Raw genomic sequence first — 115085 nt, 5'->3', positions numbered from 1 at the left:
AGAACAGTCAGACGGGGACGCGCAAGTCCTGGAGCGCCACTGTCGGCACGTGCGACAGCGGCAACCGGCGTAGCTACTACGCCCGCAGCTACTGGACCGGCGGCAAGTACCACGACACCACGCCGAGGCACATCACCGCTTGCTGACCCAGCGGTGAACACCGGGAGCTGAGCCGCGCTCCCTGGACGGCGGCGGTCCGGGTGCCGCCACTGGTGCATGGAGCCGGATGCCTCCCCGCGAGCGCCTGCGGGGAGGCATCCGGTCTGTCGGTGGCCTGTGCAAGCCTGGCGCGACGTGCCAGTCGGCGTCAGGCCGGGGGGGAAAGGGAAACGAGCATGACCACAGCGCGAGTCGAAGGACTGGTGCAGCGGCGAGGTCGTCGCGCCGTTCTCCACGACGTGAGCTTCACTCTGGGTGCCGGGGTCACCGGGCTACTGGGGCCCAACGGGGCGGGGAAGACCACCCTGCTTGAGACGCTGGTCACCCTGATCCCGCCGGTTGACGGCGATGTCACCGTTCTGGGGCACACGCTGGGTACCAGGACGGGCCGCAGGGAGGTCCGCAGACGGGTCGGATTCCTGCCGCAGCGTTTCGGCTATCACCCGGGTTTCACGGTCTCGGAGTTCCTCACGTATGTGGCCTGGACCAAGGGTCTGGACCGGCAGCGGACACTCCGGGCCGTCGATGACGCCATGAGCCTCGTCGACCTGGAGGAGCAGGCCGGCACCCGGATGCGCAAACTCTCCGGCGGAATGCTGCAACGGGCCGGCATCGCCGCCACGCTCGTCCACGGCCCCGAACTGCTGGTCCTCGACGAGCCGACGGTCGGCCTGGACCCGCGGCAACGGGCCGAGTTCCGCCGTCTCATCAGACAACTGGCCGACACGACACCGGTTCTGCTGAGTACGCATCTGACCGATGACGTCAACGCGATGTGTACATCGGTCCTTGTCCTCGCGGAAGGGAACATCGCCTTCCAGGGGACGCCCCAAACGCTGGCCGACGCAGGCGGAGCCGAGGACCTGGGCGACAACGACCTGGAGCGCGGCTACAACGCACTCCTGTACCGCGACCCGGCACCCCGTCAGTCACCGACCGGTACCCCGCGGAAGAACCAGGGGGCCGAGTCGTGATCGACGTTCGGGCCTTCCTGCGCGGTGTCCGGCTCGAGTTCCTCGGCTGGGGGCAGATCTGGGCCGTTCCCCTGCTGATCTTCATCGAGGTCTGGAACGCCCTCGGCAACATGATCCCGGGGGTGGGTTTCTGGCCCACTACCGTGCACGCGCTGATCCTCGCGGGCATCTTGGGCAGCTGCGGCATGGCGGGCCTGGCCGCGTGGGCCGGCTCACGGGAACGACGCCTGTCCCTGACCTCGTTGCGCGGAATGGCGCACATCCCGCAGTGGTGGATTCCGGCGGCACAACTCTTCGCCCTCTGGCTGTGGGGCATCATCCTGTTCGGCGTTGTGGCGGTAGCCGCAGGAGTACGAACCCTCTTCACGAACCCCAGCGGCCATGTCAGCACCAGCGGTCTGGCGGTGGGGTGCCTGGGCATCCTCGTCTGGACGACTGTCGGATTCGCCGTCGGCCGAGCCTGGCCCAGCCGCTTCGCTCCCCCCATAACCGCCGTTCTTCCCTACGGTGTCTACGTACTGGGGTACGACTGGTCAGGTACCGCGTACCTCATGTCGCCGTTCCTCGATGAGCTCGTCGACCCGTACGGCGTACCCGCGTCCGGCGTCTACGCCGCGCAGGCCACGTGGCTTGCGGGGCTGCTCGTGGTCGCGGCCTGCGTCGCGCTGCTCGGGACCGCGGGGCGTAAAGCCCTCGCGGCAGTGCTTGTTCCGGCCGTCGCCGTCGCGGGGACCGGCATCGTCCTGCTCGGCGGACACGGTGGACAGTTCCAGACCCCCGTCGGCGCGAACAGCGACACGGCGCCCCTCGCCACGTCCTGCACCCGAGGGGGAACACCCGAGATCTGTGTCCACCCGGCGTACCGATCCGCCCTTCCCGAGCTGCAACGGTACTTCGGCGGACCGATACGGCATCGCCTGAAGGACACCCCGGCGCGCGTCGACCGGCTCGTGCAGCGCAGCTACGGGCAGGCCGGACAACCGCAGTCCGTGTACATCACCTCGCTGCGGCCCGGATGGCAGGGCGAAACCGTCGGAGACTTCATCGCCTATCTGCTCGACCCCGACAGCTGTCTGGAGGCCGACCAGCAGAACGAGGCACTTTCACGCATCGCCCAGCAGTGGATCGCCGAGGGCGAAACCTCGGCTGCGTCGATCCCCGGATTCGCCGAGCCAACCGGTGCGATGAAGAACGCCGAGCGATTCTTCAACCGGGCGTCCGACGACGAGGCCGGCCGATGGCTGGGAAGCAACTGGAAGAAGTTCTCCCAGTGCAAGCTCAGCGCAGCGGACTTCCGGACATCATGAGGCCGATCCTGCTCTTCTGCCGCAGCCGGCGGATGCTCACCGCGGCGGGGCTCCTGATTCTGCTCACCGCGGTCGGTGCTCTGACCAGTGGCAGCCTGGTCCGGATCGGCCGGGAGTCGGCCCAGAGCATCCCGTCGGCCCTGCTGCTCCTGCCGGCGGTGGCCGGAGCCGTGGTGGCCGCATCTGCGCACAGCCCCATGCACGTCTGGGACCGCTTGGGCACCGGACGCATCCCGCGAGCCCGGTTCGCCCAGGTCGCCACGCTCACCCTGGTGGCCGCGGCGGGCGCGCTCATCGCGCTTCCGGACGAGATCCTGGACGGCCGGGGCGACCTGGCTGCCGCACGGAACGTCGTCGCCCTGTGCGGCATCGGCCTGCTGACTTCCTCCGCGGCAGGGGTGGCAACAGCCTGGCTGCCACCCTTGTTGCTCGCGGGGCTCGCGTTGACGCTCGGAACCGAGCCAGATGGCGCATGGCTGTGGACCTGGCTCCTCGCTCCGGACCACGACCTTGCCGCAGGCGTTGTCGCTTCCCTGCTCTGGGCCTCGGGAGCCGGAGCCTTCTCGTATGCCGGAGACCGGCGCCTGCGAGGACAGACCGCCTGATGGCCGAGGCGTTGGGCGACGAACACACGGCCAACGCACTGGAACGCACCATGCGGGCCGACGTCTACTTCGCTGTCCGCGGGGGGAGAGAGGGAGCGGCGGGGCCCGTGCCGCCGGCCGCGCGGAGTGGTTCGATCGTCGTGTGTGGCCGCTCGGGGCGTGTGGCCGCGCGGGTCGTGGGACGATCGCGGTCAAACATGCGCTGTTCGGCAGATGATCGGGGAATACGGTGTTCGCTCCGGGGGAGTTGGACGGGCAGGAGAACGAGCGCACCACGAACGAGATCACCGGTGCGGCGGGCGACCTGTGGTCCGAAGCGGTCCGGGTGGCCCTGACAGTCGCCGAGATCGTCGCGGTGGAGGTCTCGCGGCACCGGCAGCAGAAGTGGGAGCGCGAGAGGCAGGAGGCGGCCCGTTCGGTCTGGGAGGACCGGCAGCGGGCCGAGCCCGTACTGCGGGACACCTGGGACGAGGACTTCTGGAAGGACCCGGAGCCCCATGACATCGGCCGCGCCTGGCAGGCCGCCACCGAGTGGGCGCCCTCCGACCCCGCCGCGGCCGCGACCCTCCAACACCTGCGCCGGCAGCTCGACGAGCGCTACGGACTGAGCCTGGCCGACGTACAGCTGAACGTGCCCGAACTCTCCAAGGCGCTCGCCCTCGGCTCGCCCGGCCTGCGCCAGGAGGCCGCCACAGCCCGCGAGGACGCCGAACGCTGGGGCGAGACCTCCACCCTGTACGTCATCCGTGACCCGGCCGACCCCGAGCAGATCCTGCACCGGGGCGAGCTGCGTACGGTGCCCGGCGAACAGATCGAGGCCGCCGCCGCCCGCGAACTGCGGCAGTGGTGCGCCGACCAGGGGCGGAAGCCCGACGGCGGGACGGTGATCGAGACCGTCGCCAACGACGGGAGCCCCGCCGGGGGCGATGAGACGGCCCGGGTCACCGGGGAGCGGGCAGAGGCGGTGGTCGAAGCGGAGACGCGGCGGCAGCGGCATCTCGTCTCCGGGGCGGAAACGGGCAGCCCCGAAGAGGTCCATCACGCGGTCCTCGCCGAGATGACACGTACGGAAGAGGCCGGTCAACTGCTCGCGGAAGGCAGCGACGAGCGTTCCGGGCTGCGCGAGACGTGGAAGCGGCTGAACGTGCAGGCCCAGGCCGTCACGGCCGAGATGCGCGGCGAGGACCCCCGCCACGTGTACCAGGGCGCCGACCTCCGCTCCAGACTGAGCACGGAGTCGTGGTGGGCCACGGCCCGTGCCTCCGAAGTGGCGGGCGTGTGGGACCAGGTCGACAAGTGGCCGCGGAGTCCGGCCAAGGAGAGGACCTTCGTGGCCCTGAAGGACGAGCTGTTCGCCCGGCACGGACTCGACCTGGAGAGCGGCACACCGGCAAAGACGGTGGCGGAACTGCTCGGCAGCACCGAATCCGCCGCTCCCGCCGCGACGTACTCCGAGCAGGCGGCCAAGGCGCTCCAGGAGGCCAAGCGCCAGTACGGGCAGTCCTTCGACGCCGCGACCGACTCCGCCAGGCTCAAGAGGCAGGCCGACGAACTGGCCGGCCGGCCGGACGCGGATCTCTCCCGAGTCGAACGCTGGCGCAACGAGGCCCTGGTCCTCGACGGCCGGGCCGAGCTGCACCGGACACTCGCCGCCGCGGCCGACCGGGGCGCGGAGCAGTTGGCGGAGCGGGCGGACGGACAGGCCGAGGAGCTGGGCATCCGGCCCGTGCCCGAAGGCCTGCGGGAGGCGTACGCGGAACGGTGGGGCAACGCTCCCTCCGCTCTTTCCGACACACACCTCGGCGAACTCGCGGCAGGCCCGTCACCCGGCACGGGAACCGAGGCACCATCGGCCGCACCGTCCCCGGCAGCCGGCCGCCCCGGGCGGGAGAGGGCGAGCGCGGCGCCCGCCACCGTGGATGCCGAGGGCGCCGAAGCGGTCGCGGTGGCCGGGCGGCCGACTCGTCTTCCCCCGGCCGTGGCGCGCAGGCGGAGCCGTGTGCGTGCGGGCGAGATCCCGCACCCGCCGCCCGCTGCGGACCGGAGCCGGACCGCCGGCTCGGGTATCGGCTGACCCGTACACCGAGCGGGGAGGCGGGCCCGGTGCCGCACGGCACATCGGGCCCGCCTCCCCGCCGGCGGCTCACCCGGCCCCGTGACCCACGACTTCCGGAGCGAACGCGATGGTGGTGAGGCCATCGCCGCCCGTGACGCGCAGAGTTCCGGGCGGGGCGAAGGAGAGGGCGAGCGGCATCAGCGCCACGTCGATCGCGCCCATCTCCGCGCCGTCCGGCAGCCGCCGGGCGCGGACCTCCCCGTCCCGCGTGCCGGTCAGCAGTACGGTGGCGCCGTCGAGCACACAGACGGTGAGCGTCAGCACACCGCTGTCGGCGGTGTCGAGCGCCACCAGTTCGTCCCCCGACGCCAGGTCCCAGACCCGGACGGGGCCGTGCTCCTCCGCAGCGGCCAGGACATCGACGCCGTCGACCGTACCGAAGGCGAGAGCGGTCACCGGGCCTGCGGCGCGGAGGTCCAGGAGGCGCCGGCCGGAGAGCGCGTCCCACACCAGGACGACCGCATCCTCGTCGGCGGAGGCGAGAGCGGGGGCCGCGCCGACCTGACCGGCCGCCAGCCGGGTCACGCCCGTCCCGTGGCCGCGCAGACGCAGAAGCGGACGCCCGGTGGCCGCCTCCCAGGTGCGTACGGTCCTGTCGGCCCCGGCGGAGGCCACGAGGCCACCGGCTGCGGGGAGGAAGGCAAGGGCGGCGATGGTGTCGGTGTGGGGCGTCGGCACGAGCTGGAGCGCCCCGTCCGGGCCGGAGTGGACGCGCACGGTGCCTCGCGCGGTCCCGCAGACGATCCTGTCGGCGGCCGGGCCGAAGCAGACCGAGGTGATGGGGCCGTCGTCCGGGTCGAGCACATAGCGTACGGAACCGGTCGCGACGTCCCAGAGGCCGAGGGAGCCGTCGAGGCTCCCGACGGCTGCCACCGAGATCCCGTCGAGCTCGGCCAGCGCGAGCGCCTGGACGGGGCCGTCGTCCGTCGTCAGCGCGCGCAGCTCCGTGCCCTTCGCGTCCCAGACGCGCACGGTGCCGGTCGCGCCGCCGGACACGATCAGCGGTCCGCCGGGCGACGGGGCGGCCGCCAGCGCGGCCGGCCAGGCGTCCTGGGCGGGCCACTTGTCCAGGGCCTCTCCGGCTTCCGCGTCCCAGGTCCGGATGGTGCCGTCGTACGAACACGAGGCGAGCACCGCCCGGTCCCCGAGGTCGAGGAAGGCGAGCCCGGTCACCGCCGCGGTGTGGCCGCTCAGCGCCTGTGTCGGGGCGCCGGTCGCCAGGTCCCACACCCGGATCACGTGGTCGGAGCCGGCTGCCGCGACCAGGCCCCGCCCCTCCGCGCCGGTGATCGCCACGGCGTTGATCCACTCGGCCCCGGGGGTGAACGAGCGCAGTGACTCACCGGTGGCGGTGTTCCGGACGCGCACCGTACCGTCGTCGCCGCCGGAGACGAGCAGGCCGAGGTCGCCCACGCGGGCGCCGGCCAGCGCGTTGACCGTACGTTCGTGGCCGGTCAACGCACCGGCCTCGTTGCCGTCCCGGCCGCCCCAGGCCCAGACATTGCCGTCCGCGCCGCCCGAGTAGACCAGTTCGCCGTCCGGGTCGGCCGGGAACGCGACGGCCCCCACGGCGCCGCCGTGGCCCCCTCTGGCGTGGACCAGCCCGTCCGTGCCCGTGAGGTCCCAGGCCCAGAGGGCGTTGTCGTCGCCGCTGGTCACCAGGAGGTCGCGCGCGCCGTCCGACCCCAGCGCCAGGGCCCGGATCGGCTGCCCCGCGTCGGCGGTCTCCCCGAGCAGCTTCAGGGGGTCGGCCGCGTACACGCCGAAGCCGCCGCCGGTTCGCGCGACGGCGAACGCGGCGTGGCCGCCGACCGTCCCGAAGACGGCGGCGGGCTCCTGGCCGGGCGGATCGCCGGCCGATTCCGCGACGGTCCGGTGGGTCAGCGGGGGAAGGGTGTTGGCGACGAGGTCCGACACCGGGCCGCTCATCTGCGCGACCAGGGAGTCCAGGATCGCGCCGGCCCGCAGGGAGGGGGCCTTCCCGTCCCAGGCCACCGTCTTCGGCTGCGATGAGGCGCCGAGGACCTGGAGGTGGCGGTGGACCGGCTCGTGGTCCGAAGGCCCGTGCGCAGGGCTGCCGGACGGCATGTTCTCGACGGCCTTCAGCAGTCGTGTCCACACGACGGCTTCCGTCCGCGCGGACCACGACCGCCGTACGGGGCCGTTCTCGTAACCGAGTTGGGCGCGCCCGTCGGCCGACAGGTCGAGGGCGAAGCGTTCCGGGTGTCCCTCCGCCGGCTGTCGCCCGACGACCTCGTACCGAATGCTACGGACTGATGCGTGGGACGAGGCAGGTGGAAAAGACGGCATGCTCTCGGTCTTCCTTCCGTCAGCGAGGAGATGGGGGAACCACGACGGGCGAGTCTTCCGGTCCGCCGGGCCAGAGCCAGAGAGTGCCGGGCGGTGACGTGCCGTTCAGGCAGGATATAAGCGGCTCGCGGCGTCGGCGGGACGGGTGGTCCGACAAGCGCACCAGCGCCTCGCCGACCGGCACCCAGTCGGCCTCCAGCACCAACTCGTCGGGGTCGAGGGGGCCCAGCGTCCCCGTGGCGTTCTCTGCGCGGAAGGTGAGGACGGTCCAGGTGCCGTCCCAGCCGGGGTCGCCGGTGACCACGTGCTGGGAGGCGCAGGCCAGGCTCATCGGTCCGGCCAGGGTCAGTCCGGTCTCCTCGTGGACCTCTCGTGCGAGGGCCGCGTGCGCCAGCTCTCCCGTCTCGGCCACGCCGCCGGGGAGCACCCACCGTTCCCGTTCTCCCGGTTGGCGTTCGCGAACCATCAGCAGGCAGCCGTTCCGTTCAACTATGGCCGACACGATGGTTCCTGACGTTCGCGACACCAAGACATCCTTCTTCCGCCCCACGCCAACGATACATCGGACAGGTGTACGATGCGTCAAGTTTACTGGTCAGCAGGGGGGTTGGGCGTGCGTCCGCCCAACTGGTCGGCAAGCGAGCCGTAGTTGACCGGTGGGCCGCCGCGTCGAGAACGGCCGACGCGGCTTCGTGAGGCGCGGAGTGGGGAGTACGACGCCATGGCGAACGACCGGTCCTCGGGCGAGCTGCCCTCCAGCGTCTTCCGCGCTGCCGAAGTCCACTACGAGGACCTGCCGGTCTCCGAGATCGCGGCTACCGGGCAGGGCATCCCTTCGCCCTACCTGGCGCCGGCGGAGAAGATCGCCGAATGGGACGGCCTGGAGCGGACCTTCGGGGACTTCTCCCGCCGCGTCCGGGAACAGGTGGTCTCCGATCCGCAGGGGGCCGTGCGGCAACTGCAGGAGCAGGTGTTCCGTGAGACGGCGTACGAGCCGTCGCACGTGGGCGGAGACCTGGACCGCAAGAACCTCCGCATGTACGAGTGGCAGCGGGGGGAGCTGTACATCCATTCCGCTGCGCTGATTCTCGACCCGGAGACCACCCTCGAAGTCACGTACGAGCCGGAAGGTCGGCTCAAGCGTCTGCTGCTGGAAGCGGAAGACCAGAGCATCACGTATCTGGGCGCGCTTCCGGACGGGGTGACCCAGGAGCAGGGAAATGCTGTCGCGGTGTGGCGCGCTCAGCACGGGAAAGGCCCGGTGGCGGAAAACGACACCGAATTCCTGCATGACCTTTCCGATATTTACTTCGATTCCCTGCGCGAGGCTCTGGCGACACGTCGCCGATTCATCAACGAATACAGCATCGAGTCGCACAGGATTCGCCTCTCCTACGATGACCAGTCGTACGACGTAAACTACCGGCAGACGAAATTCCGGCGCGCACACATCCATGCCCTCCCCGTCATCCGCGAGTCTCCCCTCGACGCCCGGGAGTCCATAGTCGCCGGCACGCGGGGGACGGGCGAGTTCGGCGCGCGCCGCGAAGCGCGGGCGCGGGCCGTGGTGGAGCAGGTCATGGCGGGCGACAGGTCCGCGCCCGCTTCCGCGACGTTACCGAAATACGCGTTGCTGTGGGTGCGCGACAACCGCGACAACGCCGCCTTCATGGACACGAAGCCTGAAATCCTCAAGCAGGCTATCGAAACGCTGCGCGCCACGGACCCGGACCGGAAGATCCTCCTCATCGGCGACGACCTCTTCAAGAGGCGGCCGGAGCTTTTCGCCGCCTTCCAGCAGGAAGGGGTGCTCGACGGTGTCGACAGTGAGTCGCTGATCCGTTTCTGGGCTGCGGACAAGAATGGCGGCACAGCGCTCACCCACGGCGAACAGGCGCTCTTCCTCCACTACCTCAACACGGACGCCGACGTCGTCCAGGTGGGGATCGAGAGCGGGGCGCTGGAGAGCGCCATCTGCCTCGGGGTGCCGACGGTCTATTTCCAGGCGCAGGAACACGTCGCGGACAAGGGGACGCGCTGGCAGCTCTACTGGGCGAAATGGTCGTTCGGTGAGAGTCGCGTCGCCGAGGAAACGGACGGCAGCAAGAAGTTCTATGCGTCCGGGCGCCCCGTCAAGCTGTTCGACAGGTCGGGAGAGGTGTATCCGCCGCCCCTGATGACCGTACGGCGTGTGGAATTCGGCCCGGCTCTGCCCGAACCCGAGGACGTGGAAGCGGAGCCGGTCACCGTCTACTACCCGGGAAACATCTCGGTGGGGGTCGACCGGATCGGCACTCTCGTGGAGAGCGGCGAGTTGACCGGCATGTCCCAGGCGTTCGACCAGGGCTGGAGCGAGGAGGCCTGGCGCACGAGCGAGTACTACGCGGACCAGATCAACCGGTGGGCGGCCGTCGAGACGACCGACTGGGAGCTGGCGTCGCGTAGGTACGGGGCGATCACGCACGCGCTCAACGGCCTGATCCACCCCACGGACGGCGAAGTCCGCCGCACGTACGAGAGGGCGGGGTACGACCTGTCCGTACAGCCTGGCCGGGAGCCGGGCGGGGCGGTGGCCCCGGGCGTGATCTCCGCCGCGTACGGGACCGGCCCCGAGGACCGGGGCAGGGCCGTCACCGAGGCCCTTACGGACGTTCTCGGCGACGAAGGCTTCAAGGCGCGCTGTGTGCACGATCTGCGGCTTGTCAGGCTGTCGGCCGAAGAGCAGGGGAAGCTGGCCTCGTCCATCAAGGAAGTGACCGCGGCCAACGACGTCCTGCGCCGGATCGGGAACATCGCCCCGGACGGTTCGCCCACCACGAGCAAGCACGTGGCCGAAGCCCTTTCGGTGATACTTCCGGCCCAGCGGAACCGCTCGCAGGGGCAGGGGCAGGGGCCGGTGGGGATCGACAGCGAGGGCGCGGACGCGGTCCGTCATGCCGTGCTGGGCCGCAGGCGCGGGCCGGCGGCGGCCGAAGCCGGACCCCGTGGCTCCACCGGTGGGGACGCGGCCGGTCCGAAGGCGCCCCGGACGGCGGACGCGACGCTGCCGCACCCCTCCGCGCGGCCGGGCCACGGGCCGGGCACGGGGCCGTCCGGGCGGAGCGGTTCGGAAGGACGCGAGTAACCGCACGCACCGCTCTCCGCGGTGACGTCGGCTGCTGCCGCTGCCGTTGTCGGTTCTCCGGCGTTACGGGTGGTGTCGGCCGCTGCCGTGGTCGGTTCTCCGGCGTTACGGGTGGTGTCGGCCGCTGCCGTGGTCGGTTCTCCGGCGTTACGGGTCACCGCGCGGCGGACCGGCCCGGTACCGCAGGGTTCTTTGCGGTACCGGGAGCGCCCCGGCCGACAACAGTGCTACCCCAGGGAGGGGCGCAGGGCCATCTCGCCGAGGAGTTCGGCCGTCTCCGGCTGCATCTCGGTGCCGAGCCGGTCGGTCAGCTCATCGATGCGGTGGGCGTACCGCTCCACCGCCTCGCTGTCGCCGGCGAGGTCCGCCGCCCGGATCGCGAGGCGGTGAAGGCGCTCGGCGGCCGGCTCGACGAGCAGCCCCTTGTCGGCCGCCTCCCGCGCGGCCACGTGCTCCCCGGCCGCGACGAGCAGACCGGCGAGGAGGGCGGCGGTGTCCACCACGGCGGTGATCATGTCCTGGCGCAGGTACTCGGCCCAGACGTAGCGGCGCGGCGGAATCGCGTCGAACGGGCGGCCCCGCACGAGTTCCAGCGCCGCGCTCAGGTCCTCGACACCGTCGTCGCCCTTGAGACGGCCTCGCCGGGCGAGCGCCTGGAAGCGATGCCAGTCCGTGCCGGTGTCCGCGTCGAACCGGTAGGTGTCGCCGCGCTGGAAGTCGGTACCCAGCCAGCGGCGTAGGGCGGACAGCTGGGCGGTCCGGAAGGCCGCCGACACCCCGCCGGGCCAGATCTCCGCCGTCAGCGCGGCGGTGTCGGCCCCGGGGTGGAGGGCGATCCAGGCGGCGATCTCCGTCAGCCGGCCGGCCGCGGCGGGGGCGATCTCCTGCCGTACACCGGTGACCGCGGGGGTGCCCAGCAGGTTGATGCCCACGCTGTACGGCTCGGGGATCTCCACGGCCGCCGCGTCGTCCGGGACCGGGACCGGGACCGGGATCGGGGCCGGGGCTGCGTGCGGGACCGGGGCTGCGTCCGACACCGGGGCTGCGTCCGGTACCGGGGCTGCGTTCGGGACCGGGGCCGCGTCCGGGGCCGGTGCCGCGGGTTCCCGGACCGGTTTCGGAGGGGGGAGCGGCGCGGACGCGGGGGCCGCTGTGATGCCGAAGATCTTGAGCAGTGCCTCGTAGTCGGCGTCGGTGATGTGCTGGGGCACCAGACGGACTTGGCGCCCCGCGAGCCGCACGGTGCCCCCCTCGGGGCCCGGCAGCACGGTCGCCCCGGGCAGCGTGTCCGCGTCGGCGGCCGTGATCAGCGCGGCGCAGGCCGGGGCGTCGAGCAGGTCCCGGGCGGCCTCGACCACCTCGGCCGGCAGGGGCCCCGCACAGAGCGCGATGCGGGGGGTCCAGGCCTCCGCGCCGGTGGGGCGGCTGCGGGCCGCGCGGACGGAGTCGGCACCGGTGTCGGCCAGGGCGGTGCGCACGGTCCGCCCCCAGGCGCTCACTTCGCTGACCGCAGCCGCCGGATCGTCCGTCTCGGTGAGCCGGCCGAACCCCTCCTCGATGGCTACGAGCCCGGAGCCGAGCCCGCTCAGCAGCACGCCGAGGTCGTCGCTCCAGGAGGCGGTGGCCAGTTCGATCGCGAGGGCGCGCAGGATGGGCCGGGAGGCTTCCGGGCCGGCCGGGAGGAGCAGGACACCGAGGGCTTCCAGGTCGGCGAGGACCAGGGCGTCGTCCTCGTCGCGGCCGAGAGTCACGAGTGCGGGGTAGGGGGCGCACACCTCGCGGCAGGCGTCCGCGGTGAGCAGACCGGTGCCGTCCGCCGCCAGGGTCCAGCGGTCCGGTCCTGCGGCGGTGAACGGTGGCAGGGGCGGCGAGGGGGTGTTCAGCCACAGTTCGAGGGCGGCCGGCGTCAGTCGTGCGGCGGCCAGGTCCGGCAGGCTTCGGCCCGCAGCCGTCGCGTGGTGGGCGAGAGTGCGAAGGGCGCGGTCGACGAGGTCGACGCCTTCGGGGGCTTCGGTGGCCCGCATCCGGCGCTCCACCTCGGCGAGTTGCAGGAGCAGGGGGTCCTTCTGCTCGTCCGCTCGCGGATTCGGGGATGCCGGCACGGCCCGGGGCAGAGCGATGTGCTCGCCGCCGCGGCGCCTGCGCTGCTGGAGGAGGCGCTTGACGGTGAGTGCGGAGAGGAGCCCGGCTGCGAGCAGGCCGCCCCAGGTCGCGAGCGCGGCCATGTCCACGGGGGAGGATTCCGAGACGGTGCCGGTTGCGGAGGCCGGCACCGAGGGCTGAGCGTCCCGGCTTGGCGCGGGGCTCTCCGAGACCTCAGGAGACGAGGGGGCCGCGGATTCGCTGTGCTTGGGGGACTCGGCCGCACCGGTCGCTTCCTGCGTGGGCTTGGCCTCCGGTGTCGGCGTGGCCTTCTGCGTGGGCTTGGCTACCGGTGTCGGTGTGGCCTTCTGGGTCGGCTTGGCCTCCGGCGTGGGCTTGGCCTCCCGTGTCGGTGTGGCCTTCTGCGTCGGTGTGGCCTCCTGCGTCGAGGGGGCCTTCTGCGTCGGCTCGGCTTCCTGCGTCGGCTTGGCCGTCCCGGGTGTGGGGCCGGCCGAGGCCCCGCCCCCGCCCGCGCCCCCCTGGTCGTTCGCGTCCTGGTCGCCCGCGTTCCGGTCCTCGTGCGGCGTCGGTCGGGTCCGGTCCGAGTCGGCGGGGCCGGCGTCGGCCGGGGGTGTGGCGTGCTGCGCGGGAAGGACGACCTTCCAGCCGGGAAGGATCAGGTCCGGGTCGGTGAGCCGGTGTCCCGCCTCGTCCATGGCGCGGCCGGTGTTCGCCTCGACGAGATCGGGGTAGCGCTCCGCGTCACCCAGTTGCTCCTCGGCGATCCGCGACAGCGTGTCCCCCCGGTGCACGGTGACGCTCTTCCCGACGCCCCGCGCCGAACTCCCGGCTTTGCCCGGAAGGTTGAGGACCCAGCCCGGCTGGATGGGGTCGGCGGCGTGGAACGTACGGCCGTCCGTCATCGTGCGGCCCTCGTTGAGAGCGGCGATCTCCGTCCAGCGCTCGCCGTCACCCAGCCGCTCCTGCGCGATGCTCCACAGGCTGTCGGCCGGACGGCTGTCCCGCACCGTGTACGTCGGGTGCGATGTCTTCGTCCCCGTCTTCACCGCGGCCCCCTGCGTGCTCCGCTGCCCGCCCGAATCGCCCGGGACGGACGAGGCGCTCACGGAGGTCGGAGCCGCGGTGGCGGGTACCGTCTGGGCGGCCATCGCCCCGCCGGCGGTGGGCAGCAGGACGAGCACGCCGCCGACCAGTGCCCCCGCCATCCGCTGGCTCACCCGCAGCCCTCGCAGGCGGGGCGCCGAGCGGCCGCGCAACTGCGCGGGGACTTCGAGCAGGACGGCGAGGGCGAAGCTCGCCCACCCCGCCCACCCGATGCCGGTCAGGACCAGCAGCGCGAGGCCACCGGTGTCCTGACGGGAGAACAGGTCGGCGGGGGAGGCGAGGCCGTCGAGACCGAGCGGGACCAACTCGCGCCCGGCGACGTACAGGACGAGGGGGAGTCCGGCCAGCAGGACGAGGAGGCCGACAAGGCTGAGCAGCGAGCGCAGGAGGTCGGCCGGGAGCGAGGTGCGGCGGGCGGTCATCAGTCCTCCGGGGCATGGACGCCGTGGACGAGGACGGCGGAGGCGTGCCCGGTCACGGGCATCTCGGTGACGCCCAGCACGGGCAGGAAGCGGGTGCGGTAGGCGTCGGTGACGGTGACGGTGAGCTTCTTGCCGTCGTCGGAGACGGTGACCGTGCCGTGGGCGCCGGCGACGGCGAGGTAGTGGAGGGCCGCGGCCCGTGCGGCACCGGTGTCGGCGACGATGCTTTCGCCGGTGATGGCCTGCCCGGCGTCGATCTCCTGGCCGCCGGTGCGGGCGGCTTCCTGGGCGAGGGCGTCGGCGCGTTCGGTGGCCCGCATCTTGCCACCGCCGTCGACCGCGATACCGATCATGACGAGCATGCCGACGATGACGATGGCGGCGTAGAGGGAGACGCTGCCGCTGTCCTGGCGCAGTCGCGTACGCATGCGGTGACGGCTGTGGTTCATCAGCGCTCCACGTAACGGTTCACGGCACTGGTGAAGGTCGAGGTCATGGTGCGGGTGCCCGGCACCCCGGGCAGGGCGAGGTCGGCGAGGTTCACGCGGCAGGTCACGGTCGCGGTCACCGTGCCCGCCTCCCCGGTCCCGGCACCCAGGCCGGAGGTGTTCAGACCGATGCTCGTGGACGAGCAGTGGAGGCCCTGGCCGGTGAGGGTGGCCCGGGCGGCGGCCAGCGCGCTCTCGCGGGCGTCACCGGGCACGCGGGAGATCGAGGCCTGGCGGGCGGCGTCCTCCGCGGCGGCGTCGACGACCTGACCGGCCATCACGATGCGCCCGGCGGCGATGGCCAGAAGCAGGAAGAGGATCAGCGGCGGAGCGATGAGGGCCGCCTCGATCGCGGTGCTTCCCCTGTCGTCGCGACACACGCGACACACGCGACACACGCGACACACGCGACACACGCGACACATGCGACTCACGTGACGCGACCGGTGTCCGGTCATGGCTTCACCGTCCAGCGTTCGCGCGGGGCCGAAGCGCTCTGGGTGATCTTGATCCCGGCGAAGCCGGGCAGCACGGACGGCGCCCGGCCCGTGACGGTGACCGTGGCGCGCTCCTGCGTACTGCCCGCCGTCGAGACACGGGGAGCGAGCAGCGAGTCGCCGGCCACCCGGGTCAGTACGGCCCGGGCACGGCCGGCCCCCGCCGCGTCGGTGGACTGGTACGCGGTGGCGGCCTGGACGCCCTCGCGGGCCGCGGTGAGCGCGATCTGCTTGGCGTAGTACGCCACACACGCCTGCACGATCATCATCGTGAGCAGGATGACGACCGGCAGGATGATCGCCATCTCGATGGAGGCGTCGCCCCCGTCCCGCTGCCGCCGGCCGAGGAGCCCACGGTTCGGCCACGGCCAGGAGCGGCCCCCCGGTGCCGGGGAGCCGCTCGCCGGGCCGGCGGACCTCGGGTTCACAGCCCGGAGAGCTGGGCCGAGTACTTGCTGTACAGCGTGCCGCCGATGATGGTGGCGATCCCGGCCGCGACCGCGATGACGGCGACCCAGATGATGATGGTGGAGATGCTGACGTCGCCCCGGTCCGGACGTTCGCGCGCCTCCTTCAGCCGGGCGGCCAGGACGTCGAGCACCACTATCAGCGGGGTGATCTCGCGGATTCTGATCTTCATGTCGGTCTTCTTCCGTTTCTCTGGGGGCTTCGGCGTGACGGCTGGTGGTCAGCCGGTCAGGATGCGGATGACGGCGGGGAACCCGATGAGCAGCATCATCAGGACCGCGAGCAGCGCGCCGGGCGCGGTCATCTGCTCGCTGGCGGCGTTGGCCTCCTCCGCGTCCTTGCTCATCAGCTCGGTGCGCAGGGACTTCGCGCGGGCCCGCAGGGTGGTGTAGACGGCGGCCCCGTCGTGTGCGGAGAGGCGCATGATGTCGGCGACGTCTTCGAGTACGGGCAACCGGAGTTCGACGCTGAGCGACTTGAGGGTGTCCCACGGGGCGACCTTGTCGATGCGGGCCTGCAGCAAGGCGTCCTGGAGGCGCCGGAACGCCCAGCCGCGACCGATCGAGGCCGCCCGCTCCAGCGCTTCGCTCGGCCCGGCGTCCCCGGCCCGTTCCAGGGCGACCAGGTCCAGGTAGGCGGCGATCGCCTGCCGGAACTCGTCCCGGGCCCGCCGCGCGGTGTCGCGCAGAGCCAGGTCCGGGGCGAACCACAGCAACACGGCCAGCCCCAGGCACACCACGCCGGGAACGAGGACCGGCGGGGTGAGGCCCAGCACCGCCCAGATCGTGAAGAAGAAGGCGGGCAGCAGCAGCCCCGTCAGCGCGAGGGTGGTCTTGGTGAGCATGAACTTCGCCGGGCTCTGGCCGACGAGGGCGAGGTCGGTGTACGGGACGCGTACGCCCGGTACCCGCAGCAGTTTCTGGTGCAGCCACGCACCCCACCGTTCGTCCTGCGTCAGTGCGTCGCGGTCCTCGGGCAGCGGCCCCGCCTCGTGGAGCCGGTGCAAGGTCCCGGCGAGGTCGGGCTGAGGGCGGACCACGGCCCGTACGAACAGGGCCAGTCCGCCGCCGACGGCGGCCCCGCTGATGACGGCGAGGGGAGAGATGTTCATCGCGCCTCCGGCAGGGGAACCCGGCTGCGCCGGTCGGCTTCGAGGAAGCGCGGGGTGGGCCGGTAGGAGGCCAGGGAGTGCATCCAGGCGAGCGTGCCGCCGAAACCGAGCAGCAGGAGCGTCAGGACCAGTTGCCCGAGGAAGGTGCCGTAGGGGGCGACGTAGTCGGTGCTGAAGGCGCCCACGCCCACCACTCCGAGCGTCATGAACGTCATCCACCGCACCGTCGTACGGGGCTTGGCCCGGTCGGCCTCGATCTGCCTGCGCTGGCGGACCTCCTCGCGTACGGAGTCGGCGAGGTCGGTGAGCGAGGCGGCCAGGCCGGGGCCCCGCTCCGAGCTGCGCAGGATCAGGGCGGCGGCGATCTTGTCGGCGGTCGCGTCGCCGAGCGTGTCGGCGAAGGCGCGCAGGGCGTCCTCGGGACGCCAGCCCGACAGCATCCGGGCGGACAGTTCGGCGATCTCGTCCTTCAGCACGGCCGGGGCCGTCTTGCGACTGGTGATGATGGCCTGTTCCAGGCCGGTGCCGAGGAGCAGTACGTCGGAGAGCCGGCGGGTCCACTCCGCGAGCGCGTCGAGCTGCTCGATGCGGATCTGCGTCGCCTTCGCCGGCGAGAGCAGCCAGGGCAGGCCCACCACGAGAGCCACCGTGAGGGGCCAGAGCGCGAACCAGCCGGTGACGATCCACAGCACCAGGCCGAACGCGGCGGCCACCGCCGCCCTGGCCCGGGCGCGGGCGCGGAGTCTCGCCTCCGCCTGGTTGCCGCTCGCGGCGGCCCGCCACCGGGAGAGCGGGCCGGGCGTCCTGGGGGCCGAGGTGCCGATGACGCCGGCGGCCAGGGCCACCAGGCCACCACTGAGGGCGAGGCCCGCGAACAGGCCGATGAGCAGGTGTGTCATGCCGCCATCACCTTCAGCTCCAGCGGCGTCTGCCACGAGCCGAGCGGCAGGTCGAGGAGGTGGCCGGGGAAGCCGACCCGCATCAGGTCGGGCAGGCAGCCGGGGTGCATGAGCGGCACGGCACGGGGTTCGCCCTTCTCCGGCCGCGGGCCGAACACCGTGTTGGTGGCGGGCCGGCCGTTCTCGCCGGTGCCCGTGACCTCCTGGACGTGGGAGACGAACCGGTGGCGACGGCCGCCGATCGCGGTCTCGTCGATCATCTTCACGAAGACGATGAAGTTGATCCCGTTGGCGGCCTGCTTGTAGGCGAGCGACTCCGTCATGTTGCCGCCGTACTCCATGTACAACTCGGCGATCCGGTCGAAGACCATGTGCGGTTCGCGTGCGTGCAGGGTGCACAGGGAGCCGCCCTCGCCGTTGGTCATCACCCGCAGCATGGGGACGACCTCGGGGCCGCGGACCTCTCCGACGACCATCCGCGACAGGGTCATGCGCAGGGCGGGGTAGATCAGGTCGCCGACGGTGATCTCGCCGACGCTGTGCCCGTCCACCCGCTCGCCGTTCCCCTCGCGGGACTCCATGGGGACGATCTGCCGGTGGTGCCCGTTCTCGTGGAGGAAGAGTTCGAACTCCGTCTCCATGGTGCCGATGCGCTCGTCCGGCGGGATCTCGCGGGCCATCGCCCGAAGCAGGCTGGTCTTCCCCACGCCCTGGGTGCCGACGATCATCACGTTCTTCTTGGCGCGGATCAGCGCTCCGAGGAACGCCGCGAGGGTGGTGTCGATGGAGCCGAGCTCGACCAGCCCCATCAGGTCGATGTCACGGACGCGGTGGCGCCGCACGGTGACGTAGGTGCGCGGCGTGACCTCGGTGATGGCCTGGAGCCGCGATCCGTCCTCCAGCCGCAGCGCCAGGAACGGGCTCGACGTGGACAAGGTCCGCTCGCTCTGCCCGTTGCGGCGCGCCAGGTCACGCAGCAGCTCGCGCAGGTCCTCGTCCGACTCGGCCACGGGGGGCACGGGGACCCGCCGGGCGTCGCCGTAGTCGACCCACACCTCGTCGTGCCCGTTGACCAGGATGTTCTCGATCCTGGGGTCGTCGAGGTACTTCTGCAGGCGTCCCGCGCGGAACAGCAGGTCGTACACGGCCTCGGCGAGCCTGCGGTCGTCGGCGGGGCTGGTGGCGATGCCCCGCTCGATCGCCGAGGCGTCGGACCAGACCGCCACCGTCTCGTTGATGAGCGCCCGCCCGCGCTGCTGCTGGGCGGCGACGCTCATGCCGGGGGAGCGCTTGATCTCCTCGGTCAGGCGGTCGGCGACCGTCTTCTTCAGACGGGTGGCCACCGCGTAGTCGATGTCCTCCTGCGCCCTGGGCTCGGGCGCCCCGGGGGCGGGCAGGCCCTGCCGCCTGGGCGGGGTCTGCGCCGGCTTCGCCTGCCGGGGCGGTGTCCCGGCCGGGGCGACCACGTGCTGCGACACCCGCACCGAGGGGTCGGGATGGAGCGGCCTACCGTACATCGCTGTGCTCCCCCGGCATCAGACGGGCGCGTCGCCCGGCGATCAACTCCTGTACGCGGACGGCCCCGCCGCGAGCGGACCGCAGCAGGTCCGACCGTGCGAACCGGCGGCCTCCGTCGCGTCCGTCGGACAGCACGGAGGCAGCCTGCGGCGAGTGCGGCAGGGACATCACCACCGGTGACCCGAGCTGCTTGGACACCTCGTGCGCGGTGTAGGGCCCGGAGTCGACGATGACGACTCCGAGCGCGTCGGCCCCGGTTCCCGACTCCTGAAGGTCGTTGCGCAGCGCCGTGATCCGCGGCAGCGCGGCGTGGATGCCGCGCAGGGTGGGGCGTACGACCATGAGGACCGCGTCCGCCTTGCGGGCCAGGACGGCGGAGGGGCCGAACGCGCCGCTGCGGCCGAGGTCGACCACGACGTCGTGCGAGATCGAGCTCTGCTCGATGCCGGCGAACATCGCGGCGAGCCTGTCCCAGGTGTAGGCGAGGCTGGAGGCCTGTGCCGGATCGGTGAGACCGGGCAGCAGCAGGCGGTCCGTGCCCTCGTCGGACAGGTCGATCAGCTGCCGCCAGAACACCTCGCTGAGCTGTCCCTGACGGTCGGCTACGGCGATGTTGCGCAGCCCGTACGGTCCCGGGGTCCGTCCGGCCAGCGCTCCGGCCAGTACGGCCCCGCCGTCGGGGTCGCACTCGGCGAGGATGACCCGCCGCCCCGGCTCCAACGGCCAGGTCAGCAGCAGGGCGAGCGCTGTGGTGGTGGCGCCGGGTGCCCCGGGGCACCCGGCTATCGCGACGACCGTCATCAGCCGGACGCCTTCTTCGGCTGGACGACGAGGGCGATGTCACCGGAGGCGGCTCGGGCGGCCAGCACCGCGCCGTCTGTCGCGGCGACGGCGACGTCCACGGTCAGGTTGCCGCTGGAGTCCGGCTCGCCGACCCGTATGACCTCGGCGGGCAGGGTCTTCGGTATCTCGTCCTGCTTCTTCCCGTCCGCGTCCGCGTTCGCGGCGGCGTCGGGGGTGGAGACGACGAGGACGCTGCGGCCGGGCGAGAGCGGGGTGGTGGGAAGCTGCCCGGGCTTCAGGCGCAGGCCCACCAGCTGCTGGTTCTCGGCGAGCAGGGGCTTGTCGGTGACGGACCCGCCGGTCACCAGGGAGCCCGCCATCAGGTCGGTGGCGGCCCGCTTGCCGATGATCTCGTCCCTGTCCGCGGCGGCGACCGGCTTGAGCGCCGGATCGAGGCCGACCGAGACGACGGCCAGGTCCCGTTCGGTGACGACCGAGCCGTAGGGGACCTCCTTGGCCACCATCAGCACGGGCGTGCGCTCGCCGCTGTTGAGCACGGTGAACGCGCCCGCGAGACCGCCGGCCGCGATCAGCGCGACGGACAGTCCGATCAGGGCCGGCCTGCGACGCCGGGTCGCCAGCGTGCGTGGTGGCGTGGGCGGGGTGAGGCCCGACGACGCCGCCTGGGCGGCGGCCGGTGCGGTCCCGGTGGTGCTCACGTGGATATGTCCTTCCCCAAAGTGCGACGGCCTGCGGTGTCAGTCGCCAACGACCTGGACCTCGCCGATCCGGGCGGTGGTCCCGGAGCTGCGGGTGGTGGTGAGGTCGCCCGACTGGCCGCCGCCCTCCCAGTGCACGTTCCAGGTGGTGGTGGCGGTGATGGTGAACTTCTGGCCGTTCTGCCGTGCGCTGGTGGTGCGGTACGTGTGACCGCAGTCCGGCGACTTCTTCTTGCCGTAGGTCTTCTGGTACGGGGTCCCCGCCGAGGTGCACGTCACGCTCGTGCCGTCTCCCATGTGCCAGACGATGTTCTTGGCGCGGGCGGTTGCGGTGACGGTCAGCCCGGGCACGGACGCGCTCGCGGTGTTCGGTCCCCAGGTGTCCGCGGCGACCTCGGTCCACATCCACACGGGCATTCCGACGACGCCGGTGCTGCCCGGCTGGGGGGCCATGCCGATGTCGGGTCCGCGCAAGGTCATCTTGTCCATGGCCTGCTGGGCGAGCACGGCGGGATCGACCTGGCCGCCCGGCGACTCCGCCAGCCATACGAGCCCCTGGATGATGGGGCCCGCGTCGCCATTCGCGATGCTCGCGGGCGGACACGACTTCATGTAGATGGCGCCGTCACCCGGTTTGTGGCCCCCCCAGTAATCGGAACTCGCGTCGGGCTGGGGGTCGGCCAGCTTGTAGTAGCAGCCGCCGGAGAACGTGCCCCACATGGCGTGCTGGCAGGGGACTTCCTGGCCGCCGATCTCGCAGGTGGTGCTCTTGTCCGAGGAGCCCCCCGTCGAGCCGCCCGAGGTGCCGCCGCCGCCACCGCCACCGCCGGTTCCGGTTCCGGTGCCGGCACCCACGCAGATGTCGAGACCGCAGTCCTCGACGCCGCCGGTGGGCCGGGGGGTGGGGTCGGCGGCGGCAGGCCCGGCGGTGACGAGCATGGCGCTGAACGCCATGCCGCACAGCAGGAGGGACAGACGTGTCCGCTTCAGCATGACCGCCCCTTGTCCCTGCTGAGGTCCGTGACCATCCACTGGGCCTTCTTGCCGAACACCTCGACCCGGTACGTCATGACGTACCGGCGGGGCTGCCCCTTCGTGGAGACGTCCTTGCCGGTGCTCTTGTTCACGGGCTTCCAGCCGGTGGTGTCGAGACACTCCTCCACGGTGGCGCTGTCGGGGTCGCCCTTCAGGTTGACCGCCGTGACGGTGAAGGAGCTCTTGGGGCTTCCCCTGAAGACCAGGCCGAGTTGCTCGTACTGGAAGAGCTGGTTGTTGATGCTGGCCAGCGCCTTGTCCGTGGCGTAGTGCGTGAGCTCGGTGTCGGTGACCTTGCCCGGGTCCGTGTGCGCCTTCGTCTCCTCCTCGCGCATGCGCCGGACCACATCGGCGACCTGTCCCTTCGCCTTGTCCTCCGCCGAGGCGGAGGGCGAAGCGGACGCCGGCGCACGGGACTTGGCGGTGGGAGCGGCCTTGGTGGGTCCGCTGGAGGAGGAGCACGCCGTCAGACCGCACAGCAGTCCCACGGCCGCCGCCGCGAGGGCGGCGCGGCCTCCCCGGCCCGATCGCTCGCTGCCGCCGTTCACGGCATATGCGATGCGTTGCTGATGCACAGAAACCCCCGATCCTGAACACTTCTTGACCGCCCGTCACCAGCCTAGGACGCCTACTGGCCTGCATGGTTCCCATTTTCCGAACATCGCTTGCCGTGACGTACCTTTCGCCCCGGATCATGCCCAATCGTGAAGCCGATTCATTCGAACTAGGCGTGATAAAAGGCGTGTTGGGCGTGACGCAGCCCTCACTCGCCCTCCTTCCCACCGGCTGCGAGGCGGGTACGGCCGGCGTGGAGCCCGAGCAGATGACGCCGAGCGCGCGCCGCCCCCCGGCCGTCCGGGCCCGGTACGCGGGCCCGCAGGGCGAAGACCTCGTCGCCGAGGCGTGCGGCCTCGTCCGGACCCAGCCGGGCCCATTGCTCCTGGGCCGCCTCGGCCGCCGCAACGGTGTGCGGGTGCGCCGGGCCGAGGGCGGCGAGGCGCAGGTCGGCTAGGTCGCGGAAGCGGGCGTACGCGGTCGCGCCGTCGCCGGAGAGCCCGGTGACCCGGGCCCGTATCTCGAAGGCCGGGTCGGCCCCCACCGGCGTTGCCGCGTCCACGAGTTCGGCGCACAGCCTCAGGGCCTCGGGCCAGTCCCGGGCGTCGACGGCCGCGGTGATGCGGCTCCTGGTGTCCGTCGGTGCCGGCGCCACGGGTTCGGGGGCGGCCGTCTCCGACGCGCGGGCCTCGCTCCCGGTCACCGGCGGCCGTGCGGCCGCCCGCCGTTTTTCCTTGCGTGACCTGGCCTTCTGCTCCGGTGCGGTGAGGACGGCCTCGGTGCCGTCGGGGGAGAGCGCGATGAGCCATTCGGCGCCCTCGGCGTCCGTCAGACGGGTACGGACGGGGCGGCCGATACGGGCCGCGGTGTCGGCGGCGCGGGCGAGAGCCGCGGCGCGGGCGCTCCCGCCCGCCGGGACGGGTACGGGGGAACCGTTGACGGTCGCCGCCCCTTCCGGGGTGAGCAGGACCTCGACCAGGGGCCAGCCGGGGATCTGCCGGGGGTCCGTGTCGGGCACGAGAACTCCTTCGTGGTCGGTCGCGGGCGTGGGCGTCAGGGCCGGTCCGTCGGTGGGGTGGCTGCTTCGACGATGTCGGTCTCCCGTATGCGCCAGGGCGCGTCCTTCCCCGTCCGGGCGAGTGTGAGGTAGGCGTGGAGACGCGGGCCCGGCCCCTTCCATCCGTCGCGGCCGTGCGCTGTGCCGTCGACCGAGACGGCACGGTGGGCGCGGGTGGCGGTGTCCGGTTCCGCGTCCTCGTCCGGATCGGCCAGGGCGGCGTGCGCCTCGGTCCAGGCGCGGTGGGAGGCCCAGGCGTTCCACTGGGCGCCGGGCCCGGAGACGGGGGAGTAGGACTTCGCCAGGTCCGCCTTCTCCGGCGTCAGGTACCGGGCGGCGCGCAGCCTCGCCGCGTGCGGGTGCGCGTCGTACGCGGTGTCGTAACCGTAGGAGAGCTCGGCCCAGGCCAGGGCCACGGCGCCCGCGTCGTGTTCGTCGACCTGCCGCGGACGTGGGACGTGGGCGTCCGCGTCGAGCGGCTGCGAGGAGGCGGCGGGGACCTTCACCAGGGGCGCCGAAGGGCTCGCCGGTGATGTGGGGGCCGCGTCGCCGTCCTTGCTGCGGGCGCATCCCGCGAGCACCAGGGTCACGGCGACCGCGAACGCGACGGCGGTCGTGCGGAGTCGGGTCATGTCAGTTCAGTCCGATCCAGGGGCCGGGGTCGGTGAACTGGCCGCCGTACAGCACCTCGAAGTGCAGGTGCGGCCCGGTGGAGTTACCAGTGTTGCCCGTCGCCGCGATCACCTGTCCCACGCCCACCGTGTCGCCCTTGGACACGCTGAGGGAGAAGAGGTGGTTGTAGGTGCTCTCCACGCTCTTGCCGTCCTGTTGCGGGTGCCGGATGACGATCCTGTTGCCGTAGGCGGAGTTCCAGCCGGCGAAGGTCACCGTGCCGGGGCCCGCGGCGTGCACGGGGGTGCCGAGGCCGACACCGAAGTCGATACCGGTGTGGTAGCCGTAGGCGCTGCTCGGCCGCTTGCCTCCGTACGGAGAGGTGATCAGGGCCTTCTCCCGCAGCGGCGCGGCCAGGCGCTGCCCCGCCGGAACGGCCCCGCTGTCCTCCAGGGCCTTGGTGTACTTGGCGATCAACGCGTTGATGACCTTGACGTAGTTGGGGGTCTCGCCGTTGTCCGGGACGCCCCCGGCCGACAGCACCGCCCCCGCTCCCGCGTTGTAGGAGGCCAGGACGAGGTCGATCAACGGGCCGTGGACCAGGCCCTGTTTGAGGTAGCCGGCCATCAGATCGGCGTGCGAGCAGTCGTAGCGCCCCTGCGCCATGATCGCGTCCCCGGCGTCGAAGGGGTCGGCCTTGCCGTTCCCGTCGTCGTCGCGTCCCCAGGTGGGCCAGGTTCCGGGCATGAACTGGGAGATCCCCTGCGCGCCCGCGGGGCTCTTCGCGTTCGGGTTCCAGCCCGACTCCTGCTCGATCTGGGCGGCGATCAGGGGCGCGGGTATCGCGTCGCACATCGCGCCCGCCTTGAGCACCCAGGGCAGGTAGAGCGCGGGCACCGCACCGGTGTTGAGCTGCCCCGCCGCGGCTTGGTCCGCGTTTCCGCCGCCGAATATGACAACGGGCAGCAGGAAGAACGATCCGAGCAGGCAGGCCACGAATCCCGCCACGCACCCGATGCCTGTACTGGCCGACGACTGCATACGAACCGACGCCCCCGTACGTCCGAATACGTGATCACCGCATGCTCCGCGGCGGACGTCCGGCCGGCCGCGGAGGCGCCTCCGCGGGTTCGCAGAGGCAACGCCGTTGGTGTGCACCCTAGTTCATGTAAGTTCTTTGTTCGGGGGACACTTTTTCGATTCGCATCTATGATCAACCGCGGTGGAGCGATGCGCTCTGCCGCTTACGCCTCGGCGATGTCATCCGCGGAGGCTGGAAACCCGGGGGCTCGGATGCTGCATGACGTCTTGATCGCGGCGGGAGACGCGGTGAGTGCCGCTCCCGCACACCTGGCCGAAGTGGTGAACCCCGGTCAGGGGGTGGAGCCTCCCGGTGCCAACAAGCTGACGGCGATCCTGCAGTGGGTGGCCTGGATCGTCCTGGGTCTGTGCGTCATGGGAGTCCTCGTCGTCGCCGGCCGAATGGCGATCTCCCACCAGCGCGGACAGGGCGGCGAGCACGCCACGGGCCTCGCCTACGTCCTGGGTGCGTGCATCCTGGTCGGCGCCGCCTCGGCCCTGGTCTCCGCGCTGGTGGTCTGAGGCCCAGCGGCCTCGTGCGCGCGTGATCCGGCAGTACCAAGGGGGGGAAGGACCGTGAGCGGTTCCGAGCAGGCAGGCGAAGGATCTTCGGACAAGGAGCGGAGCCCGTTCACCAAGCCGGGTTTCGTCGCCTCTGCCGTGGGGATCGCTCTGATCGCGGTGCTCGGCGGCATCGTCGTGCTGACCGGCGGGTCGGACGAGAAGGACGCGGACGACCCCCCTCCGGTGGCCACCGCCCCCGGCGCGTCGGCCACACCTGCCTCCCCCGCCTCGAAGGCCCCCTCCTCCGCCGCCTCGTCCTGCCCGGCGCCCAAGGACACCGACACCTCCGAAGCGAGCATCCTCGACCTGCGGGCGACCGGGCTGAGCTGGAAGAAGCTCGGCCCCCTCAACCTCCCCCTCTCCCAGCGGTCGGGCCCGGCCGTCACCGAGGGCCAGGTCGCCCGGTGCTTCGCGCACACCCCGCGCGGAGCGGTGCTGGCCCTCGCCAACATCTCCGTCCGCTCCGCCAACGGTGCCGGCTGGCGCGACGTCGTCGAACAGCAGGTGTTCCCGGACGAGGCCAAGGCGGTGTACGAGCAGTCCGTCGCGGCCAACCGCAGCGACTGGACATCCGACTACCCGCCCGAGTTCGGCCTGCCCCAGCTGGCCGGCTACAAGCTGGTCTCCTACTCGGCGGACACCGCGGTCGTGGACTTCGTGTTCCAGACCCCGGGCGGCAAGGTCCTGTCGATGCCTCTGACCGCGCGTTGGCACGGCGGGGACTGGAAGCAGAAGATGGCCCCGGACGGCGGCCAGACCGAACTCGCCGGCGCCAAGGACACCACTGACGGCTACGTCCTGTTTCCGCGGGGGTGATCGCGCATGGGCAGCTGCTGGAACCCCATGAACTGGGTGGACTGCGTCGCCGACACGGCCTCCGACGCGGGCGCCAGCGCGTTCACCGGAATCGTCAACTGGCTGACCGAAGGCCTCGGGAAGCTCGTCGGGACCGTGATGACGTGGTGGGTGAAGGTCCCCACCCCCAGCCTCGAAGGCAACGGGAACGGGGTCAAGGGAGACCCGGTCGGATGGATCTGGCTGCACACCGGGTGGATCACCACATGGATAGCCGTGCTGTGCCTGCTCGTAGCGGCAGGCAGGATGGCTCTCACCCGGCGTGGTGAGGCCGCCGTCGAAGCGGCCAAGGGGCTGTTGACCCTGACCGTCGTCACAGCGGCGAGCGTGGGCGGCTTCAACCTCCTCGCCCAGGCGTCGGACTCCTTCTCCGAGTGGATCATCACGGAGGCGTACGGCGGCAAGGAGTTCGGCGAAGCGGTCGTCGGATGGCTCGGGCTCTCCATGATGGTGGGGTTCAACGGCCCCGTCATCGCGTTGATCCTGGCACTGATCGCCACCCTGGCCTGCATCGCCCAGGTCGGACTCATGATGGTGCGGACGGCCATGCTGGTGCTCCTGGTCGGCACCCTGCCGCTGAGCGCCGCCGCGTCATCGACCGCCGCCGGGCAGGCCTGGTTCCGCAAGTCGCTGGGCTGGCTGATCGCCTTCATCCTCTACAAGCCCGCGGCCGCGATCGTCTACGCGACCGCGATCCGGATGACCGCCGTGGCGGGCGACGGCGAGGCCGACTCCGGCACCATGCTGATGTCGATCTGCGGGATCATGCTGATGATCCTGGCCCTCGTCGCCCTGCCCGCACTGATGCGCTTCACCACCCCCCTGGTGCAGGCCGCCGGTTCCGGCGGCGCCGGGGGCGGGGCGGCGGCCGGCATGGGCCGGGCCGTCGCGTCCGGCGCCAAACGCGTCGGACAGATGCGCAACTCCTCTGCCGGGCCCGCGCCTTCGGGCGGTCCGAAGCCGCCCATGGGCGCCCGCCCCACCCCCGGCGGCACCGGAGGAGCGATGAAGAGCAGCGCCTCCATCTCCACGACAGCGAAGGCATCGGGAGGGGTTGCCATGAAGGGGGCGGCCGCCGCCGGCCCGGTCGGCATCGCCGTGGCGGTCACCGCCGCCGCGGTCAAGGGTGCGAAGGGCGCGGCGCGCAAGGCCGTGGACAACTCAGCGAACGGGGGCCCCAGTGGCAGCGAGTGAGATCAGCGGGCCGCGCACGTACGGCAACTGGCGCAAACCCACCTCACCGGGCATTCACGGGCTCGGCATGGCGGGCACCATGGTGCTGCTCGGCGGAATGGTCCTGGTCGTCCTGGCCATGCTCGTTTCGATCTGGCTCGCCGTGGCCTTCGGAGTGGTCGTCGCCCTGGCCCTGGTGCCCCTGCTGCTGCGCGACCGGCACGGCCGCAACGGCCTGCAACGCTCCACCGCACGGTTCGCGTTCGCACGCGGAAAGTCGTCCGGGAAGAACGTCTACCGGTCCGGCCCCCTGGGCCGCACCGCGCACGGTACCTGCCAACTCCCCGGCCTGGCAGCGGCATCCACACTCGCCGAAGGCACCGACGCCCACGGCAACCCCTTCGCCCTGCTGAGCGTCCCCTCGACCAACCACCACACCGCCGTCCTCCAGTGCGACGCCGACGGCGCCTCCCTCGTCGACGAGGACCAGGTCGACACCTGGGTGGCGCACTGGGGGCAGTGGCTGGCCTCCCTCGCCTACGAACCCGGCCTCGTCGCCTGCTCGGTGACCATCGAGGCCGCCCCCGACCCCGGCACCCGCCTGGAACGCGAGATCACGGACAACATCGACCCGGCCGCCCCCGCGCTCGCGCAGGAGGTCCTGCACGAGGTCATGCGCACCTACCCGGCGGGCTCCGCGACGCTGACCACCCGCATCGCACTCACCTACTCCGGCGCGGCCCGCCCCGGACAGAAGCGGCGCGACATCGCCGCGATGTCCGAACTCATCGGCCTGCGCCTGCCCGGCCTGGCCTCCAACCTCTCGATGACCGGGGCGGGACCGGCACGCCCGATGAGCGCCGCCGACCTCACCGACGCGGTCAGGGTGGCGTACGACCCCTCGGTCTCCGTCCTGGTCGAGGAGGCCCGCGGCGACGGAGGCACCGGCATCACCTGGAACGACGCGGGCCCCATCGGCGCCGAAGAGGCCTGGGACCACTACCGGCACGACGGCGCGCACTCCATCACCTGGTCGATGAGCGAGGCCCCGCGCGGCGAGGTCTTCTCCTCCGTGCTGACCTCGCTGCTGCTGCCGCACCCCGACATCAGCCGGAAGCGCGTCACCCTCCTCTACCGCCCGCACGACCCGGCCACCGCCGCCAGGGTCGTCGAACGCGACCACAAGGACGCCCTGTTCAAGGCCCAGCAGGCCAAGGTCGAGAACGCCCGCGACTCCGTCGGCGTCCGCGCCGCCGAGCAGGCGGCCAGAGAAGAGGCGACCGGAGCCGGCGTCGTCCGCTTCGGGATGCTGGTCACCGCGACCGTACTGGACCGCGACGACCTCGAGCGCGCTGCCGCAGCCGTCGACAACCTGTCCGCACCCGCCCGGGTCGCGCTGCGCCGCGTGCACGGCTCCCAGGCCTCCGCATTCGCCGCCGCCCTGCCCATCGGCATCGTGCTGCCGCACCACCTGCGCGTACCTCAAGCCGTACGCGACGCCATGTAGCCCGTAAGCCGCAAGGGGAGAAGACGTTGGCCAAGCAGAAGACCCCCGCCGCGCCCCGGCCCCCGCGCCCGGGCTGGCGGGGCTGGCCGGGCCGGGGCGCGGGGAGCGCCGCGTATGTCGAGGCCGCCCCCGAATGGCGGGGGACCACCGTGCAGGTCTGCGGGATGTGGCCGTTCGCGGCCGGCTCCGGCACCCCCATGGTCGGGGTGCCGCTGGGCCGCGACCTGATCTCCGGCGCGGCGGTGTGCTGCGATCCCATCTCCTGGTTCCAGCGTGCCAACCTGCTCCTCAACCCGTCCGCGTTCGTGCTCGGGAAGCCGGGGCTGGGGAAGTCGACGGTGGTGCGCCGGATGGCGCTCGGCCTGGCCGGGTACGGCACCTACCCCATGGTCTTCGGCGACCTCAAGCCCGACTACGCCGACCTGGTCGCCGCCCTCGGCGGGCAGGTCATCACCCTGGGCCGGGGCCGCGGCTACCTCAATCCGCTCGACACCTCGATCGCCGCGGACGCCGCCGCCCGGCTGACCGGCGAGGCCAGGCGCGCGCTCATCGCCGACGCGCACGGGCGCCGGCTGAACGCCGTGTCCGCGCTGCTGACGATCTCCCGGGGCGAACCACCGAGCGACCGGGAGGAGACGATCATCGCCGCCGCCCTGACGGTCCTCGACGACCGGCACGACGGCAGCCCCGTCATGGCCGACCTCCTGCGGGTCGTGCACGAGGCGCCGGAACTCGTGAGGTCCGTCGCCCTGGACCGGGGCAGCCTCGGCCGCTACCGGGACATCACCGAGTCGCTGGAGTCCTCGCTGACCGGACTCCTCGGGCAGGGCCGCCTCGGCGACATGTTCGCCCACCCCACCTCGGTCCCCATGAACACCGACCGGCCCGTGTGCTTCGACGTCTCCTCCATCGACGACTCCGAAGTCCTGCTCCAGGCCGCGGCGTTGCTGTCCTGCTGGACATACGGGTTCAGCGCCGTGGCCGCCTCGCAGGCCCTCGCCGACGCCGGTCTCGAACCCCAGCGCCACTACTTCGTCATCCTCGACGAGCTGTGGCGGGTGCTGCGGGCCGGGCGCGGCCTGGTCGACCGGGTCGACGCGCTGACCCGCCTCAACCGGCAGCGCGGCGTCGGCATGGCGATGATCACCCACACCATGTCCGACCTGCTCGCGCTGTCCGCGGAGGAGGACCGGATGAAGGCCAAGGGCTTCGTGGAACGCGCCGGCATGGTGATCTGCGGTGGGCTTCCCGGAGCCGAGATGCCCCAGCTGAACCAGGTGGTCGCCATGTCGGGCGTCGAACAGGAAATGATCAGCGGATGGTCGACACCGCCCGCCTGGGACGCGGGCGCCGGCCGTGAGGCACCGCCGCCCGGCCGGGGCAAGTTCCTCATCAAGGTCGGCGGGCGGCCCGGCATCCCGCTACAGGTGGAGCTGACCCGGGCCGAACTGGCCGTCAACGACACCAACCGCAGGTGGGCCGCCAGATGACCGCCACCGAAGGGAAGCGGGGGGCCGGTTCGGAGGCGGGCCCCTTCCTCTTCCTGGGACTGGTGCTCACCGTCGTCCTCGCCGTGGTGGGCTGTTGGACCGCCGCCCTGGCGGGGGCCGCGATCAACGACCGGCCCGCGCCGGCCGCCAACCCGTTCACCTACGCCATCGGGCTGCCCGGCGGCACGTCGCGATGGCCCGGGACACCGGCCACGCTCGTCGCAGCGGCGGAAGGGCTCGTGATCCTCGTGGCCGCCGCGCTCGTCGTACGCGCCCGCCTGCGGAGCGACGCCCGCCCCGGGATCGACCGCGCGGCCCGCCACCTGGGCCGGGGCAAGGACCTCGACAAGCTCAGCGCCAAGGGCGCCACCGCCACCGCGGCCCGCCTGGGCACGAGGTCCGCGACACCCGGCGTGTTCATCGGACGGACCGTGAACGGCGCACGCCCGCTGTACGGGTCCTTCGAGGACATGCACATCGACATCTGGGGCCCCCGCACCGGCAAGACCACCCGGCGGGCGATCCCCGCGATCCTCGACGCGCCCGGCTCCGTACTGGTCACCTCCAACAAGCGCGACGTCGTCGACGCCACACGAGGCCCGCGCGCCGCCAAGGGAGAGGTCTGGGTCTTCGACCCGCAGGGCCGGGCCGGAGAGCCCCCGTCCTGGTGGTGGAACCCCCTGGGATACGTCACGGACGTCTCGCGCGCCCGGAAGCTGGCCGGCCACTTCGCGATGGGCTCACGCGAGCAGGGCGCCAGCACCGACGCGTTCTTCGAACCGGCCGGACAGGACCTCCTGGCGAACCTGCTCCTGGCGGCCGCCGAGTCCAAGGCCCCCATCACCCAGGTCTACCAGTGGCTGACCAAGCCCAAGGACGACACCCCCGTCCGCATCCTGCGCACACACGGCCACGCACTGCCCGCCGACGCCGTCGAAGGGGTCGTCACGGCCCCGGAGAAGCAGCGCGGCGGCATCTACGGCACCGCGATGCAGATGGCCTCGTGCCTGGTGAACCCGGCCGTCCACCCCTGGATCACCCAGGGCAGGTCCATGGCCAAGCGCCGAGAATTCGTGCCCGCGGACTTCGTCGCCGACAACACCGGCACCCTGTACTCCCTCTCCCGGGAGGGCAAGGACTCCGCGGGCCCGCTGGTGACCGCCCTGACCGTCGCCGTCGTGGAGGCGGCCGAGGAGGCCGCGACCGTACAGCCCGGCGGCCGGCTGACCGTTCCCCTGCTCGGCGTCCTGGACGAGGCGGCGAACGTCTGCCGCTGGGCGGACCTGCCCGACCTGTACTCCCACTACGGCTCGCGCGGCATCATCCTCATGACGATCCTGCAGTCCTGGGCCCAGGGCATCGAGGTCTGGGGCGAGAAGGGCATGGAGAAGCTCTGGTCGGCGGCCAACATCCGGCTGTACGGGGGAGGCGTATCCGACACCCGCTTCCTCGGCGACCTCTCCCAGCTGGCCGGGGAATTCGAGGCCGAGACCGTCGCGGTCTCCTACCAGCCGGCCCAGTCCGGCATGGGACTGTTCTCCAACCGCTCCACCAACCACTCCCCACGCCGCGAACGCGTCCTGGACGTCGCCGACCTCGGCGCGATGCCGCCCGGCCGCGCCCTGGTACTGGCCTCCGGCACCCCACCTGTCCTGGTCGCGACCATCCCCTGGTGGGAGGGCCCGTACGCGGAGGACGTACGCGCCTCGCTCAAGGACCACGACCCCGGAGCCCGCCCGTGACCGACATCTGGCAGGACACCGACGAGGCGTACGCCGAGGCGGAGAGCGAGGAGCCGGTCTTCGCCTCCCTCGACGCGTTCGTCACCGACCATCTCGCCCAGCTGATCCGCCGCCGCATCAACGGCACCACGCTGACCTGGTGCCCCGCCTGGTGGAAACACGCGGAGGCGATCTCCCGCCTGGACGCCGTGTGGCGGGCCTGGGAACACCTGCGCCTGGACGCGAACCTCGGCATGTCGACCTGGTGGCTCTACCACTGCGACCCGCACCTCAACGCCCTGCTCGACGCCGACACCGGCCCCTTCTCCGCCTGTTCCCCCGCCGACGGCCACACCGCCTACCCGCACCCCCCGCTGCCGGTGGAGCCCTCGGACCCGGCGATGTGGACCGGGACCGCGTTCATGGCGCGTGAGGACGGGACGGGCCGGTAGCCGGCGGACGGAACGCGCCCACCGGGGACGGGCCCCGGGCGTTCGGCCCGGGTCTCACGGCCCGTTCAGGTAGGCCAGCACCGCCAGCACGCGGCGGTTGCCGGTCCCGTCGTCCGTGATGCCGAGCTTGCCGAACAGCGAGGTCGTGTACTTGCTGATGGCGCTGTCGCTGAGGAACAGCCGTCGTGCGATGGCCTGGTTGGACAGGCCCTCGGCCATGAGGGCCAGTACGGAGTGCTCGCGCTCGGTGAGCCCGCCGAGGCGGCGGTGGGACGAGCCGCTGGAGAGCAGCTTCGCGATGACCGCCGGGTCCATGGCCGTGCCCCCGGCCGCGACCCGCTCCAGCGCGTCGAGGAACTGGTCGGCGTCGAACACGCTCTCCTTCAGGAAGTAGCCGACGCCGCCCGAGCCGTCGGCCAGCAACTCGCGGGCGTACAACTGCTCCACGTACTGGGACAGGACCAGGACGGGCAGGCCGGGGACGTCGGCGCGGGCGGCGAGGGCGGCTCGCAGGCCCTCGTCCGTCTGCGTCGGCGGCATGCGGACATCGACCACGGCGACGTCCGGCCGCCACGCGCGCAGGGCGTCCAGGGTCTCGGGGCCGGTGGCGGCCGTCGCCACCACCTCGTGGCCGTACGCCTCGATGAGGCGGACCATGCCGTCGCGCAGGAGATAGAGGTCCTCGGCTACAACGATTCGCATGGCACCATGATCCTCGCCCGGGTCGGGCCGCCGGCCGGACTCGTGAGGTCCAGGGTGCCGTCGAAGACCGCCAGGCGCCGCCGCAGCCCGGCGAGCCCGCCGCCGTCCCGGACGACGGCCCCGCCGCGCCCGTCGTCCTCGGTCTCGACCACGAGGTCGGTACCGTCCCGGGCGAGGGAGATCCGCAGCCGGGTCGCGTGGGCGTGCTTGACCGCGTTGGCGAGCAGTTCGGCGACGCCGAAGTACACCGCCGACTCGACGGGCGCGTCCAGCCGCTGCGGGACGTCGGCGCTCACCTCCGTTTCGAGCGGGCTGTCCAGGGCCAGCGCCCGTACGGCGTCGACCAGGCCCCGGTCGTTGAGCACGGGCGGGTTGATGCCGTGGACCAGGTCGCGCAGCTCGGCCAGCGAGGCGGTCGCGCCGGCCCGCGCTTCGCGCATCAGGGCCCTGGCCCGGACGGGGTCGGTCTCCATCAGCTTCTCCACGACGGCCAGGGAGAGCCCGAGCGCGACGAGCCGGGCCTGCGCACCGTCGTGCAGGTCCCGCTCGATGCGGCGGATCTCGGCGGCCTGTGCGACCGTCGCGTCCGCCCGCTGCCCGGTCAGCTCGTCCACCCGGTCAGCCAGCGCCATCCTGACCGAGGGCCGCAGGAAACGGACGGCGACCGGGGCGACGGGCCGCCAGGCGTACGGGGCGGAGGCGACGGCCACGAGGAGGCCGAGGAGCCGGCCGACGACCCCGGCGCCGAGCCCCAGGACGGCCACCGCGAGCCCCGCCGGCGGGACGCACGCCACGAGCCCCGCCGCCACCGGGGCGATCGCGGTGAACCGCAGGTCGCGCCAGTTGGCCGGGTCCTTCCAGCGCAGCCGCCACCGCTGGTCCATGAGGGCGTCGCGGCTGGTGCGGTGGTAGTCGAAGCCGTTCCACCAGTACCCGGTGGCCATCCGCGTCACCGGCGGGGCCTCGCGGTAACCGGACGCGATCTCGGTGCCCGACCAGCGGGCGACCAGGAAGCGGACCGCCCGGCAGACCGGCCGGGCCGACGCGAGCGTGCCCACGCACACCAGCACGGAGGGCCCCACCCACGACCACGGGTTCACCGCCCCCCACCACACCCCCCACGCCACCGCGCCCGCCCATACGGCCGGGATCAGCAGCGTGACGGCGGCGACGGCGCACGCCCGTACGAAGCCCACGCCGGCCCGGACCGGCCACGAACCCAGCACCCTCATCCGTCCGCCCCTCCGCGTTCCGTTCGGTGCACCCACTCTGCACCGGGCGGAGCGCCCCGAGGCCCCGGTCGGCGAAGGAGTGGGTCCAGCCCCACCCCCTTGTGCGTCCAGACGCATACCGAGCCCGACGCACGGTTCGTAGCGTCGTCGGCATGGACTCGAAGACGGACAGCCGGGACAGCCGGCCCTTGACCATCTCCCCCGAGGCCCGACGGGCCCTCGACTCGGCGCGCGACTGCGTCAAGCTCTACGGGGTACTCGGCGCCGCTGCCCTCGCCGCGGTCGTCGTGGTGGCGGCCACCGGCCACACGGTGAACACGTTCATGTGGGTCCGCGCGGCCCTGCTGCCCCTGATCGCGCTCCTGATCCTCCGGATCACCGCCTCCGCCGCCCAGGGCTCCCGCCGCGCCTTCGATCGCGTGAGCACCCTCGCGGTGATCATGCCGATCGCGATCATCGGCATCGACCTGGTCCCGGGCGTGTGCCCGCCCTGGTACGCGGTGGCGCAGACGCTCTGCGTGCTGCCGGTGATCCGCGTCGCGTCCCTCACCCGGGGCGCGGCCCTGAAGGCGGCGTTCCCCAAGGCGGGCTGAGGACGGTCGTTCCGGTGGTCCGAGACGGGCGAGGACGGCCGTTCCGGCGGACCGCGAGGGCAGCGCTCGGGACGGGACCACCCTCACCGCTCCTTGTGGGGCGGGGCGGTCGCCCGGGTGTGCTTCAGGCCGCCCCGCCCACCTGGAGCGGCTTCGCGTAGCAGAGGCTGCTGTCGTACGTCCGGTAGTGGCCGAACTTCGCGCACGGCGTGTACCCGCAGGACAGGTAGAGGGCGATCGCCTCCGGCTGCCGGTCGCCGGTCTCCAGCACCATGCGCGTACGCCCCGCCGCCCGCGCGTCGGCCTCCAGCGCGGCCAGGATGCGGCGGGCCAGACCCTGGCCGCGCCCCTCGGGTATCACGTACATCCGCTTCAGCTCGGCGTCGCCGTCCGAGTAGCCCTCCTCGTTGCGCTCCTGCGCCCGCCAGCCGCCCGTGGCGACCGGCTGGTCCGACGCGTCGTACGCGATCAGGTACAGGCCGTGAGGGGGGTCGAACATCGTCGCGTCCAGCGGTGTGATGTCGCCCTCGTCGCCGTAGCGCTCGGCGTATTCGAGCTGCACGCGATCGTTGAGTTTGACGGCATCGGGGTGGTCGAAGGCCCGGACGTGGATATTCATGCGAGGTATCGTACATGTATGCGGCATCGATCGTCGGTATCGTGCCGGAATGCTCACTGTGACCTCCGTGAATGTAAACGGTCTCCGCGCCGCGGCCAAGAAGGGCTTCGTCGAGTGGCTGGCGCAGACCGACGCCGACGTGATCTGCCTCCAGGAGGTACGCGCCGAGCCCGAGCAGCTGCCGGCGGAGGTCCGTGAGCCCGAGGGCTGGCACACCGTCCACGCACCGGCCGCCGCCAAGGGCCGGGCCGGGGTCTCGGTCTACTCGCGGCGGGCCCCGGAGCGGGTGCAGATCGGCTTCGGCGGGTACGGGCACGCAGGCTGCGAGGAGTTCGACACGAGCGGGCGGTACGTCGAGATCGACCTGCCCGGCGTCACGGTCGCGAGCCTGTACCTGCCCTCCGGCGAGGTCGGCACCGAGCGGCAGGACGAGAAGGAGCGCTTCATGGCGGCCTTCCTGCTCTACCTCGTCGGGCTGAAGGCACGCGCCGCCGCCGAGGGCCGCGAGGTCGTCGTCTGCGGCGACTGGAACATCGCCCACGAGGAGGCGGACCTCAAGAACTGGCGGGCCAACCGCAAGAGCTCCGGCTTCCTGCCCGAGGAGCGGGAGTGGCTGAGCCGGGTCTTCGCCGAGGCCGCGTACGTCGACGTCGTACGCGCCCTGCACCCGCACGTCGAGGGCCCGTACTCCTGGTGGTCCTACCGCGGACGCGCCTTCGACAACGACACCGGCTGGCGCATCGACTACCAGGTGGCGACCCCCGGACTCGCCGCCCGCGCCGTGAAGGCATGGGTCGAGCGGGCCGCCACGCACGGCGAGCGGTGGAGCGACCACGCGCCCGTGACGGTGGTGTACGAGCAGTAGGGGCGGGGTAGGGCGAGGGCGACGTGCCCCTACCCGGACCTACCCGGGCGGCGGGCGGCTCACGCTTCCGGCCCCGGGGCTGCCCTGGCGGCGGCCGGCTCACGCCTACGCCTCCGGCCACCGGCCGCTTACACCTCCGGCCGCTTGCCGTCGCGGGCGCCGCCTACGCCTCCTCCGGCTGCTGCTCCCGCCGTAGCCTCCGGTCCAGGGCCATCGACAGTTCCGCGTCCATCACCGCGCGGGCCAGCGGGCGCAGTTGGGGCGGTTCGGCCTCCGCGCTGTGCTCGCGCAGCACCGTGACGAAGAGGTCGGCCAGCGCCTCGGCGTGCTCGCGGACACGGCGGCCGGTGGCGAGGACCGTGGCGAGCGGGACGCCTTCCCGCACCAGCTCGGCCGACACCTCCAGCAGGCGGCGGCTGATGTGGACGATCTCCTCGCCGTCCGTGCCGAGGTAGCCCAGCTCCAGGGCCGTCGCCAGGTTCTCCGGCGTGGACTCGTCCTCGAAGTAGTCCGCCAGCTGCTCGGGCGTGAGCCGGACCGGGACCTCCTCGGTCGGCTCGCCCAGACCCAGTACCTCCGCCACATCGCGCCCGCTCTCGAAGGTGCGGGCCAGGTCGGCGATGCCGGTCAGGGTGTGGCCGCGCTCCAGGAGCCCGGTGATCGTGCGCAGGCGGGCCAGGTGGTGGTCGTCGTACCAGGCGATGCGGCCCTCGCGGCGGGGCGGCGAGATCAGGCCGCGTTCCCGGTAGAAACGCAGGGTCCGTACGGGGATGCCGGCCTCCCTGGCCAGCTCCTCCATGCGGTACTCGCGGTGCTCGCGCCCTTCTGCCACCCCCGCACCCTACCGGCCGTCCGGCACCGGCGAACGGCCTCCCGGCTCAACTTGTACCGCCGGTAACTTTCCCGTGCCCGCCCCCTACCCATCGGTACGAAGCTGCTCTAGTCTCCCAACAATGCCAGTGATTGCTGGCAGAGTCGTGTGACGTACCGCGGGAGGCGGCAGCATGGCCCAGCACGAGCACGAGCACGTACGCGTGGCGGTGATCGGAAGCGGATTCGGGGGCCTCGGGGCGGCGGTCCGGCTGCGCCGCGAAGGCATCACCGATTTCGTGGTCCTGGAGCGGGCCGGTTCGGTCGGCGGCACCTGGCGCGACAACAGCTATCCCGGCTGCGCCTGCGACGTACCGTCCCACCTCTACTCCTTCTCGTTCGCCCCCAACCCCGAGTGGCCGCGCACCTTCTCCGGGCAGGAGCACATCCGCGCCTACCTGGAGCACGTCGCCGACACCTTCGGGCTGCGCCCGCACCTCAGGCTCAACCACGAGGTGACGCGGATGCGCTGGGACAACGACGAGCTGCACTGGGTCATCGACAGCGCCAACGGCACCACCGTCCTCGCCGACGTCGTCGTCTCCGCGACCGGCCCGCTCTCCGACCCGAAGATGCCCGACATCCCGGGTCTCGCCGACTTCCCCGGCAAGGTCTTCCACTCCGCCCGCTGGGACCACGACGCCGACCTCACCGGCAAGCGCGTCGCGATGATCGGCACCGGCGCCTCCGCCATCCAGATCGTCCCCGCGATCCAGCCGAAGGCCGGAAGGCTCACCCTCTTCCAGCGCACCCCGCCGTGGGTCATGCCCCGCATGGACCGGCAGATCAGCGGCGCCGAACGCTGGCTGCACCGCGCCCTCCCCGTCACCGGCACCGCCCGCCGCGGACTGCTCTGGGGCATCCGGGAGTTGCAGGTCAGCGCCTTCACCAAGCACCCCGACCAGCTCGGCCTGGTCGAGCGGATAGCCAAGTCCAACATGGCCCGCGCCATCAAGGACCCCGCCCTGCGCGCCAAGCTGACCCCCTCGTACCGCATCGGCTGCAAGCGCATCCTGCTGTCCAGCACGTACTACCCAGCCCTCGCCCAGCCCAACGTCGACGTCGTCGCCTCCGGCCTCGCCGAGGTGCGCGGTTCGACGGTCGTCGCCTCGGACGGTACGGAGGCCGAGGTCGACGCGATCATCTTCGGCACCGGCTTCCACGTCACCGACATGCCGATCGCCGAACGCGTGATCGGCGCCGACGGCATGACGCTCACCGACTCCTGGAAGGACGGCATGCAGGCGCTGCGCGGCGCGAGCGCCGCCGGCTTCCCCAACTGGATGACGATCATCGGCCCCAACACCGGGCTCGGGAACTCCTCGATGATCCTCATGATCGAGTCCCAGCTGAACTACATGGCCGACTACCTGCGCCAGCTGAACGTCCTCGGCGGCAAGGTCGCCCTCGACGCCCGCCCCTCCGCCGTCAGCGCCTGGAACCGCCGCGTGCAGGACCGCATGAAGCGCACCGTCTGGAACACCGGCGGCTGCAACAGCTGGTACCTGGACGCCAACGGCCGCAACACCACCGTCTGGCCCGGCACCACCGCCGAGTTCCGCAAGGCCACCCGGAACGTCGACCTCTCCGAGTACCAGGTCCTGCGCGCCTCGCTGCCCGCCCAGCGCGACGCCGAGCAGGCCGTCCCCGTCTCCGAGGAGGTGGCCGGATGAGCCGCCCCCTGCCGACCGCCGGCCTGAGGCCCGTGCCCGCCCGCGAACTCCTCGCCGTCTCCGCAGACGGCTCCCGCATACACGTCGAGGTGCACGGCCAGGACGGCGCACCCGCCGTCGTCCTCTCCCACGGCTGGACCTGCAACACCCACTTCTGGGACGCCCAGATAAAGGACCTCGCCGTCGACCACCGCGTCATCGCCTACGACCAGCGCGGCCACGGCACCTCGCCCGCCGCCGGCCGCGACGGCTACAGCACCGACGCCCTCGCCGACGACCTCGAAGCGGTCCTCGCCGCCACCCTCGCCCCCGGCGAGAAGGCCGTCCTCGCCGGGCACTCCATGGGCGGCATGACGATCATGTCCGCCTCCCGCCGCCCCCGGCTGCGCGAGCACGCCGCCGCCGCCCTGCTGTGCAGCACCGGCAGCTCCCGCCTCCTCGCCGAATCGCTCGTCGTACCGATGCGCCCCGGCGCCGTCCGCACCCGCCTCACCCGCGCCATACTCGGCGCCCGCGCCCCCCTCGGACCGGTCACACCGGTTTCCCGCCGGATACTCAAGTACGGGACAATGGGGCCCGGTTCGGCCCCCGATCGGGTCGACACCTGCGCCCGCATCGTGCACGACTGCCCCCGCATACCCCGGGTGGCCTGGGGCCACGTCCTCGCCGACCTCGATCTCGACGCGGGCGTACGGGAGTTGCGGGTGCCCACCGCGGTCATCGCGGGTACCGAGGACCGGCTCACGCCGCCCGTCCACGCCCGCGCCATCGCGGCGGCGCTGCCCGACTGCCTGGGGCTGACCGAGCTGACAGGCATGGGCCACATGACTCCGGTGGAGGCGCCGGAGGTGGTCACGGCGAAGATACGGGAACTGGTGACCACGTACCTCCCGGTCCTCCCGGAACGGGACACCACTGACGTCGAGGGCAAGGAGGAGGTCGCATGAGCGGCAGGGGAATTCTCGAAGGACAGGTCGTCGTCGTCACCGGTGCGGCCCGCGGCGTCGGCGAACTGCTCGCCCGCAAACTCTCCGCCCGCGGCGCCGTCCTCGCCCTCGTCGGCCTGGAGCCGGACGAGCTGAAGAAGGTCTCCGAGCGCCTCCACGGCGACAGCGACCACTGGCACGCCGACGTCACCGACCACGAAGCCATGGCCCGCGTCGCCCAGGAGGTCAAGGCCCGCTTCGGCAAGGTCGACATCGTCGTCGCCAACGCCGGCGTCGCCACCGGCGGCCCCCTCGTCGACTCCGACCCCGTCGCCTGGCGCCGGGTCATCGAGGTCAACCTGATCGGCGGCGCCGTCACCGCCCGCGCCTTCCTGCCCGTCCTCATGGAGAGCCGCGGCTACTTCCTCCAGATCGCCTCCCTCGCCGCGATAACCCCGGCCCCGATGATGAGTGCCTACTGCGCCTCCAAGTCGGGCGTCGAAGCCTTCGCCCACAGCCTGCGCGCCGAGGTCGGCTACCGGGGCGTGAAGGTCGGCGTCGGCTACCTCTCCTGGACCGACACCGACATGGTCCGGGGCGCCGACGAGGACGACGTCATGCGCGACCTGCGCAAGCGCCTCCCGTGGCCCGCCAACCGCACGTACCCGCTCGGCCCCGCCGTCGACCGCATCGTCGCCGGCATCGAGCGCCGCTCCGCCCACGTCTACGCCCAGTGGTGGCTGCGCGGCATGCAGTCCGTACGCGGCTACCTGCCGACCCTCATCGGCGTCGTCGGCCAGCGCGAGATGCGCCGCTTCGGCCCGCGCCTGGAGGGCATCAGCAAGGGCCTCGTCGGCGCGGGCGGCGCCGCTGACCAGGACGAACGCTCGGCGCGCACGCAGCGTAACTGATCGACATGCGGAGCGTTTCGGGCCGTGTGAATCTGGTCGTGGCCCCACCGGGGCCGTCCCCCACGCACCCCGTAGGAGTGAACAGCATGGGCATCGCCGACCAGTTCAAGGACAAGGCCAAGGACCTCGCCGACCAGGCGAAGAGCACGGCGCAGGACCAGGGCCAGAAGCAGTCGAAGGACCGCAAGGGCCAGGGCCGCGACAAGGCCCGCAACACGGCCGAGCAGGGCCGCGACCGTGCGCAGGGCACTGCGGACGACATGCGGGAGCGCTTCGACCGCTGACCGGTCGACGGTTGCCCTACGCGCCGAGGGGCGCGCCCGGATCACCTCCGGGCGCGCCCCTTCGCACTGCCGGACGCTTCGTGCTGCGGGCGCGCCGGTCAGGCGGCACGCCAGCGCTGGTTGTCACGGCCGTTGCACTCCCAGAGCACGATCTGGGAGCCGCTCGCCCCGCCGAAGAGATCCAGGCACTTGCCGGTGGACGCGGACACCAGCGCCGTACCGGAAAGGCTGATGCGCTGCGCGGAAGACCGGTTGCAGCCGGCCAGGACGACCGGAGTACGGTCCTCGGTTCCGGTGAGCGTTGCGCAGAAACCTCCCTGCCGCAGACTGCCGTCGGGACCGGGACTCCAGGACTGACCGGACGAACCGTCACAGGCGGATGCCACGAGCTGCGCACCCGAGCCCGCGCCGGTCAGGCACTTGCCCGACGCCTCGACGGCCAGAGGGAAGGCGCGGACCTCGGTCGAACCGCCGCCGTTGCCGCTGCCCGGTTTCGCGGCGCCGTCCGTTCCGGAGTCGTCCGCGTCCGACGACGAGCCGGAGCTCGCGGAGGCGGTGCTCCCGCCCGGACCGGGCGTGCTCCGGGGCTCCTTGCCCGATGGCGAAGAGGCGGCGGCGGACGGGATGACGGAGGGGGACGCTGTTCGCTCCGCCGTCGGAACCCCCGGCAGTGGCGACTGGCCCCCGGCTTCCTCGGCCTCGCTGTCGGGCCGTACGGGACCTTCGGCAGGCGCGTCGGCCCGACGGCTGGAGCTGTCGGAGCCCCCGCCGGCCGTAACAGCCACACCCGCGACGACGGCGACGGTTACCACTCCGACGACCGCGGCCGGAATCCACGTCCGTCGCGGGAACGCCCAGCGACGAGGGGCGGCGGCCGGTGATATCTCATGAGCCGGTACTTCATGAGCCGACTCCGCGGAGGACCGCGGGAGACCGGGGTCCGCGAGGCCCTGCGCCGGTGCGCTCCGACCCGCCTCGTTCTCGTCGCTCTCGGCATGCTGCGCCGCGATGGCGCGAGCCAGTGCGGCACGGGCGGAATCGAGCTTCGACGCGTCGTCGCTCCCAAGGGGCCGGGCGGGCCGTGAGCTGACGGGCCTGGTGACGTGTCGCTTCGGCAGCTCTGCCATTCGGTTGTGCTCCTTGAATATGAGGTCGAGCCCCGAGGGGCGCTCGTGAACGAAGGGGGGCGACCAACGGTGCGTGCCTCTCCCTGACGCGGCCTGTGGTTCCGATGGCGGGGGTCGCCGTACCAGTGGACGGATGCCTTCGGGGCGTGCGAGGAGGGGCGCAGTGGATCAATCCCCATCCAATCGCCGCATGACCTGATAAAGGAAGGCGAACACGCCGGGGCAGATGGCGAATTGGCGGGAGCGGTCCGCGATGGCTTCGCGGGGAGGAGCGGAAGGCGTTACGCCGCTACGTCGGCGGGGCAGACAGGTCGGAGCCACGCCCCGCCGAACCGTCGATCTCCTTGCGCGTGTCCACCGCTGACCGCCCTTCACATGCGCGGGGCGGCGGCCGGAGGATGAGCGGGCTGCCACTGACGCTGGAACTGCTCGCCGTGCCGGAGGCGGTACCGGAGATGCGGCGGATGCTGCGGGGCCGGTTCGCGGGGGAGGACGCGGGCGATCTCGTGCTGTGCGTCAGCGAGTTGCTGAGGAACGTGATCGTGCACGTCGGGGAGGGGACGCCGGTCACGTTACGGGTGACCGGTACGCACACGGGCCGGCTCCGCATCGCGCTGAGCGACCCCGCGCCGGTGGTGTGGCCGGTGCTCCGGTCGGCGGGGGCGGACGGGACGTCGGGGCGGGGGCCGCTGCTGGTGGACGCGGTGGCGCTGCGATGGGGCGTGGAGCAGGGCCCGTACCGCAAGACGGTGTGGTGCGAGCTGCGGGCCCCGGGCCCCGGGCGCCAGGCGGCGGGCGCCGGCCGGTTCGGGGGCTCACCGCGACGCTTCGTAGGCCTCCAGGATCGCGGCGGGGACGCGTCCGCGACCGAAACGGCCCGCCGGAAAAACCGGCAGGCCGTCACGGAATTCGAGGGAATTCAGCTCTTTGCCTTGTACGTGGTGTGGGCGACGCTCGAAGTGGGCCAGAAGTAGTCGTTCACACCGGCAATGGCGAGCGTGGCGTTACCCGCATTCGATGCCCGGTAGGTCCACCCCTTGGTCGCCTTCACGGAAACGGTGGGCGTCGTGCAGGTCTTCGCCTTCCGGCACGCCTTTCCGTTCGACTTGAACGTCTTCCCGTTGTTCCCGGACAGTGCCACCGTGGGGCGCAGGATGAGCCCCGTCTTCTTGCAGGTCATCTTGGCGTTGGCGTAGACCGTGGCGCCCTTGCGCCAGAGGGTGACGGAGTTGGTGCAGCCGCCGTACGCCTTCCCCTTGCCGGTCTGGGCCGCCTGGGCTGCGGTGCCGGACGCCAGAATGAGACCGAGTGCGGCAGTACCGATGGCCATACTCTGGACAATTCGCTTCTTCATTTTCTACCTCCCGTTTCACTGACGTTGGCCAGTGCAAATCATCTGTGGCCGCGTCAGGTATGGGGGGAGATTATCCTCAGGCTGGAAATCGGGCCATCGACTTGAGCTAAACGTGAGCTACCGATCCAACTCCTGCCGCTCCGACCCGGATTGGGTGGTGCGGAGGAACCGGCTCACCGTACGGGGAAGCCGAAGGAGTACCCCTGCTCCCTCAGCCAGGGCAGGACCTGGCGCAGCGCGGCCAGGGTCTGGGAGCGTTCCCCGCCCGCGTCGTGGAAGAGGACGGTCGGTCCGTTGGATATCTCGCTCTTGACGGTGGCGACGATGGTGTCCACACCGGGGTGTTCGAAGTCCTTGGTGTCGACGTTCCAGCCCAGCGGCCGCATCCCGTGTGAGGCGGCGAGCTTGCGGCTGAACGGGGTGAACGCGCCGCCGGGGGCGCGGTAGTACTGCGGCCGGACGCCCCCCGACGCCTTGGTGATCATCCGTTCGGCGTCCAGGATCTCCTTGGACTGGTAGGCCTCGGACTTGGTGTCCATGGTGACGTCGTGCGAGACGGTGTGGTTGCACAGGCGGTGCCCGGCCGCCACGACGTCCTTGACCAGGTCGGGGTAGGCCTGGGCCTGCGTACCCACCATGCAGAACGTGGCCTTGACCCCGTTCTCCTTGAGGAGTTGCAGCACCTGGGGCGTCCAGGTGGGGTCCGGCCCGTCGTCAATGGTGATGTTGACGCCCTTGGCGCCCTGGTCCGAGGCGTGGGCGATGTCCTCCGCGACCTTTTCGGTCGCGGGCCGGTCGTCGTGGTGCGAGGCGGACGGCGACGATACGGGCGCCGGCGACTGCCTTCCCTCGGCGGTGCCGGCCTGGGCCGTCCATACCGAGGTGGCCGCGGCCAGCGCCGTGACCCCGAGAGCCGCCGCGAGAAGCCGGCTGTGCCAGCCCCTTCCCTTGTGCTTCGCCATGTCCGCCCGCCCCTTTGCCGTCGCCGCCGATGCGGTGCCTGCCCTGCCCTGCCCCCACGAGGACATACGAAGTCGGTCCGGAGGATGCCTCTGTTACCGATCGCGGACAAATCTGCGGGAGACCGGCGACAAACGCGGGAGCCGGGGTCCGATGGGGTGCCGATCCGTCGCCCGTGCTGGCAGAGTCGTCCCGCATGATCGACGACTACGCGAAAGAGCGCCTTCACAACAATCTGCGGACGGCGCGTGAGGCAGTCCTCTGGAAGCTCGACGGGCTCGGTGAGTACGACATCCGGCGGCCCCTGACGTGGACCGGGACCAACCTGCTGGGGCTGGTCAAGCACCTGTCGGGCTGGGAGGCCCGGTACTTCGGCGACGTCTTCGACCGGCCGTTCCCCGAGCCCCTGCCCCGGTGGGACGACCCCGAAGCGAACGGCGCCGACATGTGGGCGACCGAGCAGGAGAGCCGAAGCGAGATCACCGACCGCTACCGCCGGGTGTGGGAGCACACGGACGCGACGATCGCCGCCCTCGCCCTGGACGCCCCCGGCCGCGTGCCCTGGTGGGGGCGGCCCGAGGTGAAGCTGTTCGACATCATGGTCCACATGCTCGGCGAGACCGCCAGGCACGCGGGGCACGCCGACATCCTGCGCGAACAGCTCGACCACGCGACGGGGACCACGGCCGCGCTCGCCAACCAGCAGCAGGACGCGGCGGCCATGGACGCGTACCGGGCGAAGATCGAACGGGCGGCGGAAGCGGCGGCTGCCCGGGGCCCGGCTCTGTGAAGGGGGCTGTCCAGGACGGTTCCGACGCCTTGATCACACCAGTCACGCAAAGATCAGGGCAGGGGCGTGTGGCCGGCCCCGTGTCCGCGCTACGTTCGCGGGATGCAGCAGCCTCCGGAACAGGTCCCCGCGCTCCTCGACGGCCCGGCCGTCGACGTCTCCGATGCCCATGAACTACTCCTCGGCTATCTGGAGTGGTACCGCGAGGCCCTGACGCGCAAGCTCACCGGACTGTCCGACGATCAGCTCCGCGCGCCGGTCGAACCGCTCGGCTGGTCGCCGCTCGGCCTGGTCCAGCATCTCGGCTGGGTCGAACGCCGGTGGCTGCGCTGGGGGTTCTCCGCCGAGGACCTGGTCGCCCATCCACCCGGCGGAGACACCGAGGAGTGGACGGTCACCGCGAACACCCCCACCGCGCAGGTCATGTCGGCCTATCGGACCGAGGTGTCCGCGTCGAACTCCGTGCTGGCGACCGCCTCCTTGAGTGACAAGGCGCGTATCGGGGGCCGCTTCACCACGCCTGGCCAAGCACCCACGCTCGGGCGGATTCTCTTTCACCTGCTCCAGGAGTACGCCCGCCACGTCGGCCACCTCGACGTCGCGCGCGAACTCATCGACGGTGAGACCGGCGAGTGATACCGGCGAGTGAGGCCGGCGAGTGAGGCCGACGGCGATTCCGGGGGCGCGGCGCTCCTGACGTTTGCCGTACTGGCGCTGCGTTGATCCTGTTCCGCCGATGAGGGCCGGAAGCCGCCTACCTCGGCGGCAACACCGGCCGCCTCCGATTCGGCGCCGTGTCGTACGTCGGCGGCGTAGCCGGCGGGTGCGCGGCCAGTAGGTCCAGGGCGATGCGGACCGCGTCGTCCAACACCGCGTGGCGGCCCTCCGCCCAGTCCAGGGGGGTGCGCAGGGCCTCCTCGTCCGGTTCCACGCCGTGGTTCTCCACCGACCAGCCGTACGTGTCGAACCACGCCGCGTTCATCGGGACCGTGATCACCGTGCCGTCGCCCAGGCGGTGGCGGCCCGTCATGCCGACCACGCCGCCCCAGGTGCGCTGGCCCACCACCGGGCCCAGCTTCAACAACCGGAACGCGGCGGTGATCATGTCGCCGTCGGAGGAGGTCGCCTCGTCGGCGAGGGCGACGACCGGGCCCCGGGGGGCGTTGGAGGCGTAGGACACGGGCTGCGCGTTGCGGGTCAGGTCCCAGCCCAGGATCGTGCGGGTGAGCTTTTCGACGACCAGCTCGCTGATGTGGCCGCCCGCGTTGCCCCGTACGTCCACGATCAGCGCGGGGCGGGAGACCTCCATGCGCAGGTCGCGGTTGAACTGGGCCCAGCCGGAGCCGCCCATGTCGGGGATGTGGAGGTAGCCGCACCGGCCGCCGCTCAGGTCGCGGACGACCTCGCGGCGCTTGGCGACCCAGTCCTGGTAGCGCAGCGGGCGCTCGTCGATGAGGGGGACCACCGCCACGCGGCGGGAGCGGCCCTCGCCCTCCGCCGGGCGGAAGGTCAGCTCGACCGTGGTGCCGCCCGCCGCGGCGAGCAGGGGATAGGGGCCGGTGACCGGGTCGACCGGGCGGCCGTCCACATGGGTCAGCACCGCGCCCTCGCGGATGCCCGTACCGGCCAGCGGGGAGCGGGCCTTGGAGTCCGAGGAGTCGCCGGGCAGGATGCGCAGCAGGGTCCAGTCCCCGTCCCGGCAGGCGAAGTTGGCGCCGAGCAGGCCGATCGCGCGCTGGTAGTGCGGCGGGCCCTCGTTGCGGCGGGCGGGCGAGACGTACGCGTGGGAGGTGCCCAGCTCGCCGAGGACTTCGCGCAGGAGGTCGGCGAACTCGTCGGGGGTGGCGACGCGTTCGACCAGGGGGCGGTACTGGTCCAGGACCGCCGGCCAGTCGATGCCGCACATGTCCGGCTCCCAGAAGTACGAGCGGATGATGCGGCCCGCCTCGTCGTACGCCTGGCGCCACTCCGCCGCCGGGTCCACCTCGTGCAGGATGCGGCGCAGGTCGAGGTAGACCGTGGAGTCGTTGTCGCCGGGTTCCGTGGCGGGGACGGCGCGCAGTTCGCCGTCGTCCATGACGACCAGGCGGGAGGCGTCGCCGCTGACGGCGAACCAGTCGAGGTGGCCGACCAGTTCGGTCTTCCGCGCCTTGGCGATGCTGAAGTGCTCCAGGGTCGGCCGGCCCGACATGTCCGCCGGGTTGGCGAAGGTCTCGCCGAGCGCCCCGGAGATCGGCCAGCGCAGCCACACGAGCCCGCCGCCGCTGACCGGGTACAGCGCAGAGTACTTGGACGCCGCGACCGGGAACGGCGTCACCCGGCTCTCCAGGCCCTCGAACTCGACGGTGACCGTGGAGCCCTCCGCCGCCCCCGCCTCGGCCGTGTCGATGGGGTCCAGGCCGCCGGCGGCGGGCCGGCCGTCGGGGAGCAGGGCGAAGGGGGACGGGGTCGCCGAGGAGAGCGGTACCAGGTAGGGGCGGCAGCCGAGCGGGAAGGACAGGTCGCCGGTGTGCACGTCGTACACCGGGTCGAAGCCGCGCCAGGACAGGAAGGCCAGGTAGCGGCCGTCGCCCGTGAAGACCGGGTTCTCGTCCTCGAAGCGGCCGTTGGTGACGTCCACGACGGCCGGGGCGCCGGGGCCCATGATCCGGGCCAGCTTGATCTTGCGCAGCGAGCGGCCGATGCCGGGGTGCGACCAGGTCAGCCAGGCGCCGTCCGGGGAGAAGGCGAGGTCGCGGACCGGGCCGTTGACGGAGCGGATCAGCTCGGCCGGCTCGCCGGTGGACGTCTCCTCGTCGGTGTCCAGGAGGAGCAGGCGGCCGTCGTGCGAGGCGATGGCGAGGCGTTCGCCGTCCGGGTCGGAGACCAGCTCCTGGACCCGGCCGATCAGGCCGGAGGCGAGCCGGCGCGTCGGGCGGTCGCCGCTGGCGCGCGGCAGCTGGGCGATCTCGATCGCGTCCTCGCCCTCCGCGTCGGTGACGTACGCGACCTGGCCGCCGCTGCCCAGCATCTCCGGCAGCCGCACCCGGACGCCCGGGGTGTCGGAGATGGTGCGGGCGGGCCCGTCGCGGTGGGTGAGCCAGTACAGGCTGCCGCGTACCGACACGGCGCTCGCCCGGCCGGTCTCGTCCACGGACAGCGCGTCCACGTTGCTCGCGGCCGGCACCTGGTACGTACGCCGTCCGGCGCGCGGGCCGCCGAGCCGGACCTCCAGCCTGCGGGGCACGGCGTCGGGGGACTCCAGGTCGTCCACGAGCCACAGCTCGCCCGCGCACTGGTAGACGACCCGCCGCCCGTCGCTCGACGCGTGCCGGGCGTAGAACGCGTCGTGGTCGGTGTGCCGGCGCAGGCCGGAGCCGTCGGGGCGGCAGGAGTAGAGGTTGCCGACGCCCTCGTGGTCGGAGAGGAACGCGATCCGGCCGCCGACGAACATGGGGGAGTCCAGGTGCCCGCCGATGTCCGGGAGCAGCCGCTCGCCGTGCAACCACAGCCGGCCCGTCGCCCCGCCCCGGTAGCGCTTCCAGGCGGCAGGTTCGTGCGGCGGGGTGCCGGTGAGGAGGAGGGTGCGGCGCTCACCGTCGATGTCGGCGACCGCGATGTCGGAGACCGGGCCCCAGGGCAGCTTGCCGCCGGGGCCGCCGTCGGTGGGGACGCTGTAGGCCCAGGAGAAGTACGAGAACGGCTGGTTGTGCGAGGAGACGGCGAGGATCTGCGAGGCGTCGCCGGGGTCGGGCGTCCAGCCGCGCACCCGGGCGTCGGTCGAGCCCCAGTAGGTGAGCCGGCGGGACGGGCCGCCGCAGACAGGGGCGAGATGGATCTCGGGGTCGAAGCTGCGCCAGGTCGTGTACGCGATCCGGGTTCCGTCGGGGGAGAAGCGCGGATGGCTGACCCGGGTGCGGTCGACGGTGACCCGCCAGGCCCGTCCTGGGCGCTCTCCCTCGGCGGCGAGCGGGGCGACCCAGAGATCGTCCTCGGCCGCGAAGCAGAGCAGATCCTCGTGGAGGTGCGGGAACCGGAGATACGAGACGTCGTCACTCACCCCACCCATGCTTTCCGCGCGCGGGGGCAGCGGCAACTCAGGGAGGACCCCGCGGCAGGGACAGCTCTGTGGTGCGGGACACAAGCGAAACTATTCCGTTTCGCTAGGGCGGTGAAGTACCGTTCTCGTGTACGAAACAGTTTCGTTCGATTTGCTTATACGCAGCTTACGCCCCGCCCGGCGGGCCCACGGGAACAGGAGGTCGATCCATGGCGCGCACACGGCTCACGCCCGAGCGTGAGAGCGAGCTGTACGCCGCCGTGCTCGACCTGCTCCGCGAGGTCGGTTACGACGCCCTCACGATGGACGCCGTCGCCGCGCGTACGCATTCCAGCAAGGCCACCCTCTACCGCCAGTGGGGGAACAAGCCGGCGCTCGTCGTCACGGCCCTGCGGCACAACAAGCCCGGCACCCTGGGCGACGTCGACACCGGCTCGCTGCGCGGTGACTTCCATGCCGTCCTCAGCCGCAGCGACGACTGTCAGATGGAGAAGGACGCCGCGCTGATGCGGGGTCTGAGCCATGCCGTCCACAACAACCCCGACCTCCTCCAAGCCCTGCGCGAACTGCTGGTCGAGCCCGAGATGACGGGTCTCGACACGCTGCTGCGCCGAGCCGTGGACCGGGGAGAGGTGAGCCCGGACAACCCGGCGCTCAGATACGTACCGCACATGCTGATCGGCGCCTTCGCCACTCGGCAGCTGGTCGAGGACCGCCCCGTCGACCAGGCGTTCCTCCTCGACTACGTCGACGCCGTGATCCTCCCCGCTCTCGGCGTCTGACGGTCCGTCCCCGCTCCCCGCACGGCCCCTCCCCAAGCCCCACCTGACACGCCGCTCTCGTCGTCGGGCTGGTTCCTCACGCCCCTTTTCCACTCAACGACCTGACCGGGAGTAAGCCCTCGTGGCCACATTCCTCTACAAGCTCGGACGGCTCGCCTTCCGGCGCCGCCGCTATGTCGCCCTGATCTGGGTGGCACTGCTGGCACTCGCCGGATTCGGCGCGGCCTCCGCGTCGACCGCCACCTCCAGCTCCTTCTCCATCCCCGGCACGGAGGCCCAGAAGGCCTTCGACCTGCTGGAACAGCGCTTCCCGGCCGCCAGCGCCGACGGCGCCACCGCGCGCATCGTCTTCAAGGCCCCCGAGCACGAGAAGATGACGGACGCGGCCAACAAGGCCGAGGTCAACAAGATCACCCGTGAGCTGAAGGCCGGCTCCGACCAGATCGCCTCGGTCGTCGACCCGTACGCCGGCAAGGCCGTCTCCAAGAACGGCTCGACCGCGTACATCTCCGTCACCTACAAGGTCAACTCGATGGAGCTGACCGACGCGACCCGCGACGCCCTGGAGGACGCGGGCGAGGCGGCGCAGAAGAGCGGGATGACCGTGGAGATCGGCGGTGACGCGCTCCAGGCGATGCCGGAGACCGGCGCCACCGAGATCATCGGCGTGGCCATCGCCGCCGTCGTGCTCGTCGTCACCTTCGGCTCGCTCATCGCGGCCGGGCTGCCGCTGCTCACCGCCCTGATCGGCGTCGGTATCGGCGTCTCCACGATCACCGCGCTGGCCAACGTGCTCGACCTGGGCAGCACCACCTCCACGCTCGCGATGATGATCGGCCTCGCGGTCGGCATCGACTACGCGCTGTTCATCGTCTCCCGCTACCGCGCCGAACTGGCCGAGGGCCGGGAACGCGAGGAGGCGGCGGGCCGGGCGGTCGGCACGGCCGGGTCCGCGGTCGTCTTCGCCGGGCTCACCGTGGTCATCGCCCTGGTCGGCCTGGCCGTCGTCAACATCCCGATGCTGTCCAAGATGGGCTTCGCCGCGGCCGGCACGGTCGCCATCGCCGTCCTCATCGCGCTGACCCTCGTCCCGGCCCTGCTGGGCTTCGCGGGCAAGCGGGTCCTGGGCCGCAAGGCGCGCAAGGCCGCCGAGGCGGAGAACAGTCCCGACGCGAAGCCGAACATGGGCACCCGCTGGGCCCGGTTCGTGCTGCGCAAGCCGGTGTGGGTGCTGCTCGTCGGCGTCCTGGGCCTCGGCGCCATCGCCGTACCGGCCGCCTCGCTGGAGATGGGCCTGCCGGACGACGGCTCCCAGCCCACCAGCACCACCCAGCGCCGCGCCTACGACCTGCTCTCCGACGGCTTCGGCCCCGGCTTCAACGGCCCGCTGCTGGTCGTCGTGGACACGGCGGACAGCTCCGACGGCAAGACCGCGGCCAAGCAGGTCGGCGACAGGATCGCCGACATGAAGGGCGTCGTCGCCGTCACCCCGGCCATCTTCAACAAGGCCGGCGACGCGGCGATGATCACCGTCGTCCCGAAGGACCGGCCGAGCTCCGTCGAGACGGAGAACGTGGTCCACGCGATCCGCGACGCGGGCAAGGACATCAAGTCCGACACCGGCGCCGAGGTGCTCGTCACCGGCTCCACCGCGATGAACATCGACTTCTCGCAGAAGATGAACGACGCGCTGCTGCCCTACCTGGCGCTCGTCGTCGGCCTCGCCTTCCTGCTGCTGATGGTCGTCTTCCGGTCCATCCTGGTGCCGCTCAAGGCGGCGCTCGGCTTCCTGCTCTCGGTCGTCGCGGCCCTGGGCGCGGTCGTCGCGGTCTTCCAGTGGGGCTGGCTCGCCTCGCTCTTCGGGGTCGAGCAGACCGGTCCGATCATGTCGATGATGCCGATCTTCATGGTGGGCGTGGTCTTCGGCCTGGCGATGGACTACGAGGTCTTCCTCGTCACCCGGATGCGTGAGGCCTACGTCCACGGCGAGAAGCCCGGCCAGGCCATCGTCACCGGCTTCAAGCACGGGGCCCGGGTCGTCACGGCCGCGGCCGTGATCATGATGGCGGTCTTCTCCGGATTCATCGGCTCCAGCGAATCGATGATCAAGATGATCGGCTTCTCGCTGGCCATCGCCGTCTTCTTCGACGCGTTCGTCGTCCGCATGGCCATCGTGCCCGCCGTCCTGGCGCTGCTCGGCAAGCGCGCCTGGTGGCTGCCGAGCTGGCTGGACCGGGTGCTGCCCAACGTGGACGTCGAGGGCGAGGGGCTGCGCAAGGAGCTGGACGAGCCCTCGTCCGGCGACGCCGGCCCGGACGCCGGGGGCGAGCGCGAGCTGGTCCGCGTCTGAGGTCCACCGACTCCGGGGCCCTCGCACACGAGCGGGGGCCCGGGAATCGGGAGCCGCTGAACTCCGGGGCCGCGTCTGAGCTGTGCGCGGCCCCGGGAGCCCGGGTTACCTGTGGGGACGGGGGGCCGGGGCGACGAGAGCCCCCGTGCACGCGAGCACGGGGGCTCTCGTCATGTCCGCGCTCAGGCGCGGGCGGTCTCGGGCGTCGTGACCTCGCGGTGCGTACGCCGTATGAAGCGGACCATCGGGGCGCTGTCGAACTGCACCACGTCGACGCCGGCCGCGCCGTGCCGCTCCACGACCAGCTGCACCCGGCCGCACGGCCAGATCCGCAGGCCGTCCTGCTCGACGGGATAGCGCAGCCCGCGCTCCAGCAGCTCGCGCTCGATGGCCCACTCCGTGCCGCCGGGGAAGGCGACGCGGACGGTGGCGGGGGTGTCGGCGCCGTCGTACCGCAGCTCGACCGGTACGACGGGCAGGTCGCGGGCGTCGGTGACGAGCCGGGCTCGGGCATGTTCATGGATCACGGGGGACATGGGCCGGCTCTCCTCCTGTGTGTACATCTTTGTCCTCTAATGTCCCATATTTTACGTAAAGGGCACTATGGGGGCCCTGTGTAGTTGTGACTGACGCGCTCTTGCGAACGCTTCGCAACAAGGCCCTATCATTGAGAGGTTCATGACCCCGCGCACCCGGCGCAGCAACGCAGGAACGCAGGAAGCGGAGCCTCCCCCATGCATGTACCCGACGGATTCATCAACCCACCTGTCTCCGCCGTGGCGGGCGTCGTCGCCGCCGGTGCCGTGGCCGTCAGCCTGAAGGGGGCCCGCCGCGAACTCGACGAGCGCACCGCGCCGCTGGCCGGGCTCGTCGCCGCCTTCATCTTCGCCGTACAGATGCTGAACTTCCCCGTCGCGGCCGGCACCAGCGGCCATCTGCTCGGCGGGGCGCTGGCCGCGATACTCGTCGGGCCCTACACCGGCGTGCTCTGCATATCCGTCGTCCTGCTGATGCAGGGCATCCTCTTCGCCGACGGCGGGCTCACCGCGCTCGGGGTCAACGTCCTGGACATGGGCATCGTGACCACCGTCGTCGCGTACGCCCTCTTCCGCGGCCTGGTCGGCGTGCTGCCGCGCACCCGCCGCTCCATGACCGCCGCCTCGTTCGTCGCCGCGCTGGTCTCCGTACCGGCCGCCGCCTGCGCCTTCACGCTGATGTACTGGATCGGCGGCACGGCCGACATCCCGATCGGCAAGGTCTTCACCGCCATGGTCGGCGTCCACGTCCTCATCGGCATCGGCGAGGCCGTGATCACCGCGCTCACCGTCGGCGCCGTCCTCGCCGTCCGCCCCGACCTGGTCCACGGCGCCCGCGGCCTCGCCGCCCCGCTCAAGCTCCGCGTCGACGGCGAACTGGTCGACGCCCCCGCCCCCGCCCCCGCGCCCGAGCGCGAGCCCGTCGCCGCCGCCACCCACCGGCCGACCCGCGGCCTGTGGGCCACCGGCCTGGTCACCGCCCTCGTGCTGGCCGGCTTCGTCTCCTTCTACGCCTCCGCCAACCCGGACGGCCTGGAGAAGGTCGCCACCGACCAGGGCATCGACAAGGAGGCCAAGGAGCACGCCGCCAAGGACTCCCCGCTCGCCGACTACGGCGTCAAGGACGTCTCCAACACCCGGCTCTCCGGCGGACTGGCCGGCGTGATCGGCGTGGGCGCCACCCTCGTCGCGGGCAGCGGCGCCTTCTACGTCGTCTCCCGCCGCCGCCGTACGAAGGACGACGCCGAGGCCGGCACCCGTACCGACGAGAGGGTCTGATGGGCGCCGGCCACGCGCACAAGCTCTACCGGCACGGGCACTCACCGGTCCACGACCTGCCGCCGCACTGCAAGCTCGCCGCCGTCTTCTGTTTCGTCGTGGTCGTCGTCTCCACCCCGCGCGAGGCCGTCTGGGCCTTCGGGCTCTACGCGCTGCTCATCGCGGGCGTCACCGCGCTCGCCCGCATCCCGGCCGGCTTCCTGCTGAAACGGCTGCTCATCGAGGTGCCGTTCGTCGCGTTCGCCGTGCTCATGCCGTTCGTCGTGCCCGGCGAGCAGACCCACGTCCTCGGGCTCTCCGTCAGCGTCCCCGGCCTCTGGGGCGCCTGGAACGTGCTGGCCAAGGGCACCCTCGGCGTCGCCGCCTCCGTGCTCCTGGCCTCCACCACCGAACTGCGCTCCCTGCTGCTCGGCCTCCAGCGCCTCAAACTGCCGCCGCTGCTCGTCCAGATCGCCTCGTTCATGATCCGCTACGGCGATGTGATCACCGACGAGATGCGTCGCATGTCCATCGCCCGCCGCTCGCGCGGCTTCGAGGCGCGCGGCGTACGGCAGTGGGGCGTCCTCGCCAAATCGGCGGGCGCCCTGTTCATCCGCTCCTACGAGCGCGGCGAACGCGTCCACCTCGCCATGGTCAGCCGGGGCTACACCGGCTCCATGCCGGTCATCGACGAGGTGACCGCCTCGCGCACCCAGTGGGCGTACGCCTCGGCCCTCCCCCTGCTCGCCCTGGCCGTGTGTCTGGTGGGATGGACCGTATGAGCTCCGACCCCGCCCCCGTACCGCCCTCCCTGGAGGTCAGCGGCCTCGCCTACGCCTACCCCGACGGACACCAGGCGCTCTTCGGCGTCGACCTGACCGTAGAGCGCGGCGAGCGCGTCGCGCTGCTCGGCCCGAACGGCGCCGGCAAGACCACCCTGGTCCTCCACCTCAACGGCATCCTGGAGGCGGGCGCCGGCTCGGTGCGCGTCGCCGGGATGCCGGTCGGCAAGCGCGACATGGCCGAGATCCGCCGCCGCGTCGGCATCGTCTTCCAGGACCCCGACGACCAGCTCTTCATGCCCACCGTCCGCGAGGACGTCGCCTTCGGCCCCGCCGCCGGCGGGCTGCGCGGCGCCGAGCTGGAGGAGCGGGTCATGGAAGCGCTGAAACAGGTCGGCATGGAGGAGTACGCGGACCGGCCGCCGCACCACCTCTCCTTCGGCCAGCGCCGCCGCGTCGCCGTCGCCACCGTCCTCGCCATGCGGCCGGAGATCCTCGTCCTGGACGAACCCTCCTCCAACCTGGACCCGGCCTCCCGCCGCGAACTCGCCGACATCCTGCGCGCTTTGGACGTCACCGTCCTGATGGTCACGCACGACCTGCCGTACGCGCTGGAGCTGTGCGGGCGCGCGGTCATCCTCAGCGACGGGGTCATCGCCGCCGACGACCGCACCCAGGACCTGCTGTGCGACGAGGCCCTGATGCGCGCCCACCGCCTGGAACTCCCCTTCGGCTTCGACCCGCGCTCGGTGACGGTCCGGACGCAGTGAGGTCCGGGCAGGCTCGCTCGGGGGCGGTCCGGGCTCCGCGACGACGTACGGACCGCTCGTGCCATTTGTTCCGTGACGGTGAACTTGCGGTGACCCGGCCCACCTTCCACCTGCGGCGGCGTGCACCATGGGGGGATGAGCGGGAGCGGAGCAGGGGTGGACGTACGGGGTACGGCGGCGCCCGGATTCGAAGCGGTCCGGGACGCCTTCGTCCGTAACTTCGAGCAGCGGGGTGACCGCGGTGCCGCGGTCACCGTGTACCGGCACGGGCGCAAGGTCGTCGACCTGTGGGCCGGCACCAGAGACGTCGACGGCACCGAACCATGGGCCGTCGACACCGTCCAGGTCGTCCGCTCCGCCGGCAAGGGCATCGCCGCCGCCGTACCGCTGCTGCTGCACCAGCGCGGCCAGATCGACCTGCACGCCCCGGTCTCCACCTACTGGCCCGAATTCAAGGCGAACGGCAAGGAACGCGTCCTCGTCCGCCACCTCCTCGCCCACCGGGCCGGAGTCCCCGCCCTGGACCGGCCGCTGACCCCCGAGGAGGCCGCCGACGGGGTGAGCGGGGCACGGGCCGTCGCCGCCCAGCGCCCCGCCTGGGAGCCCGGCACCGCCCACGGCTACCACGCGCAGACCTACAGCTGGCTCGTCGGCGAACTCGTGCGGCGCGTCACCGGACGGACCGTCGGCCGCTGGGTCGCCGAGGAGATCGCCCGCCCGCTCGGCCTGGACTTCTGGTTCGGCATCCCGGACGACGAGGCCCACCGCATCGGCCGGATCGGCCCGGTCGAGCCGCCGGCCGACGAGAACACCGGCGCCCTGCGGATGCGCCCCAAGCGCTCGGTGGTGGACGCCTACCGCGACCCGGAGTCGCTGACCCGGCGGGCGTTCGGCGCCATCGACCCGTTCCCCGACGAGAACGACCCCGGCTACCGGGCCGCCGAACTCCCCGCGTCCAACGGCATCGCCACCGCCCGCGGCCTGGCCCGCTGCTACGCGGCGATGATCGGCCCGGTCGACGGCCACCGGCTGTTCGCCCCCGCCACCCTCACCCTCGCCCGCACCGAGGAGTCGGCGGGCCCCGACCAGGTCCTCGTCGTCTCCACCCGCTTCGGCCTCGGCTACATGCTGCACGGCCCCGCCGCCCCGCTCCTCGCCCCCGGCTCCTTCGGACACCCGGGCCGCGGCGGCTCGCTGGGCTTCGCCGACCCCGAGTCCGGCATCGCCTTCGGCTACGTGACCAACGGCCTCCAGAAGGGAGTCACCGCCGACCCCAGGTCCCAGGCCCTGGTCCGCGCGGTACGGTCGGCGCTATGACTCCTGCCGCTCCCGCCGCCCGCGCGCGCTTCGACGGATACGCCGTCCTGATCACCGGCGCGGGCCGGGGCATCGGCGCCGCCACCGCCCGCCTGCTGGCCGCCGAGGGCGCCCGCGTCCTCGTCACCGACCTGGAAGGCGACCGGGCCGAGGCCGTGGCCGCCGAGATCCGGGAGAGCGGCGGCACGGCCGAGGCGCTGGCCTGCGACGTGGCGGGCCGGGGAGCGGTCGAGGCGGCCGTCGCACGCGCCGTCGAGGCGTTCGGCGGGCTCGACGTCCTGGTCAACAACGCCTACGCCTGCACCGTCGACAGCACGCTCTTCGAGGACGAGCCGGACGAGACCTGGCACCGCGACCTGGACATCACGCTCGGCGGCGCCTACCGATGCTCGCGCGCCGCGATGCCGCACCTCGCCGCGTCCGGGCGGGGCGCGATCGTCTCCATCGGCTCGGTCAACGGCACGCAGGACTTCGGCAACCACGCCTACAGCGCCGCCAAGGCGGGCCTGGCGAGCCTCACCCGGACGCTCGCCGGCCACGCCGGGCCGCGCGGCGTGCGGGCCAACATCGTCGTACCCGGCACGATCCGTACCGACGCCTGGGCGGGCCGCGAAGCCGAGCTGGACCGGGTCAGCTCCCTCTACCCGCTCGGCCGGGTCGGCGAACCGGAGGACATCGCCTCCGCCGTCGCCTTCCTCGCCTCGTCCGAAGCGGCCTGGATCACCGGCACCTCGCTGTGCGTGGACGGCGGCCTGACCGCGGTGAACACCGGCTTCCGCAACGCCGTCACCGAGTAGCCGCACTCCGCCGCGAACGCTCACCCCGCCCGTGTGCAAGTACGGGGTGAGACCGCCGCCCGGCGGACTCGGACAGGAGACTTCATGGACCCGGACGAGGATCTACTGGTTCGCTCCGCACGCGAACCAACGGCCTTCGAGCCGCTGGTCGCCCGGCACTCCGCGGCCCTGCACGGCTACCTCGTACGCCGCGCGCCGGCAGCCGCCGACGACCTGCTCTCCGAGGTGTGGCTCCAGGCGTACGCCCACCGCAAGAAGTTCGACGCCACGCGCGGCTCCGCCCGGGGCTGGCTGTTCGGCGTCGCCGGGAACGTACTGTCCCGGCACCGGCAGGCCGTGGCACGCGCCGCGGCCCGCGAACAGCGGCAGCACCCCGACGCCACGACGGCCGACCCCTGGCAGGCCGTCGACCAGCGCCTCGACGCGGTCTCCGTCGGCCCGGAGCTGCGCAAGAAGCTCGCTGAACTCCCCGAGAACGAGCGCGAGTTGCTGCTGCTCGTGGCCTGGGAGCAGCTGACCCCCGCGGAGGCCGCCGCCGCCGTCGGCGTCCCCGCCGGCACCGCACGTTCCCGTCTGCACCGGGCCCGTACCCGGCTGCGCGACGGACTTTCCAGAACCACCCGTACGACCCTGACGGGAGACTTCGCATGACGCACGAGGACCAGCACACGGACCTTCTCGACTTCCCCGGCGCCGCCGCCCTGGAGCGCGCCGGCCGGACCGAACCGCTCGACCCGGCCGTCCAGGCACGGGCCCACTCCCTGGTCCTGGGGGCCATCGACGCGGACACCCAGGAGACCGTCCAGTCCAAGGTCGTCAAGCCCCGCTTCGGCCGGAACCGGATGTTCGCCCTCGCCGCCGCGGTCGCGGCCGTCGCGGTGGGCGCCGCGATCCTCCCGGTCACCGACATCGGCGGCGACGGACCGGCGGCCAGCGCGTCGGCGTCCGAGGTGTTCACCACCATGGCCGACCACGTCGCGGGGAACGAGCGCGTCAACGCCGAGTCGGTAGCCGAGCACGTCAAGGGCGAGTCGGCGGCCGCCCCGTACTGGAAGACCAAGGTGACGGGATGGGTGGAGGGTAACCACGCCTCCACCGACACCATCTACCTGAGCCGTGACTCGATGACCATCAAGAGCGAGGACGGGACGACCGCCGTCAAGAAGTTCGACTCGGAACGCAAGTGGGCCGTCGGCAAGGGCTGGGTGGACTGGGACCACCTCAAGAACCTGCCCGCCGAGCCGGACGCACTGCGCCGCGCACTTTCCGCCGGAGCCAAGGGGAGCGACGCCGCCGCTGAGCAGACCGTCCGGCAGGCCGGTGAGCTGCTGATCAGCGCGCCCATCACCAACAAGGTGCGAGCCGCGGTCTTCCGCGTCCTGGCGAAGACTCCCGGCGCCACGGTGAAGGAGGGCGTGAAGGACGCGGTCGGCCGCTCCGGCACCCGGATCACCTGGAAGTGGGACAAGCGCTTCACCGAGCAGAACCCGAAGGACTCGGGCTTCAGCCCGGCCACGGACGGGAAGAACCCCAAGGGCTACAAGCTGGAACCCGGCCCGATCCTCCGCCAGCACTGGATCGTCTCCCCGTCCGACGGCCGCATCCTGGAGGTCGACCACGACGAGCACGACAAGCCCGGCCACGTCGTCCGCCGCTCGACCTACCTGAGCGTGGGGCCGGCGAAGACCACGGGCTGACACCCGGCCCGCCACACGGCCTCCCGGGGGCGGACAGCCCCCGGGAGGCCGTTCGGCCGGCTCCCGCCGCGGTGCGCATACGCTGGTGCGCATGACCTCAGTGGAGGAGGAGCGCCCGCGCGCGCTGCTCGCGGGCGCTTCGCGGCGGTGGGTGCGCGCGCTGCCGTGGGCCGTGGCGTTCGTGCTGTGCGTCGCCCTGCTGCCCACCATCATCCAGGTCCTCACCAACGACTACGGCCTGAACGGGGGCGTCGCCGGCGCGCTGGCCGTCGCCCAGGCCGCACCGCTGCTGCTCGCCGTCGTACGGCCGCTGCACGCCTGGTACGTGATCTTCGCAGCGGACGTGGCGGGGACGCTCGCCCTGCTCACCGTCGACTTCGACGAGCGGCTGCTGTGGCCGTTCCCGCCCATGGAGATCGTCGGGTACGTCGGCCTCTGCCTGGCCCTGGGCCTGCGCGAGCGGCGCCGGACGCTGCTGCGGGTGTGGCTGGCCACGGCGGTCGCGAACGTGGCCCTGGGGTTCGCCGCGCCCCACGGCTTCGGCGCCGGGGACCTGCTGTTCACCATCCTCGGGGGCGTCGTGCTCCTGCTGGGCGGTGCGCTCCGTGAGCGGTCCGAGGTGCAGCGCAGGCTGGCCGAGCAGGAGACGATCAGCGAGGCCGAGCGCGGCCGGCGCACGCTGCTGGAGGAGCGTGCCCGGATCGCCCGCGAACTGCACGACGTGGTGGCCCACCACATGTCCGTCATCACGGTGCAGGCGGACACCGCGGAGTACCGCCACGACGGGCTGCCGCCCGAGATGCGGGAGGAGTTCACCACCATCGCGGCCACCGCGCGCCAGTCGCTCGGCGAGATGCGAAGGCTCCTCGGCGTGCTGCGCAACGAGGAGTCGCGGGGCGAACTCGTGCCCCAGCCGGGCCTGGCGCAGATCGGGCCCCTGGCGGAGGCGACGGCAAGGGCCAGCGGGCCGGTGGAGTTCACCTCCTGCGACGTCGATGCGCCCGAAGCGGTGGGCCTGTCCGCCTACCGGATCGTCCAGGAGGCCCTGGCGAACGTCGTGAGGCACGCGCCGGGAGCACACACGCGGGTGTCGCTGTCCGTGTCGGAACCCGATCCGCCGGCCGGCCCGCGGCTCACCGTCCTGGTCGTCAACGGCCCGCCACCGGACGCCCCCGCCGGGCCGCTCGAAGCGAGCGGCACCGGGCACGGTCTCGTCGGCATGCGCGAGCGGGTACGGATCATCGGCGGCACCCTCGACGCGGGGCCGCTCCCGGACGGCGGCTTCCGGGTCGCCGCCTTTCTTCCTCTGACCGGAACGGACTTCACGTGACGACACGCGTCATCATCGTCGACGACCAGGCCATGGTGCGGGCGGGCTTCGCCGCGCTGCTGGCCGCCCAGAGCGACATCGACGTGGTGGGCGAGGCCCCCGACGGCGCGCAGGGCGTCGAGCTGAGCCGGCACACCCGTCCCGATGTCGTGCTGATGGACGTCCGGATGCCCGGGATGAACGGCCTGGAGGCCGCACGCGACCTCCTGCACCCGCCGTCGGGTGTGACCCACCGGCCCCGCGTCCTGATGCTCACCACCTTCGACATCGACGACTACGTCTACGAGGCGCTCCGGGCGGGCGCGAGCGGCTTCCTCCTCAAGGACGCGCCACCGGCCGACCTGATCTCGGCGGTCCGCGTCGTGGCCTCGGGCGACGCGTTGCTCGCTCCCTCCGTGACGCGCCGCCTCATCGCGGACTTCGTCAAGCAGCGCCCCGCCGCCCGGGGCAAGCCCGCGCAGCGGCTCAAGGGGCTGACGGAGCGCGAGACCGAGGTCCTCGCACTGGTGGCCCGCGGCCTGTCGAACGGGGAGATCGCGCAGACACTGGTGCTGGCCGAGCAGACGGTGAAGACCCACGTCAGCCGCGTCCTCACCAAGCTCGACCTGCGCGACCGCGCCCAGGCGGTGGTCTTCGCCTACGAGTCGGGGCTGGTGGCCGCGGGCGAGTAGCACGTTCCACGCCCGGCCGCTCTCCTCCACCCCCTACCGCGGTAGTACAGCCACTTTGGCTCCCGGGTATGACGCCCGGCGCACAGCCTTCCCCGCACTCTTCACACGTCGCAGAAGCGCACGTGTGAGGGAGACCGGAAAATGAGGCTACGCAGCGGCAAGCGGCGGAAGGCGGGCGACCGGCCGGAGGCGGACAACCGGCCCGGGGGCCCGCCCGCCACGCCCGGTCTCGCCGTCGAACTGCGCGACGTCCGGCGGCACTACGGACGCGGGGCGGGCACGGTGCACGCCCTCGTGGGCATCGACCTGGCCCTGCCGCGCGGCACGTTCACCGCGGTCATGGGCCCCTCCGGGTCCGGCAAATCCACCTTCCTGCAGTGCGCCGCCGGTCTCGACCGGCCGTCGGCGGGATCGGTGCGTCTCGGCGGTACGGAGATCACCGGCATGAGCGAGAACGAGCTGACCGAGCTGCGCCGCGGCCGCCTCGGCTTCGTCTTCCAGGCGTTCAACCTGCTGCCGTCGCTGACCGTGGAGCAGAACGTGCTGCTGCCGATGCGGCTGGCCGGGCAGCGCCGGGACGGGCACCGGGCACAGGCGGTGCTCGCCCAGGTCGGACTCGCGGACAAGGCGCGGCGCAGGCCGGCGGAGCTCTCCGGCGGTCAGCAGCAGCGCGTGGCCGTCGCCCGCGCCCTGGCCGCCGAACCCGACGTGATCTTCGCGGACGAGCCCACCGGCGCCCTCGACACCGGCACCGCCGCCGAGGTCCTCGGCCTGCTGCGCAACGCGGTGGACGCCCTCGGGGCCACCGTCGTCATGGTCACCCACGACCCGACCGCGGCCGCCTGGGCCGACCGTGTGCTGTTCCTGGCCGACGGCGCCTTCGCCGACCACGTCGAGCGCGGCTCGGCGGAGCAGATCGCGGCCAGGATGGCCGCGCTCACCTCACGCACCGCCCGCGCCGGGGCGATGGCAGGGGTGGCGGCATGAGGCGCCCCAACGGACTCGCACGCGAGGCCATCCGCTTCAAACCCGCGTCCTTCGCGGGAACCTTCCTCGCGCTGCTGATGTCCGCACTGATCGTCTCGGCCTGCGGAATCCTGCTGGAGACCGGCCTGCGCGCCTCCGTGCCGCCCGAGCGGTACGCAGCCGCGCCGGTCGTCGCGGCGGCGGACCAGAACGAGTACGTCGTCACCGGCAGCGGCGAGGACCTGGAGAAGGAGGCGACGCCGCTGCCGGACACCGCACGGATGGACGCCGGGCTGGCGGCGAAGGCCGCCGAGGCGCCGGGCGCGGCCACCGCCGTCGCGGACTTCACCTTTCCCGTGCACGCGCCGGGCGGCGGCGCCGGCTCCGGCGCCCGGGAACTGCACGTCCCGGGGGGTGTGCTCACCGCGCACGGATGGGGCGCGCACACCTTCACCGGCACCTCGCTGACCGCCGGCTCCGCGCCCCGCGAGGGCGAGGTCGTGCTCGACGCGGGTACGGCCCGCGCCGCGCGGGCTTCCGTCGGTGACACCGTCGTGCTGGAGACCGCCGCCGGGCAGCGGGACTTCCGCGTCGCCGGCATCGCCGAGGCCGGCTCCGCGGAGACCGTCCGGGATTCCGGCGAGGCGGGTGCCATGACCTGGTTCGCCGACGCCCAGGCCCCCACCCTCGCCGGGCACCCCGGCAAGGCCGACGCCGTAGTCGTGCTGCCGGAGGAGGGCACCGGCACCGACGCTCTCGCCGACGCCGTGAAGCAGGCCCTCGCCGGCTCCGGTGTCCTGGTCCACACCGGCGACGACCGCGGCGGCGTCGAGGACCCGGGCCTCGGGTACGCCAAGGTGACACTCTTCGGAATCGGCGGCTCCTTCGGCGGCATCGCCGCCATCGTCGCGGTCTTCACCGCCGCCGGGACCGTGGCGCTCTCGGTCGGTCAGCGGGCCCGCTCCTTCGCCCTGCTGCGCGCCATCGGCGCCACCCCGCGGCAGGTCCGCCGCGCGGTCGCCTCCGAAGCGCTGCTCGTCGCGCCGCTCGCCGGGATCGTCGGCTGCCTGCCCGGCATCGGGCTCGCGCACTGGTGGTTCGGGCAGCTCCAGGACCGTGGCGCCGTCCCGCGCGCCGTGGACCTGCACGTCTCCGGTCTCCCGCTGCTCGCCGCCGTCGTCATGGGGTTGCTCACCGCGCTCGGCGCAGGCTGGATGGCCGGGCGCCGGCCCGCGAGGATCAAGCCGGGACAGGCGCTGTCGGAAGCGTCGGTGGAGCGGCTGCGGCCCGGTCCGGTCCGCACCTTCCTCGGCGTCGGCGCCCTCGTCGGAGGCGCGATCCTCACCGGCGTGTCCGCCCGCTCCGCCGGGGACGACGCGGCCGGTGCCGCCCTCGGAGTCGTCATGCTCTTCATGCTCGCCGTCGGGCTGCTCGGCCCGCTGGTGGCGCGGCTGTGCGCGGGCCTGTTCGGGCTGCCGCTGCGCGGCGCGGGGCCGTCGGCCGGGCTCGCGGCCGCCAACTCCCGCGCCAACGCCCGCCGCCTCGCCTCCGCGATCACCCCGATCGTGCTCGCCGTGGCCTTCTCCTCGACCCTCGTGTTCATGCACACGAGCGAGAGCCACGCCGCCGACAAGCAGTTGCGCGCGGGTATCACCGCGGACCACGTGGTGACGGACCCTGCCGGGCTCCCGGTGGACGCGGCGGCCCGCGCGGCCCGCGCGCCGGGTGTCCAGGCAGCCGTCGGGCTGCTGAACACACAGGTGCTGGTGCCGACCGGCTCCGGCGAATTCAAGTCGCTGCAGGGGGCGGCCACCCAGGGCGTCACCGGCTCCGGCGCCGAACTGGCGAAGGTGCAGGACCTGGACGTACGCGAGGGCAGCCTCGACCGGCTCCGCGCGGGCCGTATCGCCATCGACCGCACCCTGGCGGATTCGGCGGACGCCGGCGTCGGCGACCGGCTCCCGCTCTACCTCCCCGACGGGACCGAGGCCGCCCCCGAGATCGTCGCGGTCTACGGCCGGGGCCTCGGCCTGGCCGCGGTGACCATGGACCGGGCGTCCCTGGCCGGGCACGTCACCTCGGGCTTCGACAGCACGCTGCTGGTACGGGGCGGCTCGGAGGAGCCGCTCACCGCCCTGGGCGAGGTGACCGACGCCTCCGGCTACGCCACCGAGCGGAATCGCGACGCGGAACTGGGCGCCTGGATGAACAACACCATGGCCGCGGTCCTCGGCGGATTCGCAGCCGTCGCCGCGGTCAACACCCTGGTGATGACGGTCCTGGACCGCCGCCCCGAACTGGGCGCGCTGCGTCTCGTCGGCGCCACCCGGCGGCAGGTGATGACGATGCTCCGCTGGGAGGCCCTCCTGGTCTCCGCGGTGGGCATGGTCCTCGGCACCGCGATCGCCGCGGCCACGCTCATCCCGATGATGAACGGCGTGACCGGCGACGCGCCGTACGTGCCACCGCCGATGTACGGAGCCCTCGCGGTGGCCGTCGGCGGCCTGGCCCTGCTCGCGGTCGGGCTGCCGGCCAGGGGCTCGCTGCGCCGCTGGTCGTAGCGGAACCGTACGAGGCGGGAGCCCGGGTGACACCGGCTCCCGCCGCCCTGTCGACGGGGAGCGCCGACGGCCTCCCGGGGGCAGTCCCGGGAGGCCTGTCGCGGCGTGGCCGTTCCCTCAAACGGAACGCCGAGGTGGTGGTAGCGCTGCCCTTTCGGCGGTCATGCCCGGGGCGGGGAGTCCGGTCAGCTGTAGACGCCGAACTCGTAGAGCGAGTAGCCGTAGCCCGAGCCGCGCTCCGTGCCGTTGACGCGGACGTAGCGGCCGGCGGCGGTGACGTCCAGGTCGTCGATGTCACCGTTGCCGTCCGTCACGGACTTCACCGTCGTCCAGTTCTGGCCGTCCTCGGACGTCTGGATCTCGTAGGACCTGGCGTACGCCGGGTCCCAGGCGAGCTGCACGTGCTTGATGGCCGTGGAGGTGCCCAGGTCGACCTGGAGCCACTGCGGGTCGCTCCAGTCGCCGGCCCAGCGGGTGTCGAACCTGCCGTCCACCGCGTTCTCCGCGCCGCACGGGCAGCCGCCCGTGGGGTCCGTCTGGAAGGAGGAGGCCGTGGCGGGCTTGCCCTGGGCGACGTTGGTGCCGTCCACCTTCGGCGGGACCACCTTGAGGGACTTGGTCTCGATGCCCACGTTGCCGTGGCCGTCCGTGGCCTTCACGTACACCTTGTAGACGCCGGTCTTGCCGGGGGCCTTCGCGGTGAGGGTGCCGTCGCCGTTGTCCTTGGTCTCGGCGGGGACGAGCGCCTTGTTCTCGTCGATGTAGTTGCTGCTGAAGAGGACCTGGTAGGTGGTCGCGTCGCCGTCCGGGTCGGTGGTGCGGGTGGTGACGTGTACGTCGCTGCCGGTCGGGACGCCCTCCGTGGCGTCGTCGACCGTCATGTCCGTGATCACCGGCGGGGTGTTGTCACCCGAGGTGTCGGCGCCGTACGCCTTCTTCACCGCGTAGTACGAGAGCCGCTTCTCCCCGCCCGGCAGCAGGTTGAACCAGACACCGCCGAAGTCGTCCTCGACGCCGTAGTGGAACATCGTCGCGCCGAGCGCCACCCCCGTGTGACCCGTGACGCAGTCCCACGCCTCGGTGTATCCCTCGGCCTTCGCGGTGTCGGTGGGCTCGTCCGGTACGCCGTTGGCGTCGTCGTCCACCTCCCACTCACCGGCCGGGCCCGTCTCCGTGACGATGTACGGCTTGTCGTAACCGCCCTGATCCCAGTCCGACTTGACGTTGCACACCGCGTCGTAGGCGTTCGCGGCGTACAGGTCGAGGTCGGGGGCGTTCTTCTTGTAGTACGGCCAGGCACCGGTCCAGGCGTCCGTGGAGGTGACCGGGTGGTTCGGGTCCACCTCGTGGATCTTCTTGGCGATGTCGTTGACGAAAGAGGTGTACGCGTTGCGCTGGGCCTCCAACTCGTCGCCGCCGTAGCAGTTCTGGAGGCCGAGCGTGGACTCGTTGCCGACGTTCCACATGAGGACGCCCGGGTTGTCCTTGTAGGTGTCGACCCACGTGGGGAACTCGGCGAGCATGTCGTTCTTGTACTGCGTGTCCGTCAGGTAGTCGACGCAACCGCCGCTGCCTGGGCCGCCGCCTGGCTGGAGCCAGAAGCCGGCTATCACCTTGACGCCGTTGGCCGCCGCCGTGTCGAAGAGCGGCTTGCTGGTGGCGTCCGTGCCCCAGGTGCGGATGGTGTTGACGCCCATCGACGCCACATCGGGCATGTACTTTTCGGCGTCGGCGACCGAGGGGCCCCAGGTGAGGCCCTTGACCGTGTACGGCGAACCGTCCACCGTCAGCTGCCAGTCGCCCTGCGAACCGGTGACCTTCACGACGTTGCCGGCCGCCTGGGCCGCGGGCGCCTGGAGCGCGAGCAGGCCGCCGCCGAGCAGGGCGGCCGCCGCCACCGGTGCCACGAGGCGCCGAGCGGTACGGGTGGGGGGATGGTGCATGTGACTCTCCTTGCGAGTGGGGGGAGTTGGAGGGCGGGGAGGTGGGGGGAGCGGGGGGTTGGGGAAGAGGAGCTGGGAGTGGGTCAGGGCGCGCCCGGTGTCCGGGGCCGATCTTGGAGAGCGCTCTCCGTGGCGGGCCGAAAAAAGGCCCCGGACGTGGGGGTACGCGGGGTGTCCGCTACGGCAGTTCGTAGTTCCCGTCGAGCACCGCGCCCTTGTCGGGGTGGTTCTCGTCGTAGCCGTGCGGGTCACACTGGAGGCCGCCCTTGACGCAGTGGGTGACCATCGCGTCGAGCGTGGCGGTGTCCCAGCCGTTCATGAAGTCGTAGTGGAACGAGAAGCCGGCGCCGCTCGCCAGCTTCACCTGCGACATGTCACCGTTGACCGGCCAGGCCATCTTGAACTCGATCATCGGCAGGGCGACCGGGTGCTCGGCCGGGCAGGAGTTGTAGTTGTTGCCCGAGGCCACCGGGTAGGCCATGTGGCTCTGGTGGTCCGGCGTGTCCAGGTGGATGCCGTCCCAGCAACTGGGCGCCTGGAGGCGCAGGTTGAGCTGCACGTCCCGGCGGTCGGGGCAGGTCGCGGGGAAGTCGTAGTTCTTGAACGAGTCACCGCACTCCCAGCCCTCGACGGTGCCCTTGAGGTTCCTGAACTCCTCCTGGCTCTGCATCGGGCTGCCGACGACGTACCGCAGGCCCTTCGGGAAGGGGCGGACGCTGGTGTAGTCGGTGACGCCCGACTTGTAGTAGATGGTCTGGACGCCGTCCGGGAGGATCTTCGTGTCCCCGTCGAACAGGCTCGGCATCCAGTAGCCCGACTTGTCACCCGGCGCCAGACACGTGGTGTCCCCGGACTCCAGTGAGGCGGCGGTGGTGTAGGCGTCGGTGGTGGTGTTGCCCATGAACGTGTGGTCGTGGGACTTGCCGGGCTGGCCCGGGTAGACGATCGGGTCGTCCGGGGCGGTGTGCGTGGGGGCGCACTTGGCCTGGAACTCGTGGAAGTACGCCTGCGGCGGGACCGCCGTCGAGGGCACGACCCCGGTGACCGGCGGGTCGGCCATGATGTAGCCGTCCCCGTCCGGGTCGTCGCCCGAGGCCCGGGTGGACGCCTCCATGCCGGGCATCCCCGGCATGGAGTACCCGGCGTGCTCCGCGTGCGCGGTGGTGGCCGTTTCGGTGGATGCGTTCGCCGTCGCCGCGATCCCGGCGATGCCCGCCGTGGTCAGGCCGAGCGAGGTGAACAAGAGCAGTCCGGTGAGGGTTCTGGACCTCCGTGGCATGGAGAGACCTCCTGCTGCGTCGTGGGGGAGCGTGGCGTGGGGAGAGTGCGGGATCGGGGAGAACTGCGGCGCGGGACAACTATTGGAGAGCGCTCTCCCAGTGGAGTGTTCCGCTCCTGACAAGAGCGTGTCAATAGTTCGTGTCGTCGGTTCACGCCTCGCGCCCGTCGTGTACCGGGATGCCCAGTGCCCCCAGGAACGCCGTTGCCGCAGGCGTGCGGCCCGACCGGCTCCAGGCGGCGTGCTGTACGCGGGCCGGGGCGTCGGAGACGTCGACGGCGACGATGCCGGGGAGCCGGTCGGCGTACGCCGGGGGGAGCATCGCCACCGCGAGGCCGGGGGCGACCAGGCTGGCGATGTAGTCGGCGGTGGTGACCTCGAAGGCGACGTCGCGGACGAGGCCGGCGGCCGAGAATGCCTGGTCGGTCTGGGCTCGGCCGGCCGTGCCCGCGGGGAAGTCCACGAAAACCTCCGAGGCGAGCCGGCGCAGGTCCACGGAGGGCGCGCCGGCCAGCGGATGGCCCGGGGCGACCACGGCGACGAGGCGGTCGCGGGCGAGTTCGTGGGAGGCGAGGCCCCGGGGCCGGGCGGTGGTGGGCAGTCCGAGGAAGGCCACGTCGAGCGCGCCCTGACGGACCTGTTCGGCCAGCTCGTCGCTCGCGCCCACCCGCAGGCTGATGCGCACGTGGGGGTAGCGGTGGCGGAAGTCGCGGAGCGCGGCGGGGATGTCGACGGCGGTGACCGTCGGGATCAGGCCCACGGCGAGTCGGCCGCGCACCTCGCCCACCGCCGCGGCGACCTCGGCGGCGGCCCGTTCGGCGGCCTCCAGGCACTGGCGGGCGGCCGGGAGGAACGCCTCACCGGCCGGGGTGAGCCGCACCCGGCGGGTGGTGCGCTCGAAGAGCCGTGCGCCCAGCTCCCGTTCGAGCCGGCCGATCTGGTGGCTCAGGGCGGACTGGACGACGAGGCACTGCTCGGCGGCCCGGGTGAAGCTGTTCGTCTCGGCCACCGCGATCACGTAACGCATCTGCTGAAGCTCCATGGACTCATCGTGTATCCATCTCGGATCGAGATCAATGCGGTGACAGACATGTATTGGACTCATGAGTGACCCCACGTGAGACTTCGAGGCATGACAAGCAGACCCCTGCGGGGGGCCCCCGGCGGGGCAGGTGGTTTCCGTCCCGGAACCCTGTCCCGCACCGCCCTGACCGCGCTCGCCCCCGCGGTGTGGGGGACCACCTACATCGTCACCACCGAGTTCCTGCCGGCCGGTCACCCCCTGTTCGCGGGGTTCCTGCGCGCACTGCCCGCCGGCCTGATCGCCCTCGCGTTCACCCGCGTGCTGCCGCGCGGGGCCTGGTGGGGGAAGGCGGCGGTGCTCGGCGTGCTGAACATCGGCCTGTTCCTGCCGCTGCTGTTCATCGCCGCCGAACGCCTTCCCGGTGGCGTCGCCGCGACCCTGGGCGCCGCCCAGCCGCTCGTCGTCGCCGTACTGACCGTGACCGTGCTGCACCAACGGCGGTCCGCCCGGCCGTTGTTGTGGGGTGCGACCGGCGTGGTGGGCGTCGGCCTGGTGGTGATCGGCCCCAGTGCGGCGCTGGACACCGTCGGGGTGGTCGCGGGTCTCGCCGGGGCGGCCACGATGGGCCTCGGCGTGACGCTCACCAAGCGGTGGGGCCGCCCCGAAGGGGTCAGCCCGCTCGCCTTCACCGGCTGGCAGCTCACCGCCGGGGGCCTCTTCCTGGCGCCCCTGACCTTCCTGGCCGAGGGCGCGCCTCCCGCGATCGACGGGCGGGCCGCGCTCGGCTACCTCTGGCTGGGCCTGGTCGGCGGTCTGATCACCTTCGTCCTGTGGTTCCAGGGCATCGCCACCCTGCCGGTGACCTCGGTCGCGGTCCTCGGCCTGTTCTCCCCGCTCGTCGCGGCCGGCCTGGGCGCGGTCGTCCTCGGCCAGACGCTCGGCCCGGTCCAGCTCGTCGGGTTCGCGCTCGCCCTCGCCTCGATCGTCGGGGGCCAGCTCCCCGCCCCCTCCCGTACCCCCTCAGCCCCTCCAACTCCCGTAACGGAAAGGACTCCTCGATGAGGATCGCCGTCATCGGAGCCGCAGGCATGGCCGGCTCCCGCGTCGTCACCGAAGCCGCAAGCCGGGGCCACGCGCTCCTCGCGGTGTACCGCCGCAGCCGGCCGGACGCCCTGCCGCCCGGCGTCACCGCGACGGAGGGCGACGCGGACGACACCGACGCCATGGGCGCCCTGTTCGACGGCGTGGACGCGGTGGTGGCCGCGACCCGGCCGCCCGCCGGGCACGAGCACACGATCGCGGCGACCACGACGGCCCTGCTCGACGCGGCGGCGAGGACCGGGACGCGCATCCTCGTCGTCGGCGGCGCCGGCCCCCTGACGGCCCCCGGCCACCCCGCACGCCTCGTGCTCGACAGCCCGGAGTACGTACCGCCGCAGTGGCGCACGGTCGCCGCCGCCAGCTCCGCGCAGCTGGACGCCTGCCGCGCGCACCCGGCCGACTGGACCTACCTCAGCCCGCCCGCCGTACTCGAACCCGGCACCCGCACCGGCACGTACCGGCGCGGCACCACCACACTCCTCACCGCGGCCGACGGCACCTCCCGGATATCGGCGGAAGACCTCGCGGTGGCCGTGGTCGACGAGCTCGAAATGCCGTACGGGGAGCGGCGCTTCACCATCGGCTACTGAGGGCCGCCGCCCCGCAGCGCGGCGGCGATCAGGTCGTGGACCAGGAACTTCCCCGGGGCGCGGTTCTCCTTGAGCCGGGGCAGGTCCCCGGGGCCGAACCGGTCGTACGCGGTGTTCTCGGACCACTCCAGCGCGGGGCGGTCAAGGTCGCCGTCGACCTCCACGAGGTAGTCCGCCCCGTGCCGCGGCCCGTCGCCGTCGTCGCCGGTCCGGGCGGTGACGCCGAGGGCCTGTCGCGCAGCCGCCGGACCCGGAGGGGCCCTCACCCGTTCAAGGTCCCCCGGCCGTCCGTCACGGTCCCGCGCGCAGGACCTCGGCGACGACCGGCCCCGCCGCGTCCCCGCCGTGGCCGCCGGACTGGACGAGGGCGGCCGCCGCGAGGTCGTTGCTGAAGCCGGTGAACCAGCTGTCGGACGTGGCGTGCCCGTCGACCTCCGCCGAGCCCGTCTTGGCGCCCTTGTCACCGCCCACGTTCGCCATGGCCTGGGTGGCGGTGCCCTCGGCGCTGGTCGCGGTGTACCGCAGCATCTCCTTCAGCTGGGACGAGACGCCGGGCGGCAGCGGGTTGGCGACGGCGAAGGGCCGGTTGTCCAGGCTCTTCGGGACGATGTAGGGCTGGAGGAACTGGCCCCTCACGGCGGTGGCGGTGACGGACGCCATGTTGAGCGGGTTCATCTGGATCTTGCCCTGGCCGATGTACGAGGCGGCGGTTTCGGCGTCTTGCGACTCGGGCACCTTCCCGTCCCAGGTGGTGACCCCCGTCTGCCAGTTGAGGCCGATCCCGAAGTACTGGCCGGCCTCCAGGCTCAGCGCGGTGTCCCGCTTGTCCCCCAGGGGAGCGATCGGCTTGATGAACGCGGTGTTGCAGGACTTCGCGAAGGCACGCTTCAGGGTGGCGTTCGTCATCGAGAAGTCGTCCAGGTTGTGGAAGGTCACCCCCACCCAGGGCACGGTCGACGGGCACTGGACGGGGGAGTCGGCTTGGCCCAGCCCGTTCTGGATGATCATCGCGGCCGTGATGATCTTCATGGTCGAGCCGGGCGCGATCCTGGCCAGCCGGGCCGCGTCGAAGGCGTCGTCCCGGTTGTTGGCGATGGCCCGGATCGCCCCGGTCGACGGCTCGACGGCCGCGACCGACGCCTGCTCGTACTTCTTCACGCCCCGCTCGGCCGCCGCCTGGATCTTCGCGTCCAGCGTGGTCCGGACCCGGCCCGGCTCGCCCTTGACCAGGGTCAGCAGGGTCTTGTCCGCGCCGTCGGCGTTCGCGCTGTTGATCCAGGTCTCGATGCCCGGGGTGCCGCCGGCCTTCTCGCCGTACTTCTTGCGCAGCTCGTCCAGGATGCCGCCCAGCGACGGGTACTTCTCCGTGGTGAGCACCTGGCCGTTGCGGTCGACCGCCTCGATCGACGCGGTCGACGCCTCGCCCGTCTCCAGCGACTCGCCCTTGGCGAGGTCCGGGTGGATGACGGAGGGCTCCCAGTCGACGAGCGCGTGCCCGGTGGTCAGGCCGCGGACCACGGTCAGTTTCGAGGCGTACGACCAGGGCTTGGAGGTGCCCTTGTACGAGACGGTCGCCTTCACGGTGTACGGGACCGTCGAGCCGGTCGCCGCGCCGGGGGTGATCACGGCCTTGGTGACGTGCGCCGTCTCGCTGAACCCGGCCAGGGCCGGTTCCGCGTCGCCCTTGTTGTTGGTGAGCGCCGCCGCGAGCGTCGCGTCGCCCTTCGCCCACGCGGCGAGGAACTTCTTCGACGTCTCGGCGATCTCCTTCTCGGTGACCGGCCCCGTCCTCACCTCGGACGAGTCGGCGGCGGTGCTCGTACCGCCGCCCCCGCCGTCGCCCAGCCCGTCCAGGACGTTGTACGCCCCGTACCCCACCCCGCCCAGCACGAGCGCGAACGCCCCGCCGACGATGCCTATCTTCGCTCCACTGCGCATTCCCTGCTGTCCCCATCCCCCGGAGCCTCCCTCTTGAACGCGTTCAAGGGGGCTGTGCGAGGCACCTTACGGGACCGTAGTGACAGGGGACTTGGTCGTTATCGGAATGCGATGCGCAATGGCGGGAACGGTCCGCTCAAATCCAGGTGTCCAGCCACATCCGGTCCCGCCAGGAATCCTCCGGAATGGGGGTTCCGGTGTACAGCGGCCAGAAATAGATGAAATTCCAGATGATCAACAGAACGAGCACACCGGCCGCCACCGCACCCAGTGTCCGGCGCCGTTCGCCCGAGGGATCGGGTTTCGCCAGGCCGAGTTCGTAACGTGCCCCGGAGTTCGCCGCCGGGCCCAGCATCGCCCCGATCATCATCGTCACCGCGAGACACAGGAACGGCACGAAGACGACCGCGTAGAAAAGGAAGATCGTGCGTTCCTGGTACAGGAACCACGGCACCCAGCCCGCGGCCACCCCGCAGGCGATCGCGCCCGCCCGCCAGTCGCGGCGGAAGACCCAGCGCCACAGCACGTACGCCAGGGCGAAGCAGGCGGCCCACCACAGCAGCGGGGTGCCGATGGCCAGCACCTCGCGGGCGCACTTGCCGGTCGCCGAGGTCGTGCAGCCGTTCTGCTCCTCGTAGAAGTACGAGACGGGCCGGCCCAGCACGATCCAGCTCCACGGATTGGACTGGTACGTGTGACCCGACGTCAGGTTCACGTGGAACTCGTAGACCTGGTTCTCGTAGTGCCACAGGCTGCGCAGCCAGTCCGGCAGCCAGGTCCAGCTCCCGCCCCTGCCGTCGGTCGCCGCCCAGTCCCGGTAGTAGCCGTGCCGGTCCGGGTCGTTGCGGATGATCCAGCCGGTCCACGACGCGATGTACGTGACGATCGCGACCGGCACCGTCGAGACGAACGCCGGGACCAGATCCCGCCGCAGCACCGCCGTGTACGGGCGCACGGCGCCGGCCGTGCGGCGCGCGCCCACGTCCCACAACACCGTCATCAGGCCGAACGCGACCAGGATGTACAGCCCGTTCCACTTCGTGCCGAAGGCCAGGCCGAGCGAGATCCCGGCGGCGATCCGCCAGGGGCGCCAGCCGAGGCGCAGGTTCTCCGCGACCCCGGCGTCCGGACGCAGCACGCCCTCCTCGTCGACCGGCAGCGCGGCCGCGAACCGCCGCCGCGCCCAGTCGCGGTCGATCAGCAGACAGCCGAACGCGGCCAGCACGAAAAACATCAGCACCAGGTCGAGCAGCGCGGTGCGGCTCATCACGAAATGCAGCCCGTCCACCGCGAGCAGCAGCCCCGCCAGGCAGCCCAGGAACGTCGAGCGGAACAGCCTGCGGCCGATCCGGCACAGCATCAGCACCGACAGCGTGCCGAGCACCGCCACCATGAACCGCCAGCCGAACGGCGTGAAGCCGAACATCTGCTCGCCGAGGCCGATGATCCACTTGCCGACCGGCGGGTGCACCACATAGCCCGGGTCCGTCGGCACGGGCACCTGCGACGGGTCGTTCAGGATCAGCTTGTCGACGTCCTTGGGCCACGCCCCCTCGTACCCCTGGTTGATCAGCGCCCAGGAGTCCTTGGCGTAGTACGTCTCGTCGAATATCACCGCGTGCGGGCTGCCCAGCTTCCAGAACCGCAGCACGCCCGCGACCGCGGCCACCAGGAGCGGGCCGCCCCACGCCGACCAGCGCACCAGCCGGTCCGCGAGCAGCGGCGGCACGCCGAGCACCGCCCACAGCTGGTTCCCGGGCCGCGTGTACGGCGGAATCAGCCGCTCCCGCAGCCCGATTCCGGGACGCGGGGAATGGCCGAAGCGGCGCAGCCGCTGCTGCCAGGAAGTCGGCTCCGGGCCGTGCTGCTCCCCGGCGTCTTGGCCCTGCCGGGCTTCGGGCGCTGTACTCGTCACCGCGCCATCGTAGGGAACACGACTGTGGGAGCGATGCCGCCCGTGCTGGGAGGATGGGCGCTGTGACTGGAACGACTGGAACGCTCGTGCTCGCAGGAACCCCCATCGGCGACCTGGCGGATGCCCCGCCACGCCTCGCCGCCGAACTGGAGGCGGCCGACGTCATCGCCGCCGAGGACACCCGCAGGCTGCGCCGGCTGACCCAGGGGCTCGGCGTCCACACCACGGGGCGCGTCGTCTCCTACTTCGAGGGCAACGAGACCGCCCGTACGCCCGAACTCGTCGAGGCGCTGGCGGGGGGCGCCCGGGTGCTGCTGGTCACGGACGCCGGAATGCCGTCCGTCTCAGACCCCGGCTACCGGCTCGTCGCCGCCGCCGTGGAGCAGGACATCCGGGTCACCGCCGTGCCCGGCCCGTCCGCCGTGCTCACCGCGCTCGCCCTGTCCGCGCTGCCGGTCGACCGGTTCTGCTTCGAGGGCTTCCTGCCGCGCAAGGGCGGCGAACGCCTCTCCAAGCTCCGCGAGGTCGCCCGCGAGCCCCGCACGATGGTCTTCTTCGAGGCCCCGCACCGCCTGGACGACACCCTCGCCGCGATGGCCGAGGTCTTCGGCGCCGACCGGCGGGCCGCCGTCTGCCGCGAGCTGACCAAGACGTACGAAGAGGTCAAGCGCGGCCCGCTGGGCGACCTCGCCGCCTGGTCGGCCGCCGAGCAGGTACGCGGCGAGATCACCGTCGTCGTCGAGGGCGCCGGTGCCGGGGGCGAGGAACTGGACGCCGAGGAACTGGTACGCAGGGTGCGGGTGCGCGAGGAGGCGGGGGAGCGGCGCAAGGAGGCGATCGCCGCCGTCGCCGCGGACGCCGGGCTGCCCAAACGCGAGGTGTTCGACGCGGTCGTCGCGGCAAAGAATGCTGCTCGGACCGGCCACGCGGACGGCAAAGGACTATCGTGAAAAGCAAAGCGAGAGCCGCGTACCGGGCCGTTTCGCCACGACAAGGCCAAAACCGCTCCAATACTCGACAGGGCCCGGTGCGCTCCAGCCGGTAAAGGCGTCCACTGGACGAAGGACGCATTCTCCGGAGTGCTTGTCCGGCGGACAAGAGGAGCAGGCATGAGCGACATCGTAGAAACCACCGTGCACGAGGCCTACGCCTTCGCCTGCATGAGGTGCGGACACGGCTGGGAGCAGGCCTACGAGATAGAACACCACGTCGACGCCTCCCAGCACGCCTACGTGGTCTACAAGGCGGACGGCGAGCGGGTGCCCTCCCCCCTCTCCACCCCCACCTGCGCGAACTGCGGCGGGCACGTCGTACGGATCATGCGGGCCGGCCGGGTATCGACCGTCCAGCAGCTACTGCGCGACCAGAACCCCACCCAGGCGCCGGCGGGGCCGCTGCCCGCGGAGGCGCCGCGTGATCGGCACGGGTCGCGCGAGCGGCGCGAGTCGCGGGAGCCCCGGGAGCCCCGGGAGCCCCGGGAGCCCCGGGAGCCCCGGGAGGAGCCTGTGGCCGCCACCGCCGTTCCGGCGGCCGGCCACCACTGGCACCTCTCCGATCTTCTGCACCCGTTCCGCAAGTGACCTCGTAGGGCCGTGCGCCGCGATCCTCGTACGATCGTGGCCATGAGCCGTACCGAAGCCCCGCCGCTGCCCGAACCCCTCCGGGTGCCGGTCGCAGATTCGCACACCCACCTGGACATGCAGGACGGCACCGTGGAGGAGGGCCTGGCCAGGGCCGCCGCGGTGAACGTGACGACCGTGGTCCAGGTGGGTTGCGACGTGAAGGGCTCCCGCTGGGCGGCGGAGACGGCCGCCGCGCACGCCAACGTGCACGCCGCGGTGGCCCTGCATCCGAACGAGGCGCCGCGCATCGTGCACGGCGACCCGGAGGGCTGGTCACGGCAGGGGGCCCGCGAGGGCGGCGGCACCTCCGCGCTCCACGACGCCCTCGCCGAGATCGACGCGCTGGCCGCGCTGGACCACGTACGCGGTGTCGGCGAGACCGGGCTCGACTACTTCCGGACCGGGCCCGAGGGTGTGGCCGCCCAGGAGGAGTCCTTCCGGGCCCACATCGAGATCGCCAAACGGCACGGCAAGGCGCTCGTCATCCACGACCGCGAGGCGCACGCCGACGTCCTGCGCATCCTCGCGGAAGCGGGGGCGCCGCAGCGGACCGTCTTCCACTGCTACTCCGGCGACGCGGAGATGGCGCGGGTGTGCGCGGAGGCCGGGTATTTCATGTCGTTCGCCGGCAACGTGACGTTCAAGAACGCCCAGCCGTTGCGCGACGCGCTTTCCGTTGCGCCGACGGAGCTGGTCCTGGTCGAGACCGACGCGCCGTTCCTGACCCCGGCGCCGTTCCGGGGCCGCCCCAACGCGCCGTACCTGATCCCGGTCACGCTGCGGGCGATGGCGGCGGTGAAGGGGCTGGAGGAGGACGTGCTGGCGGCTGCGATCGCGGACAACACGGCGCGGGCGTTCGACTACTGAGTTCCCCCTTTCCGGGGTGCGGGGTTCCGTCCTCAAGCGCCGGACGGGCTGGGTTTGTGCGGGTCGCTCCGCGGGGTGCGGGTCGCCTCCTGTCCGGTGGGTGGGGGTGGGGGCCCTCCGGGCAGACTCCTCAAAAACGGCGTGTTCACCCGGGTGCGTGGAGGACCCGGGTCGTACGCCATTTTCTGCGGGGACTGCCCTGCACGCCCCCACCCGGTCTCGCTCGCGTGTGTTACGCCGGTGGTACGTCTGTCGCAGACGCGCGACGGGTGGTTCGGGGGCGTGCAGGGGAGTCCCCGCAGGACGACGAACGGATACCCGGATGCCACTGCGTACCCGCCGAACGTTCGTCGTCCGAGGAGACGCCCCGGAGGGCCCCCGGACCCCACCCACAGGCCGGGGCGCGCCTTTGAGCCCGTCCGGCGATTGAGGACGGAACCCTCCGCCCCGGGACGGGGCAAGCAACGGCAGGCCCCCCGCCCCAAGGGCCGTACGCTGAGTACGTGAGCACCACAGAGCCCGACGCCCTCCTGGGCCCCGCAGACATCCGCGAGCTGGCCGCGACCCTGGGCGTACGTCCCACGAAGCAGCGCGGCCAGAACTTCGTCATCGACGCCAACACGGTCCGCCGGATCGTGCGGACGGCGGGGGTGCGGCCGGACGACGTGGTGGTCGAGGTCGGGCCGGGGCTCGGCTCGCTGACGCTGGCGCTGCTGGAGGCGGCCGACCGGGTCGTCGCCGTCGAGATCGACGACGTGCTGGCCGCCGCCCTGCCCGCCACCGTCGCCGCCCGGATGCCGGACCGCGCCGACCGGTTCGCGCTGGTGCACTCCGACGCGATGCTCGTACGGGAACTGCCGGGCCCGCCGCCGACCGCGCTCGTCGCCAACCTCCCGTACAACGTCGCCGTGCCCGTCCTGCTCACCGTGCTGGACCGCTTCCCGAGCATCGAGCGGACCCTCGTCATGGTGCAGGCCGAGGTCGCGGACCGGCTGGCCGCCCGGCCGGGCAACAAGGTGTACGGGGTGCCGTCGGTGAAGGCCAGCTGGTACACGGACGTCAAGCGCGCCGGGTCCATCGGCCGCAAGGTGTTCTGGCCGGCGCCGAACGTCGACTCCGGGCTCGTCTCGCTGGTCCGCCGCACCGAACCCGTGGCGACGACGGCGAGCAAGCAAGAGGTCTTCGCGGTCGTGGACGCGGCGTTCGCGCAGCGCCGCAAGACGCTGCGCGCGGCCCTGGCCGGCTGGGCCGGCTCCGCACCGGCCGCCGAGGCCGCCCTGCTCGCGGCGGGCGTCTCGCCGCAGGCGCGCGGAGAGTCCCTGACGGTCGAGGAGTTCGCCGCCGTCGCCGAGAACAAGCCCGCCCAGAACACGCCCGGGAGCGCCGAGTGAGTGTCACCGTACGGGTCCCCGCCAAGGTCAACGTCCAGCTCGCGGTCGGTGCCGCGCGCCCCGACGGCTTCCACGACCTGGCGAACGTCTTCCTCGCCGTCGGTCTGTACGACGAGGTCACCGTGGTGCCCGCCGAAACGCTGCGGATCACCTGCGCGGGGCCGGACGCGGGGCAGGTTCCGCTGGACGCGTCCAACCTCGCGGCACGGGCCGCGACCGCCCTGGCCGCGCGGTACGGCATCGCGCCGGACGTGCACATCCACATCGACAAGGACATCCCCGTCGCGGGCGGCATGGCGGGCGGCAGCGCGGACGGGGCCGGTGCCCTGCTGGCCTGCGACGCGCTGTGGTCGACGGGCGCGAGCCGCGAGGAGCTGCTCGGGATCTGCGCCGAGCTGGGCAGCGACGTGCCGTTCAGCCTGACCGGCGGCGCGGCGCTCGGCACCGGGCGTGGGGAGCGGCTGACCCCGGTCGAGGTCGGCGGCGCGTTCCACTGGGTGTTCGCGGTCGCCGACGGCGGGCTGTCCACGCCGGCGGTCTACCGCGAGTTCGACCGGCTGACGGCAGGGACGCGGGTTCCCGAGCCCGTCGCGTCGGACGCGCTCCTGGACGCGCTGCGGACGGGTGACGCGAAGGCCCTGGCCGGTGCGCTGAGCAACGACCTCCAGGGCCCCGCCCTGTCGCTGCGCCCGTCGCTGGCGGACACCCTGGCGGCGGGCACCGAGGCGGGTGCCCTGGCCGCGCTGGTCTCCGGCTCGGGGCCGACGACCGCGTTCCTCACGGAGGACGCGGCGACGGCCCGCGAGGTCGCCGCCGCGCTGGCCGCGTCGGGCACCTGCCGCACCGCCCGCCCGGCGGCCTCCCCGGCACCGGGCGCGACGGTCCTGTAGGCGGTCAGCCCACCCGCACCGTCCGCTTCGCCAGTTCGTACGCCGGCAGCATGCCCTCGTGCTCGGCCGAGTCCAGGCCGCCCAGGTGGACCACGACCGGGCCCTCGGGCGCCGAAAGGGCGAAGGCGTGGGTGAGGCGCGGACCCTCCATGAGCACGCTGTGGAACGTGTAGGTCACTTCGGTCATGGCCTGCTTGCCTGTCGTGACCTGTGTGTACGTGACCTTGGACGTGTTCTCTTCGTCCTTGACGAAGCCCTCCAGCGTCTCGCGCGGCGAGGCGTCCTTGCTCTTCCCCTGCCACACCCGCAGGAACCCGATGTGCCCGGCCGGCTTGGCGTCGATCTCGCAGACCATGGTGACCGGGCCCTGCGTGGCCAAGTCGCCCAGCTCCGAGTCCGGGGCGACCGGCAAGACGGCTGCCGGCTTCCAGTCCTTCGCCAGCTCGAACGTCACCGGCAGCTCGCAGCCGGAACCGGAGGCCCCGACCGTGGCGCCCTCGGCCGCGGTCTTCGCGGCCGGCGCCCCGGCGGACTTCTCCGCCTTCGCTCCGCCGTCGGTGTCCGGCTCGGACGAGCAGCCGGTCAGCGCGGCCGCGGCCAGCAGTGCGGGCACCAGCCCGCGAACGGTACGACGCGTCATGAACATCCCCACCCCTTGATCGTTTGCGCGCAACGTACACCGGGCCGGGCGGGCGCTCGTACCGAGGTCCGCGCGGCGGCGACTACGCTGAAGGTCGGAGTTTTCCTCAATGCTGGAGCGTTCGTGGCCGTCAACCTCGTCAATGTCGAGCAGGTCAGCAAGGTGTACGGCACGCGTGCCCTGCTCGACGGTGTGTCCCTCGGCGTCTCCGAGGGCGACCGGATCGGTGTCGTCGGCCGCAACGGCGACGGCAAGACGACCCTGATCCGGATGCTGGCCCGGCTGGAGGAGGCGGACACCGGCCGTGTCACCCACAGCGGCGGACTGCGCCTGGGCGTGCTGACCCAGCACGACTCCCTCGACCCGCAGGCCACGGTCCGCCAGGAGGTCATCGGGGATCTCGCCGACCACGAGTGGGCGGGCAGCGCCAAGATCCGTGACGTGCTCACCGGCCTCTTCGGCGGGCTCGACCTGCCCGGCTTCGAGAACGGCCTGGACACCGTCATCGCCCCGCTCTCCGGCGGTGAGCGCCGCCGGATCGCCCTGGCCAAGCTCCTGATCGCCGAGCAGGACCTGATCGTCCTCGACGAGCCGACCAACCACCTGGACGTCGAGGGCATCTCCTGGCTCGCCGGCCATCTGCGGGCCCGCCGCTCGGCGCTGGTCTGCGTCACGCACGACCGCTGGTTCCTGGACCAGGTCTGCACCCGCATGTGGGACGTCCAGCGGGGCACGGTCCACGAGTACGAGGGCGGCTACAGCGACTACGTGTTCGCCCGCGCCGAACGGGAGCGGATCGCCGCGACCGAGGAGACCAAGCGGCAGAACCTGATGCGCAAGGAGCTGGCCTGGCTGCGGCGCGGCGCCCCCGCCCGCACCTCCAAGCCGCGCTACCGCATCGAGGCGGCCAACGAGCTGATCGCCGACGTGCCGCCGCCGCGCGACACCAGCGAGCTGATGAAGTTCGCCAACGCCCGGCTCGGCAAGACGGTCTTCGAGCTGGAGGACGTGACCGTCCAGGCGGGCCCCAAGACCCTGCTCACCCACCTCACCTGGCAGCTCGGCCCCGGCGACCGGATCGGCCTGGTCGGGGTCAACGGCGCGGGCAAGACCTCGCTGCTGCGGGCGCTCGCGGAGGCGGCCCGTACCCAGGGCGACGAGCAGCCCGCCGCCGGGAAGATCGTCGTCGGCAAGACCGTCAGGCTCGCCTACCTCTCCCAGGAGGTCCACGAGCTGAACCCGAACCTGCGGGTGCTGGAGGCGGTCCAGCAGGTCCGCGACCGGGTCGACCTCGGCAAGGGGCGGGAGATGACCGCCGGGCAGCTCTGCGAGAAGTTCGGCTTCACCAAGGAGAAGCAGTGGACGCCGGTCGGTGACCTCTCCGGTGGTGAGCGGCGCCGGCTCCAGATCCTGCGCCTGCTGATGGACGAGCCCAATGTCCTGTTCCTGGACGAGCCCACGAACGACCTGGACATCGAGACCCTGACCCAGCTGGAGGATCTGCTCGACGGCTGGCCGGGCTCCATGATCGTGATCTCCCACGACCGGTTCTTCATCGAGCGCACCACGGACCGGGTGATGGCCCTGCTCGGGGACAAGTCGCTGCGGATGCTGCCGCGCGGCATCGACGAGTACCTGGAGCGCAGGCAGCGTCAGGCCGAGACGGCGGTTCCGGCCGCGGCTCCCTCGGCCGGTGCGCAGGCGGCGGCCCCGGCGTCCGCGGTCTCCGCGCAGGCGGCCCGCGCGGCCAAGAAGGAGTTGCAGAAGGTCGAGCGGCAGCTCGACAAGATGTCGACCCGCGAGACGACCCTGCACGCCCAGATCGCCGAGCACGCCACCGACTTCGAGAAGGTCGCGAAGCTCGACGTCGAACTGCGCGAACTGGTCGCCGAGCGCGATGTGTTGGAGATGCGCTGGCTCGAACTGGCCGAGGACGCCTGACCGCTGAACCATTCGCCGTCGCAACTGTGCTGCGACGGGTGTGACTGCTGGGGCTTGTGGGGCGGGTGGTAGAAAGAAGCCTTGCCCGGTGCGGTGTATGACCGTGCCACTTCACAGGTGACAACGGAACAGGGGGACGGGCCGATGAGCCAGCCGCCCGGACAGCAGCCGCCGCCGCAGGGCGGGTTCGGAGCACCGTACGACCCGCAGACCGGTACGGGGGACGGGGCCGGTTCGTCCGGCCCCTACCCGCAGCCGGCCGGACCGTACGACGCACCCACCCAGCCAGGCCCGTACGGACAGCCCCCGGCCCAGCCCCAGCCAGGCCCGTACGGACAGCAGCCCCCGCGGCCACAGCCCGGCTACGGCTACCCGCCCCAGGGCTACGGCTACCCGCAGCCGGCCTCCGGGCAGCTTCCCCCGCACCGGATGCCGACCCAGCAGTACGGCGCGCCGCCGCCGGGCGGGCCGCGGGGCGGGGGCAGTTGGTTCCGGAGCGGGGCCGCGAAGATCGTCGGTGCCGTGCTCGCCGTGGCGCTCGTGGCCGGCGCCGGAATATGGTTCGCCGTCGGCGGGGACGGCGACGACAAGAAGCCCGTGGCGGGCCCGACCCACTCCGGCTCGCCCACCGTCTCGCCGTCGCCGACCAAGGGCAAGGCGAGGGGGAAGCCGGTGGTCAGCCCCGAGGAGGAGACGCGCACCATCAACGCCGGCGCCAAGTCCGGTGAGGCGAAGGTCCTCTGGCTCCAGAAGGGCGGCGTCGACCTGCCGGGCAGGGGTTCGCAGGTGTACGGCCCCTGGTTCGCCGGGGACACCGTCGTGAAGGCGATGTTCTACACGGTCTCGGGCTACTCGGTCTCCGACGGCACCCTCCAGTGGAGCTTCCGGCTCCCCGCCCAGATGTGCGCGGCGCCCTCGCTGCCCACCGACGACGGCAAGATCGTCCTGGGGATCAAGCACGACACCAAGACCGACGCCGCCTGCGACACGTTGCAGATGATCGACCTCAGGACCGGCAAGGCTGGCTGGCGCAAGACGTACGTGCGCAAGGGCGTCTGGGACGAGCTGTCCGACCTCGCGATGTCGATCAACGGCGGCACCGTGACCGTCGGCCGCGACAGCAGGTCCGAGGGGTTCCGGGTCAGTGACGGCAAGCGGCTCTTCGGCGAGCAGCCCGGCAAGTGCCAGCCGTTCGGCTTCGCCAGCGGGCCCGTGGCCATCGCGGCGACCAGCTGTCTGAACTCCGAGTACGACTACAAGGACCAGCAGGTGCAGCGGATCGACCCCGCCACCGGCAAGGTCCTGTGGACGTACAAGCTCAAGAAGGACTGGACGGTCTCGCAGTTCTACTCGGTCAGCCCGCTCGTCGTCTCGCTGAGGCAGCCGGACAAGTGGGGCATCCTGGTGCTCAACGACGACGGCACCTACCGCACCCAGCTCTCCGGCGGTCCGGGCGACTACGCGCCCCAGTGCGACGAGAAGCTGAGGTCGGCCAGCAACAACCTGGACAAGTGCATGGGCGTGGCCGCCGACGCGAACACGTTCTACGTGGGCACCGGGGCCGGTACGGACGCCGTGCGCAGCAACAAGATCGTCGCCTTCGACCTGACGACCGGCAAGTACCGCTGGTCGGCGGACTCGCCGGAGGGGCAGACGGTCTTCCCGCTGCGCGTCGAGAACGGCAAGCTGCTGATGTACGTCAACCCGACCCTGGAGAAGGGCGGCGGCATCGCCTCCCTCCCGTCCACCGGCGGCACCCCGCAGATGCTGCTGCGGCACCCGGCGTCGGGCGCCGAGATGGAGCTCGGCTTCGTCGGGCCGCGCGTCGCGTACGTGGGCGGGCGCACCGTTCTGATGCGGACGTGGCTCAGCGGCATCAACGGCGACGAAGAGGTGGACACGCGGTCCATGGTGGTCTTCGGGAACTGACGGACCGGAGCATCACGGCTCCATCACGGCCCGGTCCTCCCTTGGGAACAGGGGCGGACCGAACCGGGAGCGGGCCTGGGGCGGGTGGTACAAAGAAGTCCCGCTCGACTGACGTAACACTGCGGAATCCATGCCCGATTCGCTCCATTTCGCCGTGATCCACGGGGTCTTGACCGACCCGTGGAGCACGGGCGGGATCGCGGGGGAGTCCGGAACGGGCACCGGACCGCACGAAGGGGGACGCGCTGATGACCCAGCCGCCCGGACAGCAACCGCCGCAGGGGGGCTTCGGCGCTCCGCAGGAGCCGCCGCACGGGATACCGCAGCCGCCCCAGGGCCCGCCGCAGACGCCGCCGCCCGCCCAGCCGCCCCAGGTTCCGGCCGCTCCGCCGACCCCGCCGCCCGCGCAGCCGGGCTACGGCTACCCGCAGCAGCCGGGCCCGTACGACAAGCCGCAGCAGCCCGGACCGTACGGTCAGCAGCCCGGGCCCTACGGACAGCAGCCGCAGCAGCCCGGCCCGTACGGTCAGCCGCAGCCCGGGCCCTACGGACAGCAGCCGCAGCAGCCCGGCCCGTACGGTCAGCCGCAGCCCGGGCCCTACGGACAGCCGCAGCCCGGCCCGTACGGTCAGCCGCAGCAGCCGGGGCCGTACGGTCAGCAGCCGCAGCCCGGTTACGGCTTCCCGCCGCAGCAGTACCCCGGTGCCCCCGTGCCTCCCGGCCCGGGCGGCGGCGGCCCGTTCAAGGGCAAGCCCGCCGCGATCATCGGTGCCGCGGTCGCCGCGCTCCTGGTGATCGGCGGCGGCGTCTACTTCGCGACGAGCGGGGGTGGCGACGACGACGACAAGCCCGTCGCGAAGAAGAGCGAAGAGGTCCAGAAGCCGTCCGTCTCGCCCTCCGTGGACGAGGGCGACGGCAACGGCACCGGGCGGGAGGGCGACGACGACCTCAACAGCGGCCGCAAGGACGGCGAGGCGAAGGTCCTCTGGCTCCAGAAGAACGACGTCGACCTGCCGCACGGCGGCGCCGACGTGTACGGGCCGTGGATCGTCGGCGACACCGTCGTCAAGGGCATGTACCGCGCGGTGTCCGGCTACTCGGTGGCCGACGGCACGCAGAAGTGGACACTGAAGCTGCCCGCGGACATCTGCTCCGCGCCCGAACAGACCACCTCCGACGGCAAGATAGTCATCGCGGTCAAGAACGGCACCACGGACAAGGCCGACTGCTCCGCGCTCCAGCTGATCGACCTCAACACGGGGAAGGCGGGGTGGAAGAAGGAGGTCAAGAAGAGCGGGCTCTTCGACATCATGTCGGACCTCTCCATGGCCATCAGCGGCGACACCGTGACGGCCGGCCGCACCGGCGCCTCCAACGCCTACCGGGTGAGCGACGGCAAGGAGCTGTTCGGCAAGCGGAGCGGCACCTGCCAGCCGTTCGCCTTCGCCGGCGGCGCCAAGCTCATCGCCGCGACCAACTGCCGCACCGACGACCCCGAGAACCCGCAGCACGAGATCGAGGAGATCGATCCCACCACCGGCAAGCCCAAGTGGACCTACAAGCCCGCGCGCGGCTGGGAGGTCGACAAGGTCTACTCGGTGAGCCCGCTCATCGTCTCGCTCACCAAGGGCAGCAGCAGCGACGACAAGAAGTGGAGCATCCTCGCCCTGCGCGAGAACGGTACGCTCCGCTCCCAGCTGGTCGGTGACAAGGACGACAAGTTCGCCCCCGAGTGCGGGGGCCGTTTCGCCATCTTCGGCCAGCGCCTCGACGGCTGCACCGGTGTCGCGGCCGACGCCAACACCTTCTACATGGCGACCCAGGCCGCCACCAGCGGCTCCGCCCGCACCAACCAGGTCGTCGCGTTCAACTTGAACACCGGCAAGCCGAAGTGGAAGGCGAAGGCCCCGGCCGAGCGGACCATGAAGCCGCTGCGCATGGAGGGCGGCGACGTCCTGCTCTACGTGGACGCGGGCTACAGCAAGGGCGGCGGCATCGCCACCCTGTCCCCGGCCGGCGGCAGCCCGAAGATGCTGCTCCAGCACCCGGACTCCACCTCGTCGATCGAGAGCTCGTTCTACAACCCGAAGATCGTCTACCGGGACGGCCGTTCGTTCATCGCGAGCGGGCGGATCAGCGCGAGCAACGACAAGGAAGAGCTGGAGACGAAGACCATGATGGTTTTCGGCGACTGACGGCTCACCGCGGCATCCGAACACGGCCGGCCGCGGGCGGCAGCACCCCGCCCGCGGCCGGCTCCGGCCCACCGACCGCCCCTTTTTTTCTCCGAGGTACGCAACGCCATGACACAGCCGCCCCAGCAGCCGCCCAACGATCCGCCCCAGGGCCCGCCCCCGGGCGGCTTCGGTGCCCCGCAGGACCCCCCGCCCGGCGGCTTCGGTGCCCCGCAGGACCCGCCTCCGGGCGGTTTCGGTGCCCCGACCCCGCCGCCCGCCGGCCCGTTCGGCCAGCAGCCGAACACCCCGCCGGCCCCGGCGACCCCGCCCCCTGGCGGCTACGGCTCCCCGCCGCCCCCCGGCCCGCCCCAGCACCAGCCGGGTTACGGCTACCCGCAGGCGCCGCCGCCCCAGCAGCCCGGCTACGGCTTCCCGCAGGGCCCGCCGCAGAGCCACGACTACCCGACGCAAGCGGCGTACGGCTACCCGGGCCAGCAGGCCCACGGCTACCCGACCGCCCCGATGCAGCCGGCCTACCCGTCGCCGCAGCCGGGCGGCAAGGGGCCGAAGAAGTTCTCCACACAGGCGCAGATCATCGTCGCCGCCGTGGTCGCCGTGGCGCTGATCGTGGGCGGTGGTGTCTGGTACGCCTCCAGCGGCGGCGAGGGCGACAAGAAGGACGAGGCGGGCTCCTCCTCCGGCACCACGGGTGAGGGCAAGGGCGGCAAGGACGACAAGGGCACCACCGGCGGCAGCGGCAAGGAGAAGGCCCCGGCGAACGTCACGTCCACCGTCGGCTTCCAGCTGCCGCACCCCAAGGTCACCGACGTCACCACCGTCGCCGGCTCCTGGATGACCGACAAGGCCTACGTGAAGACGGGCGTCAACGAGATCGTCGGCTACGACCGGGACAAGGGCACCAAGCTCTGGTCGATCCCGCTCGACGGCCAGGTGTGCGCCGCCTCCACGCGCATGACCAAGGACTTCAAGACCGCCATCGCCTTCGAGGAGACCAAGCGGAGCAAGACCACCAAGTACGCCAACTGCACCGAGGTGGGTGCCCTCGACCTGGCCACCGGCAAGCTCGTGTGGAGCAAGTCGGTGACCGCGTCCACCAGCGGTGACCGCCCCGTCCGGTTCGACGAGGTCACCCTCAGCGGCAACACCGTCGCCGCCGGCGGCCTGGAGGGCGGCGCCGCCTTCGACCTGAACACCGGCGCCGAGCGTTGGAAGCCCAAGGTCAGCACCGACGGCTGCTACGACAACGGGTACGGCGGCGGCGAGGCCCTGGCCGTGGTCCGCAAGTGCGGTACGTACGACGACCCGCAGCTCGTCATCCAGGCGCTCAACCCGACCACGGGCGCCCCGCTCTCCTCGTACAAGATGCCGGCCGGCGTCGAATTCGCGAGCATCGTCTCCACCAAGCCCCTCGTGGTCGCCGCCGACGTCGGCGACACCGCCGGGGACGGCAGCGGCATCTCGGACTTCTTCTCGATCGACGCGGCCACCGGCAAGCTGATCACCCGTATCCCCGCCGACGCGGAGAAGTACGCGGCCAGCTGCCGTTCCACCAAGGTCGAGAGCTGCCAGCACCTCGCCGTCGGCAACAACCGGATCTACCTGCCCACCGAGGAGCACGACGGCGCGGGCGAGGACTACAACCGGACCAACGAGATCGTCTCCTTCGACCTCACCACCGGCAAGCAGACCGGCGACCGGGCCGACGCGGGCGACGGCTACACGGTCTTCCCGCTGCGCATGGACGGCGACAACATCATCGCGTACAAGGTGCCCCCGTACGACGCGGGCGGCGAGGTCGTCACCATCGACGGCAGCACCTTCAAGGAGACCGTCCTGATGCGGAACCCGAGTGACGAGGCCGTCCGGGACGCGGAGACCAGCTTCTCCTCCGACTACGCCGAGTACCGCTACGCGGAGGGACGGCTGTACATCTCCGAGACGATGGTCAGCGAACCCCGCAAGAGCTCGCTGGACGACAAGGAGTACCTGGTGGTCTGCTTCCGCACCGGCTGAGCCACGATCCACGGAAGTGGGGGTGGAACCGGCCGGTTCCACCCCCACACGCGTACCGGGCCGTGTAACTTGCAGGCCCTGGAGGGCCGGGGGGCCTGATGTCGGTGTACGGGGGGATGGCTCGATGAGTGTCCGGCTCATGGTGGTCGACGACCACCGCCTGCTCGCCGAGGCGCTCGCCTCGGCGCTGAAGCTGCGCGGCCACCGGGTGCTGGCCGCCGCCGCGCCCACCACCGGCGCGGCGGACCTGGTGGTCGGCCGGGCCCCCGAGGTCTGCCTGTTCGGCACGGCCGCGCCCGCCGTGCCCGGCACCTTCGACCCCGTCGTCCGGATCAGGCGCGAGCGCCCGCAGACCGCGGTGGTGGTCCTCGGCCCGGTGCCCAGCCCGCGCGGGATCGCCGCCGCGTTCGCGGCCGGCGCCGCCGGTTACGTCCGGCACGACGAGCGCATCGAGGGCGTCGAGCGCGCCATGGTCAAGGCCCGCTCCGGGGAGGCGGCCATCGCGCCCCAGCTCCTCCAGAGCGCCTTCGCGGAACTGCTCGACCCGGTGAGCCTGCCCGACGACGAGGGCCGGAAGCTGTTGCGGCTGCTCACCCCGCGCGAGGCCGAGGTCCTGGTCCGGGTCGCCGAGGGCGAGGACACCCGGCTGATCGCGGCCGGCATGCGGATCGCGCCGAGCACCGCCCGTACGCATGTGCAGCGCGTCCTGATGAAGCTCGGCGTCGGCTCCCGCCTGGAGGCCGCCGCCCTCGCCGCCCGTACCGGCCTGCTGGACCGGGCGGCGGGCACCTGGCAGGGGCCGGACCCCGTCGTGTGACGGTGTCCGGCCCCTGCCGTGTGAAGGGTCTCTAGCTCTCGGGTGTGTTCTCCGTCGTGGCGGGCGCCTCGGCCGGGGCCTGGGCCGGGCGCAGTTTCAGCCAGACCAGGAAGAACAGGCCCAGCGCCAGCATGGCGAGGCCGGTCCAGAGGTTGATGTGGACGCCCTCGGCCTTCTTCAGGTCGGCGTCGGACGGGTTGATCCCGGCGATCGTCACGATGATCCCGTAGACCACGAAGAGGCCGCCGATGATCCGCCGGATATCGAAGAGGCGGGCCGCCGTGGCGGACTTCTGCTCCAGGTCGGAGACTTCCTTGTGCAGGTCGGACATGGTGGGTTACTCCGATCAGAACGAGTAGGGGACGTAGCACAGGGCGGCGAGCACGATGGCTCCCCAGCCCAGGAGTGCGGGCCTGCGGTACCAGGCGCTGTCGCCCTCCTCGGGCACCTCGGCGGCGTCCGGGGACTCGGTTCCGTAGACGAGGCCGGCGAGTTCGGCCTCGGGCTTGGGAGCGGTGAAGAGCGTGACCGCGATCATGACGACCGCGCCGGCGACGAAGCCGACGATCGCGGAGACGAAGTTGGCCCCCTGGTCGCTCGGGATGTCGATGACACCCTGCTTGTAGATGACGAAGTAGTTGACCATCGCGGCGGTGGTACCCGCGACCAGACCCCAGACACCGGACTTCATCGATGCGCGCTTCCAGAACATGCCGATGATGAAGACCACGAACATCGGGACGTTGAAGAACGAGAAGAGCGTCTGGAGGTAGCTCATGATGTTGGAGAAGCTGGCGGCGATGAACGCCGTGCCGATGGAGGCCAGCACGCCGATCGCCGTGATCAGCCGCCCGAAGCGCAGGTAGTACGCGTCCGGCTCGTCCTTCTTCACGTACCGCGCCCAGATGTCCGTGGTGAACACCGTGTTGAACGAGGAGACGTTGGCGGCCATGCCGGCCATGAACGCGGCCAGCAGACCGGTCACCGCGATGCCGAGCACACCGTTGGGCAGCAGCTCCTGCATGAGCAGCGGGATCGCGTCGTTGTACGTCAGGTCCGAGCCGCCGGTGCCGATCTTCGGGACGAGGACGGCGGCGACCAGGCCGGGGATCATCACGAGGAAGACGATGAACATCTTCGGGAACGCGGCGATCAGCGGGGTGCGCTGGGCGGCCGAGAGGTTCTTCGCGGACAGGGCGCGCTGCACCTCGGCGAAGTTGGTCGTCCAATAGCCGAAGGAGAGGACGAAGCCGAGGCCGAGGATGATCGTCAGCCAGTTGGCGCCGAGCGGGTTGGCGTCACCGATGCCGGTGCCGCCCCAGGCCGACATGAAGTCGTGGCCGTGGCTCTTCTCCAGCGAGCCGGTCAGCCCGTCCCAGCCGCCGACGCGCTTGAGGCCCAGCAGGGTCAGCGGGATCAGCGCGGCGAGGATGACGAAGAACTGCAGCACCTCGTTGTAGATCGCGGAGGAGAGCCCGCCGATGGTGATGTAGACCAGCACGAAGAGGCCCGCGACGACGATCGCGACCCACTGCGGCCAGCCGAGCAGCGCCTCCACGACGATCGACAGGGCGTACAGGTTGACGCCCGCGATCAGGATCGCCGCGAAGGCGAAGAGTACGGAGCTCAGCAGGTGCGCCGACTTGTCGAAGCGCTGGAGCAGGAACTCCGGTACGGAGCGCACCTTCGAGCGGTAGTAGAACGGCATCATCACGAGGCCGAGGAAGACCATGGCCGGGATGGCGCCGATCCAGTACCAGTGCACCACCGCGACGCCGTACTGCGCGCCCGTCGCCGCCATGCCGAGGATCTCGGTGGCGCCGAGATTCGCCGCGACGAAGGCCAGACCGGTCACCCATGCGGGCAGTGACCGTCCGGAGAGGAAGAAGTCGAGGCTGGTCTTGACACTCGCCCGGGCGGCGAAGCCGATGCCGAGCACGACGACGAAGTAGATCGCCAGGATCGTGTAGTCGAGCCCGTTCGTGGGGAGCCGGAGCCCTGCTGCCAGATATTGCATGTGGGGGGTCTCGCTTCGTTGCGCGAACTGAACCCGAAGGAAACTACGCTCTTATGTTCAGAAAGTGAACAGTTCCCAAGAGGTTCTTTGTTTGTTTGTGATCGTATTGCCCGGAATCCTGAGCGCCACGCCCCGGAGCCGCGGCCCTCACCGCCCCTCTGCCCGCCGCGTCGGCTCATTGACGCATCTGTTGACTTGTGGTTCATTGTGTTTGCTTATGTTTGGTGGGAGGAGTCTGGTGAAGAAGACGGTTACGACGCTCGCCGACGGCCGGGAGCTGCTCTACTACGACAGCCGTGACGACGTCGTGCGCGAGGCGGCCGACACGCGCCCCCTCGACGCCGTCTCGACCGCGTCCGAGATCCGGCGCGACCCGCTGCTCGGCGACAGCGTCGCCATCGCCTCGCACCGCCAGGGCCGGATCTACCACCCGCCGGCCGACGAGTGCCCCCTGTGCCCCTCGCGCGACGGCCGGCAGAGCGAGATTCCGGAGGCGGACTACGACGTCGCCGTCTTCGAGAACCGCTTCCCCTCCCTCGCCGGCGACTCCGGCCGCTGCGAGGTCGTCTGCTTCACCTCCGACCACGACGCGTCCTTCGCCGACCTCACCGAGGAGCAGGCCGGGCTCGTCCTGGACGCCTGGACCGACCGCACCGCGGCCCTGGCCCAGCTCCCGCAGGTCAAGCAGGTGTTCTGCTTCGAGAACCGGGGCGCCGAGATCGGCGTCACGCTCGGCCACCCGCACGGCCAGATCTACGGCTACCCCTTCGTCACCCCGCGCACCGAGCTGATGCTGCGCTCCATGGCCGCCCACCACGCGAAGACCGGCGGCAACCTCTTCGACGACGTGGTGGCCCGCGAGGAGGCCGACGGCTCCCGCATCGTGCTCGCCGCCGAGCACTGGATCGCCTTCGTGCCGTACGCGGCGCACTGGCCGTACGAGGTCCATCTGCACCCCCGCCGCCGCGTCGCCGACCTGCGGGAGCTGGACAAGGCGGCGCGCACGGAGTTCCCACAGGTCTATCTGGAACTGTTGAGGCGATTCGACCGGATCTTCGGACCCGGGGAGCCGCCGACCCCGTACATCTCCGCCTGGCACCAGGCGCCGTTCGGGGTTCCCGGGCGTGAGGACTTCGGGCTGCACCTGGAGCTTTTCACCATCCGAAGGACCTCCGGCAAGCTGAAGTTCCTCGCGGGTTCCGAGTCAGGCATGAGCGTGTTCATCAACGACGTGCCGCCGGAGACCGCGGCCCAGCGACTGCGAGAGGTAGCGAGCCAGTGAGCGAGTCCCCGAAGAAGTACCTGGTGACAGGCGGTGCCGGATACGTCGGCAGCGTCGTGGCCCAGCACCTGCTGGAGGCCGGCCACACCGTCACCGTCCTGGACGACCTCTCCACCGGCTTCCGCGAGGGCGTCCCGGCCGGCGCCGACTTCGTCGAGGGCCGCGTCCAGGACGCCGCGAAGTGGCTCGACGCCTCCTACGACGGGGTGCTGCACTTCGCCGCGTACTCCCAGGTCGGCGAGTCCGTCACCGACCCCGAGAAGTACTGGGTCAACAACGTCGGCGGCTCCACCGCCCTGCTCGCCGCGATGCGCGACGCCGGGGTGCGCACCCTGGTCTTCTCCTCCACCGCCGCGACCTACGGCGAGCCGGTCTCCAGCCCCGTCACGGAGACCGACCCCACCGCCCCGACCAGCCCCTACGGCGCCACCAAGCTCGCCGTCGACCACATGATCACCGGCGAGGCCGCCGCGCACGGCCTGGCCGCGGTCTCGCTGCGCTACTTCAACGTGGCGGGGGCGTACGGCGCCTGCGGCGAGCGGCACAGCCCCGAGTCCCACCTCATCCCGCTGGTCCTCCAGGTCGCCCTCGGGCAGCGCGAGTCGATCTCCGTCTACGGCGACGACTACCCGACCCCGGACGGCACCTGCGTCCGCGACTACATCCACGTCGCCGACCTCGCCGACGCCCACCTGCTCGCCCTGGAGGCCGCCACCGCGGGCGAGCACCTGATCTGCAACCTGGGCAACGGCAACGGCTTCTCGGTCCGCGAGGTCATCGAGACGGTCCGCGAGGTCACCGGCCACCCCGTCCCCGAGACCGCGGCCCCGCGCCGCGGCGGCGACCCGGCCGTCCTCGTCGCCTCCGCCGCCACCGCCAGGGAGCGCCTCGGCTGGCAGCCGACCCGCTCCGACCTGGCCGGAATCGTCTCCGACGCCTGGACGTTCGCCCGCCGAGAGGAGCCCACCGCACCATGACCGACGACCACGCTGAGCTGACCGCCTCCTTCACCGAGCTCTACGGGAGCGCACCCGAGGGGATCTGGGCCGCACCCGGCCGGGTCAACCTGATCGGCGAGTACACCGACTTCAACGACGGCTTCGTCATGCCGCTCGCCCTCCCACACACCGCACGGGCCGCCGTCTCCGGCCGCACCGACGGCGAGCTGCGGCTGCACTCCACCGACGTGCCCGGCGGCGTCGTCCGGCTCCGCGTGGACGAGCTGGCCCCGCACGAGGGCCACGGCTGGGCGGCCTACCCGGCCGGTGTCGTCTGGGCCCTGCGCGAGGCGGGCCACCCCGTCACCGGCGCCGACATCCAGCTGACCTCCACCGTCCCCACCGGCGCCGGGCTCTCCTCGTCCGCCGCCCTCGAAGTGGTCACCGGCCTCGCCCTGAACGACCTCTTCGGGCTCGGGCTCGGCCACGCCGAGCTGGCGGTGCTCGCCCAGCGCGCGGAGAACGCCTTCGTCGGCGTCCCCTGCGGGGTCATGGACCAGATGGCGTCCGCCTGCTGCACCGAGGGCCACGCCCTGCACCTGGACACCCGCGACCTCGCCCAGCGCCAGGTGCCCTTCGACCTGGCCGCGCACGGGCTGCGGCTCCTGGTCGTCGACACCCGCGTCAAGCACGCGCTGGGCGACGGGGCGTACGCCGAGCGCCGGGCCGGCTGCGAGGAGGGCGCGCGCCTGCTCGGCATACGCACCCTGCGTGAGCTGCCGTACGAGGAGCTGGGCGCGGCGCTCGACCGGCTGGCCGAGGCCGGTGCGGACGAGTCCGTCGTGCGCTACGTACGCCACGTGGTCGGTGACAACCAGCGCGTCGAGCAGGTCATCGCGCTGCTCGACGCCGGCGATGTGCGGGCGGCCGGGCCGGTCCTCACGGCGGGGCACATCTCGCTCCGCGACGATCTGCGGGTCTCCTGCGTGGAGTTGGACCTCGTGGTCGAGACGGCGAACGCCGCCGGTGCGCTCGGCGCGCGGATGACCGGGGGCGGCTTCGGCGGCTCGGCGATCGTGCTGGTCGAGGAGGCGCAGGCGGACATGGTCGCCAAGTCCGTGCTGGAGGCGTTCACTTCGGCCGGGTACGGGACGCCGGGCGTCTTCCCGGCGGTGCCGTCGGCGGGCGCCCGCCGACTCGTCTGAACGGCCGGCAGCCGTCAGGCGAGTTCCTTCGTGAGGGTGAACTCGGTGATGCCAGGCGGGTAGTCGTCCACCTGCCCGCGTACCTCGTAGCCCCGCTTACGGTAGAAGCCGGGGGCCTGGAAGTCCCAGGTCTCCACCCGGGAGCGGGTGCACGAGCGGTCCGCCCGCGCCACCCGTTCCGCCTCGGCGAGCAGCCGCGAACCGAGGCCGGAGCCCCGGTGCCGGGCGTCGACCCAGAGCAGGTCCACATGGAGCCAGTGCGCCCAGGTCCGTCCGGTCAGCCCCGCCGCGATCCGGCCTCCGGCGTCCAACGCCCAGACCTCCAGCGGCACTTCATGCGCGTCGGGCGTCTCGCGCAGGGCGCTGATCTGCGGTGAGCGCGCGGTGTTGTCGTCCCGCAGCAGCCTGTTCAGCAGCGCACGCCGCTCCTTGTCCACTTCTGTCTCAAGATGAAACATGCCCCACAGACTATGGGCTTGCAGGGAAGCGACACCTTGACCCCCTGCAAGCCCTCAGGCCGCACTCCACCCCGACTTCAGCCAATAATCCTCCCACCCCGGTCCGCCGCCCGTACGCTGATGCACAGCGCGGGTGGGGGCCCGCGCCGCATTCAGGGGTACGAGACAGCCGGGCGCCGCACCCGCGCCGGTCCGGCCCCGTCGGGGGGACGCACGCTTCGGGGCGCCCCAGAACACACAGCATGGGGGTGCCTGTGGCCCGTATCCGGGTTCTCGTGGTGGACGACCACCGGATCTTCGCCGAATCGCTCGCCGCCGCGCTCGCGGCCGAGCCGGATGTCGAGGTGGCGGCGGCGGGCAGCGGTCCGGCCGCCCTGCGCTGTCTGGAGCGCGCGGTGGCGGAGGGCCGCGGTTACGACGTCCTGCTGGTCGACGCCGAACTCGGCGGCCCGGCCCCGCCGGGACGCACCGGCGCCGGCCCGGTCCCGGTGCCCGCCCCGCGCACCGGACAGCCGGGCCCGGTCGACGGGATCTCCCTGGTCGGCTCGGTCCGCACGGCCCGTCCCTCGGTCCGTACGGTGGTGCTCGCCGAGAAGGACGACCCGGGCCGGGCCGCGCTCGCCCTCCAGGCCGGTGCCTGCGGCTGGGTCGCCAAGGACAGCTCGCTGCAACGGCTGCTCGCGGTGATCAGGGGTGTGCTGCGCGACGAGACCCATCTGCCCGCCGCCCTGCTCACCGGGGTGCTGCGGGAGCTGCTGGCCGACCGCAAGCACCGCACCGAGAGCGAGGAGCTGGTCGAGTCGCTGACCCCGCGCGAGTGCGAGGTGCTGCGGTGCATGGTCGCGGGCCTGGGCCGCAAGGCGGTCGCGGAACGGCTCTTCCTCTCCCCGCACACCGTGCGCACGCACATGCAGAACGTGCTGGGGAAGCTGGGCGTGCACTCGACCCTGGCGGCCGTGGCCCTGGCCAGGCGCGCGGGCGTCGGCCCGGTCGAACTGGAGGAGCCGGGGCTACCCGGGGATGTTGTCGAACGGGGCAGTCAGTTGGCGTAGCAGCCCGGCCAGCTCGGCGCGCTGCTGGCGCGACAGCTCGCCCAGGATGGCGCGCTCCTGGGCCAGCAGGCCGGCCAGCGACTGGTCGGCCTTGTCGCGGCCCTCGGCGGTGAGGCGGACCAGGACCCCGCGCCGGTCGCTGGGGTCGGGGAGCCGTTCGACCAAATTCTTCTTGGTGAGGCGGTCGATGCGGTTGGTCATCGTGCCCGAGGTGACCAGCGTCTGGGTGAGCAGCTGGCCGGGGGAGAGCTGGTAGGGGGCGCCGGCGCGGCGCAGCGACGTGAGTACGTCGAACTCCCACGGCTCCAGCTGGTGCTCGGCGAAGGCGATTCTGCGGGCCCGGTCGAGGTGGCGGGCCAGGCGGGAGACGCGGCTGAGGACCTCGAGTGGTTCCACGTCGAGGTCGGGGCGCTCGCGGCGCCATGCAGCGACCAGTCGGTCGACCTCGTCCTCCATGTGGATCAGTGTAGAGGGTCTGTCGACATGAAGTCTCTTGAATTCAAGTGTCTTGACATCAAGATACTCTGTGGCGATCCTGGGAACCATGACCGCACCCCTCTGGGACCCGCAGCAGTACCTGCGCCACGCGGACCACCGCACCCGCCCCTTCCACGACCTCATCGCCCGCGTCCCCGACCCGCCCGACGCCCCCGCACCCCGCATCGCCGACCTGGGCTGCGGCGCCGGCAACGTCACCGCGCTGCTCGCCGAGCGCTGGCCCGACGCCCGGATCACCGGCTACGACAACTCCCCGCAGATGCTGGAACGGGCCCGCGCCCACGCCACGGACCTGCTGGACTTCGCCGAGGCCGACGCCGCCACCTGGACGCCCTCGGAGCCGTACGGCCTGATCGTCTCCAACGCCCTGCTCCAGTGGGTACCCGGCCACGCCGACCGCCTCGGGGACTGGCTGGACGCCCTCCTCCCCGGCGGCACCCTCGCCCTCCAGGTCCCCGGCAACTTCGACCAGCCCAGCCACGCCCTGATGCGCGAACTCGCCGAGTCGCCGCGCTGGCGCCCCCGCCTGGGCGGCCGGCTGCGCCACGCCGACGCCGTACTGAGCCCCGCCGGATACCTGGACCGGCTGGCGGGCCCCGGCGTCGCCGCCGACGTCTGGGAGACCACCTACCTCCACCTCCTGCCGGGCGAGGACCCCGTCCTGGACTGGGTGAAGGGCACCGGCCTGCGTCCCGTCCTCACCGCCCTCGCCGACGACGAGGAGGCGCGGGACGCCTTCCTCGCCGAGTACCGCGACCTGCTGCGCACGGCCTACCCCCGGGGCCCGCACGGCACGGTCTTCCCCTTCCGCCGCATCTTCGCCGTCGCCCACCGGGAGAAGTGACGGCTCCGGACACGGCGGCGCCCCGCCCCCGCGTGGTGTGCGGGGGCGGGGCGCCGTGGGTACGCGGGCCGGGCCGAAGGGCTCAGTACAGGCCGTTGTAGGTGTCCCAGCCGTAGCCGATCTTGACGCGCTTGGTGAGCTGGCCGGTGCCGGTGGACGTGTAGCGGTACACGTCGCCCTTGCCGTCGACGCCGATCAGGTCGGCCCTGCCGTCACCGTCGATGTCGCCCGGAGCGGCGAACTGCTTGTAGATGTTGTAGCCGGTGCCGATCTTGACGCGGGCCGAGAGCGGCTTGGCGGCGTCGCCCGTGCCCTTGTACAGGTAGAGCGTGCCGTCCTTGTCGCGGGCCACGACGTCCGCGATGCCGTCGCCGCTGAGGTCGCCGGCGCCGACGATCTTGTTGTACGTCTGGTAGCCGTAGCCGACCTTGACCTTGGCGGCGAACTTGGTGCCGAGGCCGTTGCCCTTGTACAGGTACAGGTCGCCCTTGGTGTCGCGGGCCAGCAGGTCGCCCTTGCCGTCGCCGCTCAGGTCGCCCGGACCGGTGAGGCTGTTGTAGACCTGCCAGCCGGACCCGATGTAATTCGCGCCGACGTAGAGCTGGCCCTGGTACTGCTGGACGAGGTCGCCCCAGCCGTCGTTGTCCAGCGAGGAGGCGAGCGACAGGCTCACCTGGTTCCAGCCGGAGTCCGAGCTGTCCAGCTGGCGGGGGAAGAACTGCCCGTTGTTCCGGGCCTGGTACCAGTAGAGGCTGCCGCCCTTGGTGCGGCCCTCCACCTCGTGCTTGCCGAAGTCCGGGTTGCCGCCCGCGCCGACGAACAGCGCGGCCGCGTTCCACCCGCTGCCGGCGGCGACGCGCGGCTCGAAGGTGCCGTACCCGGTGGACAGGTAGGTGTAGACGTCGCCGCCCGTCTTGCGGGCGATGAGGTCGCCGAGGCCGTCGCCGTCGATGTCGTCGACACCGATGAGCTGGTTGTAGATGTCGTAGCCGTAGCCGACCTTGACGCGCGCCTTGAACGGCTTCGCCGGGTCGCCGGTGCCCGCGTAGAAGTACAGGTCACCGCCGGTGGTACGGGCGATGATGTCACCGAGCCCGTCGCCGTTGACATCGTTGGCGCCCACGATCTGGTCGTAGGTGTTCCAGCCGTAGCCCACCTTGACACCGGCCTTGAAGGGCGCGCTGTCGACCTTGCCGGTGGAGATGTAGACGTAGATGTCGCCGGAGGGCGTACGCGCGATCAGGTCGCCGCGGCCGTCACCGTTCAGGTCGCCGGGGGAGACGACCTTGTTGTACTTCTGCCAGCCGATGCCCGACCAGGTGGAGTAACCGGTGCCGTCCGCGCCCCAGCTCTGGTAGAGCGAGAGCGTGCCCGACGCCGAGAGCGTCAGGACCTCGGCCATGCCGCCGCCGTCGAGGTCGCCCGGCGTGATGATGTCCTTGGGCGTCTCGAACTGGTCGTCACTGTTGATCGTGTACGGGTGCGAGCCCGACGCGTCCGTGATGGCGTACAGGTTGCCGTCCAGCGCCCGGTACAGCGTGTCGCTGTAGCCGTCGCCGTCCACGTCCATGCGCGGGTTGGCCGGGATGGCGGCGGCGGCGGACCCGGCGCCCGGCGCGCGCGAGGCACCGGACTTCTTCTTCGGGGTGCGCTTGGGCAGCGTGAGCGTCGGCTGTCCGCCGGACTCGGGGGTGAACTGCGGGGTGGCGCCGCGCGGGGCGGGCGCCGAGTCGTCGGCCGAGGCCGGGGCCGCCAGCAGCATGCCGGCGGAGAGGACGAGTGCGGTGCAGGCCGCGAGTCGCCGCGCGCGCTTCGAGCGCGGAACAGAGCGGCCGGGTTCCACAGAAGACAAAGCCCCCCCAGGGGTAAGTGGTGGAACCGGGAGAATCGCCTTCACGGGTGCATGACATGCAGCGGTGAAGCATTCCCGGGATGTTCACAGACTCTACAACTGTGGACAGCGGGACTGAAGTGGTTTAGCCATGGATCAAGGTTGCGGCTTCGCCACACCGGTCCCGCGCCGGCCCCACACCGCCCCCGCACCGCGCCCCCGCACCATCACCCGCCGGCCGCTCAGCTCTTGCGATGGCCGATCAGCCGCGGCTTCGACTCCAGGTTCTCCAGACCGTGCCAGGCCAGGTTCACCAGATGGGCGGCGACCTCCGCCTTCTTCGGCCTGCGCGCGTTCACCCACCACTGCCCGGTCAGCGCCACCATGCCCACCAGCGCCTGCGCGTACAGCGGGGCCAGCTTCGCGTCGAAGCCGCGGGCCTTGAACTCCAGCCCGAGGATGTCCTCCACCTGGGTGGCGATGTCGCTGATCAGGGAGGCGAACGTGCCCGTGGACTGGGCGACCGGCGAGTCACGGACCAGGATGCGGAACCCGTCCGTGTACGTCTCGATGTAGTCCAGCAGGGCGAACGCCGCCTGTTCCAGCAGTTCACGCGGATGGCCCGCGGTCAGCGCACCGGTCACCATGTCCAGGAGCTGGCGCATCTCCCGGTCCACCACGACCGCGTACAGCCCCTCCTTGCCGCCGAAGTGCTCGTAGACGACCGGCTTCGAGACCCCCGCACGGGCGGCGATCTCCTCGACCGACGTGCCCTCGAAGCCCTTGTCGGCGAACAGGGTGCGACCGATGTCCAGCAGTTGCTCGCGGCGTTCCTTCCCGGTCATCCGCACGCGGCGGGCACGCCGCGTGGAAGGTGCACGGGTGTTCTCGCTGCTTGCGCTGGAGTCGGTCGCCACGTCGTCCATCATGCCGGGTCGGCCGCCGCGCGGTTGCGCCGGGACTCGATACGGTCGGAGTCGGGCCAGCGCACGTCGGACGCCCAGCCGGCCTGCTCGAACCACCGGATCAGCCGGGCGCTCGAATCGATCTGACCCCGCATCACCCCGTGCCGCGCGCTGGTCGGGTCCGCGTGGTGCAGGTTGTGCCAGGACTCGCCGCACGACAGGACCGCCAGCCACCACACGTTGCCGGACTTGTCACGGGACTTGAAGGGGCGCTTGCCGACCGCGTGGCAGATCGAGTTGATCGACCACGTCACGTGGTGCAGCAGGGCCACCCGTACCAGGGAGCCCCAGAAGAACGCCGTCGCCGCACCCCACCACGACATCGTGACCAGGCCGCCGACCAGCGGGGGGATCGCCAGCGAGACGATCGTGAAGGTCAGGAAGTGGCGCGAGATGCCGCGGATCGCCGGGTCCTTGATCAGGTCCGGCGCGTACTTCTGCTGCGGCGTCCGCTCCTCGTCGAACATCCATGCGATGTGGGCCCACCACAGGCCCTTCAGGAGCGCGGGCAGCGTCTCACCGAAACGCCACGGCGAGTGCGGGTCGCCCTCCGCGTCCGAGAAACGGTGGTGCTTGCGGTGATCGGCCACCCAGCGCACCAGCGGGCCTTCGACGGCCAGCGAACCGGCCACCGCCAGAGCGATGCGGAGCGGACGCTTCGCCTTGAACGAGCCGTGCGTGAAGTACCGGTGGAAACCGATCGTGATGCCGTGGCAGCCGATGAAGTACATCGCCACCAGCAGGCCCAGATCGAGCCAGCTCACACCGCGGCCCCAGGCCAGCGGCACCGCCGCGACCAGCGCCACGAACGGCACGACGATGAACAGCAGGAGCGCGATCTGCTCGATCGACCGCTTGTTGTCCCCGCCGAGCGTGGCGGAGGGAAGAGCCTGATCACCGGCCGCCGGAGCGGCCTCGATCACTTCGGGGCTGGTCTTCATGGGGAGTCCCCTGAGGGTGAGAACGGGTCGGACAGCCGGAGTTACGCACCCGTAACCTACGGCCTCGTAAGTATGGCAGTGCGGAGGCCCGCCCACGAGAGGGCGAAACACCGCGCACAGACGGGCGAATACCGGGTAGACACAGACCGCGTACCCCGGACGGACACGTCACGAACAGAGGACACCTTCCGGGGCGCGAACAGCACCGAGAGCACGGACACCTATCCTGGAGAGGTCGGACAGCGCGGTCCGCACCCTGCTTTCCGGGGTGGCGTCGGCATCCGCCGACCGCGGTCCCCGGGTCCCGTGCACAACCACTGCAAGGAGCCGCACACTGTGAGCAGTGCCGACCAGACCCCCGCCGCCAGCCCCGAGCTGCGCGCCGACATCCGCCGCCTCGGCGACCTGCTGGGCGAGACCCTGGTACGCCAGGAGGGGCAGGAACTCCTCGACCTCGTCGAGCGCGTCCGCGCCCTGACCCGCACCGACGGCGAAGCCGCGGCCGAGCTCCTCGGCGACACCGAACTGGAGACCGCGGCCCAGCTCGTCCGCGCCTTCTCCACGTACTTCCACCTCGCCAACGTCACCGAGCAGGTCCACCGCGCCCACGAGATGCGCGACCGCCGCGCGGCCGAGGGCGGACTCCTCGCCCGCACCGCCGACCGGCTCAAGGACGCCGACCCGGAGCACCTGCGCGCCACCGTCAAGAACCTCAACGTGCGCCCCGTCTTCACCGCGCACCCCACCGAGGCCGCCCGGCGCTCCGTCCTCAACAAGCTCCGCCGCATCGCGGCTCTCCTCGACACGCCCGTCATCGAGGCCGACCGCCGCCGCCAGGACCTCAGACTCGCCGAGAACATCGACCTCATCTGGCAGACCGACGAGCTGCGCGTCGTGCGGCCCGAGCCCGCCGACGAGGCCCGCAACGCGATCTACTACCTGGACGAGCTGCACGCCAACGCCGTCGGCGACGTCCTGGAGGACCTGGCCGCCGAACTCGAACGGGTCGGCGTCGAACTCCCCGCCGGCACCCGCCCCCTCACCTTCGGCACCTGGATCGGCGGCGACCGCGACGGCAACCCCAACGTGACCCCCGAGGTCACCTGGGACGTGCTGATCCTCCAGCACGAGCACGGCATCACCGACGCCCTCGAACTCGTCGACCAGCTGCGCGGACTGCTCTCCAACTCCATCCGCTACACCGGCGCCACCGACGAACTCCTGGCCTCCCTGCAGACCGACCTCGAACTCCTCCCCGAGATCAGCCCCCGCTACAAGCGGCTGAACGCCGAGGAGCCCTACCGCCTCAAGGCCACCTGCATCCGCCAGAAGCTCGTCAACACCCGCGAGCGCCTGGCCACCGGCCGCCCCCACCGCCCCGGCTGCGACTACCTCGGCACCGCCGAACTCATCGCCGACCTCACCCTCGTCCAGGACTCCCTGCGCCGGCACCGGGGCGGCATCGTCGCCGACGGCCGCATGGACCGCACCATCCGCACGCTCGCCGCGTTCGGCCTCCAGCTCGCCACCATGGACGTCCGCGAACACGCCGACGCCCACCACCACACCCTCGGCCAGCTCTTCGACCGGCTCGGCGAGGAATCCTGGCGCTACGCCGACATGCCCCGCGACTACCGGCAGAAGCTCCTCGCCAAGGAACTGCGCTCCCGCCGCCCGCTCGCGCCCACCCCGGCCCCGCTGGACGCCGCCGGCGAGAAGACCCTCGGCGTCTTCCACACCATCAGCCAAGCCTTCGAGCGGTTCGGCCCCGAGGTCATCGAGTCCTACATCATCTCGATGTGCCAGGGCGCCGACGACGTCTTCGCCGCCGCAGTCCTCGCCCGCGAGGCCGGCCTCATCGACCTCCACGCAGGCTGGGCCAAGATCGGCATCGTCCCGCTCCTGGAGACCACCGACGAGCTGCGCGCCGCCGACGTCATCCTCGACGAGATGCTCGCCGACCCCTCCTACCGCCGCCTCGTCTCCCTGCGCGGCGACGTCCAGGAGGTCATGCTCGGCTACTCCGACTCCTCCAAGTTCGGCGGCATCACCACCTCCCAGTGGGAGATCCACCGCGCCCAGCGCCGGCTGCGCGACGTCGCCCACCGCTACGGCGTACGGCTGCGCCTCTTCCACGGCCGCGGCGGCACCGTCGGCCGCGGCGGCGGCCCCTCGCACGACGCGATCCTCGCCCAGCCCTGGGGCACCCTGGAGGGCGAGATCAAGGTCACCGAGCAGGGCGAGGTCATCTCCGACAAGTACCTCATCCCCGCCCTCGCCCGCGAGAACCTGGAACTGACCGTCGCGGCCACCCTCCAGGCCTCCGCCCTGCACACCGCGCCCCGCCAGTCCGACGAGGCCCTGGCCCGCTGGGACGCGGCCATGGACACCGTCTCCGACGCCGCCCACGCCGCCTACCGCAAGCTCGTCGAGGACCCGGACCTGCCCGCGTACTTCCTCGCCTCCACCCCGGTGGACCAGCTCGCCGACCTGCACCTGGGCTCGCGGCCCTCCCGCCGCCCCGGCTCGGGCGTCTCGCTCGACGGCCTGCGGGCCATCCCGTGGGTGTTCGGCTGGACCCAGTCGCGGCAGATCGTGCCCGGCTGGTTCGGCGTCGGCTCCGGCCTCAAGGCCCTGCGCGAGGCCGGTCTCGACACCGTCCTGGAAGAGATGCACGAGCAGTGGCACTTCTTCCGCAACTTCCTCTCCAACGTGGAGATGACCCTCGCCAAGACGGACCTGCGCATCGCCCGGCACTACGTCGACACCCTCGTCCCCGACGAGCTGAAGCACGTCTTCGACGTCATCGAGGCCGAACACGCCCTCACCGTGCAGGAAGTCCTCAAGGTCACCGGCTCCACCGAACTGCTCGGCACCAGCCCGGTGCTCCAGCAGACCTTCGCCATCCGTGACGCCTACCTGGACCCGATCTCCTACCTCCAGGTCTCCCTGCTGGCCCGCCAGCGCCAGGCCGCCGAGCGCGGCGAGGAAGCCGACCCGCTGCTCGCCCGCGCCCTGCTGCTGACCGTCAACGGTGTCGCCGCGGGCCTGCGCAACACCGGCTGACCCGCACGGATCGCGGGCGGGGCGCGCTCAGCGCCTCACAGGGCGATGAACGCCGCCATCAGCAGCGCCCCGCCCGCGATCCCGGCGCCCCACGCCGTCCGGGTCAGCCGCAGACCCCCGCCGATCACCAGCGCCGCCAGCACGAGTGCCCCGCCCAGCGGCACCCACGCATGCATGAACCCCGCGGCCCCGGTCCGCACCACCTCGTCCGTGCCCGGCTTCACCACCACGGGGAACCGGTCACCCTTGCGGGCCGCCACCGACTTCTCCACCGACACCCGGGAGCGCGCCCCGGCCCCGTCGGACGGCGCGAACGGCCCCGTACAGACCTCGCTGCCGCACCCCGTCACCGTCATCGTCCCGTGCTCGCGCCCCTTGGACAGCACGATGTGGTGCGCCGCGTCCCACGACGACAGCACACCCGCCACCAGCAGCACCAGCACGACACAGCCCAGCGCCGCGTCGCGGCCGTAGCGCAGGGCACGGCGGGAGGAGCTCCGCTTCGCGCCGCTCACGTGTTGTACGCCGACTGGGCCCGCTCCAGCCCCTCCGCCAGCAGGCATTCCACCGCGTCGGCCGCCCGGTCCACCTCGTAGGCCAGCTCCTTGCGCTCGGTGGACGAGAAGTCCTTCAGCACGAAATCGGCCACCTGCATCCGGCCCGGCGGCCGGCCGATCCCGAACCGGACCCGGTGGTAGTCCGGCCCCATCGACTTCGTCATCGACTTCAGCCCGTTGTGCCCGTTGTCGCCGCCGCCCAGCTTCAGCCGCAGCGTCCCGTAGTCGATGTCCAGCTCGTCATGGACCGCCACCACATGGTCGAGCGGCACCTTGTAGAAGTCCCGCAGCGCCGCGACCGGCCCCCCGGACAGATTCATGTACGACATCGGCTTCGCGAGCACCACCCGCCGGCTCAGCGGACCGGGCGGACCGATCCGGCCCTCCAGCACCTGCGCCTGCGCCTTCGGGGCGCGCTTGAACTTCCCGCCGATCCGTTCGGCGAGCAGGTCGGCGACCATGAAGCCGACGTTGTGCCGGTTCGCCGCGTACTCGGGGCCGGGATTGCCCAGCCCCACGATCAGCCAGGGGTCGGTGGCGTCGGACATCGCGCGAAGTCTCCTCATTCGTACACGTAAAGCGGGCGGGGACAGGAAAACGGGGCGGCGGTTCCCGGAAGGGAGACCACCGCCCCGTCAGTCAAGCAGGCGGGACGAGGCTCAGGGCCTAGGCCTCGGCGCCCTCGGCGCCCTCGGCGGACGGCTCCTCGGCCTGCGCGGCGACGACCGCGAGAACGACCGCGTCCGGGTCGGCCTCGGCCAGCACCGAACCGGCCGGCAGCGGGATGTCCTTGGCGAGGATCGACGCACCGGCGTCCAGGCCCTGCACGGAGACCGTGACGGACTCGGGGATGTGGGTGGCCTCGGCCTCGACGAGCAGCGTGTTCATCACGTACTCCAGCAGGTTGCCGCCCGGGGCCAGGTCGCCCTCGGCGTGCACCGCGACCTCGACGTTGACCTTCTCGCCGCGCTTCACGGTCAGCAGGTCGACGTGCTCGATGTCGCCCTTGAGCGGGTTGCGCTGCACGGCCTTCGGGATGACCAGGGCGTCCTTGCCGTCGATCTCCAGACCGATCAGGACGTTGGCGGTGCGGAGCGCGAGCTGCAGCTCGTGGCCCGGCAGCGTGATGTGGACGGACTCGGCGCCGTGGCCGTAGACGACCGCGGGGACCAGGTTGGCGCGACGCGCACGACGGGCGGCGCCCTTGCCGAACTCGGTACGGACCTCGGCGTTGAGCTTGATCTCGGCCATGACGGCACTCCTCGTAAGGTGACGAAAACTACGGATGGTCACCCGGCCCACGACAGGCCTGCTACGAAGAGCGCGCCGATAACGGATCGCCGTACTTATGAGTACGGCCTCCCTCGCCGAGCAACTCGCTGAGTCTACCCGGCGGGGAGGCCGCACCCCAAAGTGGATCAATGGCGACGCGGTCGCCACCGCACTTCCTGTCCTACTGCTCCTCGAACAGGCTCGTGACCGAGCCGTCCTCGAAGACCTCACGCACCGCGCGCGCGATCGTCGGCGCGATCGACAGCACCTTGATCTTGTCGAGCTCCAGCTCACCCGGCGTCGGCAGGGTGTCCGTGAACACGAACTCGCTCACCTTCGAGTTCTTCAGGCGGTCCGCGGCGGGGCCCGACAGGACGCCGTGCGTCGCCGTCACTATGACGTCCTCGGCGCCGTGCGCGAACAGGGCGTCGGCGGCGGCGCAGATCGTGCCGCCCGTGTCGATCATGTCGTCGACCAGGACACAGACCCGGCCCTTCACATTGCCGACGACCTCGTGGACCGTCACCTGGTTCGCGACGTCCTTGTCCCGGCGCTTGTGCACGATCGCCAGCGGGGCGTCCAGCCGGTCGCACCAGCGGTCGGCGACCCGTACCCGGCCCGCGTCCGGCGAAACGATCGTCAGCTTGGAACGGTCCACCTTCGCGCCCACGTAGTCCGCCAGGATCGGCAGCGCGAACAGGTGGTCCACCGGGCCGTCGAAGAAGCCCTGGATCTGGTCGGTGTGCAGGTCGACGGTGAGGATGCGGTCGGCACCCGCCGTCTTCATCAGGTCCGCGACCAGACGGGCCGAGATCGGCTCACGGCCGCGGTGCTTCTTGTCCTGGCGGGCGTAGCCGTAGAACGGCACGATCACCGTGATCGAACGGGCCGAAGCGCGCTTCAGCGCGTCCAGCATGATCAGCTGCTCCATGATCCACTTGTTGATCGGAGCCGTGTGGCTCTGGATCAGGAAGCAGTCGGCGCCGCGTGCCGACTCCTGGAAGCGGACGTAGATCTCACCGTTGGCGAAATCGAAGGCCTTCGTCGGCACGAGGCCCACACCCAGCTGGTGCGCGACCTCCTCGGCCAGCTCGGGGTGGGCGCGGCCGGAGAAGAACATCAGTTTCTTCTCGCCGGTCGTCTTGATCCCGGTCACAGCACAGTCTCCTCAGACGTGTTCCTGGCGCTGCACGCAGATGTCCCGATGTGCAACGAGCCAGCCGAAATGGGGTGAGCATCTATCACGGTACGCCGTGCGCGACGCACCTGTTTCCGGTCAGCTTTCGCTGCCCGAGTCCTCCGCGGCCGCCTGAGCCGCCTGCGCGGCGGCGCTTCCCGGACGCTTGCGCGCCACCCAACCCTCGATATTCCTTTGCTGGCCCCGGGCGACGGCCAGCGAACCGGACGGTACGTCCTTGGTGATGACCGAGCCGGCGGCGGTGTACACGCCGTCCCCGACCGTGACGGGCGCCACAAACATATTGTCCGACCCGGTCCGGCAGTGGGAGCCGATCGTCGTGTGGTGCTTGGCCACCCCGTCGTAGTTCACGAAGACGCTCGCCGCACCGATGTTGGTGTGGTCGCCGATGGTCGCGTCCCCCACGTACGACAGGTGCGGGACCTTCGTGCCTTCCCCGATCGTGGCGTTCTTCATCTCCACGTACGTACCGGCCTTGGCCTTCGGGCCGAGCTTCGTCCCCGGCCGCAGGTAGGCGTACGGGCCCACCAGCGCGCCCGGACCCACCTCGGCCCCGTCCGCGACGGTGTTGTCCACCCGCGCGCCCGCGTGCACGACGGTGTCCGTCAGGCGCGAGTTCGGGCCCACCTCGGCGTCCTCCGCGAGGTGCGTGGTGCCCAGCAGTTGCGTCCCCGGGTGCACGATCGCGTCCCGCTCGAACGTCACCGTCACGTCGATCAGCGTCGAGGCGGGGTCGACCACGGTCACCCCGGCCGTCATCGCCCGTTCGAGGAGGCGCTGGTTCAGCAGCCGGCGGGCCTCCGCGAGCTGCACCCGGTTGTTGATGCCCAGGATCTCCCGGTGGTCGCCCGCCACCGAGGCGCCGACCCGGTGTCCGGCCTCGCGCAGGATGGACAGCACGTCGGTGAGGTACTCCTCGCCCTGGCTGTTGTCCGTACGCACCTGGCCGAGTGCCTGGGCGAGGAGCTTCCCGTCGAACGCGAAGACCCCGGAGTTGATCTCCCGGATCGCGCGCTGCTCGTCGTCGGCGTCCTTGTGCTCGACGATCTCGGTCACCGCGCCGCTCGCCGGGTCGCGGACGATCCGCCCGTATCCGGTGGCGTCGGGGACCTCGGCGCTGAGCACGGTGACGGCGTTGCCGTCGGCGGTGTGCGCCGCGGCGAGCGCGGCGAGCGTCTGTCCCGACAGCAGCGGGGTGTCCCCGCACACCACGATCACGGTGCCCTCGACGACCCCGCCCAGCTCGTCGAGCCCGACCCGCACCGCGTTCCCGGTGCCCTTCTGCTCGGCCTGGTAGGCGGTGCGCACCTGGGCGTCCGCGGCGGTGAGGTGAGCGGTGACCTGCTCACTGGCGTGGCCCACGACGACGACGAGGTGGAGCGGGTCCAGCTCGCGGGAGGCGGCGACGACATGACCGACGAGCGAGCGCCCGGAGATCTCGTGCAGAACCTTGGGAGTCTTCGACTTCATGCGGGTGCCCTCACCCGCTGCGAGGACGACGACGGCTGCCGGGCGTACGGAGCTCACGGATAGGCCCTTCGGCTTCGGGTGGTGGACATCCGCAGGATACCGGGGGGCCCGGAGCCGGACATGAGCGCGGGCCCCGACCGGTTGGGTCGGGGCCCGCGTGACTGAGCTCCCCCACCAGGACTCGAACCCGGACAGATGGCACCAAAAGCCACAGTGCTGCCAATTACACCATGGGGGAACAACTCCGGCTGAAACGGACAGTCGCCCGGATCGCCGGATCGGCACCCAACACTATGCCGTACCAAGCCCCTTGTATGCGACGAGGATGCGGTTGCCTCCGGTCGAACGTACGACGTGCTGTGCAGGTCCCCCGAAAACGAGATGCGGCCGCCCGTACGCTGGTTGCCATGACCGCAACGGGGGAAGACCGGGAAGCGGCGGGACCGACCACCCGTGGCTACTGGTGGTGGGAACGGCGGCGGAGCGTCGCGCTGGATGTGGGGTTGGCGCTGGTCTCGGCGCTGGAATGCGGGCTGGAAGGGGTGGACTTCGCGGGGGACACCGGGCTGCCGGTGGCCTTCGGGGTGGTGTTCGGGCTGATCGCGGGGGCCGTGCTGCTGGTGCGCCGGCGGTGGCCGATCGCGGTGGTGCTGGTGTCGATCGCGACGACGCCGGCCGAGATGGGCTTCCTGATGGGGCTGATCGGCCTGTACACGCTGGCCGCCTCCGAGGTGCCCCGGCGGATCACCGCGGTGCTGATGAGCATGTCCCTGGTGGGGACGTTCATCGTGACGTACGTACGGCTGCGGCAGGGCGTCGACGAGAACGCCGACTTCGGGCCCGGCGACTGGTACGTCCCCATGCTGTCCCTCTTCATGGCCGTCGGGCTGGCCGCGCCGCCGGTGCTGTTCGGCCTCTACATAGGGGCGCGGCGGCGGCTGATGGAGAGCCTGCGGGAGCGGGCGGATTCGCTGGAGCGGGAGCTGTCGCTGCTCGCGGACCGGGCCGAGGAGCGGGCCGAGTGGGCGCGTACGGAGGAGCGGACCCGGATCGCCCGCGAGATGCACGACGTGGTGGCCCACCGGGTGAGCCTGATGGTGGTGCACGCGGCGGCCCTCCAGGCGGTGGCGCCGAAGGACCCGGCGAAGGCGGTGCGCAATGCCGTCCTGGTCGGGGACATGGGGCGCCAGGCCCTGACGGAGCTGCGCGAGATGCTGGGCGTGCTGCGGGCGGGCGAGCCGACGGTGGCCCGGGTGGCCAAGGTGCCGCTGGCCTCGGTGGGCCGGGCGGCGCCGCCCGCGCCGGAGGACGGGCCGCGGCTGGACGAGGTCGAGGCGCTGGTCGGTCAGTCGCGGGCCGCGGGGATGACGGTGGAGCTGTCGGTGGAGGGCTCCGCCCGCGCGTACGCGCCCGAGGTCGAGCAGACCGCGTACCGCGTGGTGCAGGAGGCCCTGACGAACGTGCACAAGCACGCGGCGGGCGCCAGGACGTGGGTACGGCTGGCGCACCGGGGCGCCGAGGTCGCCATGCAGGTGGAGAACGGCCCGTCGGACGCGGCGACGGCGGACGCGGGGCTGCCCAGCGGGGGCAACGGCCTGGTCGGGATGCGCGAGCGGGTGCTCGGCCTGGGCGGCGTCTTCGTGTCGGGGCCGACGGACGCGGGCGGCTTCCGGGTGTCGGCGGTGTTGCCGGACGGCGGGGGCGTTTCCGGCCCGTGAGGCGGGGGCGTTTCCGGCCGTGGGGCGGAGGCAACGTCGGCCCGTCCGGCGGGGGCGTTTCCGGCCGTGGGGCGGGGCATCGTCGGCCCGTGGGGCGGGGCGTTTCCGGGCCGTGGGGCGGGGCGTTCCCGGGCCGTCCGGCGGGGGCGTTTCCGGCCGTGAGGCGGGCATCGTCGGCCCGTCCGGCGGGGGCGTTTCCGGCCGTGAGGCGGAGACATCGCCAGCCCGGGCGGCGGAGGCATTTCCAGCCCGTCCGGCGTTTGAGGACGGAAGCCTCGCGGTGGTGACCGGGCACCTGGCGTGAGCCGGTCACCGGTCACCGGAAGACCCGGCGCCTCCGGCGCCTCAGGCGCCTCAGGTCACCGGAAGACCCGGCGCCTCCGGCGCCTCAGCCCGAGACGAGGCGTTCCGGCTGGATGCCGGTGACCAGGGTGGCGAGGGCCGCGTCGATGTCCGGGCCCAAATACCAGTCGCCGGTGTGGTCGATGCTGTAGACCCGGCCGGTCAGGTCGATCGCGAGGACCGCCTGGCCGTCCCCCTCCTCGCCCAGCGGTGCGACCTCGGTCTCCAGCGCGCGGCCGAGGTCTCCGAGGGTGCGGGCCAGGTGGAGCCCGCGCAGCGGGTCGATGCGGACGGCCGGGGGCGCGATCTGGCGGCCGGGGGCGGTGGCGGTGATGTGCAGGCCGCCGAATTCGGCCCAGGCCTCGACGGCGGCCGGGAAGACGGCGTGCTGGTGGCCGGCCGGTGAGGCGTGCGAGCGCAGGGCGTCGGCCCACTCCTCGGCCTGGCGGATGTCCCAGCGGCCGGGCTGCCAGCCGGCGGCGCGCAGGGCGGCGTCGACGGCGGCGGGGAAGCGGGTGGCGGCCTGGCGGTCGCGGGTCGCGGGCCCGGCCTGTGCGGGGAGGTCGGTGCGGTCGTGCATGGGCGCGCTCAGCTCTTCTCTGCGGTGGTGGCCGCGCCGGTCGCGGTGAGGTCGACGGGCCGGACGCCGAAGTGGGCGAGCATGACGGCGCAGGAGCGGCAGGGGGCGGCGTAGCTGCCGTGCAGAGGGTCGCCGTCCTCGCGGATGCGGCGGGCGGTGAGGCGGGCGTGCTTGAGGGCGCGGCGGGCCTCACCGTTGGTGAGGGGCTTGCGCTGGGCCCGCTTGGAGCGGCTGCTCTCGGCGGCGGTGAGGTGCCGGGAGAGCAGTATGGCCTCGGGGCAGCGGCCGGTGAACCGTTCGCGCCGGTCGCTGGGGAGGGTGTCGAGGAAGTCCTGCACTAGGTGGTGCAGGACGGGCGGCTGGTCGCCCTTGCCCGCGGTGCAGGTGAGTGTTTCACCGCGTACGGACAGGGCGGCGGCCACGGCGGGCAGGATGCCGTCGCGGCGCTGGTTGAGGCGGGGCGCGGCGCCCGTTTCGGTGCTGCTCCAGCTGAGTCGTGGGTCGCCGGTGGTGACGGTGTGTGCAGAGTGTGCGGTGTGCATGGTGTGTCCCTCCCCGTGCCCGCAGCGGCTGCTGCTTTGTGTGCACGCCCCCGTGTATGCGGGTGACAGCCTGCCAAATGTGTCGGGTCCTGTGAAAGCTGGGTCGGTGAAACGTGTCTGCGTGTCGCGCGACGGTGGCCGGCTCGTCGCTCGTCCGTCACGTGGTTGTGACGGTTGGTGACGGATGGGGTCCGGGGGCGGCGGGGCCGATCCCCGTTGGGGTGTCACCGCTTAGGCTGTGCCTGGACCACCCCTGGGTCGGTCCTCATCAGCCAGACGCAGCAGGGGGCAACCGCCATGACGACAGGTCGGCTCGGGCAGCAAGCCGCGCCACCGAACGCGGCCTATGCCGGGCAGCTTGTGCACTTCCCGGACCCGGTCCGGGCGTCCCGCCACCCCGGAGGGGTGCGTATGGACGGGAACGGCTGTCCGGATTTCGCGCCGTACGCGCGCGCCGCGGCGGAGATCGCGGAGCCCCCGCAGGGTTTCGGTGTGGACGAGTTGCGGCTCACGGACTACGTGTCGGCGAACGCGGCGATGGCGGCGGCCGGACACGAGCTGTGGGACACGATCCCGTCGGTGGCGACGCCGCACGGCTGGACCTGGCACCACGTGCCGGGGGGCCGCCGGATGGAGCTGATCCCGGTCGAGGTGAAGGCGCTGCTGCGCCACCACGGCGGTCTCGCGACGACGGAGGTCGACCACGACAAGCGGGGGACGCGCCCGTTGCAGGAGACGCGGCCCGCCCATTTCCGGCTCCCCAAGGGAGCGGTGGCGGTGAGCGAGCAGCAGATCCTGGGCGTCGAGGAGGATCTCGGCTACCGGCTGCCGGGTGCCTACCGTTCGTTCCTGAAGGCGGCCGGAGGTTCGGCCCCGGTGGGCACGGCGCTCGACGCGGAGCTGGGTCTCCTGATCGACCAGCCGTTCTTCACGGTGCGCGAGGAGGCCGCCGTGAACGATCTGGTGTACGTCAACAAGTGTCTGCGGGACCACCTGACGAAGGATTACCTGGGCGTCGCGTTCGTCCAGGGCGGTCTGCTCGCGGTGAAGGTGCGGGGCGGGAACACCGGTTCGGTGTGGTTCTGCGCGTACGACGACGCCCGGGACCGGGACGGCTGGACGGTGCAGGAGCGGGTGGAGCGGCTGCTGCTGCCGTGCGGCGAGGACTTCGACGCGTTCCTGCAGCGTCTCGCGGGTAATCCGCCGGAGCTGGAGACGGTGGCGAACCTGATGGTGGACGGTGGCTTCGCGCAGGCCGTCCCGGTGGAGGGGTGAGCGCGATGGTGACCTTCGCACAGGCGCAGGAACGCGCGGACGAGTGGGTGAACGGTGACGTTCCGGCGTACCAGCACCGCGAGGTGCGGGTGCGTGAGTTCGAGCTGGGCTTCGTGGTGTGGGCCGAGGACCGTGTGGACGGTCCGGTCTCGGACGGGGGCCGGCAGCGGCTGGTGATCGCGCGGGACAGCGGTGAGGCGACGCTGTGGCCGGGGCTGCCGGTCGGTGAGGTGATCCGGCGGTACGAGGAGGAGTACGGGACGCAGGGGGTGGCTCCGGCCGCGCCGGCGCCACCGGAGCGGGTGGATCTGAATCAGACGTCGTTCCTGTTGAGCCCGCCGGAATGGCTCCAGGAGGCGGCGGACAAGCTGGGCATCCCGGACCGGCGCGCTGAGCGTGCGGACAGCGAGGACCGCCGGGACCGCGCGGACCGTCCGCAGGACACCCCGCCGCCCGCGCCCTCCCCGCTCCCCGCCCCGTCCCCGGTCCCGTCGCCCTCGGCGCCGTCGTCGCCGTCCCAGGGCGGTTCCGTCGCGTACGAGCCGACCGCGTCGGACGGCGTTCCGGCGTCGTCGCTCCAGCCGCCGGTGGGGGCCACGCCGTGGGCGGGCACCGACACGAACGCCAACACGGACGACGCGGAGGTGGGGCTGCCGGCGACGGTGTTCGCGCCGCCGCTGTCGGGCGCCGACGACGAGGAGGAGCCGCCGCCGGTGGTGCCGGCGGACGCCCCGACGGCGCTGATGTCGGGCGGTAGCCAGCTGCCGAAGACGGCGATCGCGCCGAGTGCGGGCCCGCGGCGCCCGGCCGACCCGGCACCGCCCGTGCCCGGTCCGCCGGTTCCGGGGACGAGCGTGCCCGGTCCGCCGCCCGTTCCGGGGACGAGCGTGCCCGGTCCGCCCGTGCCCGGCCCGAACGCGGGGCCGCCGAGTGCGCCCGCGCCGCACATCCCCGGCCCGCAGACCCCGCCGCCGAGCCGTCCGGGCGCCCCCGGTGCCGGGGACATCGCCGACGCCGCCACGAGCAAGGCGCCCGTCACGCCGCGCGCCCCGCGCGGGAACACGCCCCCGCCGCCGCCCGGTGCTCCCGGCACCCCGGGGGCCCGTCCGGGTGCCCCGGTGCCGCCGCCGTCGGGTCCGGGCGCGCCCGGTGCCCCGGCGGGCGGGTACGTACCGACGCAGCTCGTCTCGCAGCTGGGCCCGCCCGGTGCGACGCCGCCGCCCGGTGCGACGCCGCCCCCGTCCGAGGGCGGGGTGCACCAGGCGGCCACGATGTTCGCCGAGCCGGGCTCGGTCGGCCCGCAGGCCCCGCCGCCGCCCGGTCCGCCCGGTGTCCCGGGTGCGCCGCAGCCGCCCGGTCCCTCCGGG

General features: G+C 72.0%; 102 protein-coding genes, 1 tRNA gene and 1 pseudogene (1 of these 104 running past the window's edge). 56 read left to right on the top strand and 48 right to left on the bottom strand.

The window, feature by feature from the left end; genetic code table 11:
- The 5 genes from E6P78_RS08845 to E6P78_RS08825 all read left to right on the top strand — a co-directional run.
- On the top strand, positions 1-146 hold the 3' portion of the coding sequence (locus E6P78_RS08845) for a hypothetical protein (protein ID WP_136202971.1). Its footprint begins 256 nt before the window's first position; the window shows 146 of its 402 coding nt (coding positions 257-402); its start codon lies beyond the left edge, outside the window; its stop codon occupies positions 144-146.
- Positions 147-335: 189 nt separating this feature from the next.
- Positions 336-1133, top strand: a complete 798-nt coding sequence (locus E6P78_RS08840; protein ID WP_136202970.1) for an ATP-binding cassette domain-containing protein — start codon at positions 336-338, stop codon at positions 1131-1133.
- A complete protein-coding gene (locus E6P78_RS08835; RefSeq protein WP_136202969.1) occupies positions 1130-2440 on the top strand; it encodes a hypothetical protein in 1311 nt (436 codons plus the stop codon). The genes E6P78_RS08840 and E6P78_RS08835 overlap by 4 nt, the downstream gene beginning before the upstream one ends.
- Positions 2437-3045 (top strand): hypothetical protein, encoded by a 609-nt coding sequence (locus E6P78_RS08830; RefSeq protein ID WP_136202968.1) that lies wholly within the window; start codon positions 2437-2439, stop codon positions 3043-3045. The genes E6P78_RS08835 and E6P78_RS08830 overlap by 4 nt, the downstream gene beginning before the upstream one ends.
- A gap of 229 nt (positions 3046-3274) precedes the next feature.
- Positions 3275-5119: a hypothetical protein gene (locus tag E6P78_RS08825; protein ID WP_136202967.1), complete on the top strand. Its 1845-nt coding sequence runs from the start codon at positions 3275-3277 to the stop codon at positions 5117-5119.
- Between the two features lie 69 nt (positions 5120-5188).
- Here E6P78_RS08825 and E6P78_RS08820 read toward each other — a convergent pair whose 3' ends face one another.
- Both E6P78_RS08820 and E6P78_RS08815 read right to left on the bottom strand, forming a co-directional pair.
- A complete protein-coding gene (locus E6P78_RS08820) occupies positions 5189-7282 on the bottom strand; it encodes a WD40 repeat domain-containing protein (RefSeq protein WP_136202966.1) in 2094 nt (697 codons plus the stop codon).
- Between the two features lie 208 nt (positions 7283-7490).
- Positions 7491-7973, bottom strand: coding sequence for an NUDIX hydrolase (locus E6P78_RS08815; protein WP_136202965.1), 483 nt, complete (start codon positions 7971-7973; stop codon positions 7491-7493).
- 219 nt (positions 7974-8192) lie between these two features.
- Here E6P78_RS08815 and E6P78_RS08810 point away from each other — a divergent pair, with 219 nt between their 5' ends.
- Positions 8193-10595, top strand: coding sequence for a hypothetical protein (locus E6P78_RS08810; protein WP_136202964.1), 2403 nt, complete (start codon positions 8193-8195; stop codon positions 10593-10595).
- A gap of 227 nt (positions 10596-10822) precedes the next feature.
- Here the strand turns inward: E6P78_RS08810 and E6P78_RS33835 are convergent, their stop codons facing one another.
- The 15 genes from E6P78_RS33835 to E6P78_RS08730 form a co-directional block, all read right to left on the bottom strand.
- Entirely contained in the window at positions 10823-14224 is a 3402-nt protein-coding gene (locus E6P78_RS33835) for a BTAD domain-containing putative transcriptional regulator (protein ID WP_136202963.1), read from the bottom strand.
- The gene (locus E6P78_RS08800) at positions 14224-14673 is read right to left on the bottom strand and encodes a pilus assembly protein TadG-related protein (RefSeq protein WP_206307759.1); all 450 of its coding nucleotides are present in this window, start codon (positions 14671-14673) and stop codon (positions 14224-14226) included. Before E6P78_RS08800 ends, E6P78_RS33835 begins: the two co-directional genes overlap by 1 nt.
- Positions 14673-15092, bottom strand: a complete 420-nt coding sequence (locus E6P78_RS08795; RefSeq protein ID WP_240799113.1) for a TadE/TadG family type IV pilus assembly protein — start codon at positions 15090-15092, stop codon at positions 14673-14675. Before E6P78_RS08795 ends, E6P78_RS08800 begins: the two co-directional genes overlap by 1 nt.
- A 74-nt stretch (positions 15093-15166) precedes the next feature.
- Entirely contained in the window at positions 15167-15637 is a 471-nt protein-coding gene (locus E6P78_RS08790) for a TadE/TadG family type IV pilus assembly protein (protein WP_346765560.1), read from the bottom strand.
- Positions 15634-15849, bottom strand: a complete 216-nt coding sequence (locus E6P78_RS08785) for a hypothetical protein (protein WP_136202962.1) — start codon at positions 15847-15849, stop codon at positions 15634-15636. The genes E6P78_RS08790 and E6P78_RS08785 overlap by 4 nt, the downstream gene beginning before the upstream one ends.
- Before the next feature lie 48 nt (positions 15850-15897).
- The gene (locus E6P78_RS08780) at positions 15898-16788 is read right to left on the bottom strand and encodes a type II secretion system F family protein (RefSeq protein ID WP_136202961.1); all 891 of its coding nucleotides are present in this window, start codon (positions 16786-16788) and stop codon (positions 15898-15900) included.
- Positions 16785-17687 (bottom strand): type II secretion system F family protein, encoded by a 903-nt coding sequence (locus E6P78_RS08775; protein WP_136202960.1) that lies wholly within the window; start codon positions 17685-17687, stop codon positions 16785-16787. The genes E6P78_RS08780 and E6P78_RS08775 overlap by 4 nt, the downstream gene beginning before the upstream one ends.
- A complete protein-coding gene (locus tag E6P78_RS08770) occupies positions 17684-19204 on the bottom strand; it encodes an ATPase, T2SS/T4P/T4SS family (RefSeq protein ID WP_136202959.1) in 1521 nt (506 codons plus the stop codon). Before E6P78_RS08770 ends, E6P78_RS08775 begins: the two co-directional genes overlap by 4 nt.
- On the bottom strand, positions 19194-20006 hold the full coding sequence (locus E6P78_RS08765) for a hypothetical protein (RefSeq protein WP_136202958.1): 813 nt from the start codon (positions 20004-20006) through the stop codon (positions 19194-19196). The genes E6P78_RS08770 and E6P78_RS08765 overlap by 11 nt, the downstream gene beginning before the upstream one ends.
- A complete protein-coding gene (locus E6P78_RS08760) occupies positions 20006-20707 on the bottom strand; it encodes an SAF domain-containing protein (RefSeq protein ID WP_136202957.1) in 702 nt (233 codons plus the stop codon). The genes E6P78_RS08765 and E6P78_RS08760 overlap by 1 nt, the downstream gene beginning before the upstream one ends.
- Positions 20708-20746: 39 nt before the next feature.
- Complete coding sequence (locus E6P78_RS08755; protein WP_136202956.1) at positions 20747-21700, bottom strand: ATP/GTP-binding protein; 954 nt, start codon at positions 21698-21700, stop codon at positions 20747-20749.
- On the bottom strand, positions 21694-22317 hold the full coding sequence (locus E6P78_RS32720; protein ID WP_168712589.1) for a hypothetical protein: 624 nt from the start codon (positions 22315-22317) through the stop codon (positions 21694-21696). Before E6P78_RS32720 ends, E6P78_RS08755 begins: the two co-directional genes overlap by 7 nt.
- 188 nt (positions 22318-22505) lie before the next feature.
- A complete protein-coding gene (locus E6P78_RS08740; protein ID WP_136202953.1) occupies positions 22506-23315 on the bottom strand; it encodes a hypothetical protein in 810 nt (269 codons plus the stop codon).
- Between the two features lie 35 nt (positions 23316-23350).
- Positions 23351-23986 carry a hypothetical protein gene (locus E6P78_RS08735; protein ID WP_136202952.1) on the bottom strand — a complete coding sequence of 212 codons (636 nt, stop codon included), beginning with the start codon at positions 23984-23986 and terminating at the stop codon, positions 23351-23353.
- Position 23987: 1 nt separating this feature from the next.
- Positions 23988-24974: a peptidoglycan DD-metalloendopeptidase family protein gene (locus E6P78_RS08730; protein ID WP_240799112.1), complete on the bottom strand. Its 987-nt coding sequence runs from the start codon at positions 24972-24974 to the stop codon at positions 23988-23990.
- 285 nt (positions 24975-25259) lie between these two features.
- On the opposite strand from E6P78_RS08730, the gene E6P78_RS08725 reads away from it, so the two are divergent.
- The 7 genes from E6P78_RS08725 to E6P78_RS08695 are packed head-to-tail and all read left to right on the top strand — an operon-like array spanning position 25260 to position 32808.
- The gene (locus E6P78_RS08725; protein ID WP_136202950.1) at positions 25260-25568 is read left to right on the top strand and encodes a hypothetical protein; all 309 of its coding nucleotides are present in this window, start codon (positions 25260-25262) and stop codon (positions 25566-25568) included.
- A gap of 54 nt (positions 25569-25622) precedes the next feature.
- On the top strand, positions 25623-26426 hold the full coding sequence (locus E6P78_RS08720; protein WP_136202949.1) for a hypothetical protein: 804 nt from the start codon (positions 25623-25625) through the stop codon (positions 26424-26426).
- A 6-nt stretch (positions 26427-26432) separates the two neighbouring features.
- Entirely contained in the window at positions 26433-27659 is a 1227-nt protein-coding gene (locus tag E6P78_RS08715) for a hypothetical protein (RefSeq protein ID WP_136202948.1), read from the top strand.
- The gene (locus E6P78_RS08710) at positions 27646-29145 is read left to right on the top strand and encodes an SCO6880 family protein (RefSeq protein ID WP_206307758.1); all 1500 of its coding nucleotides are present in this window, start codon (positions 27646-27648) and stop codon (positions 29143-29145) included. The genes E6P78_RS08715 and E6P78_RS08710 overlap by 14 nt, the downstream gene beginning before the upstream one ends.
- Positions 29146-29171: 26 nt before the next feature.
- Complete coding sequence (locus E6P78_RS08705; RefSeq protein WP_136202947.1) at positions 29172-30635, top strand: ATP/GTP-binding protein; 1464 nt, start codon at positions 29172-29174, stop codon at positions 30633-30635.
- Complete coding sequence (locus tag E6P78_RS08700; RefSeq protein ID WP_136202946.1) at positions 30632-32377, top strand: TraM recognition domain-containing protein; 1746 nt, start codon at positions 30632-30634, stop codon at positions 32375-32377. The genes E6P78_RS08705 and E6P78_RS08700 overlap by 4 nt, the downstream gene beginning before the upstream one ends.
- Positions 32374-32808, top strand: a complete 435-nt coding sequence (locus E6P78_RS08695; protein WP_240799111.1) for a DUF4913 domain-containing protein — start codon at positions 32374-32376, stop codon at positions 32806-32808. Before E6P78_RS08700 ends, E6P78_RS08695 begins: the two co-directional genes overlap by 4 nt.
- Positions 32809-32862: 54 nt before the next feature.
- Here the strand turns inward: E6P78_RS08695 and E6P78_RS08690 are convergent, their stop codons facing one another.
- On the bottom strand, positions 32863-33510 hold the full coding sequence (locus tag E6P78_RS08690) for a response regulator transcription factor (RefSeq protein ID WP_136202945.1): 648 nt from the start codon (positions 33508-33510) through the stop codon (positions 32863-32865).
- Entirely contained in the window at positions 33495-34742 is a 1248-nt protein-coding gene (locus tag E6P78_RS08685) for a histidine kinase (RefSeq protein WP_136202944.1), read from the bottom strand. Before E6P78_RS08685 ends, E6P78_RS08690 begins: the two co-directional genes overlap by 16 nt.
- 152 nt (positions 34743-34894) lie before the next feature.
- Here E6P78_RS08685 and E6P78_RS08680 point away from each other — a divergent pair, with 152 nt between their 5' ends.
- Positions 34895-35335 carry a hypothetical protein gene (locus E6P78_RS08680; RefSeq protein WP_136202943.1) on the top strand — a complete coding sequence of 147 codons (441 nt, stop codon included), beginning with the start codon at positions 34895-34897 and terminating at the stop codon, positions 35333-35335.
- Between the two features lie 124 nt (positions 35336-35459).
- Here E6P78_RS08680 and E6P78_RS08675 read toward each other — a convergent pair whose 3' ends face one another.
- Positions 35460-35954: a GNAT family N-acetyltransferase gene (locus tag E6P78_RS08675; protein WP_136202942.1), complete on the bottom strand. Its 495-nt coding sequence runs from the start codon at positions 35952-35954 to the stop codon at positions 35460-35462.
- A gap of 49 nt (positions 35955-36003) precedes the next feature.
- On the opposite strand from E6P78_RS08675, the gene E6P78_RS08670 reads away from it, so the two are divergent.
- Positions 36004-36819: an exodeoxyribonuclease III gene (locus E6P78_RS08670; RefSeq protein ID WP_136202941.1), complete on the top strand. Its 816-nt coding sequence runs from the start codon at positions 36004-36006 to the stop codon at positions 36817-36819.
- Positions 36820-36982: 163 nt separating this feature from the next.
- Here E6P78_RS08670 and E6P78_RS08665 read toward each other — a convergent pair whose 3' ends face one another.
- On the bottom strand, positions 36983-37618 hold the full coding sequence (locus E6P78_RS08665; RefSeq protein ID WP_136203111.1) for a MerR family transcriptional regulator: 636 nt from the start codon (positions 37616-37618) through the stop codon (positions 36983-36985).
- A gap of 205 nt (positions 37619-37823) precedes the next feature.
- On the opposite strand from E6P78_RS08665, the gene E6P78_RS08660 reads away from it, so the two are divergent.
- From E6P78_RS08660 to E6P78_RS08645, 4 genes are all read left to right on the top strand, one after another.
- Positions 37824-39362, top strand: coding sequence for an NAD(P)/FAD-dependent oxidoreductase (locus E6P78_RS08660; RefSeq protein ID WP_136202940.1), 1539 nt, complete (start codon positions 37824-37826; stop codon positions 39360-39362).
- A complete protein-coding gene (locus E6P78_RS08655; RefSeq protein WP_136202939.1) occupies positions 39359-40309 on the top strand; it encodes an alpha/beta fold hydrolase in 951 nt (316 codons plus the stop codon). The genes E6P78_RS08660 and E6P78_RS08655 overlap by 4 nt, the downstream gene beginning before the upstream one ends.
- A complete protein-coding gene (locus E6P78_RS08650) occupies positions 40306-41199 on the top strand; it encodes an SDR family oxidoreductase (protein WP_136202938.1) in 894 nt (297 codons plus the stop codon). The genes E6P78_RS08655 and E6P78_RS08650 overlap by 4 nt, the downstream gene beginning before the upstream one ends.
- A gap of 86 nt (positions 41200-41285) precedes the next feature.
- The gene (locus E6P78_RS08645) at positions 41286-41483 is read left to right on the top strand and encodes a hypothetical protein (RefSeq protein ID WP_136202937.1); all 198 of its coding nucleotides are present in this window, start codon (positions 41286-41288) and stop codon (positions 41481-41483) included.
- A 98-nt stretch (positions 41484-41581) separates the two neighbouring features.
- Here E6P78_RS08645 and E6P78_RS08640 read toward each other — a convergent pair whose 3' ends face one another.
- Positions 41582-42268: an RICIN domain-containing protein gene (locus tag E6P78_RS08640; protein ID WP_136202936.1), complete on the bottom strand. Its 687-nt coding sequence runs from the start codon at positions 42266-42268 to the stop codon at positions 41582-41584.
- A 740-nt stretch (positions 42269-43008) separates the two neighbouring features.
- On the opposite strand from E6P78_RS08640, the gene E6P78_RS08635 reads away from it, so the two are divergent.
- Positions 43009-43584 (top strand): ATP-binding protein, encoded by a 576-nt coding sequence (locus tag E6P78_RS08635; protein ID WP_240799110.1) that lies wholly within the window; start codon positions 43009-43011, stop codon positions 43582-43584.
- Here E6P78_RS08635 and E6P78_RS08630 read toward each other — a convergent pair.
- Both E6P78_RS08630 and E6P78_RS08625 read right to left on the bottom strand, forming a co-directional pair.
- Entirely contained in the window at positions 43530-43940 is a 411-nt protein-coding gene (locus tag E6P78_RS08630) for a hypothetical protein (RefSeq protein ID WP_136202935.1), read from the bottom strand. The two genes, E6P78_RS08635 and E6P78_RS08630, sit on opposite strands and share 55 nt — an antisense overlap.
- A gap of 197 nt (positions 43941-44137) precedes the next feature.
- Positions 44138-44926: a polysaccharide deacetylase family protein gene (locus tag E6P78_RS08625; protein ID WP_136202934.1), complete on the bottom strand. Its 789-nt coding sequence runs from the start codon at positions 44924-44926 to the stop codon at positions 44138-44140.
- A 194-nt stretch (positions 44927-45120) separates the two neighbouring features.
- Between E6P78_RS08625 and E6P78_RS08620 the strand changes: the two genes are divergently transcribed.
- Both E6P78_RS08620 and E6P78_RS08615 read left to right on the top strand, forming a co-directional pair.
- Positions 45121-45714 carry a DinB family protein gene (locus E6P78_RS08620; protein WP_168712588.1) on the top strand — a complete coding sequence of 198 codons (594 nt, stop codon included), beginning with the start codon at positions 45121-45123 and terminating at the stop codon, positions 45712-45714.
- Between the two features lie 102 nt (positions 45715-45816).
- Positions 45817-46350: a DinB family protein gene (locus E6P78_RS08615; protein WP_136202933.1), complete on the top strand. Its 534-nt coding sequence runs from the start codon at positions 45817-45819 to the stop codon at positions 46348-46350.
- A gap of 118 nt (positions 46351-46468) precedes the next feature.
- Here E6P78_RS08615 and E6P78_RS08610 read toward each other — a convergent pair whose 3' ends face one another.
- Positions 46469-49753 carry a S41 family peptidase gene (locus E6P78_RS08610; protein ID WP_136202932.1) on the bottom strand — a complete coding sequence of 1095 codons (3285 nt, stop codon included), beginning with the start codon at positions 49751-49753 and terminating at the stop codon, positions 46469-46471.
- Positions 49754-49962: 209 nt separating this feature from the next.
- Here E6P78_RS08610 and E6P78_RS08605 point away from each other — a divergent pair, with 209 nt between their 5' ends.
- Together E6P78_RS08605 and E6P78_RS08600 are read left to right on the top strand one after the other, a co-directional pair.
- The gene (locus E6P78_RS08605) at positions 49963-50535 is read left to right on the top strand and encodes a TetR/AcrR family transcriptional regulator (RefSeq protein WP_136202931.1); all 573 of its coding nucleotides are present in this window, start codon (positions 49963-49965) and stop codon (positions 50533-50535) included.
- 121 nt (positions 50536-50656) lie between these two features.
- Complete coding sequence (locus E6P78_RS08600; protein ID WP_136202930.1) at positions 50657-52885, top strand: MMPL family transporter; 2229 nt, start codon at positions 50657-50659, stop codon at positions 52883-52885.
- Positions 52886-53067: 182 nt separating this feature from the next.
- On the opposite strand, the gene E6P78_RS08595 is transcribed toward E6P78_RS08600, so the two are convergent.
- Positions 53068-53421 (bottom strand): SsgA family sporulation/cell division regulator, encoded by a 354-nt coding sequence (locus E6P78_RS08595; RefSeq protein ID WP_136202929.1) that lies wholly within the window; start codon positions 53419-53421, stop codon positions 53068-53070.
- A 198-nt stretch (positions 53422-53619) separates the two neighbouring features.
- Here E6P78_RS08595 and E6P78_RS08590 point away from each other — a divergent pair, with 198 nt between their 5' ends.
- The 11 genes from E6P78_RS08590 to E6P78_RS08540 all read left to right on the top strand — a co-directional run bounded on the left by E6P78_RS08590 (position 53620) and on the right by E6P78_RS08540 (position 65569).
- Positions 53620-54699 carry an energy-coupling factor ABC transporter permease gene (locus tag E6P78_RS08590; RefSeq protein WP_136202928.1) on the top strand — a complete coding sequence of 360 codons (1080 nt, stop codon included), beginning with the start codon at positions 53620-53622 and terminating at the stop codon, positions 54697-54699.
- Positions 54699-55460, top strand: coding sequence for a cobalt ECF transporter T component CbiQ (gene cbiQ / locus E6P78_RS08585; protein ID WP_136202927.1), 762 nt, complete (start codon positions 54699-54701; stop codon positions 55458-55460). Before E6P78_RS08590 ends, cbiQ begins: the two co-directional genes overlap by 1 nt.
- Positions 55457-56230 carry an ABC transporter ATP-binding protein gene (locus E6P78_RS08580; protein WP_136202926.1) on the top strand — a complete coding sequence of 258 codons (774 nt, stop codon included), beginning with the start codon at positions 55457-55459 and terminating at the stop codon, positions 56228-56230. The genes cbiQ and E6P78_RS08580 overlap by 4 nt, the downstream gene beginning before the upstream one ends.
- Positions 56231-56386: 156 nt before the next feature.
- Positions 56387-57547, top strand: a complete 1161-nt coding sequence (locus tag E6P78_RS08575) for a serine hydrolase domain-containing protein (protein WP_136203109.1) — start codon at positions 56387-56389, stop codon at positions 57545-57547.
- Positions 57544-58344, top strand: coding sequence for an SDR family NAD(P)-dependent oxidoreductase (locus tag E6P78_RS08570; RefSeq protein ID WP_136202925.1), 801 nt, complete (start codon positions 57544-57546; stop codon positions 58342-58344). The genes E6P78_RS08575 and E6P78_RS08570 overlap by 4 nt, the downstream gene beginning before the upstream one ends.
- A gap of 84 nt (positions 58345-58428) precedes the next feature.
- Complete coding sequence (locus E6P78_RS08565; RefSeq protein WP_136202924.1) at positions 58429-58995, top strand: sigma-70 family RNA polymerase sigma factor; 567 nt, start codon at positions 58429-58431, stop codon at positions 58993-58995.
- Positions 58992-60041 (top strand): hypothetical protein, encoded by a 1050-nt coding sequence (locus tag E6P78_RS08560; protein ID WP_136202923.1) that lies wholly within the window; start codon positions 58992-58994, stop codon positions 60039-60041. Before E6P78_RS08565 ends, E6P78_RS08560 begins: the two co-directional genes overlap by 4 nt.
- Positions 60042-60132: 91 nt before the next feature.
- Positions 60133-61371, top strand: coding sequence for a histidine kinase (locus E6P78_RS08555; RefSeq protein WP_136202922.1), 1239 nt, complete (start codon positions 60133-60135; stop codon positions 61369-61371).
- Complete coding sequence (locus tag E6P78_RS08550; RefSeq protein WP_136202921.1) at positions 61368-62042, top strand: response regulator transcription factor; 675 nt, start codon at positions 61368-61370, stop codon at positions 62040-62042. The genes E6P78_RS08555 and E6P78_RS08550 overlap by 4 nt, the downstream gene beginning before the upstream one ends.
- Before the next feature lie 141 nt (positions 62043-62183).
- Positions 62184-63029 carry an ABC transporter ATP-binding protein gene (locus tag E6P78_RS08545; protein WP_136202920.1) on the top strand — a complete coding sequence of 282 codons (846 nt, stop codon included), beginning with the start codon at positions 62184-62186 and terminating at the stop codon, positions 63027-63029.
- The gene (locus E6P78_RS08540) at positions 63026-65569 is read left to right on the top strand and encodes an FtsX-like permease family protein (protein WP_136202919.1); all 2544 of its coding nucleotides are present in this window, start codon (positions 63026-63028) and stop codon (positions 65567-65569) included. Before E6P78_RS08545 ends, E6P78_RS08540 begins: the two co-directional genes overlap by 4 nt.
- Before the next feature lie 185 nt (positions 65570-65754).
- Here the strand turns inward: E6P78_RS08540 and E6P78_RS08535 are convergent, their stop codons facing one another.
- From E6P78_RS08535 to E6P78_RS08525, 3 genes are all read right to left on the bottom strand, one after another.
- Entirely contained in the window at positions 65755-67512 is a 1758-nt protein-coding gene (locus tag E6P78_RS08535; RefSeq protein WP_136202918.1) for a discoidin domain-containing protein, read from the bottom strand.
- A 178-nt stretch (positions 67513-67690) separates the two neighbouring features.
- Complete coding sequence (locus tag E6P78_RS08530; protein ID WP_168712587.1) at positions 67691-68791, bottom strand: DUF1996 domain-containing protein; 1101 nt, start codon at positions 68789-68791, stop codon at positions 67691-67693.
- Between the two features lie 151 nt (positions 68792-68942).
- Positions 68943-69833, bottom strand: coding sequence for a LysR family transcriptional regulator (locus E6P78_RS08525; RefSeq protein WP_136202917.1), 891 nt, complete (start codon positions 69831-69833; stop codon positions 68943-68945).
- A gap of 90 nt (positions 69834-69923) precedes the next feature.
- Between E6P78_RS08525 and E6P78_RS08520 the strand changes: the two genes are divergently transcribed.
- Entirely contained in the window at positions 69924-70877 is a 954-nt protein-coding gene (locus E6P78_RS08520; RefSeq protein WP_136202916.1) for an EamA family transporter, read from the top strand.
- Complete coding sequence (locus E6P78_RS08515; RefSeq protein ID WP_136202915.1) at positions 70874-71506, top strand: NAD(P)H-binding protein; 633 nt, start codon at positions 70874-70876, stop codon at positions 71504-71506. The genes E6P78_RS08520 and E6P78_RS08515 overlap by 4 nt, the downstream gene beginning before the upstream one ends.
- Here the strand turns inward: E6P78_RS08515 and E6P78_RS08510 are convergent.
- The 3 genes from E6P78_RS08510 to E6P78_RS08500 all read right to left on the bottom strand — a co-directional run bounded on the left by E6P78_RS08510 (position 71500) and on the right by E6P78_RS08500 (position 75359).
- Entirely contained in the window at positions 71500-71772 is a 273-nt protein-coding gene (locus E6P78_RS08510) for a hypothetical protein (protein WP_240799109.1), read from the bottom strand. The genes E6P78_RS08515 and E6P78_RS08510 overlap by 7 nt on opposite strands.
- 25 nt (positions 71773-71797) lie before the next feature.
- Positions 71798-73444: a penicillin-binding transpeptidase domain-containing protein gene (locus E6P78_RS08505; RefSeq protein ID WP_136202914.1), complete on the bottom strand. Its 1647-nt coding sequence runs from the start codon at positions 73442-73444 to the stop codon at positions 71798-71800.
- A gap of 136 nt (positions 73445-73580) precedes the next feature.
- Positions 73581-75359: a phospholipid carrier-dependent glycosyltransferase gene (locus E6P78_RS08500; protein WP_136202913.1), complete on the bottom strand. Its 1779-nt coding sequence runs from the start codon at positions 75357-75359 to the stop codon at positions 73581-73583.
- Between the two features lie 53 nt (positions 75360-75412).
- Between E6P78_RS08500 and rsmI the strand changes: the two genes are divergently transcribed.
- The 5 genes from rsmI to E6P78_RS08475 all read left to right on the top strand — a co-directional run bounded on the left by rsmI (position 75413) and on the right by E6P78_RS08475 (position 80129).
- Positions 75413-76309, top strand: coding sequence for a 16S rRNA (cytidine(1402)-2'-O)-methyltransferase (rsmI, locus tag E6P78_RS08495; protein WP_168712586.1), 897 nt, complete (start codon positions 75413-75415; stop codon positions 76307-76309).
- A 159-nt stretch (positions 76310-76468) separates the two neighbouring features.
- Positions 76469-76939 (top strand): hypothetical protein, encoded by a 471-nt coding sequence (locus E6P78_RS08490; RefSeq protein WP_136202912.1) that lies wholly within the window; start codon positions 76469-76471, stop codon positions 76937-76939.
- 42 nt (positions 76940-76981) lie between these two features.
- Complete coding sequence (locus E6P78_RS08485; protein ID WP_136202911.1) at positions 76982-77848, top strand: TatD family hydrolase; 867 nt, start codon at positions 76982-76984, stop codon at positions 77846-77848.
- Positions 77849-78351: 503 nt separating this feature from the next.
- A complete protein-coding gene (gene rsmA, locus E6P78_RS08480; protein ID WP_136202910.1) occupies positions 78352-79239 on the top strand; it encodes a 16S rRNA (adenine(1518)-N(6)/adenine(1519)-N(6))-dimethyltransferase RsmA in 888 nt (295 codons plus the stop codon).
- The gene (locus E6P78_RS08475) at positions 79236-80129 is read left to right on the top strand and encodes a 4-(cytidine 5'-diphospho)-2-C-methyl-D-erythritol kinase (protein WP_136202909.1); all 894 of its coding nucleotides are present in this window, start codon (positions 79236-79238) and stop codon (positions 80127-80129) included. Before rsmA ends, E6P78_RS08475 begins: the two co-directional genes overlap by 4 nt.
- Before the next feature lie 4 nt (positions 80130-80133).
- Here the strand turns inward: E6P78_RS08475 and E6P78_RS08470 are convergent, their stop codons facing one another.
- The gene (locus E6P78_RS08470) at positions 80134-80769 is read right to left on the bottom strand and encodes a lipoprotein (protein WP_346765559.1); all 636 of its coding nucleotides are present in this window, start codon (positions 80767-80769) and stop codon (positions 80134-80136) included.
- Positions 80770-80892: 123 nt separating this feature from the next.
- Here E6P78_RS08470 and E6P78_RS08465 point away from each other — a divergent pair, with 123 nt between their 5' ends.
- The 5 genes from E6P78_RS08465 to E6P78_RS08445 all read left to right on the top strand — a co-directional run bounded on the left by E6P78_RS08465 (position 80893) and on the right by E6P78_RS08445 (position 89667).
- Positions 80893-82710: an ABC-F family ATP-binding cassette domain-containing protein gene (locus E6P78_RS08465; protein WP_136202907.1), complete on the top strand. Its 1818-nt coding sequence runs from the start codon at positions 80893-80895 to the stop codon at positions 82708-82710.
- Positions 82711-82854: 144 nt separating this feature from the next.
- The gene (locus E6P78_RS08460; RefSeq protein WP_136202906.1) at positions 82855-84639 is read left to right on the top strand and encodes a PQQ-binding-like beta-propeller repeat protein; all 1785 of its coding nucleotides are present in this window, start codon (positions 82855-82857) and stop codon (positions 84637-84639) included.
- Positions 84640-84887: 248 nt separating this feature from the next.
- Positions 84888-86834, top strand: a complete 1947-nt coding sequence (locus E6P78_RS08455; RefSeq protein WP_136202905.1) for a PQQ-binding-like beta-propeller repeat protein — start codon at positions 84888-84890, stop codon at positions 86832-86834.
- A gap of 108 nt (positions 86835-86942) precedes the next feature.
- Positions 86943-88850: a PQQ-binding-like beta-propeller repeat protein gene (locus tag E6P78_RS08450; RefSeq protein ID WP_136202904.1), complete on the top strand. Its 1908-nt coding sequence runs from the start codon at positions 86943-86945 to the stop codon at positions 88848-88850.
- A 124-nt stretch (positions 88851-88974) separates the two neighbouring features.
- Positions 88975-89667 (top strand): LuxR C-terminal-related transcriptional regulator, encoded by a 693-nt coding sequence (locus E6P78_RS08445; RefSeq protein WP_136202903.1) that lies wholly within the window; start codon positions 88975-88977, stop codon positions 89665-89667.
- 31 nt (positions 89668-89698) lie between these two features.
- Here E6P78_RS08445 and E6P78_RS08440 read toward each other — a convergent pair whose 3' ends face one another.
- Both E6P78_RS08440 and E6P78_RS08435 read right to left on the bottom strand, forming a co-directional pair.
- Positions 89699-89998: a hypothetical protein gene (locus E6P78_RS08440; protein WP_136202902.1), complete on the bottom strand. Its 300-nt coding sequence runs from the start codon at positions 89996-89998 to the stop codon at positions 89699-89701.
- A 15-nt stretch (positions 89999-90013) separates the two neighbouring features.
- Complete coding sequence (locus tag E6P78_RS08435; RefSeq protein WP_136202901.1) at positions 90014-91684, bottom strand: sodium:solute symporter family protein; 1671 nt, start codon at positions 91682-91684, stop codon at positions 90014-90016.
- A gap of 238 nt (positions 91685-91922) precedes the next feature.
- On the opposite strand from E6P78_RS08435, the gene galT reads away from it, so the two are divergent.
- The 3 genes from galT to galK are packed head-to-tail and all read left to right on the top strand — an operon-like array spanning position 91923 to position 95109.
- Entirely contained in the window at positions 91923-92966 is a 1044-nt protein-coding gene (galT, locus tag E6P78_RS08430; RefSeq protein ID WP_136202900.1) for a galactose-1-phosphate uridylyltransferase, read from the top strand.
- A complete protein-coding gene (gene galE, locus E6P78_RS08425; RefSeq protein WP_136202899.1) occupies positions 92963-93943 on the top strand; it encodes a UDP-glucose 4-epimerase GalE in 981 nt (326 codons plus the stop codon). Before galT ends, galE begins: the two co-directional genes overlap by 4 nt.
- Positions 93940-95109 carry a galactokinase gene (gene galK / locus E6P78_RS08420; protein ID WP_136202898.1) on the top strand — a complete coding sequence of 390 codons (1170 nt, stop codon included), beginning with the start codon at positions 93940-93942 and terminating at the stop codon, positions 95107-95109. The genes galE and galK overlap by 4 nt, the downstream gene beginning before the upstream one ends.
- A gap of 14 nt (positions 95110-95123) precedes the next feature.
- Here the strand turns inward: galK and E6P78_RS08415 are convergent, their stop codons facing one another.
- Positions 95124-95567, bottom strand: coding sequence for a GNAT family N-acetyltransferase (locus E6P78_RS08415; protein WP_136202897.1), 444 nt, complete (start codon positions 95565-95567; stop codon positions 95124-95126).
- Positions 95568-95809: 242 nt separating this feature from the next.
- Here E6P78_RS08415 and E6P78_RS08410 point away from each other — a divergent pair, with 242 nt between their 5' ends.
- Complete coding sequence (locus E6P78_RS08410; protein WP_168712585.1) at positions 95810-96619, top strand: response regulator transcription factor; 810 nt, start codon at positions 95810-95812, stop codon at positions 96617-96619.
- Here E6P78_RS08410 and E6P78_RS08405 read toward each other — a convergent pair.
- A complete protein-coding gene (locus E6P78_RS08405; RefSeq protein ID WP_073864884.1) occupies positions 96578-97075 on the bottom strand; it encodes a MarR family transcriptional regulator in 498 nt (165 codons plus the stop codon). The two genes, E6P78_RS08410 and E6P78_RS08405, sit on opposite strands and share 42 nt — an antisense overlap.
- 88 nt (positions 97076-97163) lie before the next feature.
- Here E6P78_RS08405 and E6P78_RS08400 point away from each other — a divergent pair, with 88 nt between their 5' ends.
- A complete protein-coding gene (locus E6P78_RS08400) occupies positions 97164-97961 on the top strand; it encodes a trans-aconitate 2-methyltransferase (protein ID WP_136202896.1) in 798 nt (265 codons plus the stop codon).
- A gap of 82 nt (positions 97962-98043) precedes the next feature.
- Here E6P78_RS08400 and E6P78_RS08395 read toward each other — a convergent pair whose 3' ends face one another.
- The 3 genes from E6P78_RS08395 to E6P78_RS08385 form a co-directional block, all read right to left on the bottom strand.
- Positions 98044-99804: a VCBS repeat-containing protein gene (locus E6P78_RS08395; RefSeq protein ID WP_136203105.1), complete on the bottom strand. Its 1761-nt coding sequence runs from the start codon at positions 99802-99804 to the stop codon at positions 98044-98046.
- Positions 99805-100034: 230 nt separating this feature from the next.
- On the bottom strand, positions 100035-100721 hold the full coding sequence (locus E6P78_RS08390) for a TetR/AcrR family transcriptional regulator (RefSeq protein WP_136202895.1): 687 nt from the start codon (positions 100719-100721) through the stop codon (positions 100035-100037).
- The gene (locus E6P78_RS08385) at positions 100718-101698 is read right to left on the bottom strand and encodes a fatty acid desaturase (RefSeq protein WP_136202894.1); all 981 of its coding nucleotides are present in this window, start codon (positions 101696-101698) and stop codon (positions 100718-100720) included. The genes E6P78_RS08390 and E6P78_RS08385 overlap by 4 nt, the downstream gene beginning before the upstream one ends.
- A gap of 336 nt (positions 101699-102034) precedes the next feature.
- Here E6P78_RS08385 and ppc point away from each other — a divergent pair, with 336 nt between their 5' ends.
- On the top strand, positions 102035-104764 hold the full coding sequence (gene ppc, locus E6P78_RS08380; RefSeq protein ID WP_136202893.1) for a phosphoenolpyruvate carboxylase: 2730 nt from the start codon (positions 102035-102037) through the stop codon (positions 104762-104764).
- A gap of 35 nt (positions 104765-104799) precedes the next feature.
- Here ppc and E6P78_RS08375 read toward each other — a convergent pair whose 3' ends face one another.
- The 6 genes from E6P78_RS08375 to E6P78_RS08350 all read right to left on the bottom strand — a co-directional run bounded on the left by E6P78_RS08375 (position 104800) and on the right by E6P78_RS08350 (position 109499).
- A complete protein-coding gene (locus E6P78_RS08375; RefSeq protein ID WP_136202892.1) occupies positions 104800-105327 on the bottom strand; it encodes a hypothetical protein in 528 nt (175 codons plus the stop codon).
- Positions 105276-105869 carry an aminoacyl-tRNA hydrolase gene (gene pth, locus E6P78_RS08370; protein WP_136202891.1) on the bottom strand — a complete coding sequence of 198 codons (594 nt, stop codon included), beginning with the start codon at positions 105867-105869 and terminating at the stop codon, positions 105276-105278. The genes E6P78_RS08375 and pth overlap by 52 nt, the downstream gene beginning before the upstream one ends.
- Before the next feature lie 118 nt (positions 105870-105987).
- Complete coding sequence (locus tag E6P78_RS08365) at positions 105988-106572, bottom strand: 50S ribosomal protein L25/general stress protein Ctc (RefSeq protein ID WP_136202890.1); 585 nt, start codon at positions 106570-106572, stop codon at positions 105988-105990.
- Between the two features lie 202 nt (positions 106573-106774).
- Complete coding sequence (locus tag E6P78_RS08360) at positions 106775-107749, bottom strand: ribose-phosphate diphosphokinase (RefSeq protein WP_136202889.1); 975 nt, start codon at positions 107747-107749, stop codon at positions 106775-106777.
- A 120-nt stretch (positions 107750-107869) separates the two neighbouring features.
- Entirely contained in the window at positions 107870-109318 is a 1449-nt protein-coding gene (glmU, locus tag E6P78_RS08355) for a bifunctional UDP-N-acetylglucosamine diphosphorylase/glucosamine-1-phosphate N-acetyltransferase GlmU (protein ID WP_136202888.1), read from the bottom strand.
- 109 nt (positions 109319-109427) lie between these two features.
- Positions 109428-109499 (bottom strand) — tRNA-Gln (locus E6P78_RS08350).
- A 169-nt stretch (positions 109500-109668) separates the two neighbouring features.
- Here E6P78_RS08350 and E6P78_RS08340 point away from each other — a divergent pair.
- Positions 109669-110979, top strand: coding sequence for a histidine kinase (locus E6P78_RS08340; protein ID WP_168712584.1), 1311 nt, complete (start codon positions 109669-109671; stop codon positions 110977-110979).
- A gap of 388 nt (positions 110980-111367) precedes the next feature.
- Here E6P78_RS08340 and E6P78_RS08335 read toward each other — a convergent pair whose 3' ends face one another.
- Positions 111368-111901, bottom strand: a complete 534-nt coding sequence (locus E6P78_RS08335; RefSeq protein ID WP_136202886.1) for an SUKH-3 domain-containing protein — start codon at positions 111899-111901, stop codon at positions 111368-111370.
- A gap of 8 nt (positions 111902-111909) precedes the next feature.
- Positions 111910-112443: a YwqJ-related putative deaminase gene (locus E6P78_RS08330; RefSeq protein ID WP_136202885.1), complete on the bottom strand. Its 534-nt coding sequence runs from the start codon at positions 112441-112443 to the stop codon at positions 111910-111912.
- A gap of 297 nt (positions 112444-112740) precedes the next feature.
- Between E6P78_RS08330 and E6P78_RS08325 the strand changes: the two genes are divergently transcribed.
- Positions 112741-113718 carry an SMI1/KNR4 family protein gene (locus tag E6P78_RS08325; RefSeq protein WP_136202884.1) on the top strand — a complete coding sequence of 326 codons (978 nt, stop codon included), beginning with the start codon at positions 112741-112743 and terminating at the stop codon, positions 113716-113718.
- A 5-nt stretch (positions 113719-113723) separates the two neighbouring features.
- Positions 113724-115085: pseudogene (locus E6P78_RS08320) on the top strand (hypothetical protein); the annotation flags it as partial.

Source organism: Streptomyces sp. A0958 (genome assembly GCF_004795035.1).
Taxonomy (GTDB): domain Bacteria; phylum Actinomycetota; class Actinomycetes; order Streptomycetales; family Streptomycetaceae; genus Streptomyces.
This window is presented reverse-complemented; position numbering and strand designations above follow the sequence as displayed.

Bases quoted from the DNA above. Each gene is read 5' to 3' on its own strand.
- E6P78_RS08765 (WP_136202958.1), bottom strand. From the start codon at position 20,006: ATGACGGTCGTCGCGATAGCCGGGTGCCCCGGGGCACCCGGCGCCACC.
- E6P78_RS08715 (WP_136202948.1), top strand. From the start codon at position 26,433: ATGGGCAGCTGCTGGAACCCCATGAACTGGGTGGACTGCGTCGCCGAC.
- E6P78_RS08800 (WP_206307759.1), bottom strand. From the start codon at position 14,673: ATGAACCACAGCCGTCACCGCATGCGTACGCGACTGCGCCAGGACAGC.
- E6P78_RS08770 (WP_136202959.1), bottom strand. From the start codon at position 19,204: ATGTACGGTAGGCCGCTCCATCCCGACCCCTCGGTGCGGGTGTCGCAG.
- E6P78_RS08470 (WP_346765559.1), bottom strand. From the start codon at position 80,769: ATGACGCGTCGTACCGTTCGCGGGCTGGTGCCCGCACTGCTGGCCGCG.
- E6P78_RS08755 (WP_136202956.1), bottom strand. From the start codon at position 21,700: ATGCTGAAGCGGACACGTCTGTCCCTCCTGCTGTGCGGCATGGCGTTC.
- E6P78_RS08545 (WP_136202920.1), top strand. From the start codon at position 62,184: ATGAGGCTACGCAGCGGCAAGCGGCGGAAGGCGGGCGACCGGCCGGAG.
- E6P78_RS08580 (WP_136202926.1), top strand. From the start codon at position 55,457: ATGAGCTCCGACCCCGCCCCCGTACCGCCCTCCCTGGAGGTCAGCGGC.
- E6P78_RS08680 (WP_136202943.1), top strand. From the start codon at position 34,895: ATGGACTCGAAGACGGACAGCCGGGACAGCCGGCCCTTGACCATCTCC.
- E6P78_RS08515 (WP_136202915.1), top strand. From the start codon at position 70,874: ATGAGGATCGCCGTCATCGGAGCCGCAGGCATGGCCGGCTCCCGCGTC.
- E6P78_RS08440 (WP_136202902.1), bottom strand. From the start codon at position 89,998: ATGTCCGACCTGCACAAGGAAGTCTCCGACCTGGAGCAGAAGTCCGCC.
- E6P78_RS08530 (WP_168712587.1), bottom strand. From the start codon at position 68,791: ATGCCACGGAGGTCCAGAACCCTCACCGGACTGCTCTTGTTCACCTCG.
- E6P78_RS08570 (WP_136202925.1), top strand. From the start codon at position 57,544: ATGACTCCTGCCGCTCCCGCCGCCCGCGCGCGCTTCGACGGATACGCC.
- E6P78_RS08325 (WP_136202884.1), top strand. From the start codon at position 112,741: ATGACGACAGGTCGGCTCGGGCAGCAAGCCGCGCCACCGAACGCGGCC.
- rsmI (WP_168712586.1), top strand. From the start codon at position 75,413: ATGGGCGCTGTGACTGGAACGACTGGAACGCTCGTGCTCGCAGGAACC.
- E6P78_RS08735 (WP_136202952.1), bottom strand. From the start codon at position 23,986: ATGACCCGACTCCGCACGACCGCCGTCGCGTTCGCGGTCGCCGTGACC.
- E6P78_RS08660 (WP_136202940.1), top strand. From the start codon at position 37,824: ATGGCCCAGCACGAGCACGAGCACGTACGCGTGGCGGTGATCGGAAGC.
- E6P78_RS08490 (WP_136202912.1), top strand. From the start codon at position 76,469: ATGAGCGACATCGTAGAAACCACCGTGCACGAGGCCTACGCCTTCGCC.
- E6P78_RS08665 (WP_136203111.1), bottom strand. From the start codon at position 37,618: ATGGAGGAGCTGGCCAGGGAGGCCGGCATCCCCGTACGGACCCTGCGT.
- E6P78_RS08460 (WP_136202906.1), top strand. From the start codon at position 82,855: ATGAGCCAGCCGCCCGGACAGCAGCCGCCGCCGCAGGGCGGGTTCGGA.
- E6P78_RS08830 (WP_136202968.1), top strand. From the start codon at position 2,437: ATGAGGCCGATCCTGCTCTTCTGCCGCAGCCGGCGGATGCTCACCGCG.
- E6P78_RS08540 (WP_136202919.1), top strand. From the start codon at position 63,026: ATGAGGCGCCCCAACGGACTCGCACGCGAGGCCATCCGCTTCAAACCC.
- E6P78_RS08485 (WP_136202911.1), top strand. From the start codon at position 76,982: ATGAGCCGTACCGAAGCCCCGCCGCTGCCCGAACCCCTCCGGGTGCCG.
- E6P78_RS08595 (WP_136202929.1), bottom strand. From the start codon at position 53,421: ATGTCCCCCGTGATCCATGAACATGCCCGAGCCCGGCTCGTCACCGAC.
- E6P78_RS08410 (WP_168712585.1), top strand. From the start codon at position 95,810: ATGGGGGTGCCTGTGGCCCGTATCCGGGTTCTCGTGGTGGACGACCAC.
- E6P78_RS08405 (WP_073864884.1), bottom strand. From the start codon at position 97,075: ATGGAGGACGAGGTCGACCGACTGGTCGCTGCATGGCGCCGCGAGCGC.
- E6P78_RS08785 (WP_136202962.1), bottom strand. From the start codon at position 15,849: ATGAAGATCAGAATCCGCGAGATCACCCCGCTGATAGTGGTGCTCGAC.
- E6P78_RS08505 (WP_136202914.1), bottom strand. From the start codon at position 73,444: ATGCGCAGTGGAGCGAAGATAGGCATCGTCGGCGGGGCGTTCGCGCTC.
- E6P78_RS08840 (WP_136202970.1), top strand. From the start codon at position 336: ATGACCACAGCGCGAGTCGAAGGACTGGTGCAGCGGCGAGGTCGTCGC.
- E6P78_RS08555 (WP_136202922.1), top strand. From the start codon at position 60,133: ATGACCTCAGTGGAGGAGGAGCGCCCGCGCGCGCTGCTCGCGGGCGCT.
- E6P78_RS08390 (WP_136202895.1), bottom strand. From the start codon at position 100,721: ATGATGGACGACGTGGCGACCGACTCCAGCGCAAGCAGCGAGAACACC.
- E6P78_RS08560 (WP_136202923.1), top strand. From the start codon at position 58,992: ATGACGCACGAGGACCAGCACACGGACCTTCTCGACTTCCCCGGCGCC.
- E6P78_RS08520 (WP_136202916.1), top strand. From the start codon at position 69,924: ATGACAAGCAGACCCCTGCGGGGGGCCCCCGGCGGGGCAGGTGGTTTC.
- E6P78_RS08685 (WP_136202944.1), bottom strand. From the start codon at position 34,742: ATGAGGGTGCTGGGTTCGTGGCCGGTCCGGGCCGGCGTGGGCTTCGTA.
- E6P78_RS08615 (WP_136202933.1), top strand. From the start codon at position 45,817: ATGCAGCAGCCTCCGGAACAGGTCCCCGCGCTCCTCGACGGCCCGGCC.
- E6P78_RS08365 (WP_136202890.1), bottom strand. From the start codon at position 106,572: ATGGCCGAGATCAAGCTCAACGCCGAGGTCCGTACCGAGTTCGGCAAG.
- E6P78_RS08775 (WP_136202960.1), bottom strand. From the start codon at position 17,687: ATGACACACCTGCTCATCGGCCTGTTCGCGGGCCTCGCCCTCAGTGGT.
- E6P78_RS08700 (WP_136202946.1), top strand. From the start codon at position 30,632: ATGACCGCCACCGAAGGGAAGCGGGGGGCCGGTTCGGAGGCGGGCCCC.
- E6P78_RS08690 (WP_136202945.1), bottom strand. From the start codon at position 33,510: ATGCGAATCGTTGTAGCCGAGGACCTCTATCTCCTGCGCGACGGCATG.
- E6P78_RS08605 (WP_136202931.1), top strand. From the start codon at position 49,963: ATGGCGCGCACACGGCTCACGCCCGAGCGTGAGAGCGAGCTGTACGCC.
- pth (WP_136202891.1), bottom strand. From the start codon at position 105,869: ATGTCCGACGCCACCGACCCCTGGCTGATCGTGGGGCTGGGCAATCCC.
- E6P78_RS33835 (WP_136202963.1), bottom strand. From the start codon at position 14,224: ATGACCGCCCGCCGCACCTCGCTCCCGGCCGACCTCCTGCGCTCGCTG.
- E6P78_RS08590 (WP_136202928.1), top strand. From the start codon at position 53,620: ATGCATGTACCCGACGGATTCATCAACCCACCTGTCTCCGCCGTGGCG.
- E6P78_RS08810 (WP_136202964.1), top strand. From the start codon at position 8,193: ATGGCGAACGACCGGTCCTCGGGCGAGCTGCCCTCCAGCGTCTTCCGC.
- E6P78_RS08385 (WP_136202894.1), bottom strand. From the start codon at position 101,698: ATGAAGACCAGCCCCGAAGTGATCGAGGCCGCTCCGGCGGCCGGTGAT.
- E6P78_RS08525 (WP_136202917.1), bottom strand. From the start codon at position 69,833: ATGGAGCTTCAGCAGATGCGTTACGTGATCGCGGTGGCCGAGACGAAC.
- E6P78_RS08535 (WP_136202918.1), bottom strand. From the start codon at position 67,512: ATGCACCATCCCCCCACCCGTACCGCTCGGCGCCTCGTGGCACCGGTG.
- E6P78_RS08725 (WP_136202950.1), top strand. From the start codon at position 25,260: ATGCTGCATGACGTCTTGATCGCGGCGGGAGACGCGGTGAGTGCCGCT.
- E6P78_RS08330 (WP_136202885.1), bottom strand. From the start codon at position 112,443: ATGCACACCGCACACTCTGCACACACCGTCACCACCGGCGACCCACGA.
- cbiQ (WP_136202927.1), top strand. From the start codon at position 54,699: ATGGGCGCCGGCCACGCGCACAAGCTCTACCGGCACGGGCACTCACCG.
- E6P78_RS08620 (WP_168712588.1), top strand. From the start codon at position 45,121: ATGATCGACGACTACGCGAAAGAGCGCCTTCACAACAATCTGCGGACG.
- E6P78_RS08650 (WP_136202938.1), top strand. From the start codon at position 40,306: ATGAGCGGCAGGGGAATTCTCGAAGGACAGGTCGTCGTCGTCACCGGT.
- E6P78_RS08645 (WP_136202937.1), top strand. From the start codon at position 41,286: ATGGGCATCGCCGACCAGTTCAAGGACAAGGCCAAGGACCTCGCCGAC.
- E6P78_RS08565 (WP_136202924.1), top strand. From the start codon at position 58,429: ATGGACCCGGACGAGGATCTACTGGTTCGCTCCGCACGCGAACCAACG.
- E6P78_RS08625 (WP_136202934.1), bottom strand. From the start codon at position 44,926: ATGGCGAAGCACAAGGGAAGGGGCTGGCACAGCCGGCTTCTCGCGGCG.
- E6P78_RS08635 (WP_240799110.1), top strand. From the start codon at position 43,009: ATGAGCGGGCTGCCACTGACGCTGGAACTGCTCGCCGTGCCGGAGGCG.
- E6P78_RS08630 (WP_136202935.1), bottom strand. From the start codon at position 43,940: ATGGCCATCGGTACTGCCGCACTCGGTCTCATTCTGGCGTCCGGCACC.
- E6P78_RS08375 (WP_136202892.1), bottom strand. From the start codon at position 105,327: ATGCCTGCTGGCGGAGGGGCTGGAGCGGGCCCAGTCGGCGTACAACAC.
- E6P78_RS08335 (WP_136202886.1), bottom strand. From the start codon at position 111,901: ATGCACGACCGCACCGACCTCCCCGCACAGGCCGGGCCCGCGACCCGC.
- E6P78_RS08400 (WP_136202896.1), top strand. From the start codon at position 97,164: ATGACCGCACCCCTCTGGGACCCGCAGCAGTACCTGCGCCACGCGGAC.
- E6P78_RS08450 (WP_136202904.1), top strand. From the start codon at position 86,943: ATGACACAGCCGCCCCAGCAGCCGCCCAACGATCCGCCCCAGGGCCCG.
- E6P78_RS08455 (WP_136202905.1), top strand. From the start codon at position 84,888: ATGACCCAGCCGCCCGGACAGCAACCGCCGCAGGGGGGCTTCGGCGCT.
- E6P78_RS08415 (WP_136202897.1), bottom strand. From the start codon at position 95,567: ATGTTTCATCTTGAGACAGAAGTGGACAAGGAGCGGCGTGCGCTGCTG.
- E6P78_RS08670 (WP_136202941.1), top strand. From the start codon at position 36,004: ATGCTCACTGTGACCTCCGTGAATGTAAACGGTCTCCGCGCCGCGGCC.
- E6P78_RS08675 (WP_136202942.1), bottom strand. From the start codon at position 35,954: ATGAATATCCACGTCCGGGCCTTCGACCACCCCGATGCCGTCAAACTC.
- galK (WP_136202898.1), top strand. From the start codon at position 93,940: ATGACCGACGACCACGCTGAGCTGACCGCCTCCTTCACCGAGCTCTAC.
- E6P78_RS08780 (WP_136202961.1), bottom strand. From the start codon at position 16,788: ATGAACATCTCTCCCCTCGCCGTCATCAGCGGGGCCGCCGTCGGCGGC.
- E6P78_RS08435 (WP_136202901.1), bottom strand. From the start codon at position 91,684: ATGCAATATCTGGCAGCAGGGCTCCGGCTCCCCACGAACGGGCTCGAC.
- E6P78_RS08445 (WP_136202903.1), top strand. From the start codon at position 88,975: ATGAGTGTCCGGCTCATGGTGGTCGACGACCACCGCCTGCTCGCCGAG.
- E6P78_RS08340 (WP_168712584.1), top strand. From the start codon at position 109,669: ATGACCGCAACGGGGGAAGACCGGGAAGCGGCGGGACCGACCACCCGT.
- E6P78_RS08655 (WP_136202939.1), top strand. From the start codon at position 39,359: ATGAGCCGCCCCCTGCCGACCGCCGGCCTGAGGCCCGTGCCCGCCCGC.